The organism is Paenochrobactrum pullorum, assembly GCF_041929845.1.
Lineage (GTDB): Bacteria > Pseudomonadota > Alphaproteobacteria > Rhizobiales > Rhizobiaceae > Paenochrobactrum > Paenochrobactrum pullorum.
Genome location: NZ_JBHEEH010000009.1, coordinates 1 through 102,201, shown reverse-complemented (window position 1 = coordinate 102,201; position 102,201 = coordinate 1). Strand labels below are relative to the sequence as shown.

Annotated in this window: 92 protein-coding genes, 2 pseudogenes and 1 riboswitch; of the genes and pseudogenes, 32 read left to right on the top strand and 62 right to left on the bottom strand. The window is 47.4% G+C overall.

Features of this window, described 5'->3' with window-relative positions:
• Positions 1-420: 420 nt before the first annotated feature.
• The 6 genes and pseudogenes from JNC77_RS12980 (at position 421) to JNC77_RS12955 (ending at position 6,181) form a co-directional block, all read left to right on the top strand.
• Positions 421-2,064 (top strand): TIGR04028 family ABC transporter substrate-binding protein, encoded by a 1,644-nt coding sequence (locus JNC77_RS12980; protein ID WP_374833172.1) that lies wholly within the window; start codon positions 421-423, stop codon positions 2,062-2,064.
• A 146-nt stretch (positions 2,065-2,210) separates the two neighbouring features.
• Complete coding sequence (locus JNC77_RS12975) at positions 2,211-3,050, top strand: ABC transporter permease (RefSeq protein WP_374833170.1); 840 nt, start codon at positions 2,211-2,213, stop codon at positions 3,048-3,050.
• A gap of 1 nt (position 3,051) precedes the next feature.
• The gene (locus tag JNC77_RS12970) at positions 3,052-3,927 is read left to right on the top strand and encodes an ABC transporter permease (protein WP_374833168.1); all 876 of its coding nucleotides are present in this window, start codon (positions 3,052-3,054) and stop codon (positions 3,925-3,927) included.
• Positions 3,924-5,591: a dipeptide ABC transporter ATP-binding protein gene (locus JNC77_RS12965; RefSeq protein ID WP_374833166.1), complete on the top strand. Its 1,668-nt coding sequence runs from the start codon at positions 3,924-3,926 to the stop codon at positions 5,589-5,591. The genes JNC77_RS12970 and JNC77_RS12965 overlap by 4 nt, the downstream gene beginning before the upstream one ends.
• A 22-nt stretch (positions 5,592-5,613) precedes the next feature.
• Positions 5,614-5,754, top strand: coding sequence for a hypothetical protein (locus JNC77_RS12960; RefSeq protein ID WP_374833164.1), 141 nt, complete (start codon positions 5,614-5,616; stop codon positions 5,752-5,754).
• Positions 5,687-6,181, top strand: a pseudogene (locus JNC77_RS12955) (SDR family NAD(P)-dependent oxidoreductase). The gene JNC77_RS12960 and the pseudogene JNC77_RS12955 overlap by 68 nt, the downstream one beginning before the upstream one ends.
• 464 nt (positions 6,182-6,645) lie before the next feature.
• On the opposite strand, the pseudogene JNC77_RS12950 reads toward JNC77_RS12955, so the two are convergent.
• Positions 6,646-6,778, bottom strand: a pseudogene (locus tag JNC77_RS12950) (IS3 family transposase); the annotation flags it as partial.
• A gap of 946 nt (positions 6,779-7,724) precedes the next feature.
• On the opposite strand from JNC77_RS12950, the gene proP reads away from it, so the two are divergent.
• The 7 genes from proP (at position 7,725) to JNC77_RS12915 (ending at position 17,892) form a co-directional block, all read left to right on the top strand.
• Complete coding sequence (gene proP / locus JNC77_RS12945; protein ID WP_374833162.1) at positions 7,725-9,275, top strand: glycine betaine/L-proline transporter ProP; 1,551 nt, start codon at positions 7,725-7,727, stop codon at positions 9,273-9,275.
• Positions 9,276-9,424: 149 nt separating this feature from the next.
• Positions 9,425-10,291 carry a hypothetical protein gene (locus tag JNC77_RS12940; protein ID WP_374833160.1) on the top strand — a complete coding sequence of 289 codons (867 nt, stop codon included), beginning with the start codon at positions 9,425-9,427 and terminating at the stop codon, positions 10,289-10,291.
• 440 nt (positions 10,292-10,731) lie between these two features.
• Positions 10,732-12,237, top strand: a complete 1,506-nt coding sequence (locus JNC77_RS12935) for an ABC transporter substrate-binding protein (protein ID WP_374833158.1) — start codon at positions 10,732-10,734, stop codon at positions 12,235-12,237.
• A gap of 62 nt (positions 12,238-12,299) precedes the next feature.
• Positions 12,300-13,247, top strand: coding sequence for an ABC transporter permease (locus tag JNC77_RS12930; protein WP_374833156.1), 948 nt, complete (start codon positions 12,300-12,302; stop codon positions 13,245-13,247).
• Positions 13,244-14,119 carry an ABC transporter permease gene (locus JNC77_RS12925; protein ID WP_374833154.1) on the top strand — a complete coding sequence of 292 codons (876 nt, stop codon included), beginning with the start codon at positions 13,244-13,246 and terminating at the stop codon, positions 14,117-14,119. Before JNC77_RS12930 ends, JNC77_RS12925 begins: the two co-directional genes overlap by 4 nt.
• A 123-nt stretch (positions 14,120-14,242) precedes the next feature.
• Positions 14,243-15,991: a gamma-glutamyltransferase family protein gene (locus tag JNC77_RS12920; protein WP_374833152.1), complete on the top strand. Its 1,749-nt coding sequence runs from the start codon at positions 14,243-14,245 to the stop codon at positions 15,989-15,991.
• Between the two features lie 62 nt (positions 15,992-16,053).
• Positions 16,054-17,892 (top strand): ABC transporter ATP-binding protein, encoded by a 1,839-nt coding sequence (locus JNC77_RS12915; RefSeq protein WP_374833150.1) that lies wholly within the window; start codon positions 16,054-16,056, stop codon positions 17,890-17,892.
• A 66-nt stretch (positions 17,893-17,958) separates the two neighbouring features.
• Here the strand turns inward: JNC77_RS12915 and xylB are convergent, their stop codons facing one another.
• The 5 genes from xylB to JNC77_RS12890 all read right to left on the bottom strand — a co-directional run bounded on the left by xylB (position 17,959) and on the right by JNC77_RS12890 (position 21,975).
• Positions 17,959-19,413 carry a xylulokinase gene (gene xylB, locus JNC77_RS12910; protein ID WP_374833148.1) on the bottom strand — a complete coding sequence of 485 codons (1,455 nt, stop codon included), beginning with the start codon at positions 19,411-19,413 and terminating at the stop codon, positions 17,959-17,961.
• Positions 19,414-19,648: 235 nt separating this feature from the next.
• Positions 19,649-20,206, bottom strand: a complete 558-nt coding sequence (locus JNC77_RS12905) for a biotin transporter BioY (protein ID WP_374833146.1) — start codon at positions 20,204-20,206, stop codon at positions 19,649-19,651.
• Entirely contained in the window at positions 20,196-20,843 is a 648-nt protein-coding gene (locus JNC77_RS12900) for an energy-coupling factor transporter transmembrane component T family protein (RefSeq protein ID WP_374833144.1), read from the bottom strand. Before JNC77_RS12900 ends, JNC77_RS12905 begins: the two co-directional genes overlap by 11 nt.
• On the bottom strand, positions 20,836-21,516 hold the full coding sequence (locus tag JNC77_RS12895) for an energy-coupling factor ABC transporter ATP-binding protein (RefSeq protein ID WP_374833142.1): 681 nt from the start codon (positions 21,514-21,516) through the stop codon (positions 20,836-20,838). Before JNC77_RS12895 ends, JNC77_RS12900 begins: the two co-directional genes overlap by 8 nt.
• A gap of 93 nt (positions 21,517-21,609) precedes the next feature.
• Positions 21,610-21,975 carry a hypothetical protein gene (locus tag JNC77_RS12890; RefSeq protein ID WP_374833140.1) on the bottom strand — a complete coding sequence of 122 codons (366 nt, stop codon included), beginning with the start codon at positions 21,973-21,975 and terminating at the stop codon, positions 21,610-21,612.
• 175 nt (positions 21,976-22,150) lie between these two features.
• Here JNC77_RS12890 and JNC77_RS12885 point away from each other — a divergent pair, with 175 nt between their 5' ends.
• Complete coding sequence (locus JNC77_RS12885; protein WP_374833138.1) at positions 22,151-22,411, top strand: hypothetical protein; 261 nt, start codon at positions 22,151-22,153, stop codon at positions 22,409-22,411.
• Positions 22,412-22,576: 165 nt separating this feature from the next.
• On the opposite strand, the gene JNC77_RS12880 is transcribed toward JNC77_RS12885, so the two are convergent.
• Positions 22,577-23,161 (bottom strand): methyltransferase domain-containing protein, encoded by a 585-nt coding sequence (locus tag JNC77_RS12880; protein ID WP_374833136.1) that lies wholly within the window; start codon positions 23,159-23,161, stop codon positions 22,577-22,579.
• 75 nt (positions 23,162-23,236) lie between these two features.
• On the bottom strand, positions 23,237-24,427 hold the full coding sequence (locus tag JNC77_RS12875) for a MalY/PatB family protein (RefSeq protein WP_374833134.1): 1,191 nt from the start codon (positions 24,425-24,427) through the stop codon (positions 23,237-23,239).
• A 156-nt stretch (positions 24,428-24,583) separates the two neighbouring features.
• Here JNC77_RS12875 and lplAB point away from each other — a divergent pair, with 156 nt between their 5' ends.
• The gene (lplAB, locus tag JNC77_RS12870) at positions 24,584-25,633 is read left to right on the top strand and encodes a lipoate-protein ligase LplAB (RefSeq protein WP_374833132.1); all 1,050 of its coding nucleotides are present in this window, start codon (positions 24,584-24,586) and stop codon (positions 25,631-25,633) included.
• A gap of 63 nt (positions 25,634-25,696) precedes the next feature.
• Here the strand turns inward: lplAB and JNC77_RS12865 are convergent, their stop codons facing one another.
• From JNC77_RS12865 to JNC77_RS12845, 5 genes are all read right to left on the bottom strand, one after another.
• Positions 25,697-26,593, bottom strand: coding sequence for a CorA family divalent cation transporter (locus JNC77_RS12865; RefSeq protein WP_374833130.1), 897 nt, complete (start codon positions 26,591-26,593; stop codon positions 25,697-25,699).
• Positions 26,590-27,516: a CorA family divalent cation transporter gene (locus tag JNC77_RS12860; protein ID WP_374833128.1), complete on the bottom strand. Its 927-nt coding sequence runs from the start codon at positions 27,514-27,516 to the stop codon at positions 26,590-26,592. The genes JNC77_RS12865 and JNC77_RS12860 overlap by 4 nt, the downstream gene beginning before the upstream one ends.
• Before the next feature lie 77 nt (positions 27,517-27,593).
• Positions 27,594-27,869, bottom strand: coding sequence for a hypothetical protein (locus tag JNC77_RS12855; RefSeq protein WP_374833126.1), 276 nt, complete (start codon positions 27,867-27,869; stop codon positions 27,594-27,596).
• Positions 27,870-27,927: 58 nt separating this feature from the next.
• Entirely contained in the window at positions 27,928-28,896 is a 969-nt protein-coding gene (locus JNC77_RS12850) for a magnesium transporter CorA family protein (protein ID WP_374833124.1), read from the bottom strand.
• A 97-nt stretch (positions 28,897-28,993) separates the two neighbouring features.
• Positions 28,994-29,329 carry a hypothetical protein gene (locus tag JNC77_RS12845; protein WP_374833122.1) on the bottom strand — a complete coding sequence of 112 codons (336 nt, stop codon included), beginning with the start codon at positions 29,327-29,329 and terminating at the stop codon, positions 28,994-28,996.
• Between the two features lie 485 nt (positions 29,330-29,814).
• Here JNC77_RS12845 and JNC77_RS12840 point away from each other — a divergent pair, with 485 nt between their 5' ends.
• From JNC77_RS12840 to JNC77_RS12825, 4 genes are all read left to right on the top strand, one after another.
• On the top strand, positions 29,815-29,997 hold the full coding sequence (locus JNC77_RS12840) for a hypothetical protein (protein ID WP_374833120.1): 183 nt from the start codon (positions 29,815-29,817) through the stop codon (positions 29,995-29,997).
• 83 nt (positions 29,998-30,080) lie between these two features.
• Complete coding sequence (locus JNC77_RS12835; RefSeq protein WP_374833119.1) at positions 30,081-30,809, top strand: MgtC/SapB family protein; 729 nt, start codon at positions 30,081-30,083, stop codon at positions 30,807-30,809.
• A 41-nt stretch (positions 30,810-30,850) separates the two neighbouring features.
• Positions 30,851-31,915, top strand: a complete 1,065-nt coding sequence (locus JNC77_RS12830) for a sensor histidine kinase (RefSeq protein ID WP_374833117.1) — start codon at positions 30,851-30,853, stop codon at positions 31,913-31,915.
• 4 nt (positions 31,916-31,919) lie between these two features.
• Positions 31,920-32,546 (top strand): response regulator transcription factor, encoded by a 627-nt coding sequence (locus JNC77_RS12825; protein ID WP_374833115.1) that lies wholly within the window; start codon positions 31,920-31,922, stop codon positions 32,544-32,546.
• Here the strand turns inward: JNC77_RS12825 and JNC77_RS12820 are convergent, their stop codons facing one another.
• From JNC77_RS12820 to JNC77_RS12805, 4 genes are all read right to left on the bottom strand, one after another.
• Positions 32,547-33,152: a flavin reductase family protein gene (locus JNC77_RS12820; protein ID WP_374833113.1), complete on the bottom strand. Its 606-nt coding sequence runs from the start codon at positions 33,150-33,152 to the stop codon at positions 32,547-32,549.
• A gap of 142 nt (positions 33,153-33,294) precedes the next feature.
• Positions 33,295-36,069 (bottom strand): TonB-dependent receptor, encoded by a 2,775-nt coding sequence (locus JNC77_RS12815; RefSeq protein ID WP_374833111.1) that lies wholly within the window; start codon positions 36,067-36,069, stop codon positions 33,295-33,297.
• Between the two features lie 124 nt (positions 36,070-36,193).
• The gene (locus JNC77_RS12810) at positions 36,194-37,153 is read right to left on the bottom strand and encodes a FecR family protein (RefSeq protein WP_374833109.1); all 960 of its coding nucleotides are present in this window, start codon (positions 37,151-37,153) and stop codon (positions 36,194-36,196) included.
• An 88-nt stretch (positions 37,154-37,241) separates the two neighbouring features.
• On the bottom strand, positions 37,242-37,727 hold the full coding sequence (locus JNC77_RS12805; protein ID WP_374833107.1) for a sigma-70 family RNA polymerase sigma factor: 486 nt from the start codon (positions 37,725-37,727) through the stop codon (positions 37,242-37,244).
• Positions 37,728-38,087: 360 nt separating this feature from the next.
• On the opposite strand from JNC77_RS12805, the gene JNC77_RS12800 reads away from it, so the two are divergent.
• The 3 genes from JNC77_RS12800 to JNC77_RS12790 all read left to right on the top strand — a co-directional run bounded on the left by JNC77_RS12800 (position 38,088) and on the right by JNC77_RS12790 (position 42,603).
• Complete coding sequence (locus tag JNC77_RS12800; RefSeq protein ID WP_374833105.1) at positions 38,088-38,591, top strand: RNA polymerase sigma factor; 504 nt, start codon at positions 38,088-38,090, stop codon at positions 38,589-38,591.
• Positions 38,592-38,652: 61 nt separating this feature from the next.
• Positions 38,653-39,633: a FecR family protein gene (locus JNC77_RS12795; protein ID WP_374833103.1), complete on the top strand. Its 981-nt coding sequence runs from the start codon at positions 38,653-38,655 to the stop codon at positions 39,631-39,633.
• An 84-nt stretch (positions 39,634-39,717) separates the two neighbouring features.
• A complete protein-coding gene (locus JNC77_RS12790) occupies positions 39,718-42,603 on the top strand; it encodes a TonB-dependent receptor (RefSeq protein WP_374833101.1) in 2,886 nt (961 codons plus the stop codon).
• 110 nt (positions 42,604-42,713) lie between these two features.
• Here JNC77_RS12790 and JNC77_RS12785 read toward each other — a convergent pair whose 3' ends face one another.
• The 11 genes from JNC77_RS12785 to JNC77_RS12735 form a co-directional block, all read right to left on the bottom strand.
• Positions 42,714-43,754, bottom strand: a complete 1,041-nt coding sequence (locus JNC77_RS12785; protein ID WP_374833099.1) for an ABC transporter substrate-binding protein — start codon at positions 43,752-43,754, stop codon at positions 42,714-42,716.
• Positions 43,755-43,777: 23 nt separating this feature from the next.
• Positions 43,778-44,569 carry an ABC transporter permease gene (locus tag JNC77_RS12780; RefSeq protein WP_374833097.1) on the bottom strand — a complete coding sequence of 264 codons (792 nt, stop codon included), beginning with the start codon at positions 44,567-44,569 and terminating at the stop codon, positions 43,778-43,780.
• Complete coding sequence (locus JNC77_RS12775) at positions 44,566-45,411, bottom strand: ABC transporter ATP-binding protein (RefSeq protein WP_374833095.1); 846 nt, start codon at positions 45,409-45,411, stop codon at positions 44,566-44,568. Before JNC77_RS12775 ends, JNC77_RS12780 begins: the two co-directional genes overlap by 4 nt.
• Before the next feature lie 318 nt (positions 45,412-45,729).
• Entirely contained in the window at positions 45,730-47,241 is a 1,512-nt protein-coding gene (locus JNC77_RS12770) for a malonate--CoA ligase (RefSeq protein WP_374833093.1), read from the bottom strand.
• 28 nt (positions 47,242-47,269) lie between these two features.
• Complete coding sequence (locus tag JNC77_RS12765; protein ID WP_374833091.1) at positions 47,270-48,607, bottom strand: malonyl-CoA decarboxylase; 1,338 nt, start codon at positions 48,605-48,607, stop codon at positions 47,270-47,272.
• A gap of 64 nt (positions 48,608-48,671) precedes the next feature.
• Positions 48,672-50,060: a M20 family metallopeptidase gene (locus tag JNC77_RS12760; RefSeq protein ID WP_374833089.1), complete on the bottom strand. Its 1,389-nt coding sequence runs from the start codon at positions 50,058-50,060 to the stop codon at positions 48,672-48,674.
• Positions 50,057-51,043, bottom strand: coding sequence for an ABC transporter ATP-binding protein (locus JNC77_RS12755; RefSeq protein ID WP_374833087.1), 987 nt, complete (start codon positions 51,041-51,043; stop codon positions 50,057-50,059). The genes JNC77_RS12760 and JNC77_RS12755 overlap by 4 nt, the downstream gene beginning before the upstream one ends.
• A complete protein-coding gene (locus tag JNC77_RS12750; RefSeq protein WP_374833085.1) occupies positions 51,027-52,010 on the bottom strand; it encodes an ABC transporter ATP-binding protein in 984 nt (327 codons plus the stop codon). Before JNC77_RS12750 ends, JNC77_RS12755 begins: the two co-directional genes overlap by 17 nt.
• A 1-nt stretch (position 52,011) precedes the next feature.
• The gene (locus tag JNC77_RS12745; protein ID WP_374833083.1) at positions 52,012-52,908 is read right to left on the bottom strand and encodes an ABC transporter permease; all 897 of its coding nucleotides are present in this window, start codon (positions 52,906-52,908) and stop codon (positions 52,012-52,014) included.
• Between the two features lie 2 nt (positions 52,909-52,910).
• A complete protein-coding gene (locus JNC77_RS12740; RefSeq protein ID WP_374833081.1) occupies positions 52,911-53,828 on the bottom strand; it encodes an ABC transporter permease in 918 nt (305 codons plus the stop codon).
• Positions 53,829-53,920: 92 nt separating this feature from the next.
• Complete coding sequence (locus JNC77_RS12735) at positions 53,921-55,453, bottom strand: ABC transporter substrate-binding protein (RefSeq protein WP_374833079.1); 1,533 nt, start codon at positions 55,451-55,453, stop codon at positions 53,921-53,923.
• Between the two features lie 145 nt (positions 55,454-55,598).
• Here JNC77_RS12735 and JNC77_RS12730 point away from each other — a divergent pair, with 145 nt between their 5' ends.
• Positions 55,599-56,519, top strand: a complete 921-nt coding sequence (locus JNC77_RS12730; protein WP_374833077.1) for a LysR family transcriptional regulator — start codon at positions 55,599-55,601, stop codon at positions 56,517-56,519.
• Positions 56,520-56,559: 40 nt separating this feature from the next.
• On the opposite strand, the gene JNC77_RS12725 is transcribed toward JNC77_RS12730, so the two are convergent.
• On the bottom strand, positions 56,560-57,168 hold the full coding sequence (locus JNC77_RS12725) for a biliverdin-producing heme oxygenase (protein WP_374833075.1): 609 nt from the start codon (positions 57,166-57,168) through the stop codon (positions 56,560-56,562).
• A gap of 167 nt (positions 57,169-57,335) precedes the next feature.
• The gene (nagA, locus tag JNC77_RS12720; protein ID WP_374833073.1) at positions 57,336-58,493 is read right to left on the bottom strand and encodes an N-acetylglucosamine-6-phosphate deacetylase; all 1,158 of its coding nucleotides are present in this window, start codon (positions 58,491-58,493) and stop codon (positions 57,336-57,338) included.
• A gap of 150 nt (positions 58,494-58,643) precedes the next feature.
• On the opposite strand from nagA, the gene JNC77_RS12715 reads away from it, so the two are divergent.
• Entirely contained in the window at positions 58,644-59,075 is a 432-nt protein-coding gene (locus JNC77_RS12715; RefSeq protein ID WP_374833071.1) for a GNAT family N-acetyltransferase, read from the top strand.
• 8 nt (positions 59,076-59,083) lie between these two features.
• Here JNC77_RS12715 and JNC77_RS12710 read toward each other — a convergent pair whose 3' ends face one another.
• From JNC77_RS12710 to murA, 9 genes are all read right to left on the bottom strand, one after another.
• A complete protein-coding gene (locus JNC77_RS12710; protein WP_374833069.1) occupies positions 59,084-60,199 on the bottom strand; it encodes an anhydro-N-acetylmuramic acid kinase in 1,116 nt (371 codons plus the stop codon).
• An 11-nt stretch (positions 60,200-60,210) separates the two neighbouring features.
• A complete protein-coding gene (locus tag JNC77_RS12705; RefSeq protein WP_374833067.1) occupies positions 60,211-61,206 on the bottom strand; it encodes a serine hydrolase domain-containing protein in 996 nt (331 codons plus the stop codon).
• Between the two features lies 1 nt (position 61,207).
• A complete protein-coding gene (locus tag JNC77_RS12700) occupies positions 61,208-62,956 on the bottom strand; it encodes an ABC transporter ATP-binding protein (RefSeq protein ID WP_374833065.1) in 1,749 nt (582 codons plus the stop codon).
• Positions 62,953-63,792: an ABC transporter permease gene (locus JNC77_RS12695; protein ID WP_374833063.1), complete on the bottom strand. Its 840-nt coding sequence runs from the start codon at positions 63,790-63,792 to the stop codon at positions 62,953-62,955. Before JNC77_RS12695 ends, JNC77_RS12700 begins: the two co-directional genes overlap by 4 nt.
• The gene (locus tag JNC77_RS12690; RefSeq protein ID WP_374833061.1) at positions 63,792-64,751 is read right to left on the bottom strand and encodes an ABC transporter permease; all 960 of its coding nucleotides are present in this window, start codon (positions 64,749-64,751) and stop codon (positions 63,792-63,794) included. The genes JNC77_RS12695 and JNC77_RS12690 overlap by 1 nt, the downstream gene beginning before the upstream one ends.
• A gap of 75 nt (positions 64,752-64,826) precedes the next feature.
• On the bottom strand, positions 64,827-66,347 hold the full coding sequence (locus JNC77_RS12685; RefSeq protein WP_374833059.1) for an ABC transporter substrate-binding protein: 1,521 nt from the start codon (positions 66,345-66,347) through the stop codon (positions 64,827-64,829).
• A 50-nt stretch (positions 66,348-66,397) separates the two neighbouring features.
• Positions 66,398-67,321, bottom strand: a complete 924-nt coding sequence (gene murQ / locus JNC77_RS12680; RefSeq protein WP_374833057.1) for an N-acetylmuramic acid 6-phosphate etherase — start codon at positions 67,319-67,321, stop codon at positions 66,398-66,400.
• A gap of 282 nt (positions 67,322-67,603) precedes the next feature.
• Complete coding sequence (locus JNC77_RS12675; RefSeq protein WP_374833055.1) at positions 67,604-68,491, bottom strand: glucosamine kinase nucleotide-binding domain-containing protein; 888 nt, start codon at positions 68,489-68,491, stop codon at positions 67,604-67,606.
• 8 nt (positions 68,492-68,499) lie between these two features.
• Positions 68,500-69,756 carry a UDP-N-acetylglucosamine 1-carboxyvinyltransferase gene (murA, locus tag JNC77_RS12670; protein ID WP_374833053.1) on the bottom strand — a complete coding sequence of 419 codons (1,257 nt, stop codon included), beginning with the start codon at positions 69,754-69,756 and terminating at the stop codon, positions 68,500-68,502.
• A gap of 180 nt (positions 69,757-69,936) precedes the next feature.
• Here murA and JNC77_RS12665 point away from each other — a divergent pair, with 180 nt between their 5' ends.
• Complete coding sequence (locus JNC77_RS12665; protein ID WP_374833051.1) at positions 69,937-70,788, top strand: MurR/RpiR family transcriptional regulator; 852 nt, start codon at positions 69,937-69,939, stop codon at positions 70,786-70,788.
• Here JNC77_RS12665 and JNC77_RS12660 read toward each other — a convergent pair.
• Genes JNC77_RS12660 through hutI form a run of 5 tightly spaced genes read right to left on the bottom strand, consistent with a single transcriptional unit; the run spans position 70,785 to position 76,701 of the window.
• A complete protein-coding gene (locus tag JNC77_RS12660) occupies positions 70,785-71,357 on the bottom strand; it encodes a HutD/Ves family protein (RefSeq protein WP_374833049.1) in 573 nt (190 codons plus the stop codon). The genes JNC77_RS12665 and JNC77_RS12660 overlap by 4 nt on opposite strands.
• Positions 71,358-71,417: 60 nt before the next feature.
• On the bottom strand, positions 71,418-73,091 hold the full coding sequence (gene hutU / locus JNC77_RS12655) for a urocanate hydratase (protein WP_374833047.1): 1,674 nt from the start codon (positions 73,089-73,091) through the stop codon (positions 71,418-71,420).
• A gap of 19 nt (positions 73,092-73,110) precedes the next feature.
• Complete coding sequence (gene hutG, locus JNC77_RS12650) at positions 73,111-73,905, bottom strand: N-formylglutamate deformylase (protein ID WP_374833045.1); 795 nt, start codon at positions 73,903-73,905, stop codon at positions 73,111-73,113.
• A complete protein-coding gene (hutH, locus tag JNC77_RS12645; protein WP_374833043.1) occupies positions 73,906-75,441 on the bottom strand; it encodes a histidine ammonia-lyase in 1,536 nt (511 codons plus the stop codon).
• 42 nt (positions 75,442-75,483) lie between these two features.
• On the bottom strand, positions 75,484-76,701 hold the full coding sequence (hutI, locus tag JNC77_RS12640) for an imidazolonepropionase (RefSeq protein ID WP_374833178.1): 1,218 nt from the start codon (positions 76,699-76,701) through the stop codon (positions 75,484-75,486).
• Positions 76,702-76,836: 135 nt separating this feature from the next.
• On the opposite strand from hutI, the gene JNC77_RS12635 reads away from it, so the two are divergent.
• Positions 76,837-78,204: a formimidoylglutamate deiminase gene (locus tag JNC77_RS12635; protein WP_374833041.1), complete on the top strand. Its 1,368-nt coding sequence runs from the start codon at positions 76,837-76,839 to the stop codon at positions 78,202-78,204.
• 2 nt (positions 78,205-78,206) lie between these two features.
• On the opposite strand, the gene hutC is transcribed toward JNC77_RS12635, so the two are convergent.
• From hutC to JNC77_RS12610, 5 genes are all read right to left on the bottom strand, one after another.
• The gene (gene hutC / locus JNC77_RS12630; protein ID WP_374833039.1) at positions 78,207-78,959 is read right to left on the bottom strand and encodes a histidine utilization transcriptional repressor HutC; all 753 of its coding nucleotides are present in this window, start codon (positions 78,957-78,959) and stop codon (positions 78,207-78,209) included.
• A gap of 176 nt (positions 78,960-79,135) precedes the next feature.
• Positions 79,136-80,320, bottom strand: a complete 1,185-nt coding sequence (locus tag JNC77_RS12625) for a DmpA family aminopeptidase (protein ID WP_374833037.1) — start codon at positions 80,318-80,320, stop codon at positions 79,136-79,138.
• 234 nt (positions 80,321-80,554) lie between these two features.
• Positions 80,555-81,850: an MFS transporter gene (locus tag JNC77_RS12620; protein ID WP_374833035.1), complete on the bottom strand. Its 1,296-nt coding sequence runs from the start codon at positions 81,848-81,850 to the stop codon at positions 80,555-80,557.
• A 256-nt stretch (positions 81,851-82,106) separates the two neighbouring features.
• Complete coding sequence (locus JNC77_RS12615; RefSeq protein ID WP_374833033.1) at positions 82,107-83,309, bottom strand: M20 aminoacylase family protein; 1,203 nt, start codon at positions 83,307-83,309, stop codon at positions 82,107-82,109.
• Between the two features lie 189 nt (positions 83,310-83,498).
• On the bottom strand, positions 83,499-84,317 hold the full coding sequence (locus JNC77_RS12610) for a YggS family pyridoxal phosphate-dependent enzyme (RefSeq protein WP_374833176.1): 819 nt from the start codon (positions 84,315-84,317) through the stop codon (positions 83,499-83,501).
• Between the two features lie 360 nt (positions 84,318-84,677).
• Between JNC77_RS12610 and nagB the strand changes: the two genes are divergently transcribed.
• Positions 84,678-85,445 (top strand): glucosamine-6-phosphate deaminase, encoded by a 768-nt coding sequence (nagB, locus tag JNC77_RS12605; RefSeq protein ID WP_374833031.1) that lies wholly within the window; start codon positions 84,678-84,680, stop codon positions 85,443-85,445.
• 83 nt (positions 85,446-85,528) lie between these two features.
• Here the strand turns inward: nagB and JNC77_RS12600 are convergent, their stop codons facing one another.
• The 8 genes from JNC77_RS12600 to pip form a co-directional block, all read right to left on the bottom strand.
• A complete protein-coding gene (locus JNC77_RS12600; RefSeq protein WP_374833174.1) occupies positions 85,529-86,299 on the bottom strand; it encodes an ABC transporter ATP-binding protein in 771 nt (256 codons plus the stop codon).
• A gap of 5 nt (positions 86,300-86,304) precedes the next feature.
• Positions 86,305-87,168 carry an ABC transporter ATP-binding protein gene (locus tag JNC77_RS12595; RefSeq protein WP_374833029.1) on the bottom strand — a complete coding sequence of 288 codons (864 nt, stop codon included), beginning with the start codon at positions 87,166-87,168 and terminating at the stop codon, positions 86,305-86,307.
• Positions 87,169-87,172: 4 nt separating this feature from the next.
• Positions 87,173-88,111, bottom strand: coding sequence for a nickel transporter permease (gene nikC, locus JNC77_RS12590; RefSeq protein WP_374833027.1), 939 nt, complete (start codon positions 88,109-88,111; stop codon positions 87,173-87,175).
• A 6-nt stretch (positions 88,112-88,117) separates the two neighbouring features.
• Entirely contained in the window at positions 88,118-89,185 is a 1,068-nt protein-coding gene (locus JNC77_RS12585) for an ABC transporter permease (protein WP_374833025.1), read from the bottom strand.
• A gap of 125 nt (positions 89,186-89,310) precedes the next feature.
• A complete protein-coding gene (locus JNC77_RS12580) occupies positions 89,311-90,939 on the bottom strand; it encodes an ABC transporter substrate-binding protein (RefSeq protein ID WP_374833023.1) in 1,629 nt (542 codons plus the stop codon).
• 100 nt (positions 90,940-91,039) lie between these two features.
• A complete protein-coding gene (locus JNC77_RS12575; protein ID WP_374833021.1) occupies positions 91,040-92,464 on the bottom strand; it encodes a M20 family metallopeptidase in 1,425 nt (474 codons plus the stop codon).
• A gap of 38 nt (positions 92,465-92,502) precedes the next feature.
• Positions 92,503-94,311 carry a S9 family peptidase gene (locus tag JNC77_RS12570; RefSeq protein ID WP_374833019.1) on the bottom strand — a complete coding sequence of 603 codons (1,809 nt, stop codon included), beginning with the start codon at positions 94,309-94,311 and terminating at the stop codon, positions 92,503-92,505.
• A 39-nt stretch (positions 94,312-94,350) separates the two neighbouring features.
• Positions 94,351-95,307 (bottom strand): prolyl aminopeptidase, encoded by a 957-nt coding sequence (gene pip, locus JNC77_RS12565; protein ID WP_374833017.1) that lies wholly within the window; start codon positions 95,305-95,307, stop codon positions 94,351-94,353.
• A 486-nt stretch (positions 95,308-95,793) separates the two neighbouring features.
• On the opposite strand from pip, the gene JNC77_RS12560 reads away from it, so the two are divergent.
• Entirely contained in the window at positions 95,794-96,726 is a 933-nt protein-coding gene (locus tag JNC77_RS12560) for a LysR family transcriptional regulator (RefSeq protein ID WP_374833015.1), read from the top strand.
• A gap of 42 nt (positions 96,727-96,768) precedes the next feature.
• On the opposite strand, the gene JNC77_RS12555 is transcribed toward JNC77_RS12560, so the two are convergent.
• The 4 genes from JNC77_RS12555 to JNC77_RS12540 all read right to left on the bottom strand — a co-directional run bounded on the left by JNC77_RS12555 (position 96,769) and on the right by JNC77_RS12540 (position 98,916).
• Positions 96,769-97,416 (bottom strand): TenA family protein, encoded by a 648-nt coding sequence (locus tag JNC77_RS12555; RefSeq protein WP_374833013.1) that lies wholly within the window; start codon positions 97,414-97,416, stop codon positions 96,769-96,771.
• A gap of 80 nt (positions 97,417-97,496) precedes the next feature.
• Positions 97,497-97,614: riboswitch (TPP riboswitch) on the bottom strand.
• A 51-nt stretch (positions 97,615-97,665) separates the two neighbouring features.
• On the bottom strand, positions 97,666-97,878 hold the full coding sequence (locus JNC77_RS12550; RefSeq protein ID WP_374833011.1) for a hypothetical protein: 213 nt from the start codon (positions 97,876-97,878) through the stop codon (positions 97,666-97,668).
• Positions 97,879-98,001: 123 nt separating this feature from the next.
• Positions 98,002-98,589, bottom strand: coding sequence for a general stress protein (locus tag JNC77_RS12545; RefSeq protein WP_374833009.1), 588 nt, complete (start codon positions 98,587-98,589; stop codon positions 98,002-98,004).
• Between the two features lie 18 nt (positions 98,590-98,607).
• Complete coding sequence (locus JNC77_RS12540) at positions 98,608-98,916, bottom strand: PepSY domain-containing protein (RefSeq protein WP_374833007.1); 309 nt, start codon at positions 98,914-98,916, stop codon at positions 98,608-98,610.
• A 209-nt stretch (positions 98,917-99,125) separates the two neighbouring features.
• Here JNC77_RS12540 and JNC77_RS12535 point away from each other — a divergent pair, with 209 nt between their 5' ends.
• From JNC77_RS12535 to otsA, 4 genes are read left to right on the top strand one after another with little or no spacing between them, the layout of a single operon-like run.
• Positions 99,126-99,329, top strand: coding sequence for a CsbD family protein (locus JNC77_RS12535; protein WP_374833005.1), 204 nt, complete (start codon positions 99,126-99,128; stop codon positions 99,327-99,329).
• A 50-nt stretch (positions 99,330-99,379) separates the two neighbouring features.
• The gene (locus tag JNC77_RS12530; protein WP_374833003.1) at positions 99,380-99,706 is read left to right on the top strand and encodes a hypothetical protein; all 327 of its coding nucleotides are present in this window, start codon (positions 99,380-99,382) and stop codon (positions 99,704-99,706) included.
• 1 nt (position 99,707) lies between these two features.
• On the top strand, positions 99,708-100,484 hold the full coding sequence (gene otsB / locus JNC77_RS12525) for a trehalose-phosphatase (protein WP_374833001.1): 777 nt from the start codon (positions 99,708-99,710) through the stop codon (positions 100,482-100,484).
• A 49-nt stretch (positions 100,485-100,533) separates the two neighbouring features.
• Complete coding sequence (gene otsA / locus JNC77_RS12520) at positions 100,534-101,913, top strand: alpha,alpha-trehalose-phosphate synthase (UDP-forming) (protein ID WP_374832999.1); 1,380 nt, start codon at positions 100,534-100,536, stop codon at positions 101,911-101,913.
• Between the two features lie 60 nt (positions 101,914-101,973).
• On the opposite strand, the gene JNC77_RS12515 is transcribed toward otsA, so the two are convergent.
• Positions 101,974-102,150, bottom strand: coding sequence for a hypothetical protein (locus JNC77_RS12515; RefSeq protein WP_374832997.1), 177 nt, complete (start codon positions 102,148-102,150; stop codon positions 101,974-101,976).
• Positions 102,151-102,201: the final 51 nt, after the last annotated feature.

Here is a 102,201-nt window from a genome sequence, read left to right as displayed (position 1 = left end):
CCTCTCTACTGTCAAAACCTAAAAATCAATAAAAACACTCAATAAAGACAATTGTTTGATCAGCTCCACATCCTAGGCATCAATATTCTATTAGAATCCTATGTCATTAAAAAACTTCAATTGAAATGGCCCCACGAACAAGGATTCGGAAAGTCCTTAGAGATAGCTCGCTATACACTCGACTAGGCACTTCATCGCAGCAGGCTGGTTATCATTACCAACAAACCAAATATTTCAGGGAAAAATACAGTTAGGAATTATATTATAATTACCCCAACTGCGGCTTATAAATATTCCAACGTTCGATAAAAAAAGAAAATGAACGCAACTTACTCATAGTCCCAGACAACAATAAGCTCACAACAAGTTCGGATAAGTGCGATCTAACATCTGTTATTTAATGATAGGGGCTTATCATTGTTGTCAAAATTTAAACGTCGCCATTTTCTTCAGGCTGCAGTTGCAATTTATGCAATCACGGCAATTAACCTGAATACGGTATCCTCTTACGCACAAGAAGAAACTGCTGCAGGCGGAACTCTCATTTATTTGGAAAAGCAACCCCATACCAGCCTTTATCCGCCAGCGGCAGGTTTTTATCCAAATGGGGGGGTGCTCAATCAAATTACGGATAAACTGACTTATCAAAATCCGCGAACACTTGAAATCGAACCATGGCTTGCAGAAAGTTGGGAGATTAATTCCGATGCGACAGAATATACATTCCACTTACGGGACGGCATAACATTCTCAGACGGTTCACCGGTCGATGCAAAAGCAATTGCTGCCAACTTCGATGTATATGGTCTGGGAAATATCGATCGCAAGCAAACCATTTCCGAAGCAATCAGCAACTATGAACGTAGTGAAGTGGTTGACGCTAAAGCTGTAAAATTCTATTTCAAGGCATCATCACCGGGTTTCCTACAGGCAACCGCCACGCCGACATCGGGCATTGTTTCACCTGCAACACCTGCTCTTTCAGCAGATGAATTCGGTCAAGCACCCAATATTATCGGTTCAGGACCTTTCGTTGTAGCAAGTGAAAAACTCGGCACTGAAATCCGGCTAGCAGCACGAAAAGATTATAACTGGGCACCTGTAAAACTGTCTCATCAAGGTCGTGCTAAGCTTGATGGCATTACTATTCTGACTGTCCCGGAAGATGGTGTGCGCATTGGCTCACTTCTATCCCAGCAAGGTGATTTCATTCGTCAGGTTCATTCCTATGATGAGGCACAGGTAAAGGCCGCCGGTTATACGGTTTATGGTGCACAAACGCGCGGAACGACACATGCTGTTGCCTTCCGACCAAGCAATGCACTCGTGGCAGATCGTCAAGTACGCCAAGCCTTGTTACACGCTACCAATAGCCAAGAAATCATTGATACATTGTTCACAGAGAACTATCCGAAAGCACGCTCCCCGCTTTCTTCGGTTTCTGAAGGTTTTATTGATCTCAGCAGCGAATTGGTCTTCGATCCAGACTTGGCCAAAAAATTGCTGGATGAAGCAGGTTGGAAAACCGGAGCCGACGGTATTCGTGAGAAGGAAGGCAAAAGACTTTCACTTGGCGTTTATGACTCGCTCAATTATGCACGTAGCAAAGAAACCCTGCAACTATTGGCACAGCAATGGCAAAATGTTGGTGTCGAGCTGAAACTTCTGGCCGGCGAAGCCGGTACCCGTACAAAAGATGACCTGAATCCTGAAGTTACCCCGTTAGTTCCAACCAAGGTAGAGCGTGCTGATCCGGAAGTTTTAAAAAGTCAGTATTATCCGACAACACGTGACCAGTTACGCCAACAAGGTGGCAAAGGTTTAGGAACAGAATTTGTCGACGCGAAGCTCAACGCAATTCTTGATGCAATCGCCTCTGAGCCGAATACTGCCAAACGTCTGGACCATACGCAGGATGCTCAAAAGTATCTGATTGAACAGGCTTACGTTATCCCGCTTTTCGAAGAACCGCAATCTTTCGCAGGCGCTCCATACGTAAAAGACATTGACTTTGATGCAGTAGGTCGCCCGCTATTTTATAGCGTGTCTCTTGATCGCAAGTAATTATTTGAAATATCAATACAACTTCAGGCTTAATCCACTTGTCCCATTCTAAATATATCCTATCGAGATTGAGCCAAGCACTTGTTGTGTTGTGGGCTGCGTTCACCCTATCTTTTTTGCTATTGCAAATGATGCCCGGGGACGCGGTGCTTATTAAATATATGGGGGGAGACTTTGCGCTTTCCCCTGAACAGCTTGCCGAAATCCGCCAAATTTATGGCTCGGACAATCCGCCCCTCCAACGTTATTTTACGGCTCTTACGAACACATTGACGGGAGATTTCGGATACTCCATCCATGCTGGTGTTAAGGTGACAGCGTTGATTGGGGACAATATTCTGGCAACCTTCAGGCTGGCAGGCTTAGGTTTTCTTTTTGCGTTAATATTCAGTCTCGCACTGTCTTTTCTATCCTATTTTTCACCTTTCGCATGGCTTCGCCGTGCCATTACAATGTTGCCGTCGCTTTTTATTGCCATTCCTGTCTTTTGGCTTGGCATTATGCTTATACAAATATTTTCTTTTCGCTTCCGCCTGGTACCAGTGATTAATCCCGGCCCATGGATCGGCTTAATTCTGCCAATCGCAACACTTGCTGTTCCCGTCAGTGCACCTATCACGCAAATCCTGATGCGTAACATTGATGATGTTATGACACGTCCCTTCGTTGTGGTCGCACGCGCAAAAGGCGCCTCACTAAATTGGGTCTTTTGGAGACATGTCATTACCAATGCATCATTTCCGGTGCTTACCATCTGCGGCATGCTGTTCGGCGAATTGCTGGCTGGCGCCGTTGTTACCGAAACCGTCTTTGGTTTGAACGGTATTGGCCGCATAACTGAATCCGCAGTTGCAACACTTGACGTGGCTGTTTTGCAAGCCGTTGTCCTGCTGTCTGCTGCAACATTTGTCAGCATCAACCTCATTGTTGACCTACTTTATCCGCTGCTTGATCCAAGGCTGCGCAAAGATACAAAGGCGGCCTGATATGGGAATAGCTAAAGAAACATACGCCGGCACATCAACCGGATCAGCCCTTTCACAAAAAATACGCTCTTTCTTTGATGCAGTAAAAACAACCAGCCTTTCAACATGGCTTTCTTATGCCATTTTGCTCATTGTTATTCTTTGCGCCGTTTTTCCGGATTTTTTTGCTACGCATGATGCTGTAACAAGTAAGCCCGGACAGCAGTTAAAAGCGCCGAGTTTGACCAACTATTTCGGCACTGACACGCTTGGCCGCGATCAATATTCACGAATTATCTATGGGGCGGTGCATTCACTGAGTGGTGCATTCATCGCAACATTAGTCGGGCTTATAGTCGGCACCGCATTCGGCTTGTTCGCCGGTTCAATGGGCGGAGTTGTAGATACGATTTCTATGCGAATAGTTGACGTGCTTTTGTCTATACCAAGCCTTCTGCTTGCCTTGAGCATTATTATCTTGCTCGGTTTTGGAACGTTCAACGCATCCATTGCCGTGGGTGTAGCATCGGTGGCTGCATTTGCACGTCTTATGCGTTCTGAAGTTATCAGAGTGCGAAGCAGTGATTATATTGAAGCAGCCATTGGTAGTGGAGGCACATTCTCAAAGGTTCTTTGGCGTCATATTCTTCCAAATTCCCTTACATCCGTTATCGCCTTTTCGGCATTACAATTCGGCTCGGCTATTCTTCAGCTCTCAACCTTGAGCTTCCTTGGCTACGGTCCGCCGCCACCAACACCCGAATGGGGATTGTTGGTGGCCGAAGGGCGCAATTACATAGCAACGGCATGGTGGCTGACAGCCGCACCCGGATTAATCATCGTATTGGTCGTTTTGGCTGCAAATCAGATCAGCAAATCCGTGCGGGAACAGCTATGAAAACTAATTTATCAGTTAAGTTCGATGCGGATCACGCCTTACCAATATTAGATATCAAAGAACTAAGTATTTCTTATGGTAAGGCGGCGAAAGCAAAGCGCGTTGTCAACGGTATTTCGTTTAGCTTGAATCACGGCGAAACACTTGCCATTGTCGGCGAGTCGGGCTCCGGTAAAACAACCACAGCGCAAGCCATTATCGGGTTGCTGACCGGCGGACAGATTGATGATGGTCAAATTCTGCTCAACGGTCAGAATATTGCACATTGGTCAGACAAACAATTGGACGGTTTACGCGGGTCACGCATTGGTCTTATACCGCAAGACCCGGTTACTTCACTTAATCCTATTCGCACTATTGGATCGCAGTTGAGTGAAATTTTCGTGCTTCACCGATTGGCGATGGGCCGAAAAAAGATCAAAGAAATAGTTCTGGAACTACTTGAAAAAGTTGGATTGCCGTCTCCTGAACTGCGTTATAATCAATACCCGCACCAGCTCTCCGGTGGAATGCGTCAGCGGGTTCTTATTGCAATGGCAATCGCTTTAAAGCCCGAGTTGATTATAGCTGATGAGCCTACGAGTGCGCTTGATGTCACTGTGCAAAAACGCATCCTTGATCTTATCGATGCTTTAAAACAAGAAACAAATGCGTCCGTTTTACTTATCACTCATGATTTAGGTGTTGCTGCCCGTGCTGATGCTATTGTCGTCATGCAAGGGGGGCGCGTTATTGAAGTCGGGAGAACCGCAGACATACTGAACGCGCCGCAAAATAATTACACTAAAAAGCTGCTAAGTGATGCACCTTCATTTACTGGCAAGAAGCGGGATGAACTCCGTCTTGCAAAGATTATCCCGACAGATGACGTAGTTGTCGTTGATAATTTAAACAAAACTTTTCCGCTTGCAGGCCATCCAGAAGGCTTGCAAGCTGTGGTAAACTTGTCCTTTCGTGTCGCACGTGGGACAACACATGCCATTGTTGGTGAATCCGGCAGCGGTAAAACAACCACAATCCGCATGGTCACAGGTTTTGAAACTGCTACATCTGGAAACATCGCTATCAGTGGCATGAGTGTATCAAATCTTAGTGGCGAACCATTACGCCAGTTTCGACGCAAGGTGCAGTTGGTCTATCAAAACCCTAATAGTTCCCTTGATCCGCGTCAGACAATCTTCAAGATTGTTGAAGAACCATTACTCAATTTTGATCCCTTATCTGCTAAGGAACGAGCTGAACGTGTGCATGAAATGATTACCCGCGTCGGTTTACCAACCGACGTTCTTCATCGCCACCCGCGCCCACTTTCCGGGGGACAACGTCAGCGCGTTGCTATTGCCCGTGCGTTGATTTTACAGCCGGAAGTTGTTGTTCTTGATGAAGCTGTGTCTGCTTTGGATGTGACAGTACAAGCCCGTATTCTGACACTTTTAACCCAATTACAACATGAATTCGGACTGACTTATATATTCGTTTCTCATGATCTGGCCGTTGTGAGCCAGATCGCTGACACGGTTTCGGTCATGCAAAATGGAATTGAAGTCGAGCAAGGGCCGGTTGAAACCGTTTTTAGATATCCTGCCCATGATTACACCAAAGAACTGGTAGCAAGCATTCCTAAATTTCACGCAAATCATGGCTCTGAACTAAATCCTGCGTAACCAAATTTTATTGACCGACATAATGATGACCCGCCTGCATCCTCATAACCTTGAAGCGCTGGAAGAGCGTCTGGCCGATGACCTGCTATTGTTGAATTATCCTGCGAAGAGCTGGACGAAGCCGCTCATCAATAATCACAACACCGTTTTGTGGTGGCGGTGAAGACATAGGCTTTGCTTATGCTAAAATTCTTGCCGCAGAAGGAGTTGAAATTGTGCTGGTGACACGCACAGAAGACAAGCTTAAAAAATCAAACACCGCACTTCAGAACAATTGCGATGCTAAAGTCAGTTACATTCCAGCGGATTTGAGGCCTAGCGGATTTGGGGCAACGTGAAAGACGTATCGAAATCCTGAATAATTGCAGTGATCTAATATTTTGATCCATAATGGAGGGTGGCCACGGACCAAACGTGAATTTCGTAAATGGAGCAATGATGATTGGCTGCGCACAATAGACTTAATGATGCTAGCCCCGATTGAGCTGATAACTAGTGTAATTGATGGCATGGCAGAACGTAAATGCGGACGCATTGTTACTGTAGCCTCGCGTTTTGTGAAGGAACCTTCTTCAGAATTCGCTTTGTAAACCAGCCCACGTCTGGGCTTATCAGGTTTCATCACCGGTCTTGCGCGTCGATATGTGAGATGCTTCCTTAAAATCGGACCATTTTCAGCTGGAATTTTCCATTTATAATCCCCTTTACGGGAGAAGGAGAGTTCCATCAATGCCGGTAAATTTTAGACGCATAAATTGCGTTTGTTCTGTAACAAGCCGATAGTACGCCAATTGGCGAAGTTTGTCGTAAGGCAGGTATTGAGCCGCACTGGATTTTGCGGCACGCAATTTGTTCGACGCTTATGCAGCTTTATCACATATTTTCATATTCTGATAGAAAGCCTCCTCGGCTTCTGCAGGTGCTATATATCCGATTAGCTCCAGTAAACGTTGATTATTGTACCTATGGACCCGATTAAAGGTTTCCCACTCAATTTCGCACATTGGTTCCCATAGTCCACCTTGGTTTATGACCTCTGTTTTGAAGAAGCCGATCACACATTCAGCTAAGACATTGTCATAAGAATCGCCAACAATACCGACCGAATGCTCAATCTGAGCCGCAGCCAACCGCTCGGTATACTTCATAGAAAGATATTGAGGCCCGCGGTTCGAGTGGTGGGTTAAAACATTTTCCGCACTCGCTAGGCCGGCACGTTCACCGCTATCACGCTGCTGCTGACGTGACCAACTACGAGGGTTATCGACAGAAAAATCGGGCTTATTAGAAATAGCCACTAGTGCAGCAGTTTCACTCGTATATTCATGACGCTGCTCAACAAACATGCGAACAGCACGCTCACGAAGTTCGGGAGGATAAGGTTTTGTTGTCTTTTTATATTCCATAATATCCACTCTACTTGGAGCTAAACAATCCGGTAAACTCGGGGTGGTTCAAATGTTTACTTTAAACAAGAAGGGTTAAATACCATTTTACAGTATTTTTAAAGTAAATTCAGGAAAAATGGCGTTTATATAGTACAGAAAATCGCATCAAGAGATAATTTTTAAGCGAGTTTAAAAATGCACTGTATTCCGATTGTCTTGGCAACGACCACAACAATCATGACAGCTGCTGGTGTTCCGATCGTCACAACGACCATAGCCAAAATGTTTTTCGTGCCAGAACCAACAGATTTGTTAAGTAATAATTCGACTCTTACAATGAATAATTAACTAACTATATTTTATCTTCAGTTTATTTTTTATGTATTGATGATCGTTATGTAATTTTTTTACCAAAATATATTTTGATTAATTCTTTTGAAGAAGACAAGGAATGGTATAACTCTGTAGCTACAACCAAAATCACTTGGGAAAACCACCTGAGTTTAAATATGAAAACCGTCAGGATAAATAAATAAATATCTATATTAAATTCTCTTATCAAGGAGGATTTACTTATTTATAAATATAATTCAGATCAGTTGAGATATTTTCATCTTGCAATTTTCACGAAACTGGATTTTCTTACACATTGACATATTGTTGATGCAGGTAAAAAAATCACCTTTTATTGGTGGTTATTTTTACAGGTATCATGCCTTGCTGCCTTTCAAAAGGACGATGACATATGGCACAGAATGAAGCTGTCGACGATACATCTCCAAACACACCACTTAGAATTAAAGACATTACAGTTATCGACAATGTAAAGCTCAAAAAAGCGATTACAGCTGCCGCTCTGGGTAATGCTATGGAGTGGTTTGATTTTGGGGTTTATGGTTTTGTTGCTTATGCTTTAGGAAAAGTTTTCTTTCCTGATGCAGATCCCGGCATACAAACGATCGCAGCACTTGCCACCTTCTCTGTTCCGTTTCTGGTTCGTCCTTTAGGTGGTGTCTTTTTCGGCATTATGGGCGATCGTTTCGGTCGTCAAAAAGTACTTTCTATAACCATCATCATCATGGCAGCCAGTACTTTTTGTATCGGCTTGATACCTTCACATGATACAATTGGTATCTGGGCACCAATTCTATTGCTCATCTGTAAACTCATCCAAGGTTTTTCAGTGGGTGGCGAATATACTGGTGCAGCGATATTTGTATCAGAATATGCTCCCGATAGAAGGCGGGGCTTTCTTGGCAGCTGGCTCGATTTCGGTTCAATTGCAGGCTTTGTTTTGGGCGCGGGCGTGGTTGTTTTCCTTTCCTCCATTCTGGGAGAGGATACGTTTTTAGATTGGGGCTGGCGGATACCATTCATGTTAGCCGCACCACTCGGCTTGATCGGACTTTATTTACGACATGCAGCAGAGGAAACGCCAGCATTTACCGAGCACCTGGCACGTATGGAAAAAGAAGACCGTGACGCCGTTGAAAATCGTCCGATGGTTTCAATTTCAGAAATTCTCCGTGAATATTGGGGCGCACTGTGTGTTTGTGTCGGTCTCGTCTTAGTTACCAATATTACCTATTATATGTTGCTGACTTATATGCCGACTTATCTTTCACAAAGTTTAGGTTATTCCGAAGACCACGGCGTATTAATTATTATCGTCGTTATGATTGGCATGCTGTTTGTCCAGCCGGTTGTTGGCTTTTTGAGTGACCGTTTCGGGCGCAAACCATTTATTCTTATCGGCAGTATCGGATTGTTGGTTCTGGCCATACCCGCATTCAAATTGATTGCCAGCCGCGAAATTGTTCTTATTTTTACCGGGCTTCTTTTATTAGCAGTCACGCTTAATTGTTTGACGGGTGTCATGGCTTCAACCTTGCCTGCCATGTTCCCTGCCCGTATTCGCTATAGTGCGTTGGCCACCGCTTTTAATATATCGATTATTGTTGCCGGTCTGACACCAACTGTAGCAGCTTGGTTGGTTGAAACGACCCAAAATCTCTATATGCCGGCTTATTATTTAATGGTAGCCGCCCTTATTGGCTTAATCACTGCATTTTTTATGACCGAGACGGCCAACAAACCACTGCACGGAGATACGCCAAACGCGTCCAATAAAGCAGAAGCAAAAATAATTATCAAAGAACATTATACCAATATCGAAGAGAATATAGAGGAAATTAATAAAAAAATTTCGTCACTTGAAGCTGAAATCGCCGATTTAAATGAACAAAAAAATCTGCTGACAGCACAACACCCTAAATTATCTGATAGCGCTTCGTGATGAAGCGCTATCAGAGGGCATTCATTTTAAGCCTGAATGGCATGTTGATATATAAACCGCTTAATTAGACAGAATGACAGTTTAGCCATATTGGCGTCTTATTTTAACGATCATTTAAATAGATCAAACGAGCGATAAGCATTCTGCCAATGTACTCCCATCACCTGCCAGCACAACAAAATCAAAAAAACGATGCGTTATATAATTATCCCATCGCTTTGCGCGAGCAGGTCGTTTCATCACCAAAAGCGCCAGGCGTTTATACTTTCCATTCAGAAGACTATAATTATCCACTTTATATCGGCAAAAGTATTAATATCAGAGCAAGACTTCTTTCACACTTACGCTGCACAAAAGAAGCTCGTCTGCTTAAACAAACTTCCCGGATCAGCTACATTTCAACCGCCGGGGAGATCAGCGCTCTGCTGTTAGAAGCGCAAATGATTAAAGAGCAAAAACCATTATTTAATCGAAAACTGCGCAAAACAAGAGATACATGTTCCATTATTTTTGATGAAAGCGGCTTCAATATTATTTACACAAATGATTTGAATTATATTCCTTCAATTGATCATTTCGGACTGTTCAAAAATAAAAATGCCGCAAAACAACGTTTGCGCGATATTGCTGATCAACACGGTTTATGTCTAAGTATTCTAGGTATTGAACCTCATGTTAAAAACCGCCCGTGTTTTCGTGCAATGATCCATAAATGTCATGGAGCATGTTGCGGAAAAGAGGATATCGAAAACCATAATGCACGTGCGCGCATGGCACTGGACGCATATAGAATTGCCGCTTGGCCATATAAAGGCGCTATAGCGCTAAAAGAAAATTTTGGTCGTTTGAAACAATATCACATCCTTCATAACTGGCGTTACTTTGGCAGTTATCGATCTCGTATTTCCTTAAAAAATTACAGTTTGCCGCAAAATACTTTATTTGATGCAGATATGTACAAAATTTTAGTGCGTCCGATTATTTATGAGAAAGCAAAAATCATCGAACTTGAATGACTGTGATAAAATAAGAAATAATTACGATATTAACGCGTATTATAAATCAATCATATTTCCATATGCGCACAAAATTTGTAATTTCATATGACCTTATTGATTCAACTTTGGTATTAATTGCAGAATTCGATTCTATAACTTAGCCTCTTTTTGTGAAGAGCTGCCATGCTCATCGCTCTCCAATTAAGAGCGATCCGAGGAGGAAATAAGTATAAATAAGGATGGACATCCTCAAAATCCGAAAAAACTAAAAGTGTTTATAGCGCTCGTTCATGATACGTGGCTCAATATAATCCAGCGTTATCTGCCGATGTTTCTTCTAAACATCTTGTTTATATTTAAGAATCTGCACAGAAGTTATACCCTCATCATACCCTTCATGGGTGAACACGGCTTTTTTAGTCCTGCTCATAAATTTATGATTAAACAAGGAGAATACCATGACCCGCAAAGCTTTTATAGCTGCATTGCTCGCCACGGTTGTTTCAGCTGGCACTGCCTCCGCGAAGGATATTCGTATCGGTCTCAATGAGGATCCGGATTCTCTTGATCCAGTACGTTCGCGTACCTTCGTTTCCTCGATTGTTTATGAGCCGCTTTGCAATCGTTTGTTTAACACAGATGAAAATATGCAGATCATTCCTGAACTCGCAACCGAGTGGAAATGGTCTGATGATGGGCGCCAGTTAATTTTACAATTGCGTCAAGGTGTTCTCCATCACGACAAAACCCCATTTAATGCAGATTCTGCGCGCCGCGTTCTTGAACGCAACATGAATTTTGAGCTTTCCAATCGTAAAGCTGAATTAGCATCCATTGAAAAAGTGGAAGCAACCGGTGAACATGAACTCACCATCACTTTGAAATCTCCCGATGTCACCCTGATTGCCCAGCTTGCGCATCATGCGGGACGGATGTATTCACCGGATGCAGCCGATGCAGCGGGCGAAAATTTTGGCCAGAAACCTGTTTGCACAGGCCCTTATTCTTTTGTCAGCCGTGTTGAGGGTGATCGTATCGTATTGGAAAAATTCCCGGAATATTGGGAGGCTGACAAATACCACTATGACCGCGTCATTTTGATGCCAATTCCTGACACCACTGTTCGCCTGGCGAATGTGCGTGCAGGTGATCTCGACATTGTAGAGCGTACCGCTCCGTCCGACGTGCCAGCTATCCGCACCGATGATCGTTTGCAATTGTTTGAAGTGCCAAATATCGGCTATCAAGGCATTATGATTAATGTCGGCAATGGTCCGAAAGCCGAAAAACCTTTAGGTTCCAATCCTTTGGTGCGTCAGGCACTTTCATTGGCAATTGACCGTGAAGCACTCAATCAGGTCGTGTTTGAGGGGCTGTATGTTCCGGGCAACCAGTGGGCAACACCCGGTTCGACTTATTATAATGAAAAATTCCCTGTTCCTGCCCGTGATGTTGAAAAAGCCAAGCAACTTCTCGCTGAAGCTGGCGTTGAATTGCCGGTCAATATTGAGATGAGCACTGGTAACGATCCTGTTTCGCAACAGCGTGCTCAGGTCATTCAAGCAATGGCCGCGGAAGCAGGTTTCAACATCTCGTTACGCGCTACTGAATTTGCAACAATGCTTTCTGAAAATGCCGTTGGTAATTTCGAAATGTCGTTGCAAGGCTGGTCAGGCCGTATCGATCCAGATGCCAACATCCATTCGTTTGTGCATAAAACCGGCTCCAACAATGACGTGAAATATTATAACGCGGAAGTCGACAAACTACTTGATCAGGCACGTGCAGAACCCGATCCGAAAGTTCGTAAAGAACTTTATGACAAGACCACCGAAATCTTGCAGCATGATCTGCCGTTATTATACCTCTACCACATCAAGTATTTCTATACTTTGCGTAAAGGTATTGAAGGCTTCGTACCTTATGCTGACGGTATTATCCGTCTGCGTAATGTCACCAATTAATAGACTACTCTGCCCGATGCTAAACACATCGGGCAGAGCTTTAACCAAGGAGACGCAACACAATGCTGCGCTATTTCCTCAACCGTCTTCTGGTAGCAATACCAACGCTTTTTTTGATCTCAATTTTCGTGTTCATGCTGCAAAAGCTTTTGCCGGGTGACCCGATCCTCGTGATGGCTGGTGAAAGCCGTGACGCAGAGACAATTGCATTCTTGCGCGAAAAATACCGCATGAATGATCCGCTGATCTGGCAATATATTTATTGGCTCAAAGATGTTTTACAAGGCGATCTCGGCACATCCCTACGCACCGGTCTGCCGGTTACAGAGCTGATTGCGCAAAAACTTCCTGTCACAATCCAGCTTGCTGTAATGGCAATGTTTTTTGCAATCATTTGCGGTATTCCGGCTGGTGTCATTTCAGCTGTCAAAAAAGGTACCGTCTGGGATTATCTGGCAAATTTCGTTGCGCTTTCCGGTCTTTCTGTTCCTAATTTCTGGCTCGGCATCATGCTAATCTTGCTTGTTTCCGTTAATTTGGGCTGGTTGCCTGCTTCCGGTTATGAAACGCCATTCAATGATCCGTGGCGCAGTCTGCAAACAACGCTGATGCCAGCCTTTGTGCTTGGCACCGCAATTGCGGGTTCATTGATGCGTCATACACGCTCTGCAATGTTAAGTGTTTTACAACAAGATTATGTACGTACAGCGCGCGCTAAAGGTTTGCGTGAAAGGATTGTCATCCTGCAACATGCTTTCCGCAATGCATTGCTGCCAATCATTACGCTTTCAGCGGTCATGTTTGGTGAATTGCTGGCAGGTGCTGTTCTCACCGAACAGATTTTCACTATTCCGGGTTTTGGTAAGATGATCGTAGATGCTGTCTTCAATCGCGATTACGCAGTTGTGCAAGGGGTCGTATTGGTAACGGCGACATCGTTTATTCTTATCAATCTTCTCGCCGATCTACTTTATTTTGTTCTTAATCCGCGCATGAGGGCCAGCCTGTGACCACTGCCGTTAATACTGCCGCAGCCCCTGAGCCGCGCAATAAAAGCCGCGTCTGGGCAAAATTTAAATCCAACCGCAGTGCAGTGCTCGGTGGAATTGTTGTCCTGTTCTTTATTTTGGTTGCAATCCTCGGCCCGTTGTTTCCGCTTGCCGATCCGACATTGACAAGCTGGACTGCCATCCGTCAGCCACCATCTGCTGCTCATTGGCTTGGTACCGATGAACTGGGACGTGATATATTTTCACGTATGATTTACGGTGCAGGCGCTTCTCTTCAGGCCGGTGTCATCTCTGTCATGATTGCGGTGGCACTTGGATTGCCGCTTGGTATGCTGGCCGGCTATTTTGGTGGCTGGACAGATCAGGTGATCGCGCGTGTAACTGATGCATTGCTTGCAATGCCGTTTCTCATCATGGCTATTGCACTGGCAGCCTTTATGGGGCCAAGCCTCACCAATGCAATGATTGCGATTGGTGTGTCTGCCATGCCGGTTTTCATTCGCCTCACCCGCGGACAAGCCATGTCGGTCAAAACAGAAGAATATGTTGATGCAGCCCGCGCCATTGGTCTAAGCCATTTGCGTATTATGGCACGCTATATTTTGCCTAATATTTTCGCCCCTGTCCTCGTGCAAGCCACACTGACCATTGCATCAGCCATTATTGCGGAAGCATCATTGTCTTTCCTTGGTCTTGGTCAGCAAGCGCCTGCTCCAAGCTGGGGTTCAATGCTTGCAACAGCCAAGAATTTTCTGACACAGGCCCCCTATATGGCCGTTTGGCCAGGACTGGCAATTTTCTTGGTCGTGATGGGTTTCAACCTTTTGGGTGACGGATTGCGTGATGCACTTGATCCGCGTGATAACAGCTAAAATTATCAGCTATTTAGCTGCGCTTGTTTGAATTGCATAAAACAAGCGCAGTTCACAGGAAATGACATAAATCCGCATCCAAGCCTTAAAAAGGTTATCAGATGATGCGAGAGGAGAAATACGATGAAAGGCGCGATTGCCTCCACCCATAATCTGGCAACCCAAGCGGGTGCTGACATACTTAAACGCGGTGGTAATGCTTTTGACGCTGCCGTCACAGCCGGTTTTGTCCTGCAAGTGGTTGAACCGCATCTGAACGGCCCCGGTGGTGATCTGCCTGCCATTTTGTGGAAAGACGGCAAAGCCCAAATTTTATGTGCACAAGCCCCTGTTCCTGCTGGTGCAACTATCGAGCATTACAAAAAAGAAGGGCTCGAACTCATTCCCGGTGATGGCCTGTTGGCAACTGTTATTCCCGGCGCATTTGACGGCTGGATGCTGATGCTGCGTGACCACGGCACTATGGAGCTTGCCGATGTCTTGAAGCCTGCGATCAAGCTTGCCGGTGAAGGTCATCCGATCCTTGATCGCGCTGTTGATACGATTGCAGGTCTTGCAGACTTCTTCCGTAAATATTGGCAGGGTTCGGCGCACCTCTGGTTGCCGGATGGTGAAGCACCCGCAAAGGGCAGCCTTTTTTGCAATCCGGAACTCGCAGCAACATGGCAGCGCGTTATTGAAGAGGCAAAAGGCGATACCCGTGAAGCCCGCATTGATGCGGCACGTGATATTTTTTACCGCGGCTTTATTGCAGAACGCATTGGTGAATTTTGTGCCGAAATGCAAGCGATGGATGCCAGTGGCGCAACCCATCACGGCGTGTTAACAGCACAGGATATGGCCGGTTACAGCGCTTCCTATGAAGAGCCGCTCACCTTTACCTATAATGGCTGGACAATTGCCAAAACCGACGCATGGGGACAAGGCCCTGTTTTACTGCAAACCCTGTCGCTTCTAGCCGGTTATGATTTATCCTCGCTTGATCCGCTTAGTGATGAGTTTGCCCATCTGGTTCTGGAAGCCGAGAAATTGGCTTTCGCAGATCGTGATACCTATTATGGTGATCCGGCAGGTTCATCTGTTCCGATTAAAGAAATGCTGGAACCTGCTTATGTCGATGCACGTCGTGCCTTAATTGGTGACAAAGCCGACAACGACCTTAATCCGGGCACACCAACAGGCTTTGAAGAACAGCGTGCGCGTATGCTTGATCTGTTTGACAGATTGAGCCGTCCGGCCGGAGCGGTTTATGAGCCAACAATGGCGCATTTGCGCCGCACACCAAGCGGCGATACCGTGCATCTGGATGTGATCGACCGCTGGGGCAACATGGTTTCAGCCACGCCGTCAGGCGGCTGGTTGCAAAGCTCACCGACTATTCCGGGTCTGGGCTTCTGCCTTAACTCACGTGCACAAATGTTCTGGCTGGAAGAAGGTCTCCCAACATCGCTTGTTCCCGGTCGTCGTCCGCGCACAACGCTGTCACCAAGCCTTGGCTGGCATGAAGATGGCCGCCGCTTGAGCTTCGGCACTCCGGGCGGTGATCAGCAGGATCAGTGGCAATTACTGTTCTTCCTGCGTTATGTTCACGGCAATATGGATTTAAAAGCAGCGCTTGATGCGCCGATGTTCCACTCAACCCATATGCCTTCAAGTTTTTATCCACGCTCGCGCGAACCGGGTGGTGTGGTTGTCGAAGCAGACCTTCCGGAAGCAACGATTGAGGCACTGAAAAAACGTGGCCACAAAGTTCAAGTTGTGCCTGCAGGCAGTATTGGCCGCGTCAGTGCGGCGCTCTACACGCCCGATGACAAATTGAAAGCAGCCATTACGCGACGCGGCACTTATGGCGGAGCCATTGTACTCGAATAATGTGCAATAATTTACCTGAAAGTCGCGCAAGCGTCCTGTCATGTAAGACGAGAGAAAAGAAAATGACCAGCCATACCAAACCTGTACTTTCAATCCGTGATCTTAAAACGTCCTTCTTAGTAGATGGCGAATGGAAAGAAGTCTTGCACGGTATTTCTTTCGATGTCTTTCCCGGCGAAACAGTTGCAGTTGTTGGTGAATCCGGCTCCGGAAAAAGTGTCACCTCACTTTCCGTTATGGGACTATTATCCCGCAAAGGAACACGACTTTCAGGTTCGATCAAACTCAATGGCCGCGAGCTAATCGGCCTTGAGGAAAGTGAAATGCGTAAACTTCGCGGCACTGAAATGGCAATGATCTTTCAGGAGCCGATGACCTCGCTCAATCCGGTTTTCACCGTTGGTCGCCAGATCGGCGAAGCACTGACAGCACATCGGGAAATGTCACCGGCAGATGTGCGCTCCGAAACTATCCGATTGCTTGAAAAAGTACGCATCCCCAATGCGGCACAGCGTCTTGCGTCCTATCCGCATGAATTTTCCGGCGGTATGCGCCAGCGCGTGATGATTGCCATGGCGCTTGCTTCCAATCCGAAATTGCTGATTGCCGATGAGCCGACCACCGCACTGGATGTAACAATTCAGGGACAAATTCTGGATTTGATTAAAACGCTTCAGGAAGAAGAGCATATGGCCGTGCTCTTTATTACGCATGATATGGGTGTTGTTGCTGAAGTATCTGACCGCACCGTTGTCATGTTCCGCGGCAATGCAGTTGAAAGTGGCTCCACCGCCCGGATTTTCGATCATCAGGAAAATCCCTACACCCGTGCACTTCTTGCAGCTGTGCCGCGTATGGGCTCAATGGCCGGACATCCATACCCGCAACGTTTTGGCATTGTCGACAAAGAAACCGGTATCGCGGGTGAAGAAATATCACTCGATGCGCCGGTTGATATGACCGCTCCGATTTTGCAAGTGCGCAATCTTGTGACCCGTTTTGATGTCACCGGCGGCTGGCTGGGTCGTAAAACCGGTGCTGTTCACGCGGTTGAAAATGTATCCTTTGACCTTTTCAAGGGCGAAACATTGGCACTGGTTGGTGAATCCGGTTGCGGAAAATCCACTATCGGACGCTCGATCATGCGCCTCACCGACAGTCGTGAAGGTGAAGTCTTGCTTGGCGGCAAAAATGTACGAACCATGCACAAGAATGAGCTGACGGCCATGCGTCGTAAAGTTCAGATGATCTTTCAGGATCCTTTTGCAAGTCTCAATCCGCGTATGTCCATTGCATCTGCGCTCACAGAACCTTTCATCGCCCATGGTCTTGGTACCCGTCAGCAGGCTCGCGATAAAGCTGCCAACTTGATGGAACAGGTGGGTTTGTCGGCCGATATGCTGCGCCGTTATCCGCACGAATTTTCAGGCGGCCAGCGCCAGCGTATTTCAATCGCGCGTGCTCTAACGCTTGATCCAAGCATAATTATTGCCGATGAATCTGTTTCGGCTCTGGATGTTTCCATCAAAGCGCAAGTGGTCAATCTGCTGCTTGATTTGCAAGAAAAACTTGGTCTTTCTTATCTTTTCATCAGCCATGATATGGCTGTTGTCGAGCGCGTCAGCCACCGTGTGGCAGTGATGTATCTGGGTGAAATTGTTGAAATCGGTCCGCGTGAAAGTGTGTTCTCCAATCCGCAACATTCGTATACCCGCAAGCTGATGTCGGCAGTGCCTGTTCCTGACCCAGCCCGCCGCCATTTGCGCCGTCCGGTCAGTAATGATGAAATCCGCAGCCCGATCCGTCCGTTAAGCTACATACCGCCTGCCCGTATTTATCAGGAAGTCAGCCCCGGTCATATGGTGCGCATCGACGAGGCTAAAACTGCCGGAGCAGCTTAAAGCAGAGCCTTGCTCAAACAGCTAAAAGTCTGATTTCTTAAAAAATCAGACTTTTAGCGCTCAATCTCAGGCAGAAAGATGTTTGATTGCCGGATATATGGCACGATAATGCTGATATGCATCTTCATAAGCATGTCTCAGACCGGCCACCGGTTCAACAATTCGTCCAATTAATGGTGACGTACAGACAGCAAGCGGATCAAGCTTATGGGCTGCAATCATGCCGAGACGTGCAGCTCCAAATGCAGCGCCATAATCGCCGTCTTGGGGTATTTCGAGCGGAATATCTAAAGCCGTAGCAATGGATGCAAGCCAGTAATGCGAGCGCGAACCTCCGCCAATTGCAGTGGCGGTTTGAATAATTGTACCAGATGACCGCAAAGCTTCAAAGCTATCGCGAACAGCAAAAGCTACGCCTTCAAGGATGGCTTGTGTGAGATCAGCACGGCCATTATCATGTGAAAGCCCGACAAAACTACCGCGCACCAAAGCATCATTATGCGGTGTGCGTTCGCCCGAAAGATAAGGCAGAAAACGGACACTATTTGGCGCTTTTAGCTCTTCGCCCAATTCAGCAGTCAATTCAGCGGCTTTTTTCTCATTGATTTTAGCAAACCAATTTAATGAATCTGCTGCCGACAAAATGACGCCCATCTGATGCCAAGTATGTGGCAGTGCATGACAAAAACTATGAACGGCACTATCAGCATTTGGACGATATCGATCATTGGATGCAAATAAAACGCCGGATGTACCGAGCGAAATAAACGCGCCATTGGCATTAACCGTACCAACACCACAAGCAGAAACAGCATTATCACCGCCGCCCCCTGCAACAATCACGCCGGCAGGCAAGCCCAATGATGCTGCCACATCCGCACGCAAGCGCCCTGCCTGATCAGTTCCCTCAACCAATGAAGGCATTTGGGTGATATCCATGTCAGTGCTTGCAAGTAGTTCTTTTGACCATTGACGTTGCGCGGTATTAAACCATGCAGTGCCGGAGGCATCCGACATATCGGATATATATTCACCGGTCAGCCAGAGACGCAAATAATCTTTAGGCAGCAATACTTTGCGGATTTTGGCAAAAATCTCGGGCTCGTTCTCTTTCACCCAAGTCAATTTTGGTGCGGTAAAGCCTGGAAAAACAATATTGCCGGTAATGTCGCGGAATTGCGGATCTGCATCCAATTTAGCGGCTTGAACATGGCTTCTCGTATCATTCCACAAAATTGCCGGGCGCAATATGTCGTCATCAGCATCCAACAGCACTGCACCATGCATTTGCCCCGACAAACCGATACCCTGTACCATTGCCAATTCTCGGCCATGAGATTTTCTAAGGGATTCCAGCGCCATTTCGGTCGCCCTACACCAATCCTTTGGATTCTGCTCCGCCCAGCCAGCGACGGGACGTGAAACAGACAATTCAGCTGTAGCAGAAGCAATTACCGACTGATCGTCACGGATAAGCAAAGCTTTAATCGCCGAAGTTCCCAGATCAAGACCAAGATACATAAGGAATGACTTTCTTTGATTTATTAAAATACCCACGATCCGTAAGCACCCTCATTAATGAAGCAAAACACAAAAAATCGCACCCGATTGCCAAGCTTTTATGCATTTTGATTTGTTATCATCATTTGGAAACTGATCATAAAATTTAACAATAATCAGTTATATTTTAGTAGCAAGCACCACCCTTGATAAAGCTGAAATAAAGTTGAATTTTCCATATCCGACCCAAGGACATTTAATTAATCAAACGGCGGCCAAAATTTTGGAAAATAAACTGACCGATATAAGCAGCAATAGCGGCTTTGATCAGGTCACCTGGTACAAAAATAAGATCACCGATCACGGCATCTCTTGGACTTAATCCCGTATAAGCAATCAGCCAAGCCACACCAAAAACATGGTCAATTATCACACCAACGGTTGCAGCAGCCATCAATCCTGCAAAAATTTGCCAATTGCTTTTAGATGTTAAAGTAATTTTGCCAGCAATCCAGCCGGTCAAAAATGCTGCTGGTAAAAATCCGATTAGATAGCCGGCTGTCGGACTGAAAAAGACAGCCAGTCCACCTCGCCCGCCTGACAAGACGGGCAGTCCGATAGCCACAAGCGCAATTAATAAAAGCACGGATAAAGTTCCACCCCGTGCGCCTAAAGCAACACCTGCGAGCAAAACACCTAAACTTTGTGCATGGATCGGCACAGGAATAAAAGCCAGCATAATGGGCGGAATGAAGCCCAATACCACAATAATCGCTGTGAAAAGTGCAATCATGACCAGTGATTTAGTTTGCATGTTCCGTTCCTTGCATATTTTCTTTATTGCCCCGAATATTACGGGCATCAATGGCATTGGCGATATCTTCTGCACTCTGCAACGTACCGATAACCATAGGTACAATGATTGTTGAAAGGCGCAATTTTAAACCGCGCGCACGATGGGCTTCGGCAACAGCGCGATATCTTTCCTGCACATCGGGCACAAAACGTATGACTAATCCAATCGCCAAACCGATATCACGGGCATTGACCATCCCTGTCCGCTCTAAAGGGCGCGCAAATCGGGTGATTGTATCAATAAACTGTCCAATGCTGGTAGTCACTGTCACTATCGTTGCAAACAAGCTTAAAGTGGTAAGCCGCAATAAAACGATGAGAGCGGCTTGCGTTCCCACTGCATAAGCCGTCCAAAGGACAACAACCGCAATAGTCAACAACAGCACCCAAGTTTGTATCCATTGCTTGAAGGCAATACGACACATTATAATGGCTGTTACAAAAATTATACCTGCAGTCACTGACAAGACAACAAGCGAATTCGTGGCAAAAAGCAGGATGCTTAATACAAATAAAAACAGCAACTTATATGAAGCGGGCAGTTTATATAAAAGCCCATGCCCATGCACCGAACGTTGAGCTGCAAAATTAGTCATTGGCAATTTTCAGATAGGTTGCAATCACAGTGTCCGCCAATCCATCAGCAACAATCTTTCCTTGATGAAAAAGGAGGACACGCTCAAATCCTTTAAGCAATGATAAATCATGCGTAACGACGATGACATCTTCCGGGAGATCTTCAATAGCGCGCTCAACCATATTGCGATTTTTCAGATCAAGCTGATTGGTCGGCTCATCCAAAATCACAATATCGGGTTGCGTAACCAGCACTGAAGCCAAAGCAGCCAGTTGGACTTCACCACCTGATAATTCATGTGCTCGCCGTTCTGCCAAATGTTCAATGCCAATTCTTTGCAGAATATGACTAACAGCCTGATCAATTTCGCTTTTATTAATGCGCCTTGCCTTTAAACCAAGCGCGATATCATCTTTAATCAACGGCAAGACGATCTGATTAGCGGGATTTTGGAAAACATATCCGACACATTCTCGAACTTTGGTTACATCCTGTTTAGTGTCATATGTATTTGTTATCACTTGGCCACTGCTCGGCAGCACCAAACCATTGATCATACGCGAAAAGGTACTTTTACCTGAACCATTAAGCCCGATAATACCAATACGTCTTTCCGTCAGGCGCAAGGTCAAAGGTGAAATCACCTGCCTGTTTGCAAAACATACCGATGCCTGATGAAAGGAAATATCCAATTTTAATCCAGCTTCAAATATTGGTATTCTTCAAGGATTGAAGGTTTCAGGTGAGCATTCCAGCTTGAGCGAACAGTGACAAACTTTAAAAAATCACTGATTTATTAAGGATTTATATTGCGAACAATAAGTGTCGTTATCAGAGCCCATTGCCGTTGCAATGTCTTTGATTGAAACTATCTGCGCCCCGTCGTAACCATTGCCTTGAGCACCTTCAGCTTCGTATTTATCGCTCAAGCTTTTGTCGGATGCAACGGGAAGAACGGCCACCATTTTTTGAAAGGCGGTCACAGCTTCAGCTGGCAGATGCTCATTTTCAGTACAATATTTGATCAGTCCCAACTGATTTCGGGATGTATTGTAAACCTGATCGCGCTGTTGATCAGCAAAAGAAATGCAACTCATAAGCGGAATGAACACCAAAGCTGCACTTACAGATGCTGTGATTTTCGCTTTCATGACAAATTCCCAGAGTGAAACATAGAACCGTCTTTATTCAGATTTTACGAACTTAGCAATCATTCCGGTTGAGTTGATAAGCGTTAAATTTATTGAAAGACATCAAGAGTGAATTGCAACATTCCATTGATCAAACATTGGCCAGTCGCTCTGCAAGCTGAGGGGGCTGATCGGCATGGTATTTTTTGCCGTAATCCGTAAAGGATTGGAATCTGTCTTTTTCCTTTTGGAAATTTTCCTGCAAAGTGAAAACCATCACGCTCCTCTTGTCGCTTTCCTAGGCCTTGCAGTTTCCTTGAAACCAGAATTTGGAACCGGAATTTGGAACCATTTGCAGCCGGTGTTTTGTTTTATTATGTCAGCGTCAACAAACCTGAAAACAGGGATGAAACACGGATTAAAATTGAGATGGGCACCAAAGTATGCGACCCGATGATATTGAAAGCTGCGACTGCATTGAATATGGCTTGTAGGAAAAGAATTCGAACGAATATCTCTCCACTTTGCGTGGCAAACTTGGCCTGAACTAATTTATCAAGCTTTTAAAAAACTAAAACGCCACTTTAACAGTGGCGTTTTTTATGCCCACAACAAAAATGCGTCACCGTACGGCAATAATTGCTGCCCATTCTGTTGTTTTTTTATCATAAGCGCTGCCCTGCCATTGATCCAAATTGATTTGAGACCACGCAGCATTTTTTTGCCAAATATCCAGCAAATCGGGAACTGATAAATAATTATAAAACCTTCCCAGAGCATCACTGCCCTCAGCACCACCGGTTTTAAAACTAGCCCAAACAACCCCACCATTTTTAAGTGCTTTATGGATTTTTTGAATGATAACCCCAAGTTGATTGCGCGGCGCATGCGTTAACGCTGCACAGGCATAAATTCCATCATAGGTTTCAATTGCATCCAGCTCATTAAACATCATTTGACGAACAGGTTGTCCGATAAAACGCGATGCAATCACTGCAAGTTCGCAGGAACCATCAGTCGCATCGAGTTGAAACCCAGCATCGATAATAGCCCGCGCATCCACACCAGACCCCGTTCCCATTTCCAAAACATGGCCACCCTTTTTGCATTTATCAAAGAAGATCGACAATTTGGGGTTTGGTGACTGGCCGTCAGCAGCATATGCAGCAGCATTAGCATTGTAGAAATTAAGCGTATTATTTTGCACAATGATACAATCCCTCTGACCGGCAATTTTTGTTCAAGCTTTCACTGATGCCAGTCATCTCAGATGATAGGTCTTTTAAACCTTATTTAACAAAGCTTGTTTCATTCTTGCCAAGGCTTCATCAACAGTCGCGCGCGGACAACCGAGATTAACCCGCATGAAGCCATGCCCTTTTTCACCAAATTTTGGGCCACGGTCAAACCAGACCCGCGCCTTGGTCAGAAAGAACTTTTCCAGTTCCTCCACCGTCAAATTAAGCCCGCGGCAATCCATCCATACCATATAAAGAGCATCATTATTAAAATCTTTAAGCTGCGGAAAAAACTGCTGCACTATGGATGAAAAATGCTGCCTATTGCCACGAATATATGTCAGCAACGCCTCCAGCCAATCCTCACCACCACGATAAGCTGCCTCACAGGCAATTGCTCCAAGCGTATTGACGGCGTTTAATCCTGTCCGTTCTAATGTACGTTTAAACAATTCTCTCTTGGATTTATTGGCGATAAAAAGATTGGAGCAGTGCATCCCCGCCATATTGAAGGTTTTACTTGGCGCAGTACATATAATCGAATTTTGTGCAAACTCCTCGCCCAAAGATGCGAAGGGAATATGTTTAACACCTCCGTTCAAGATCAAATCCTGATGGATTTCATCGGAAATTACCAAAATATTATGCTTCAAACAAATGTCGCCCATCAGGCGCAAGTCATTTTCTGACCAGACATTGCCGGTTGGATTATGCGGATTGCAAAGAATGAAAATTTTAGTTGCCGGTGTGATGACAGCTTCAAACACATCAGGATCAAAACTATAAGATGCGTCATTTTCGGTTAAAGGTGCTTCAGTAATCTGACGGCCATTTTCACGCACAGTACTGAAAAAATGCCCGTAAACGGGTGGCTGAACCAGAATATCATCGCCTTCATTCGTGAATGTCTGGATCAGCATGTTAAGCGCTGTTACCACACCTGGCGTCTGCACCAGCCATTCCGGCTGCACATCCCAGCCAAAGCGACGTTTTTGCCAACCGCAAATGGCTTCATCATAGCTCTGACTGCGCAGACGATAACCAAAAATAGTATCACGGACAGCTTTTTCCAGCGCTTCCAACACCACCGGAGGAGAACGAAAATCCATATCTGCCACCCACATTGGCAGCGGACGGGCCGCGGCCTCGTCCGGCGACAACATGTTATATGCGCTTGACCATTTGACTGAACTGCTCTTGCGGCGGTCAATCACCTTATCAAAGTCTGTAATCACATCCAATTCCTCTCAATTGACTGAGAGGATAAAACAATTTGGATTGGCAATAATAGTCTTTTTTTCAAATATTTATGGTGTATTCGTGACCAATAATAAGCTAAACATGAGGCAATATCCCCACTTATTATACCTCACTGATAAGGTGCCAAAACTATGCATGGTGAATATAAAGTCCACGGCGGCAAAATGGTTGTCATCGATTTGGAAGTTCGGGACAACAGGTTGCATGAAGTACAGGTTGCGGGTGATTTTTTCCTTGAACCTGCAGAGGCACTGGATGACATTCGTGATGCGCTGAACGGATTAACCGTTACCGCATCCGCTGAAGAAATTGCTGAAGCGGTACGAAAGGGTTTGCGTGAAGATGCAATGATGATCGGCTTTAGCCCTGAAGCCGTTGCGATTGCAGTTCGTCGCGCACTTGGTGTTACCAAAACATGGCGCGATTTTGAATGGCAAATCATCGACATTCCGGCTTTGTCACCCGCTATGCATGTAGCGTTGGACGAAGTGCTTGCCCGTGAAGTGGCAGCGGGCCGCCGCGCCCCTCTTTTACGTTTTTGGGAGTGGGAGCGCCCTTCGATCATTATTGGCGCATTTCAATCCTTACGCAATGAAGTGGACATGGAAGCCACAAAAGAATTGGGCGTCGAAACCGTGCGCCGTGTAACTGGTGGTGGCGCAATGTTTGTGGAGCCGGGCAACACCATCACCTATTCGCTTTATGCGCCGGGTGATCTGGTGCGCGATATGAGCTTTGCCGACTCTTACGCTTTCCTTGATGACTGGGTGTTAAAAGCACTGAATTCACTTGGTGTTGATGCCTTCTATAAACCACTCAATGATATTTCGAGCTCCAAGGGCAAAATTGGCGGCGCAGCACAAAAGCGTTATGCCGGCGGCACGGTTCTGCATCATGCAACAATGGCCTATGATATGGATGCCGATAAGATGGTAAAGGTTTTACGCATCGGCCGTGAAAAACTTTCCGACAAAGGCACCACAAGCGCGGTCAAACGCGTTGATCCGGTGCGCAGCCAAACAGGCTTACCTCGTCGTGCAGTGATTGATCGGATGATTGAAACATTTGTTGCCATGAATGGCGGCGTCAAAGGCACCATTACACCGGAAGAATTTGCCGAAGCTGAAATACTGGCAGAAGAAAAATTCTCCACAAAAGAATGGCTGCACCACATTCCTTAAAATGCTGCAATTAAAAAAGGAGGGCATATTAATCCATGCCCTCCTGTTGCAACCATGTTTATATCAGCGTAACTGCCCACTCATTTTGGTTGCCATAATCGGAATAATCGTCAGGATCAAAACGCCGAAAATCTGGATCCATGTCGACCAGTACCAGCTCAATTCCGGCATGGTTTGAAAGTTTTGGCCATACCAGTTGACGAGTGCTGTACCGGGCAAGAACACCGTCCACAAAATCGTAAATATCTTGATGACGTTCAAATCACTCGTCGCTACAACTTGCGCGGTTTGACGAGCGTGAAAGCGTTGCCTGTCGACAACAAACTGCACGCGGCGCAACGAAGATTCACCATCAGCAATCAGATCATCCATATTCTGGCGACTGATTTCATCGCTATATTTTGCTTCACGACGTAAAATGCGTGCGCATTGCACTAATTGCCCAAATGCGTGTGCCACATGTGAAAGTGCCTGTGCGATGGTGGTCAGTTTATCATCAAGTTCAGGTAGATCGCTCACGCCATGCGAATTCACCTGATCTAGGCTTAATTGCATATGGCGTACCGACAAACGGATATCGTCAAAATGCGTTTCCACCTCATCAAGAATTTGCGTGGCAGCATCATAAGCGGCTTGAATGGCCACGTAAAAAACGGCCGTTTGCTCTTGCTTATTGAGATTTTGACGGCGCAAACGATCACCCAGATCATTTAAAAACGGTAAGCCATCACCGGTCTCCACCGTGATCAGGTTTTTACCGTCATTGGCAATGATGAGATCGGCCAATTCAATTTTGCCTGAGCGCCAATAGGCCACTTTTAAAATTGCGGGCATGAATAATGGCTGATTGGCATGCGGGCGCAGATCAATGCCGGTCAAACGCTCAGCTTGTGCCAAATCATTGGCATTGGACACAAATATACGTGTCCATGCCCCGTTGGTGATAAGTTTTGCGGTCATCTCAGCCAGCCCTTCTTTTTGATATAGAGCATCGGCACCAGTGCAAAGAAGGCCGTAGCGGCCATAACTGTCCATTCACCCCATGCGAAACCAAGCTCCGGCATATAGGCGAAATTCTGCCCGTAATAAGCGGCAATCAAAGTTGGCGGCGTGAAAACAGCCGTAACAATCGTAAAGATTTTGATGATCTGGTTTTGCTTCAAATCCAGTGTTGTCATCAAAGATTGCTGAACATTGCGCACTTTGGCGTGCTGGAATTGTGCATGACGACGGCTGCCCTGAATATCCGACAAAATGATTGATGTGTCGGTATAATCAGCTTTCATGGTGCGGCGCACCCAGCGTACCGCACGCGCCAGCATCAACTGACCTTCAACTGTATGGGCAATCAGCTCTTCCGCTTCCCCCAAGCCGATCGCCGTATCGGCAATATCTGCAACGCCGACCTGTCGCCCCTGAAGATCAAAGCCGCCACTGGTTGCCAAAGCTTCCTGTGCCAGATTATCCAGCGCCAGCGAAATATGATTAACCGTTTCATGGGTTGTATCAATCAGGGTTTCAATCAGCATCAACACCATATCTTTGCTGCTGATTTCTTCTGATGACAATTTCACCCGCGCTTCCACATCATCAATTGGTGCAATGCCGCTTTCCGGCTCCAATGTGATCAATACATCAGAGCTCAGCGCCATCAAAAAACGCACCGAGCGAAAATGTTCCCCTATCAATACCGGCATTTCAACCGGTAATATAACAAAACTGTTTTCTTCGACAGCATGGGTGACTTCCTGTTCAAGATCGACACCATAAATCTGCTGCACTTCGGAAAGCGCTTTCCTGTTATGGGATTTTAGACGGATCCAACCTTTTTGCGGTTTTTTCTTATCAGATTGACTGACCGTTAGATTTACAAAATAATTCATATCAATTGCTCACGCTTTTGATGCAATTGCGCATAAATGCGCCTCAGCTATTTCTTTATTTTTGTTTCGTGCCTGCTTCAACCAAGCGCAAAATGACCATAGAGATGAAGACCCGCAAAAGTTGCGATAATAGCACTATAAAGAACCACAACTGCCCAGATAATTTCGCGCTCGATGCGGGCAGTTCGTGGACGCGCAGCATTGATCTGACGGATTGCCTGCTCGCGTTCATTGACGCCTTCGGCAATAATGCCGTTCATGGTCAGCTTGGAACTCCATGTCAGACCGCGATTGTCCGCAGCGCCCGAATGTTTACCCAAGGAGTGTTGGTTGGGTGAATGTGTGTAAGCCATTTGAAGCCTCTATAATTTTTGAATTTTGGGAAATTTTTCTGTCAGATATGAGCGAAAATCAACGCAGCCAGCCACGATGTTTAATGTAAAACAGCGGCATCAGCGCAAACAGGAATGTCAGGATCATCACCAGTGGTTCGCCATATTGCCATTCCAAGATCGGCATATATTCAAAGTTCATGCTGTAATAAGTCGTCACCATCATCGATGGCAGAAATACAGCCGTAACCACGGAGAACACTTTAACAATCTGGTTTTGCTTCACATTGAGCGCCATATTGTTAATCTGCTGCAAAAAACGCACACGATCATGAACAAATTCAACATGTTCTTCGATGGCTTCAATATCTTGAATGAGCGTATCATAAAACACGCGAACGTTGCTACGCTCGGTTGAGATGCGTGCACGCATATGGCGCACAGCACCCACTAACGCCATCTGGCTTTCCATGCAGTGAGAAAGCAATTCTTCCATATCGCCCAAATCCAATTGGGTTGAAGCGATATCAGTCACACCAAAGTCACGGCTTTTAACTTCCAGACTTTTCAAAATGGCGTTGGTTTCAATCATCACCTGTTCGGTCATGTCGTTAAGTTGGCCGATGATGTAGTCAGTACGATCGGCAATGGCTTGAAAAATATCGACAACAATCTCAAATGGATCTTCGCTATCGCGTCCGTCACTGTTCATGCGCTGCAAGGCAAGCTCCATCGCAGCAGGTACTTGTTGCGGCTCCAATGACACAACTACATCATCGCTGATCGCAAATGTCACCCGCACGGCATTAAATGCCGATGCCGATGTGCCGTCACTTGCTGATGTATCAATGAATGTAATCGGCAAAAAGCTGAATTTATTCTGCGCAGTCGCGGATTTATCCGCAGCATGACGAAAATCAGCACCTGTTTTCTTTAAGATGAAATCAAGTGTTTCTTTCTTGTCGCTGTTCACACGCAGCCAACGACCATTGTGAATAGACTTAACACCTTCGAAAAGACCGGCGCTACTCGCTGTCTGTGTTTTCATCGGTTTCTTCCTTGAAGTTAATATGAAAAGACAAGCAACCTCATTCAGGCACAAACAAATGCTGCACCCGTGATTAACTTGCACGTTGATTGATTATTTATTCAGCGCCCTGATCGGCCTCTTCGTCAGAAGATTCATTGCTGTCCGTGTCTTTATAAAAGCTGGAATGGCTGCCCGATGTGGATGAACTGCGTGTTTCGAGATCGTAATTCCACCAATGCAAACCGGCTGTTACAGCAAACATCACGCCACTGAGCAAAAGCACCGTCACCAGTGATAAGCGCTCATAGCGCGACCAGCCTCTTGAGGTCTTCCGGCCAGCCTGCCCTTTGCCGGTACGCAATTTGATCGACCATGCCGGTTGCGGTGTTTGTGATGACGTGCCTGAGTAATGTGTTTTGTTTACCCTGCTCGCAGGATCAGTAAAAGCCATGATAAGCCTACCTTTTTCAAGTACAGGTAGATGAATGATTAAAACAAAATAAAACTGAATTTCCATTCAATCTTATCTTTTTTAAAACAATCATCAATTTTTCTATCGGCTTATTGACATTTTACACTGTAAATTAAAAATTGTATTAAGTTCATCAAAGCTATACCTTGGTATATTTTTCAAAATTACTTATAATTCAGCTTCAATATACCAAAGTATATCGACCATATACGATATATATCAATGCATATTCATCACTATGCTGGATTTATCAATCCGTTCTTGCTAATGCCGCTTTATCAATTGTCACATCCAATGATGATGCTGACCAAAATATATGAAGATCAAACATCTTCACATTCAAACCACTAGCTTAAGGACAAACAATGCCTGGCGACCCTTCGAGTTGCAGTCAACAAGCCTTACAAAAACAAACTTAAGCCGGTCTGCCTGTCTCCCACAGCCTACCGGCTGAGGAGACTATCATGAACAATCATTTCGCTATTTCCCATCACAACAATCGCACTTTATCCGTCAACCGTCCGCAGCCAGTGCGCGCAAACAGCTCAAAACTGCGCGATTATATCATTAGTTTTTGCGCTTATATTGCCATGCTCATCATGCTTGGCTTCGTTATTGCTGCTGAAACCAATGCTTTCAGCCTATGAGCCATAGGCACTTTATTTTCAATCATGATATAATAGAGCGGCACGGGCATTGATGCACAAGGCCGCTCCAAGGCAGGCATTTCATGACCTATCTGGCACCCGCAGATAATCTGCTTCATGCAGCTCTATGCCTTGCAGGCGCGTTTCTGCTTGGCGGCATCATCGGCATCGAACGTCAATGGCGTCAACGTATGGCAGGATTACGCACCAACACATTAGTTGCTGTGGGTGCTGCAAGTTTTGTCCTGTTTGCATCCCTTGTTCCCAATGATGCAAGCCCGACACGCGTGGCAGCACAAGTGGTTTCCGGTATCGGCTTTTTAGGTGCCGGTATTATCTTTAAAGAAGGCATGAATGTGCGCGGCCTCAACACCGCTGCAACGCTGTGGTGCTCGGCAGCAGTTGGCGTCATGTGTGGCGCCGGATTCTTCTTTCATGCCATGATCGCCAGCTTTTTCATCATTGCGGTCAATGCTTTGCTGCGGCCGATTGTCAATTTGCTAGAGCCACAAGACCACATTGCCGCAGAAGACGGTTATAATTACGGTATAAGCATTGTATGCCATGGTGATTATGAAGCCCATGTGCGGGCCTTATTGCTGCGTGATCTTGGTGACGAGCTGCATATTCACCGGCTGGAAAGCAAAAATATTGAAGATTCCAGCCGTGTTGAGGTTAGTTCCGTCATTCATTCTGCCAAAAAGAATGAACGTAAATTAGAACATATTATCGGTCGATTAAGCCTTGAGCCTATGATTACCTCCGTTCGCTGGTATATTACCGATCCAAAATGGATGAATTCTTCAGACTAAAATCTTCTATTTCGTATGCAAATTTATGTCAGGCCATTTCAATGAAAGACTTTTTACAAAGCCGCTTACGCGTCAGCCAAGCTTCATTGACGGTGTTGATTTTGATTACAGTTATGCTTGGCATTTTTGTCTTCGACACTGTCACCGATTACGCTATAGCAGCGGCCAGCTTTCATATTTGCATCATATTGATTGCGGTACGTCTGTTGTCGCGCCGCACCGTGATCTGGTTTGCATGGGCTTGTGTTTTTTTGACGATTATCAGCTTCTATCTCACCAGATCCGGTGATTTTGAAGTGGGTTTAATCAATACAGTCATCAGTATTATCGCCATTATCATCACCACTTATTTAGGCCTGCTGGTTGTTTCTGCGCAAGCTACAGCCCATAAAACGCGCGAGCATTTGCTGCGTCTTGCACGTGTGACAACACTTGGCCAGCTGACAGCTTCCATTGCCCATGAGATCAATCAGCCGCTTGCAGCCATTGCCACCAATGCCAATGCCTGCAATCGCTGGCTTTCATTTGATCCGCCCAATGTCGAAAAAGCCCAAGCTGCCGTCGAGCGCATTGCCGGTGAAGCCCATCGCGCCAGCGAAGTGCTACAACGGATGCGCTCACTGGCACGCGGCGAAGAAACCAAGAAAACAATCTTTGATTTAAACCAATCAATTGTAGAAATTGTCAGCCTTTCGCAACGCGAAATCGATAATCTCAAAATTGAAACAGAATTGTCGCTGCCGCAAAATCTTAGCTTAGCCTATGCGGATAAAATCCAAATTCAGCAAGTATTGGGCAATCTCGTTCTCAATGCGCTGGAAGCGATTGCACAGCACAATCCCGAACAAAAACTGCTGGAAATTATGGTAGCGCAAGAAAATCAGCGTTTTTTATCCGTGACCATCAAAGATAATGGCACCGGCTTGTCACAAGACGCACAAGAGCAACTTTTTGATGCATTTTACACGACAAAAGCAGGCGGCTTCGGCCTTGGCCTCACCATTTGCCGCTCTATCATTGAGGCCAATGGCGGCCAGATCAATGTTTCTTCAACGTCTGGCCACGGTACTGAAATGAAATTCACTCTACCCGCCGTCAAAGGATAAGATCATGAGCGAACATGGCACAAAACCAATCGTCTTTGTCATTGATGATGATGCATCAATTCGTATTGCTATAGAGGACCTGCTGGCATCCATCGGGCTGGAAGCAGTCACCTTTGCATCTGCTTCGGAATTTCTGGAATATAATCGTGAAAAAACACGCCCGTCCTGCCTGATATTGGATGTACGGATGCCTGGACAAAGCGGCACCGATTTTTATCGCTATACGCGTGAAAACGGCATCAATATTCCAGTTATTTTCATTACCGGCCATGGCGATATCAGCATGGGGGTCAAAGCGATCAAAGACGGTGCGCTCGAATTTTTAACCAAACCCTTTAAAGATCACGAATTGATTGAAGTCGTGCAACGCGGCATTGAATTGGAAACCACTAAGCTTGCCACAGAAGAGGCGCAAGCACAGCTTATCAACAAAGCGAAAACTCTCTCCCAAGGCGAGAGCGATGTTTTCAAGCTAGTGGTGGCAGGTCTTCTCAACAAGCAAATTGCCGGCGAACTCAATATCAGTGAGATCACAGTTAAAGTGCGCCGTGCAAAACTGATGCACAAAATGGAAGCCAATTCACTCGTTGATCTGGTACGGATGTATGACGCGCTGCATCAAGAAAAGTAATCACTTCTCCCATTTCGGACGGAACATTTCATAGACCTTATCAGTGGTGGTAAAATCCATATAACCAAGGCGCGAAACTGGTTGTGACTTGGTAATATCGATAAGGCCATCAACCAAAATCGCCTCATCAATATGAACGCCGACAACCTCGCCGATCACCATATAGGATTCTACCAAAGCACCATCCTTGCCGGACAAGCGTTTAACTTCCACAGCCACACACTCCAGTGCGGCATAGGCTTCAGCAACACGTGGTGCTTTGATCATTTCACAAGACGCAGGTGTTAAACCTGCATACTCAAATTCACTGACACCACGTGGTGAGTTTACCGATGTCGCATTCATTTCTTTTGCCAGATGCGCCCCGACCATATTGGCGGTAAACTCACCTGTTTCCTCCACAAAAGCAACACTGTCTTTGTAGCCGGAGGAGCAAAACATCAACAGTGGCGGGTTGTCACAAATGACGTTAAAAAATGAATATGGCGCAAGATTGAGAGCGCCCTCTTTGGAGCGTGTACCAATCCAGCCGATAGGCCGTGGCGTAACAATAGCTTTGAGTGGATTATGCGGAAGCTGGTGTCCGTTTTTTGGTTGATAAAACACTTTAAAATCTCCGCAAGTCTCAAGCCTTCAAAGGCGTTTTGAATTTTCACGGAGTTTTAACCTGATGATCGCAGCATAAGCAATAAGCTTTAAATACATAACATGTGGCGCGTTGATTTCGCGCCATATGCAGATCAAAAAATCAGAATTTTGCAGTCAGGCTTGCACGGAATGTACGCCCCGGCGACGGCATCAAACCAAGTGTCAGAGCATCCATGTAATATACGTCTGTGAGGTTATCCACGTTGAAATCAAGGGTTGTGTCATCATTGATTTTATAGCTCGCGAATAAATCAACCAATGTATAGGGTTTCCATGCAATCGTGGTTGTCTGACTGCCATTAGTTATATTGAGCAGCTCTGTTGGCCGTTTGCCTGTGTAACTAATACGGGTACCGACATCCAAACTTTCTTCAAACATACGCGCTCCCAATGTAATGGAACCGCTTATCTTTGGCTGGACATGTAATTGCGAATAACCGGCAGGATTACCATCAGAGAAACAATTTTGTCCTTTAAACTCTTCATCCATACAAAATTGTGTATCCGTGTAATAAATGCCTGACGCCTCCGTATAAAACGCCCCCATATTGTAACGACCAGATAATTCAAAACCTTTGAATTTTGCTTGTTTAAGGTTACGCATAGACGTTCCGCCACGTTGATCTGCACGGATTCCACGCGTCAAATAATCATCAATAGTATTGTTGAAATAGACTGCCTTAAGACGCAATTCATCACCGGTATCAAAGACACTATCCATGCTGAGATTGGTACCAAACTCCCAATTTTTTGCATGCTCGGGCTTAATGGCTATAGACGGTAGTGCGCTTACTGAAAAACCTGTCGTAGATTCAAATAAGCTTGGCGCACGGATTGCTTCGGCATAACGCACATAAAACTGCAAACCATCTAAAGGTTCTACAGTGACCGCTACAATTGGGGTGAAACCCGAACTACGTTCCTCTTTATTTTGCCAAGGAGCCGTATCATAATTTTCATCTGGCTTCGGATCCTGGATTGGTTTGCGATCATAAGAATGGGTCTTAGTATAGCGTAAACCTGCATCTAATTTAAGCCAATCCAATGGCTTCCACTCACCGCTGATATAGCCACTACTCTCTTTGCGCCAGCCATCTCGTGCCGCTTCAATAGTGAGGCCGGCATCCAGAACTTTATCAACATCGCTTGGTGGAGCGAGTGTTTCATAAGTATAGGAGCCGCCATAACTGAGTGTTAAATCACCCCATGCTGTATCGAATTTGCTTTCATTGGAAAGGTCAAAACCGGTGCGTTTTGCAATATCCCAATAGCCTGTAGGCATCTCCACGGCACCAAATTTATAAGGAGTCATAATGTGGGTGTCTGTTTTCGTGTGCCAGAGATTAGCCGTCAGATTGAAAAACTCGTTATCTTCAGGATTCCAATTATAGCGTGCCGTATAGGTATCTACACTTACATGGCTTAATGGCGCCTGCTCTGCGCCATCAAAACGAATAATCATTGACGGCATCAACTCGCCAAAATCACTTTTATATTTCATAAAACCGAGATTAAGCGAATGACCATCACCAAGCATAAGTTTGCTTTTAAGCATATAAGAAGTGTTATCCTGTGATGTATTCAGCACTTCCTCACCTGCTCTGTAACGGTTTAAACCACCAATACTGATATCTGTCCATTCATTGTAATAATCCGGTTCTCCGGGTGCACCCGGCCATGAATCTCTCGTCGTCGTGGTAATGAGTTTGTCAGGAGTGTCACCATGTTTTCCAGCATGATAGTTACCGGTTTTACGTCTGGTATATCCCGCGACAAGCTCCAGATTTTCCCAACGACTGGCAAAGGCCACACTACCGGAACCTGAAGTCGGCTTTAAAAAGCCCGGTCGATCCATCCCCTGCGGCGCACCAAGTTTAGAAATATCGATATTTAAATCTTCCTCCGGAATGGTCTGTGGTGTACATGCCCAGCTACAACCCGTCAGATAAGATTTGGAATATTGATCCAAGCCACCACGCGTACCTTCTGGCGGCGGCGTAGAAGTATTGCCGATCATACTACCACGCACTCGGAAGCCGTAATTCTGACCATCCTTTATAATATCGTCGGCATTCAACGTACGCATGACCGCAACACCACCTGTTGCACCGACACCATAAACGCCAGAAGATGGCCCTTTGACAATTTCCACTCCGCCGATCATATCCGGATCAATATAGTTTCTCGAAGCAACGCCTGAATAACCGCGGTAAACCGTATTTTGCTGCTGGGCACCATCAACAATAACCGGAACACGGCCAAAGCCTTGCATACCGCGAATATTAACATCAATCGCGCCACTGTTGCGGTTGTCGCCGGTCATTACACCTGCTTCGCCTTTGAGAAAATCTCCCGCCGACATACCGCGGAAACGTTCAATCTCTTTTTGTGGAATATAGGCTGTCGAAGCAGCATTCGTGTAAGTCGCATCAAATAGTTTGTTCGCATCATTGGTGACTGTAATAGTATCAAGTATGATCGAACCGTCAGCACTTAGCGACGGCATGGTTACTTCATTCACATGCGTGACAGATACGGTTGTTCCATTGATAAATGAAAACCGCAGACCTGAACCTTGTAAAATATGTGTCAGAGCTGCCTCTGAACTCATTTTGCCATTGACGCCCGCACTGGTTTTACCTGCAGTCACGGAGGCTAAAAAGCTAACCTGCAAACCAGCTTGCCGCCCAAAAACTGTTAAAGCTTGATGTAAAGAGCCGGCAGGAACCGAAAAGCTGACTTGTGACTGCTCTTGTGCCAAGACGGCAGATGCATATGCCATATTAAAACCCAAAGCTGTCGACATCATCAATGTCGCAGCGAGCGCCTTGCTCATGTTCATTTCAAAAATCGTTTTGCGCGATTTAGGTCTCATAATCTGCACTGCTCCGTCTGTATTTTTCAAAGTTCGGAGCAGCCATTCCTGCATGAGTAAATGCAACTCCTGTTACTAATACAATCGGGCAACAGATATTTTCACTCAATTACTCAAGTTTTTTTCAAAAAGGTGAAATAATTGTCAGCGTACTGGTGAGCTGGTAAACTTTTCCACCAGCAGGATTAACGACCGCCTCAAGTGCAACAAGCGGATTGCTCAAATCAAAAATGCCGCTGATGCGCTTTCTGCCAATAGACGGATCAGCAATCACAATGCGTCCGTTATGCCACCGGCCAATACGGGCAACCAGTGATGACAATTGCTCTTGTTCGGCAATCAGATAATTATCCCGCCAACTGGCAATCTGGTTAGCACTGCGTTCACTGCGTTCAACTGTCTGCCTTGCCGGATCAAATACAAGCCATTGCCCTTGCTGTAATCTTTCGCCCATGCTTAATTCACCGCTGGCGCGCGCTTCAACAAGACCATGATCGACACCCACAGTGATAATTCCGGCATCATTCGATACTTCAAAAGCAGTGCCCAGCGCTGTAATCTGAGTATTATCGGAATAAACCGTGAAGCTGCGCTGAGTATCGCGCGTCACTTCAAAATAGGCCATACCTGCCAATAATTTGACTACTCGTTGCGATTGTACGTATTCAACCGCAATAGCGCTATCAGGGCCTAAGGTTACCTGACTTTGATCTTCAAGCCTGATATGACGGACTTCTCCTTTGGCTGTGATATAATCAGCGCGCTGCCTCATCAAGATAGAAGGACCCACAGTATAGAGAAATGTCCCGCCTCCCAAGAATAATAATCCGGCCAATAAAACATTGCGGCGAGACATAACTGTATAGCGTTCAGCACGTCTTTGGTAATTGAGAACCTGCCCACTCGCACCATAAAGTTTTTCAATACGGCGCCATGTCTGCTCATGCAGCGCACTTCGACCACACCAAGCATTGATCATTTCCGCAGTCACTGGATTTTCCGGATCATTTTGCAAACGAATAATCAGATCCACTGCTTCATCAAGCAAAATATCCTGATGTTGTTTGCTCTCGTCCAATTTCATATTTCCTGATGACCCAAAGCTGCAATAAATAACTTTCGCCTATATATATTACAATCGAACAGCTCATATTTTCCAAAAATAAAAATAATTAAAAATCATCCACATGCTTGAGCAGATGTTTATAGGCATCGCGGATCAGAGCCCATGCTCGCGTTGTTGAAATATCCAGTTCCTGCGCAACTTCCGCAAGCGTTCGCTCACCAAGGCGGTGCATCTCGAAAGCCTGTCTTGTACGCTCAGGAAGCTCATTCAACGCCTGATAAGTTTGCTGCAGGCATTGTCTAGAATAAACGATCATTTCCGGAGAAGGTGCAGGATCAGGAACATTTTGACCTGTTTTATCTTCGATATCGATCGTTTCAATTAATGCTTCACGCTTTTGATGATTAATACCAAGATTGCGTGCAATTTTAAACAAATAAGCTTTAGGATTATGATTGCCGCTCGCCTCATGAGGGGGGCGCAACAAAACACGCACAAATGTATCTTGTGTGATATCTGCCGCATTCTCTTCAGTCAAACCACGGCGCTTGAGCGAACCGGTAATTTCGCGCGAATGACGGCGAAATAACATTTGTATGTCCCAGCTCATAAGCTCTCAAACCTTGCTAGAAGATGAAAATCAAAGATGGCCATGTCTAATTCGCGATATATTAAGTACACAATTTGCCTCGATATGCACGAGTCGGACAGCTTTGATGTTGCCTTACATCCTCTACGCTTTATATAACATGATTAAAATTATCAAGTTATAATGAACCCTGATCACGCATAACGTCCGGCCTCAAATTCAAATTTTTAAGGTGTTACTTTTTATACACAGGCGATTTACAAATTTTGGCGGGCTACTTGCCATTTAAAATAAACATGAGTAATTAAGTCTAGTTAATTCATTATGGCCTCCCATTTCACCCTCAGGATTTCAATGCCCTCCATGAATGTTGTTTTTGAACGGATTTATGTCAGGGAACGACTCCGTCTGAAAAGGCTGGCATCCAGCATTCTGGGAAATGCGCAGGATGCCGATGATATCCTGCACGAAACCTACGTAAAATTATCGAAGCGATCATTGACAGAAAATGATGGCGGCCTTGTTGTACGTACAGTCACCACATTGGCTTTGGATCATATCCGCAGTAGAAAAACACGCCCTGACAGGCTCAATTATGGTGATACCTATCAGGTACAAAATGATACGACAGATTACATTCAGCCGGAGAGAATTGTAGAAGCACGCCACGAGCTTTCTGATCTGTTGAATGCGATCAATGCTTTACCTAAACGTCGCGGACAGATTTTTCTTCTGGCAAGAGTTGACGGAATGACCTATCAGCAAATTGCACGCCATTTAAAAATTTCGTTGAGCACGGTTGAAAAAGAAATGGCAGCGGCCATTTCATCTTGTCATAAATGGCAGCACATGCGGGAGGAGAAATGATTTTGATACGTCATCATCATTTCAAAGGTTTATATTTGGCGGGTGGAAAAAACTGTATTCTATGCTGAAAGAGAAACGCTCTGAAAAGCTGACTGAGGCAGTCATTGAAGAAGCTGCGGATTGGTTTGTGCGCATGAACAACCAGCCAGTAAGCAATGCTGTCCAGCGCTCTTTCAATGCGTGGTGCGAGCAAAGTGCACAGCACAAACTTGCTTATCAGCGAACTGCCGATCTGTGGGGCGAGTTAAAAGCGCCAGCTCTTGAGGCCGCAAAAACCGGCTGGCACAGACGTTATGCAACACGCAACTCTTCATTTGGAAAATTTATTAAATGGAGCACGGTTGCAGCCAGTCTGGTAGCAGCAATAAGTTGTGGAGCTCTTTGGCGCGATGCCGGTTTGTTCCAGCGCCATATTTCAGATTATGCTGCCGCACCCGGACAACAATTAGAAATTACCCTTCGTGACGGTTCCCGTGTCTACCTTGATGGTGACAGTGCACTGAATGAATATTTTACTGATCAAGAACGTAAAGTTGAACTCGTACGTGGACGCGCATGGTTTGATGTTGTGCGCAATGAAAACCGCCCTTTTAAAGTTGCAGGAGGCTTGGCAAATATTCAGGTTCTCGGCACAGCCTTTGCAGTCGAACTTGAACAGGATTTAACAAAAGTAACAGTTGAGCGCGGTCTTGTTGCCGTTTATGGCCATGATGCATCGCACGGCATCAATCTGCCTGCAGGTAATAGTGCAGCCGTCTCAAAAGATAAAATTGAGCAGGTTGACGGTGATGATGCAGAAGCGCGCCTTGCATGGCGACGCGGCCTGATCATGATGAACCAAACACCATTAAAATCTGTTTTGCATGAATTATCCAGATATTCGTCAGGACGAATTGTGCTGAATGATCCGGATTTGGAAAATCTTCCAGTATCAGGTGTCTTTCAGGCCAATAATCCCGATGCAGTATTTGATGCACTGCGCAATACGCTCAATCTCAGCGTGGTGCACGTGCCTGGCCTGCTGACAATTATCTCTCGATAAAATTATTTTTACGGGTTTTTCTTGCCGCAAACGTTCTTTCATTAAGGGACCGACGTCCTTGCATTTGAACAGGAAACGTCAAGAATGAAGACTATCAGAACCGCGTTCACCGCCAGTGGTGTTTCGCTTATTGCGCTTATGACTGCCTGTCCGGTGGTCGCAATGGCACAAGCCACTCCGACTGCGCAGGATCAAGCCAGTTATAATTTTAATATACCTGCAAAACCTTTGCTGACAGCCTTGGCAGATTTTACTGCCACAACCGGTATTCAGGTTGTGCGTCGCAATGGCAGTGCCATTTCGGGTCAGTCCGCGCCTGTCATCGGTCGTCAATCACCAGAAGCAGCGCTTAAAAGGGTTCTGGGAAATTCCAATCTTCGTTATCGCAGCATTTACGCACCGGAAGAAGCCAATGCTGAAGCTGCCGGTATCAATCCGGCAGATGGTTCTGTTTTGTTGAACACCATCACCGTCAGCAAACCTTCCGGAGCTGCCGCCGTTTACTCAGCTCCACGTTCAACCGTTCATTTATCTGCCGAACAGATGGCACGTTACGGTAATGTTTCACCTTCTGACATGCTGAAAGGCTTGCCAGGCGTGCAGGTTGGCGACAGCCGTAACGGTGGTGGCCTTGATGTGAACATTCGCGGTATTCAGGGGCAAAGCCGTGTAGCTGTGACTGTTGACGGTTCCCAGCAGTCGCTCAACGTTTATCGCGGTTATGGCGGTACGCAGCAGCGCAGTTATATTGATCCTGATCTGATCAGCGATGTCACCATCAATAAAGGCCCTGACTTAAGCCCTGCCGCGGCTGGTGCCATTGGTGGCGCCGTGAATATGACCACAATCGGCGTTCAGGATATCCTCAAGGATGGCAAAAACTTTGGCGTGCGCGTCAAAGGCGAAATCTGGGATAACGGTGTCAAACAACCTCATCGCCCTGATTATATGAAAAACGGTAGCGAGCTGGAAGCAAATGTTCGCAGCGATCGTCCGAATATCTTTAATTCAGCAGCCAAATCAGGCAGCATTGCCGCTGCTTACAGCAGCGAATATTTTGATATCGTTGCCGCCTATGCCAAACGCAAACAAGGTAACTATTTTGCAGGTAAACATGGCCGTGAAAAATACCGTGAATTTGATAAATACGGCTATGAGCAAAACAGCGTCGCCAAATCTTATAAAGCCGGCGAAGAAGTTCTCAACTCTTCCGCCGAAACAGACTCTGTCCTCTTAAAAGCGACCATCAAACCAACAGATGAACAATCGCTGGAACTTACCTATCGTTATTATGATGGTCGTTTCGGTGAAGTCATGCCATCCGATATTTTCCGTTTCGGTACTGCAGGTCTTTATCAGTACCCGACTGGCAGCGTTGTTATCAACTCCGGTACGGCGCGCTATCATTACGATCCGGCAGAAAATGATCTGCTCGATTTCAAAGCAAATTTCTGGGTTACAGATTCCAGAACAGACCAAATCAACTCCACCAATGGCCCGACATCACAGCAGGTTTATAACAGCCCTGACCGCACATGGGTGCGCATGGATGACGTTCGCGTGGGCGGTGATGTCTCCAACCGTTCAGAATTCAAAACTTCAGCCGGTGCATTTGCTTTTGATTTCGGCGGTTCATTCCAATATGAAGATATCCGTCCTCAGGAGGATGTCTTAATTACAGAACATGATATCAATATGAACCGCCACTTACGTGATGGGCGTCGTTCTGAAATCAGCCTCAGCGGTAAAATTGAATATGAACCGCAGGAAAACTTACAGTTCTGGGCAGGTGGTCGCTATGGCCGCTACAGCTCCCATGACCGTAATACGCCTTCAATCGCCAAGCGTGAAAACCTCTATGGTAAATGGATCGCTCTTTCCCGCGGTCCGGGCACATGGGACAGCATGTTCTGGCGCGCTGATGAAAATGGTGAATTCACTGATGCCACTGATCCGCGTCTGAATAACGGTATTGCCGCTTCAAACACCAACAATCCGTTTGATGGTACACCATTTGATGAATATGGCACACCAACATATATGAGTGTGGGCAATGCTGGTTATTCCAGTGTCGTGACCGGTTTCGAGCGCGGTGAGAAACTCTCCGATAAAAGCAGCAGTTTCACGCCAGCCTTTGGTTTGAACTACGAAATCATGCCGCAGACACTGATCTATGCAAGCTATACGCAAGGCTATCGTTTGCCATCTTTGTTTGAAACCACACTCGGCACATTGCAGGTTGATCCGGCGAAAGGACTACGTCCGGAACGTTCGCGCGCCATTGAAATCGGTGCGAGCACGACCCAAAACAATCTCTTCATGACTGGTGATACGGCGTCATTCAAACTTGCGTATTTTGATAATAACATCAAAAATTACATCACGCGTTACTATGATCCTGAGTCCAATGGCGGCATGACTTTCAGCAATGCTGATAGTTACAAAGCCAATGGTCTCGAGTTCCAGTCGAGCTATGATAATGGCCGGATTTTTGCAGATCTTTCTGCCACTTATTACTTCAAAACAGAAACCTGCGACGCTAATTTTGCCGCCCGCTTGCGTGCAACCGCCGATCAATATCAGAAAACCGAAAACACACCAAATTGCACACCAGGCAGCTTTATGGGTTCCTTTACGAATACCCAGAACCCGCCTAAATATTCGGTCAATCTGACACTTGGCAGTCGTTTCCTTGAAGAAACCCTCACAGTTGGCGGTCGTATGACCTATACAGCTGGTCCGGTTGAAACCATCGACAAGCCATGGCAGACAGGTGCAACAACGCCGCAGATCCACTATAAGCCGGTTACATTATTTGATGCTTTTTTGACCTATAAATTGCGTGAAGATACTGTTCTGAATGCATCGGTTCAAAATATTGGCAACCGTTATTATCTGGATCCTCTGGCGCAGAGCTATATGCCTGCACCGGGCCGCACCTTCCGTGCCGGTCTGACAATGAAATTCTAAAATAAACAAAGGTCGTCTGGTTACGATTCAACCGGAAGACCAAAATTTAGATATAAAAAATGTGCGGTCTGAGTTTCAGACCGCACATTTTTTTTCAAACACTATTATGATCAAATATTTGCATATTCAACAAACCGCGGATCGAAGGTCTGCGAGAATTTCAGATCACTATCGGCCAAATCCGGATCAAGTTTTTTCAACATGTCATACATGCTTGCGAAACCATCCTCTGCCACAAAACCTTTTTCAGAATACATGGCGCGTGATTTCTCAAAGCCTGTCTTATAAAGCTCGCGATCGCCGAACAAATATTCTTCCGGCACGGCATCGGCCACTTCATCAGGCGTTGCATTATGAATCCAGTTCAGCGCTTTGACAAAAGCATTGACGACACGTTGTGTTGTCACCGGATTGGCATCAATAAAACTCTGCTGCATATAAACGATAGCTGCCGGATTTGTACCGTCGAACAAAGCACGGGTGCCTTCTTCTGTACGGGTGTCGAGCAGAATTTTAATGTCACCGTCAACTTCCAGTTTGGTAATCGCCGGATCCAAATGTACCAATGCAGCGATGTCGCCTTTTTTAATAGCAGCAACGGCACTGGCGCCACCGCCAACACCAATAATCGATGCATCATCAGCCGCCAGACCATTTTTGATCAGCGCATATTGCAAAAATAACGAGGTAGACGAACCAGGTGCGGTCACACCAACATTGCGTCCTTTCAGATCAGCAATGGTTTTTATCTCGTCGGCCAAATCACTACGCACAGCAATACAAATACCCGGCAAACGACCTAGCTCGCAAATCGCCTTAATATCCTGCCCGCGGTGCTGCATACGCAATGTATGCTCATAAGCACCGGTTACCATATCAACCGATCCGCCAATCAAGGCCTGCAATGATTTGGCCCCACCGCCAAAATCATTCACAGTGACGTTAAGTTCCTGCTCTTCAAAGAAGCCCAAACGCTCGGCAATTGTCAGTGGCAGATAATAGAACAAAGGCTTGCCGCCTACACCCAGCATCAGGTCGGTTTTTTCAGGCTTTGCATCAGGATCTTGCGCAAAAGCCGGTAGCTGTGCAGCAATATTCATCAGCCCAAAAGCAGCTGCGCCAAGCATTAAATCGCGACGTGTTATATGCATGATTATATTCCTTGAATGATAATTTAAGCACCATTTGGCCCGACAGTCTTGGGACGCCAGACGAGCAAGCGCTCTTCTGCAATGGAAACGACCCAATCAATCAGCAAGACAAAAGCCGTCAAAACAATCATGCCGGCAAAAACACCGGTGACGTCAAACACGCCTTCAGCCTGATGGATGAGATAGCCAAGACCTGCGGAAGAGCCCAGATATTCGCCAACAACTGCACCAACAACTGCAAAACCAACGGCAGTGTGCAAACTTGAAAACATCCACGACAAAGCAGATGGCAGATAGACATTACGCAACAACTGACGCTCATTCATGCCAAGCATACGGGCATTGGCAAGCACGGTCTGGTTAACTTCCTTGACACCTTGATAAACGTTGAAGAACACAATGAAAAAGACCAGCGAAACACCAAGCGCAACCTTGGACCAAATTCCCAAGCCTAACCAGAGCATGAAAATTGGTGCCAGCACCACACGGGGCAATGAATTGGCAGCCTTCACATATGGATCAAAAACCGCAGCCAGCATCGGTTTGCGGGCAAACCAGAAGCCGATCAAAATACCACCAACGGAACCAATGACAAAAGCAAGCATCGCTTCCACCAGCGTAATGCCGAGATGATACCAGATCGTGCCTTCAGCAAACCATTTATAAATGCGCACCGCCACTTGTGTCGGTGTTGCAAAGAAAAACTTGGCGTTGGACGGATTGCCGAACAAATGCGTTTCGGTGAACAAATACCAGACAAGGATCACAAACACAGCCACGCTAAGCTGCGCTAAAAATAAGAGAGGCTTGTTCATTTGCGCACTCCGCTTGTCTGCTGATAGCCTTTAAGCACTTCTTCTTTCAGCGCACCCCAAATTTCACGATGGATTTCATGAAATTGGTCATTGAGGCGAATTTCAGAAATTTCGCGCGGACGTTCCAGCGGAATTTGATATTCAGCCAGAATATGAGCGCGCGGCCCCGCAGACATAATCACCACACGATCAGCCAATGCGATTGCTTCTTCCAGATCATGGGTCACGAACATCACAGCTTTGCGATCCTGCGACCAGAGGTCCAGCAAAAGATCGCCCATGATAACGCGGGTTTGTGCATCCAAAGGCCCGAAAGGTTCATCCATCAGCAAATATTTAGGATTGCGGATAAGCACCTGCGCCAAGCCAATACGCTTGCGCTGTCCACCCGACAACATATGCGGATAGCGGTCACCAAAATTAGCAAGGCCTACACGCGCCAGCCAGGCTTGTGCTTCTTCACGTGCTTGTCTTTTCGGTATACCGGCAATTTCCAAACCAATAGCAACATTTTCAAGCACTGTTTTCCACGGCATTAATGCATCTTGCTGGAACAAATAACCAGACTGACGATTTAAACCACTTAATTGCTTGCCGCTGATTTCCACAGTGCCGCTTGCCGGTATCAAAAGACCTGCCACGGCATTCAACAGAGTGGACTTACCACAACCTGTTGGCCCGACGATGGCAACAAATTCATTGTCAGCAACTTTTAGATTGCTTTCAGCCACTGCATCATACCGGCCGCCATTGGCCAGATTGAATGAAATTGCTACATTTTTAAGCTCAATAACTGTTTTTGGGGCATTGTCCGGCTGAACAACATTGGTCGTGGCATTCATTGTCTTTCCCCTTTACAGACAAGACAAAGCACCATGCGAGAATGGTTCATAAATTTCAGTCCTCCGGAGAGATGCTCGGACGGCAGAGCCAGGAATTTTAAAAATCCGCCCAATTTTGCTCGCTAAATTAGAGCACTCTTATAATGCTCTAATATGATTACGCAATCAAAAAGCATCCCTAAACGCAAGATTTATCCACAAAAGATCACTTCACGTAATATTATTGCGCGAAGTGATCTTCATGGTTCAAAGCACTCTATATTGGTGAACAACAACCATCCCCAAAACCTTAACTTCAATGACCAATGCTATGAATAATCACTGATAGATATGATGATAGATTTCCCGTAAAATATTCTTTTGCACTTTACCCATTGTGTTACGCGGCAATTCTTCAACGAAAATAATGCGTTTGGGCAATTTATAACGGGCAAGCTTTTCGGTTAGCGATGCAATCATGTCATCTTCATTCAGATGAGCATCTTTTTGCGGCACAACAATAGCCGTAACACCTTCGCCAAAATCCTGATGAGGCACGCCAATAACTGCACTTTCCACCACACCATCAATCAGGTCGATTTCGCCCTCCACCTCTTTCGGGTAAATATTATATCCGCCGGAAATCACCAGATCTTTACCGCGCCCGACAATATGCACATAGCCTTTGTCATCCATCAGACCCAGATCGCCAGTGATGAAAAAACCATTATCCCGCAGCTCTTCTTTCGTTTTTTCTGGCATGTTCCAATAGCCTTTAAAAACATTAGGCCCACGCACTTCCAGCATCCCGGTTTGACCATGAGGCAAAGGTGCGCCCGTTTCCATATCCATAACTCTGATTTCCACGTCTGGCAGAGGAAAGCCCACCGTTCCAGCGATACGCTCACCATTATAAGGATTGGATGTATTCATGTTGGTTTCGGTCATACCATAGCGCTCAAGAATGGCATGACCGGTTTTTTCACGGAATCTTTTATGGGTTTCGGCTAATAGAGGTGCAGAGCCCGAAATAAACAACCGCATTGATACAGTGCTTGCACGGTTAACCCGTTCATCTTGCGCCAACCGCACATAAAATGTTGGCACACCCATAAGAACAGTGGCCTGCGACAGACGTGCGATAATCGCTTCCGGATCAAATTTCGGTAGCAAGAACATCGAAGCACCAGACACCAGCACACAGTTGGTTGCCACAAAAAGTCCATGGGTATGGAAAATCGGCAAAGCATGGATGAGCCTATCAGCAGAGGTAAATTGCCAATAGTCACGCAAAGTCAGTGCATTTGACAACAGGTTATTATGGCTGAGCATGGCGCCTTTTGAACGTCCTGTTGTACCCGATGTATAAAGAATTGCAGCCAGATCATCGGCGTTACAGACAACATCAATAAACGCAGCGGAAGCTTTAAACGCTTTTTCCATCAAAGTGCCATCACCATGATCACCCAAGCTTTCCATCACTGCACCGCAATCAGCGATCAACGCGGATAATTTCTCAGTATTTTCAGGGGCAACAACAATAAGTGCAGGCTTGGCATCGTTAAAGAAATATTCAAGCTCAGCGATGGTATATCCGGTGTTCAGTGGCAGATAAACCGCGCCACAACGCACACAAGCCAGATAAAGCATCAGGACTTCAGCGCTTTTTTCCACCTGAACAGCAACACGATCGCCCTTTTTAACGCCTTCATCAACAAGTACATTGGCAAATCGGGCTGAAAGATCAAGCATATCGGCATAGGTCAAAATATGACCGTTTAGCGTCTCGATAAAAGTTGCCCCTGGATTTGGCATAAAACCGCGAAAAGCATCGAATAGATGATTAGTCATTCATTCTTCCCCTATTATTTTTATGATTTTATTTGTTGTCTGACTTAGCTGCGAGCTTGATGATTTCAGGTGCAGCAATCACTTCGCCACGTTCGGCATAGGCCTCATGATTGCGCTCGATATCATCCAGCTTGTAGAGATAATTGACCATCAAACCATGTGATTGATGCAAAGCCCTTTTTGACAAATCGCCCATGAAATTAAGCCTCTCCAAACGCGCACCATTGCCAAGATGGAAACGAGCAACCGGATCAAGCACCCGCCCGCGTTTATCGCGCACATTGATAAAATAATGTGCCGCGATGCGATCGAACAAAGGTTCGATCTCTTTGATACATACGTCATCTTCATACCAGTCAGGTCTGGCGATTAGCGTTCGCAGATGATCAAGTTGCAACTTTCCATCTGAATCACCAGCCTGTTTTAACCAATGCGCAAAAGCCGGTACCGGCGAGAGTGTCACAAAAGTTTTGAGTTGCGGCAAATCCCGCCGCAGTTCCTCCACGACCTGTTTGATCAAAAAACTGCCGAACGAAATGCCACGCAAACCGTCCTGACAATTGGAGATGGAATAAAAAACCGCCGTATCGGCATCTTTAAGATTAAGAGGCTCGCGATCATCATCGAGCACATCGGCAATGTTATCCGGTGTCGAACGTGTGAGTGCTACCTCAACAAAAATCAGCGGATCATCCGTCAATTGCGGGTGGAAGAATGCAAAACAACGGCGATCGGCAGGTGCCAATCGACTGCGCAATTCATTCCAATTTCCAATCGCATGCACAGCTTCATATTGAATGATCTTTTCCAGAATATGCGCAGGCGTTGTCCAATCAATCGAACGCAGTTGCAAGAAACCACGATTGAACCATGAGGTAAAAAGATGCGTAAAATCTGCATCAACCGCCTCCAGTTCCGGTATTTTCTGTTGTAATTTAAGCAATTTCTCGCGCATTTGCACAAGCTTGGCAGTGCCTTTTGGCGCTGCATTCAAACGCCGGATCAGTTCTTGTCGTTTCGGCTCAGCGCAAAGATGTAACCTGGCCAGATTTTTGGGTGTTTTATCCGTTTGATAGCTAGTGATTGCCCGTTCAATCCGCTCATCATCTGCACCAAAGCGCTGCAACAGCATCTGCATAAAAGCAGTTTGTTCCTCGTCATTAAGATTTTGCCATTGGGTTAAAATATCATGGGCTAAAGCGAGGCCAGATGCTTCACCACGGCTCGACAATAAATGCTCGCACTGAGCCGCCAATTCATCGGTTGTTGCATGTTCTTTTGTGCTGCGGGGAGCGATTAAAATCAATCGCTGCCCTCTTTCAGCGATGGCATCAATCATATCGCGGAAGAAAGACAAACTACTCAAAGCTGCTCTCCTGATGTCTGAAGCACACGATAAGCCCTGCGGGAACAGGGCTTATCTGCCATATTTATGCTTTTCCGGCGGCTGGTTCGCCTAAATCCCAATAAAGCCCTGCCATCATGCCAAGCGCTTCACGCGCAATGGATAAAGGCATATGTTCGTTAGGCGCATGTTGCGAGCAGCCCGGATAAGAATGCGGCACCCAAATCGTCCGCATGCCCAATATATCAGAAAAACTGTCATTAGGCAGAGACCCGCCCAGATTAGGCAATAAAGCAGGCTTTTTACCGGTTGTTTTTTCAAGTGAATTAAGCGCCCATGTGACCCATGGATCCTCCGGATCCAGTCTTGTCGCAGCAAAAATCTCTTCCTTCGACAATTCAACTTTCACCATTGAAAGTCCTTGGCGTTGCAAATGTTTACGAACGGTCGGCACAACATTATGCGGATCAACACCAACCACAAAACGCAATTGCAAACGCGCCCACGCGCGCGGCGGGATTGCATTGACCGGCGTGCGTGGATTACCCGCTTCCATGGCAAGCACTTCCAGCGAACACCAACCAAAAACCCGCTCTTCGGTTGTCAAACCCGGCTCCCCCCAGTCGGGATCAACTTCCGGCCCGTCTATACCACCATCAATTTTGCAATCTTTCAGTGCATTACGCACTGCTTGAGGCAGGGCTTCCGGCACCAATTCAGGTAATCGCACTTGGCCCGTCGGCCCCACCAGACTTGCTAAAGCATGTGCCAATTGTACTGCCGGATTTGACAGAGCACCGCCCCAATTACCGGAATGATGCCCGCCCTCACGCGCGTCGATCGTGAGATCAAAAGTAACGCCACCACGAGAGCCTAAAAAAATCGTCGGGCGATCCATATTAAGCCTTGGCCCATCGGATGCGATCAGCAGATCAGCCTTCAGCTTGTCTTTATATTTATGGCAAATTTCACGCAAACCCGGTGAACCGCGTTCCTCACCCATTTCAATCAGATATTTGGCGTTGAACCCTAATTTGCCACGTGTATCGAGAACTGCCCTCAAACCCGCCATATTAATCTGGTGTTGGCCTTTATTATCAACTGTCCCTCGGCCGTATAAAAACCCGTTTTTCTCTTTCATTTCCCACGGAGACAAGCCATCTGCCCACTCATCATCAAGGCCGCGAATGACATCGCCATGCCCATAACCCAAAACGGTAAGCAATCCCTCGCCTTCAATCCGCTCGGCATAAAGAAAAGGCAGATCGAGATTATCGTGATAGATAATTTCGGTCGCAAATCCCATTTCTTGAAAAGCAGGGATCATTTCATCATGCAAATAAGCATGAAGCGCATCCAATCGCTCACTATTCTGGCTTTCGCTCGGGATAGCAACACGACGGGCTAAATCTTCTTTAAACTGACCATTATCAAAATAGTTGGTCGCAGCAGCAATACTGGCTTCACGGCTCATGAGTGCATTTCCTTCATTGATATATGGGAGCGTTGTCCAGCCAGAAAACAAGCTACCTCGCGTCCGTCATGACGGATTAGAGGCGGTTGATCTCTGCGACATTGTTCTGTGGCCAGATGACAGCGCGGATTGAATACGCAGCCCAATGGTGGATTAAGCGGATCGGGAAAAGCCAAACCAAGCCCTGTGTCAGGTATCGGCAGTCCGGGCACCGGTGTCAGAACGGAACCCAACAAAGCGCGTGTATAAGGATGCTGCGGATCGCTGAACAAACGCGCTGTGTCAGACAGTTCAACTACTCGCCCCAGATACATCACCGCAACGCGGGTCGCGATATGCTCGACCACGGCCAGATTATGGCTGATGAAAACATAAGTAAGGTTCAGCTCGTTACGCAAATCCATCAAAAGATTGAGAATTTGAGATTGTACCGAGACATCAAGCGCCGATGTCGGTTCATCACAAATGATCACATCGGGCCGCATGATCAAGGCACGGGCAATCGCTACACGCTGCCGCTGCCCGCCGGAAAGTTCTTTTGGGTACCGATCAGCAAAACGTGCAGGTAAACCAACCATATCCATAATTTCAAGCGTCTTTTTTCGCCGCTCTTGTGTTGTTCCAATCCCATGGACTTCCAGCGGGAAAGCAACGATAGAAGCCACCGTACGGCGCGGATTGAGCGATGAAAAAGGATCTTGAAAAACCGGCTGCACCTGTTTGGCCATCGCTTTGCGGTCCAGTTTGGCCAGATCGGTCCCGTTGAAGGAAATATGGCCGGTCGACGGTGGCATCAGCCCCAACAACATGCGTGCGAACGTGGATTTACCACACCCGGATTCACCCACAATTCCCAGAACCTCGCCCTTTTGCAAAGAGAGACTGATGCCGTTGACCGCGTGCAAAATACGCTGTTTTTTAAACAGGCCGGCGTTGATTGCAAAAGAACGCGTAACATTATTAACTTCAATGAGCGTTTGCATGTACCGCCTCCTTATAAATACAACGCCAGCTATGCTGAGCGAACTGATTGACCGGCGGATTTTGATGACATTCAGTTTGCGCAAAAGCACAACGATCACGAAAGGCACAGCCTTCGATTTCACCGATAAGAGAAGGCACAACACCCGGTATAACACCAAGCTTGCCGCCCGGCGCAGTTTTACCGGGTAGCGGGATGCAATTCAGCAAGCCGTTAGTATAAGGATGACGAGGATCATTGAAAATATCGGCGACTGGCCCCTCTTCAATGATCTGCCCCGCATACATCACCGCCACACGATCAGCGATACGGGCAACCACACCCAGATCATGGGTGATCAGTATAAGTGAAATGCCGAACTCTTCACGCAACTCACTCAACAACAGCAGAATTTGTGCCTGAATAGTCACATCAAGTGCAGTTGTCGGCTCATCGGCAATCAATAATTCGGGCCCGCACATCAGTGCCATTGCAATCATCACGCGTTGACGCAAACCGCCCGATAATTGATGCGGATATTGCGACAAACGCTCACGCGCCGAAGCAATGCCCACTTTATGCAGCAAATATTCCGCCCTCTCCTGCGCTTCTTGCATGCCGCTTTTTCGATGACGCTTATAACCTTCAGTCAGCTGGTCGCCGATAGTATAAGCCGGATTAAGCGCTGTCATCGGTTCTTGAAAAATCATCGACAAACGATCCCCGCGCAAAGCAGCGATCGTTTTCTTTTTGTTATGCAGCTCCATATTATCGAAACGAATTTCGCTGGCATTGCGACTTGCAGCCTTGGGCAATAAATCCATAATCGCCAATGAGGTCATAGATTTACCGCAGCCGGATTCACCAACAATGCAAAGTGTTTCACCCCGTTTGATCTCGAAGGAAATATCACGCACCGCATGAAGCGTACCCGAAGAGGTTCGGATATCCACACTGAGATTGCGCACCGTTAAAAGATTATCTGTCATATCAGCGCTCCTCCGGTGCAAAGATGTCTCGCAAACCGTCACCGGTCAGATTGATCGACAGAACCAGAATACCAAGTAAAGTTCCGGGCAATGCAATCATCCAGAAAGCAAAAAACATGTAGTTTTTGGCTTCTGAAATCATCAACCCCCATGAAGGTATCGGCGGCTGCACCCCGAGCCCCAAGAAGGACAAGGATGCCTCCAGCAAAATAGCACTTGCCGCTTCCAGCGTTGCCACCACGATCAGATGGGGCAACACATTGGGCAGTATTTCTCCGAGAATGATACGAGGCGTGCTGGCACCGATGGCCTGTGCCGAGGTGACATAATCCATCGAGCGCGCTTGTTGTGTTGCACTACGCATCACCACTGCAAATCGATCCCATTTCAAAAGACCCAAAACCAGAATAATAATCGGTAATGAACCACCGAACAAAGCGACCACTGCCAGCGCTACCAGCATCACCGGCATGGCTAGGCGGGTTGTAACAATAAAAGTGACAACGAGATCGGTTCGCCCGCCAAAATAACCAGCAAGAAGACCAAGTGCGGAACCAATAATGCCTGAAATGACCATCACTGACAGGCCGATCAGCAGCGAAATACGCGTGCCGTAAACCAGACGCGAATAATAATCCCGCCCCAGATTATCTGTGCCCAAGATGTGTTCGAATGTGCCTTTAGGATACCAGACCGGCGGCAGGCTTCGCTGCGTCAAGTCCTGCACATAAGGATCATGGGTTGCCAATAGAGGTGCAAAAATTGCGATTAAAATCAGCAGCAATAAAACGCCGCCGCCAAGTAACAGCGAACTTTGTCCGAAGATACGCTTACGTAAACGAGCACCGGCGCTGATTTCAGTGGTTGTTGGCAAAGCCATTGAAGTCGAATTTGTCATATTTATTGCCCCCGCAATCGTGGATTAAGCCATGCATTGGCGATATCCGACAATAAAGTGAGCAGTACATAGACAACCGACAGGATCATTACCACAGACTGGATGACCGGAAAATCTTTATGAATAATGCCCTGATACGCAAGGAATCCAAGGCCATCGAGGGCAAAGATGGTTTCAATCACCACCGAGCCACCAAGTAGATAGCCGAGTTGAACGGCTGTTAAAGCCACCACCGGCATCACCGCATTGCGTAATGCATGTTTGAAAATCACCGAAGTCGATGAAAGCCCTTTGGCGCGTGCTGTCCGGATATAATCCGATGACAGAACTTCAATCATGCCCGCACGTATCAGCCGCATAAAAGCCGGCGTTACATAATAGCCAAGCGCAATTGTTGGCATGATATAATTCACCCAACTGGCGCTGCCGGAAACCGGTAACCAGCGTAGATTAATTGAAAAAATCATTACCAAAATCAGTGCGAAGAAGAAGTTGGGCAGTGCCTGACCAACAACGGCAATGGAGAGACACAACCGGTCAACCCATGTATTGGAATAAACAGCAGCTAATACGCCAAGCGGAAATGAAATAAGCAAGGCAAAGGCAATAGAAAAAAGGCCGAGGCTCAAGGTAATCGGCATTTTCGCTGTAATTAACGGCAGAACATCTGTTTTATAAAAAACAGACTGACCAAAATTACCTTGCAAAATTTGCCCGAGCCAAAAGAAATATTGCACAAGCAGCGGCTGGTCGAGACCATGACGGACACGCGCCGCCTCGATATCAATATCACGCGCGCCCTCGCCTGCAATAGCAATAGCGGGATCACCTGAAACACGGAGCAGAATAAAAGCGATAGCGGATACAGCCAATGCAACAAGCAATGCCAGTCCCAGTCGCTTTAAAATAAAAAGCGCCATTCTGACCTCATAAAGCTGACAGAGACTTCCGCAGTGATGCGGAAGCTCTATGCGTTAGTGAGTTAAATGTGAAATGCCGGTAAAAGCGGAAATTAATTCCAGCTCATTTCCCAGAAACGTGGCATTTCATCGGGATAGGCTTTGAACTCCAAATCTGCCGTCGTCACATAATAAACCGGCAGGGAATAAAGCGGCAGAACCAGTGCTTTATCTGCAATTAAATTCAAAGCTTGCTTGTAAACAGCTTTTCTTTCTTCCGGATCAATGGTGGTGTCACCCTTTTTCAACAGATCACGCACTTCCGGATCACGGACGATATCATCACCCTCAAAAGCCATATAAACCGGCGTTGAAGCGGACACATCATTGACCGAGAATGAGCCCCATGTCTGATGGGTAAGGCCAACTTTATCACCGCGCACCAGTTCACGCATCGCTGCATATTGCAGGAAATGCAGATTGACATTGATGCCGACCGCTTTGAGATAATTGATCATAGCCTCTGTCTGATCACGTTCACGATAGGCTACAATTTCCAAGTTCAGCCCCTTACCAAATCCAGCTTCGGCGAGAAGTGCTTTCGATTTTTCCGGATCATATTCATAAACAACCGCACCCTCATCTGTGCAGCCAAATTGTGAAGGGAAACAGAAAGTGTTGAGCACACGTGCACCCTTGCCAACTATCTGTTCGGTCATGGTTTTACGGTCAATTGCATGGCTGATTGCCTTGCGTACACGGATATCCTGCAACTCTTTATTAGGTGTCGTTTCACGCGAATTCATCTGCATGAAAGCAATACGCATCGTTTCACCGGATGTTACTTTGAGATGCGGCACAGCCTCCATCTGCTCGGCCTGATCTTTCGGCACATGCATGATAAAATCAACACCGTCGGAAAGTACTTCCGCCGCTTGGGTCTGGCGGTCAGGGATAAAACGGATATCAACCTTTTCGATCACGCCTTGTTTTTTAGGTGAATCGGCAAAATAATCAGTGTTTTTCTCCAGTGTAACAGATTTACCCATATCGTAACTGGTCACTTTAAACGGACCGGTACCCACTGGTTTTTCATTCATTCCCTTAGGGCCAGCCTCGGCATAATATTCATTCGGATGCATGACGACGGGGCCGGAAAGATATTCAATAGCCGCCGGGAACACTTCCTTGGTCACAAGGCGGACGGTATATTTATCAACCTTCTCCGCATGATCAATCCAAGATACATTTTGCTGGGTGATCACGCCATTTTCAGGTTTTGAAACAAAATTAAGCGTGAAAATAACGTCGTCAGCATCAAACTCTTCACCATTATGAAATTTGATGCCTTCACGCAATTTGAACTCAATTGTTTTATCGTCAATCTGCTTCCAGCTTTCAGCGAGTTGGCCTTTATACTCACCGGTATCAGGATCACGATAGACCAAAGTATCCCACACATGCTGGCCGATAATCACGCCAATGCGGACATTATTAAAATAGGGATCAAGACTTTCCGGCGCCTGATCATAAGCAAAGCGTACAGTATTATCCGCTTTTCCGGCAAGAGCCGGACCGCTTAAAGCTGCAATCGAAATAATGAGAGTTGCTGCCGCAACACCAGCTTTTAAAAATCCTGAATTCATCTTTCCCTCCCAATAGAAATATTATTTTTATAATTAATTTAATTCCCGTTTTTTATAGCACTGATCATGTGACAGCTTGCCCCTTGCTGCAATATCAATTGTGAGAATATTGTATTGCTGAAACGGCAATATGGGGGAGAGACATATGCTGCCGAGTAATCTGAAATATTTTTTAGAAGTTGCCAAAACTGGCTCAGTGAATGGTGCTTCAGAACAATTAAATGTTGCAAGTTCTGCAATCAGTCGCCAGATCAGCTCGCTTGAAGCCAAACTGAAGTTGCAGCTTTTCGAGCGCGGCTCATCAGGCATGACCTTAACACCGGCAGGTGAAAAATTAGCCGATTATACCCGTAGAGCTTTGCTTGAGTCCGATGAAATCATCAGTGATCTGAGCAATCTGCGACAAGATTATTTCGGTAAAATCAGGGTTGCTGTCAGTGATGGTATTGCCAATGCCTTGTTAGTGGAAGCTATTTTTAATTATAGGAAACAGCATGCAGCCATAGAGTTTGAGGCATTTGTCGCCTCACCTTCCGATGTTGGCCGCCTGGTACGTGAAGGTCAGGTTGATGTCGGCATTACATTTGCACTTACCAATCTTCCACCCGTCAATATTGTCAAGCGCTTCAGCATGCAAACCATCGTGCTTGTACATCCGGAACATAAATTGGCAAGCTACGAATATGTAACATTACAAGACATCCAGCCCTATAGTGTTGCACTTCCTGATATCTCGACCTCACTGAGGAAAATCATCGACATCAGATGTGCGGCCGAGGGCATAAGATTGAATGTCGCTATGACATCGCCGCACAGTGCCAGTTTAATACACTTTGCGCGTTTAGGCGGAGCTATTGTATTCTGTGCCCATATTACCGGCATTACATGGATTAAAGACGGCTATCTCGTCGCCATTCCGTTTCGTGAAAATGCAGGGATGGACCGAAGTATCCTTGCCATCACAATGGCAGAGCGTCAACTACCTAACCGGATATCAGCTTTCATTGACTGCATTGATGATTGCATGCAAGATTATTCTAAAATCAAGGCTGTGGCAGTGAGATGAACCTCTCTGCCACAGCCTTGATTTTTATAGATAAATATGATTACCTGAACATCTGCTTGACCAGCTCATGAACACGCTTGAACGCAGCTTCTGCACCGGCAACAACCTTGCCTTCTTCATCTTCACTTAAGTCAATATCATCAAGTGCTTGCGTAAATGTACGCCAATGCAGGCCACGACCTTCAGGCGCGCCGGCCAAATGACGGGCACCAAATTCTTCAGAGAGTTCAATCTTCTGTGCAGCCTTAAGCAAGAAAGCCGCGCCCATATTGGAGCCTTCAGCAACATAGAGCCAGCCCAAAGCAGTCGGGAGATCTACATCATTGCTATTTGCAAAAGCCGGTGCATCAGATGTTTCAGGAACAGAAACTTCCAAGTCAGCCAAATCTTCGCCAATCAATCCAAAACGACGGCGACCTTTGAGATCAGGCAACAATGCATCAAGTTTTTCATTGTCATAAAGCGCGTCAATATCGCGATGAAACAGATGCTGAACTTTCAAAAAGCGTGAATATCTTTCGCGATCCTTAAATGGTTCACCCGCCATGATCGATTTATCCAGCGTATCGTGCGTGCCGGTTGTTACGGCCTTCAAACGCTTGGAGCGCGGCAAATCTGTTGCGGTTTCAAGAGCAATGGCTTCACTCATAACAAGGCTTTCTAAATTTAAGAATCAACTCGGATAAGAGTTGATACTATCCTCATCGTGCAAAAACTAGATTTATTTTATCACCATTAAAGCAGACATGCCATTTCAGTCACAACAAGATTTTTGTTCGTCTGTTTATCTCATGTTTTCATCTTGATAATTCAAAACTAAACACCGGCAATCCAAGTACGACGCACTTGAAGCTGGTCATCAAGATGAACCAAATCCGCGCGCAAACCTGCCCGCACATAGCCACGATCATTAAGCCTTAAAAAACGAGCCGGATAGGATGTCGCCATGGCAAGTGATGTGGCAAGGCTCAAGTCCAGCCTCTCGACGCCAAATCGCACAGCCGATGCCATATCAAGATCGGAGCCGGCAATGGTGCCATCATCAAGGGTCAGCTTTGGTAAACCTTCGCCAACACTGCGGCGCACAATGCGACCATGCAGATCAAAACTGTCTTTATCCGAGCCAACCAAGCCCATAGCATCGGTGACGAAAAACAATTTTCCCTCACCCATATTGGCATGTTTGGCACGAATGGCCACCCGCAAACTCATCGGGTCAATATGATGACCGTCCGGAATAATGCCACCCCAAACGGATGGATGGTCAAGCGCTGCACCAACCACACCCGGTGCACGGCTGCCAAGCTGGCTCATCGCATTGAACAAATGCGTCACACCACGTGCGCCAGCATCAAAAAGCTTTGTTGCAGCTTCGGCTGTCGCATCCGTATGGCCAAGGCAAACGATCACGCCATTGGCCGATAGTTTTTCAACCTGCGTAACGCTTACCTGCTCTGCTGCCATCGTGACCAGCAAAGCATCAATATGGTTTGCAGCTTCTACCATTGCCGCCACATCATCATCGCTGAGAGGGCGCATGAATTTCGGCAAATGCACACCCTTACGGGCTGGTGCAATATGCGGGCCTTCCAAATGCAAACCCACAATACCTGCATCATCATTGGCAAGTGTGATGGCTGCTTCAATGGCTCTAAAAGATTTTTCCTGCACGTCGGTGATCAATGTAGGCAACATGCTGGTCGTGCCGAATTGGCGATGCGCTTTAGCCATAATGCGCATATTTTCTGCGGTTGGCGCATCATTGAGCATGATACCACCACCGCCATTGACCTGCGCATCAATAAAGCCCGGCGCTAAAATGCCGCCATCCAGATTAATTTGCGGCAGGTTTTCATCAATCTCATTTTCAGCAACAATGGCTTCAATGCGCCCATCGCGAACAATGACAGCCTTATGATTAGCCAAGCGTTCGCCGTCAAAAATTCGTGCGCCTTTTAAACTATAAGCATTCATCAGACTGTCTCCGTCATTGTTTTATGCCATCCCTTGTATTTTAAGCGTAAGCGCTTCAAATACAAATTGACAGAAGGCGATAAAAGCCGCCTATGCTCTCGCTATTCTCTTGAGCATTAAGCTCATTTTCATTCTTATCGGACAACCGGAATGACCACAGAATTTGAAGTGACCGCCACACCTTCTGCCGATGATCTTGCCTTTGTGGGCCAACAATTATCGGCCTTCAACGATGCCGATGTTGGCGCCTCAGATCGTAAATCGCTTGCCGTTTTCGTGCGTGATGAGAATGGCAAAATACTGGCTGGTATTTCCGGATATACAGCTTGGGGCTGGCTTTATATTCAATGGCTTTGGGTCGATAGCTCCTTGCGCGGCCAACGTATAGCTGGAAAAATGTTGCAGGCTGCAGAAGACGAAGCGCTGGTACGTCACTGCCATGGTGCGCTGATTGATACATTCAGCCCTGTCGCCAAAATTGCGTATGAGCGCCAGGGCTATCAGGTCTTTGGCGAGTTGCCCGATTTTCCAATCGGACGCACCCGCAGTTTCCTTAAAAAACGTCTCGCGAACGCCAGCTAACCAGATGATTAACCGGCCAACCGGCCGCCGGTCATAGGTGCCGGCACGCCGGTTGTGCCCGGATAGCTGATCGGCAGCCCACGTAATGCGCGCACAGCCAGAAATGCAAAACATTCTGCTTCCACAGCATCACCGCGCCAGCCAAATGTTTCCGCTTGCACCGCTTCAACACCTGCACGTTCACCCAGCATCTTCATCATCGCCGGATTATGACGACCACCGCCACTGACAGCCAGACCCTTCGGGCGATGCGGCAATAAATCCAGCGCTTTACCGACAGCACTTGCAGTGAAAGCGGTAAGCGTGGCAGCACCATCTTTCAATTCCAAACCTTCAGCCATCTTTGCGCCAAAGTCAAAACGATCCAGTGATTTTGGATATGGGGCGGTCAGATATTTGTGTTCCAGCAATTTGGCCAGACGTGTCTCATCAACAGTGCCTGCAAGCCCCAATGCGCCATCACGATCCATATCAGCGCCGGTGTGAGCTTTGATAAAATCATTCAGCGGTGCATTGGCAGGGCCGGTATCAAAGGCCACAACTGCATCTGCACCATCCCACCAAGTTACATTGGCAACGCCCCCCAAATTAAGCACAGCTGTGTCACCGCTGGCATCGGCAGATTTCAGCAATGCCGCATGATAAACGGCTGAAAGCGGCGCACCCTGCCCACCTGCACGCATATCGGCACTGCGGAAATCATAAACAACTTTAGTGCCGAGCAACTCACTCATCAAAACACCATCGCCAAGCTGGCGGGTGTCGCCCAAACGATCTTTAGTTGGGGCGCGATGCAGCACTGTTTGGCCGTGAAAACCAACCACGCCGATATCAGCCATCGTCAGGCCGCTTTCATTGACCAGTTCACGCACGGCTGCGGATTGTGCTCTGGTCAATGCTTCTTCAGCCGTTTTAAAAATTTCCGGCTCCGGCCCGTCAAAACTCCATTTCAGTGCCTGCGCCAAGGTTTCTTCCAACAGATCACGGATTTCCTGCGGATAAGGTTTGAGCGCATAGGCACCAAACTCGGTGACGGTCTCGCCATCGGTTTTTAAAAGCGCCACATCCACATTGCCATCAAGAACAGTTCCGGTCATCAGACCAACGGCCCATACAGGTTGCATGGCTTAAACTCCTAGCCTTGAGAGATAAGATCGCCGACAGCAATGCGCAGCGACACAATTTGACTGTCAAAATGACGGGTAGGATGAATACGATTGGTGAGCAATGTCCATGCCCGATTTTTTTCAAAATCAATCCATAAACCAGTGCCGGTAAAACCGGTATGGCCGATTGTTTCTGCCGAACAGGCAGAGCCACCAGACCAGCCTTGATGCGCCCGTTCAAAGCCATGCGTACGGCTTGATGATAAAGGTGTCCGCATCCAGTCAATCACCTGTTTGCTGGCGCCGCTGCCATTCAGCAAGCCTTCGCCGAAATCGAGAACGGATGCCGCAGTGCCAAACAGACCCGCATGTCCTGCTCCTTGCAAGGCGGAGCAATTGTCATCATGTACTTCGCCGCAAAGCACACGGTGGCGCCAAGTGCAATCTTCGGTAGCAGCCGCTTGATTAGCATCCGCACTCCAAGCAAAACCAGCACCCGCTTCCATTTCACGGATAGTTTTGCGTGCAAGACGCTCCAGCACGAAGCCCAACAAAATGAAATTGATGTCGGAATAAACCGGCGCACCGGCCTTCCATTCGCGCTGCATGATGAAAGTGCGCAGTAAATCCGCATCACGACCATAAGTATAAATGGGTTCGACCGCCGGAAAGGGTGTCTGATGCCCCAAACATTGGCGGAATGTTACCTTCCGCTCCCATGCATTGGCATTATATTGGCGCAAATCCGGCAAATGGCTTATCAGAGGCGCATCAAGATCAATGACGCCTTGTTCTGCAAGTTCCAGAATATGCGGCGTGGTGAAAAGCACTTTGGTGAGTGATGCCAGATCAAACCATGTATCTTCATGCATGGCGCGTTCTGACGGCTCAATTTGCGCCCGCCCGATGGCTTGAATTTTGCGCCTGCCATCAGCTTCAACCAGACCTAAAACGGCACCTGGAATCCGGCCGGCAGCAACCGCTTCTTCAACAACACCAAATGCTTGGGCAAAAATTTTGCTCATCTTATGCCTCAGCTCTCGCCTTATGATCAACACCGTAATTCAGCCAATGAGCCGCTGGCGGTTCATAGCCTAACGGGCGCACCAATGACGGCACCTGACGTGAATCCAGCGTAAAATGCTCGTTGCGCTTGGTAATACTCGGCACGGCCGAAATCAAACGCTTGGTATAAGAATGTTGCGGCTTGGAAAGCACAGAAGACGCATCACCGATTTCAACAATCTGACCAGCATAAACAACCGCAATGCGATGTGCGATACGTTCCACAACAGCCATATCATGCGAGACAAAAAGATAAGCAAGGCCATATTCTTTTTGCAAATCGACAAGTAGTTCAAGCACTTTTGCCTGTACGGACACATCAAGCGCAGAAACGGCTTCATCAAGCACCAGCACGGATGGGTTGAGCATCAACGCGCGCGCAATACACAAACGCTGACGTTGCCCACCGGAGAACTGGTGCGGATAACGCAGCAAACTATCTTCCGGCAATCCAACGCGCTTTAGCAACGCGATCATCTTGGCCTTCACTTCTGGTGTGCGGCTGCCGCCCGCGGCAATAACCGGTTCAGCCAGAATTTCATCAACACGCAGACGCGGATTGAGCGAAGCATAAGGGTTCTGAAATACCATTTGCACTGGCTCATCAGCATTGCCATGCGCTGTTTTCACCACATTGGTTTCAAATGTACCGCGCGTTGCTTTGACAAGCCCCAAAATGGCACGTGCAGTGGTGGATTTACCCGATCCACTTTCACCAACAATGGCCAGTGTTTCACCCGGCATCAGGTCAAAATCGACGCCATCCACCGCGTGTACATTGCCGGTTGTGCGTGAAAAAAGACCGGACTTGACCGAGAAACGAACCGTCAGGTCTTCCACTTTAAGGGCTGGCTTTTCTGTGTCTTCTTGCGGACGATGATAATCGTGGCGTACGGCAGCACCGTTTTCAAAATGCGGTACAGCCTGCAAAAGATGCTGCGTATAGGCATGTTGCGGACGATCCAGTACGTCAGAGATCGCGCCCTGCTCAACCACCTGACCGGACTGCATCACCATAACTTTATCGGCAATTCCAGCCACAAGACCAATATCATGAGTGATGAAAATCATCCCCATATTGGTTTCGCGCTTCAATTCACTCAACAAGGCCATGATCTGTGCCTGCACAGTTACATCAAGTGCTGTTGTCGGCTCATCAGCAATCAGCAAGCGCGGGTTACAAGCCAGCGCGATAGCAATCATCACACGCTGCAACATACCGCCGGAAAACTGGTTAGGGCTATATTTCAAACGACGCGCCGCATCCGGAATACGTACCCGATCAAGCGCGTCTTTTGCAGCCGCATGAGCCTGTTTACCCGTCAAACCACGATGGAGACGGAAGGATTCCTCAATCTGCGTCCCGATGCTCAAAACCGGATTAAGCGAGGTCATCGGCTCTTGAAAAATCATGCCGATTTCCGCACCGCGGATTGTCGTCAGTTCTTTTTCCTGTGCCGTTGCCAGATCAATGATCAAGCCGTCAGCACGCTGGAAAAGCATCGAGCCACCAATGATGCTGCCGCCGCCAAAATCTACCAGACGGTTGACCGAAAGCGAGGTCACGGATTTACCCGAACCACTTTCGCCGACAATCGCCATTGTTTCACCGGCGTTCAAATCAAAGCTGACACCGCGGACAATCTCATTGGCTTTTGGATCACGCCCGAAACCGACGCGCAGGTCTTTAACAGAAAGAAGAGCACTCACGATGCAGTCCTCCGCGTCTTTGGATCGAGAATATCGCGCAGCGCATCACCGAGCAGGTTGAAACCGAGAATGCCAATCATAATGGCAAGAGCAGGGAAGATCAGCAGCCATGGAGCGCTTTCCATCAGGTTTCGCGCATCGGCGAGCATCAGGCCAAGTGATGAGGCCGGAGGCTGTGTACCAAGGCCGAGGAAACTCAAACCGGCCTCTGTCAGCAATGACCAAGCCAATGCCAGTGTGATCTGTACGGTCAAAGGCGCCACCAGATTAAGCAGCAAATGGCGCGTTAAGATGTAAAAACGACTACTGCCAAATGTGCGCGCGGCATCGACAAAATCACGCGAGCGCAGTGACAATGCAGGGCCACGCACAACACGGGTAAAAATCGGCGTATAGACAATCGCAATGGCTGCAATGCTGGTGCCGACACCCGGTCCCACCACGGTGATGATCAGAAGTGCAAGCAAAATCGCGGGAAATGCCAACAGCACATCCATCAAACGCATAACAGAGCCATCCCACCAACGGCCAAACCATGCGGCGGTCAAACCCAGCACCGTTCCTGCAAAAGCAGCAATAGCGACAGCCGCAAAGCCTACCATAAAGGATTGCGTGATACCGGTCATCAAACGGCTCATCACGTCACGACCAAACAGATCAGTGCCCATCCAATAAGCACTATTCGGCGCTTGCAAACGGGCAAGACGATTTTGCAGCAACGGATCATACGGGGTCAATCCGACATAGCCCATCACGGCGACGATCAAATAGACGAGGATAATAATCCCACCGATGCGTCCGCTCGGATGGGAAAAGATCGAACGAAGAAGTTGCATCAGCGTTCCTCCATCCGGATACGCGGATCGAGTGCCACATAGGCAAGATCAACAAGCAAATTAACAATCATGAAATTGAAAGCGATAAACAAAACTGCACCTTGCACCATCGCATAATCACGCTGCAAAATAGCTTCAAGAACCATGCGGCCAAGCCCCGGAAGCGCATAAATCTGCTCGACAAGCACTGCGCCACCCAAAAGATAGCCAAATTCCACACCACACAATGTCACCACCGGTATCAGCGCGTTGGGAAGTGCGTGGCGCCAGATCACTTTGCGCGCAGGTACACCTTTACTGCGTGCTGTACGCACATAATCATCGCCCAAAACATCAAGCATAGCAGATCGTGAAATGCGCGTGACTGCCGCCGCAAATGCAAAACCAAGGGTCAAAGACGGAAAAATCAGCTGACCAAGATTGGATATCGGATCAACCCAGATCGGCACAAATTCACCCATTGTCGGCAAAACACCGAAGCCCGCAGACAATACATAAATTACCAAAAGACCAAGTACAAAACTTGGAGTGGACTGACCAATCATCGCAACAATACGTACAATCAAATCAGATGGGCGCTCATTGTGGGTTGCCGCATAAACACCGGCAGGCAAGCCAAACGCCAAAGCAATGATCATCGACATCAGCGCCAATTGCAGCGTCAGCGGAAAGCGCTCCAAAATGACATCAAGAACAGGCTTACCATAAGTAACCGATATTCCCATATTGCCTTGCAATACGCCGGTCAGCCAATGCCAGTATTGCGCCAGCCAGCTACGGTCAATGCCGAAATATTCTGCCAATGCCTGACGTTGCTGCGGCGTCAGAAGCCCTGCTTCTGTACCCAGCATCGCAGTGATTGAATCCCCCGGCACCATGCGGATGGAGACAAAAACCAGAATAGAGACTCCGACCATGACCAATGGAAATGTCACTAGCCGCCGCGTCAGGTAACTCATAGTGGCAGACCTTATCAATGGGAAGATCACCCGTCCGGTTATCTTTAAAAGACAACCGGACGGGTGATTTTACGTTTATTTGTCCAGTTTAATCTTGGTCACACCAAAAATAGAATTGGTGCGGCGCGGCTCAAAACCGGTTACATTCTTCTGGAATGCAGCATAATTGTTTGACGTATAGAGCCAGATCCATGGCGAAACTTCCGCAATATGCTTCTCAAATTCCGAGAAGATTTCTTTGCGTTTTTCCAGATTGGTCTCTGCACGCCCTTCTTGCAGCAAACTGTCCAGCTTATCATCAGAGAACTGTGCAACCTTTTGCAGGTTACCATTTTTCGTCCAATAACGGTTATACATAGTGTAAGGATCTGCACTGCCAGCGTTGAGCGCGACCGCCATGTCAAAATCACCTTTCAACCAGGTATCGACATAGACGTTAAGTTCCATCATTCGGATATCAAGCTTGATACCGATTTCAGCAAGCTGCGACTGGATAACCTGTGCTTCGGATGCTGCAGTCGGTGGCTCACCGGTTGCAGCAATAACCGTTGCAGAGAAACCATCTTTAAAGCCGGCATCAGCCATCAGTTTCTTGGCTTTTTCCAGATCTTTTTCATAGCAGAAAAGGGTCGACGGATCATTGGCAAAAGCCGGTGAAGTTAATGGACCAGTGACAGCGCCTTCACCAAGAGACGCTGTTTCCAAGACATCTTGACGATCAATAGCACAGGAAATCGCCTGACGGACAGCCAGTTCGTTCATCGGTGCACGCGATGGATTGAGCTGCAAAACATGATATGCAAGACTTGGCGTACGATCGAGCGTCACATTGGCTTCACGATCAACCATGGTGGCGACCATTGGATCGTTCAGCACGGCAAAATCAATTTGCTTGGCGCGCAAAGCTGCCAGAATTGCTGTCTCATCCGGCAGAACGCTGATGTCGATACCATCGATTTCAACTTTGCCGCCAGCCCAATCCGGGTTGGTTTTCAAAACTTCCTTGGAGTTCGGGTTCCAGCTTTCCAGAATGAAAGGGCCTGAACCAACCGTTTTGGTACCAATAGTACCGGCTGCAATTTCACTTGCTGGCAAAATAGCCGCATTAATTGAAGTCATTGCAGTTAGCAGCGGAATATCAGCCTGTTTCAGCTTGAAAATAACTGTTGCATCATCCGGTGTTTCGATTGTTTCAATAGACTGGAAGTTGGCGCGCGCTGCTGCACCGGTTGCTTCATCCAGAATACGCTCGAAAGAAGCTTTCACATCCGCAGAGGTGACATTTTCACCATTCTGGAATTTTGAATCTTTATTGAGCTTGAAGGTCAGTACCTTACCATCATCGGAGAATTCCCAGCTTTCTGCAATGGCAGGTGCTGCCAAAAGCTGTGCGTCGGAGCGAACAAGCGGCTCATAAACCAGCTCCAGCAAACGCTGCGACGAGAATGCCGTCTGCTTGTGCGGATCAAGGCCGGTGGCATCCTGCGACCAAGCCATGCGCAAAGTTTGCGCCATTGCATCACCGGCCATCACCGGCGAATACATTGCCAAAGCTGCAACGCAGCCCAGCAGTTTGATTTTAAATGACGTTTTCATTCATGCTCCCCTTAACGATCCCTAAATCCATCGCGGAATTGTGCTTAGTCTCAAACTGATTTTACATGTATTGCCGGTCTTAAAAAGCCGTTCGCTTCATGCAGTGCGCGTCGTGCTTCTTCAACCCCTGTCTCATTCATTACAACAAGAATCGCAAGCTTGACATCATTGTTTGTCAGACGAAGCGCTTCCTCGGCAGTGCGCTCGTCACAACCACTAGCCTGCATAACAATACGAACTGCACGGGCAACCAGTTTTTCGTTGGTTGCAGACACATCAACCATCAGATTTTGATAGCTTTTTCCGATCCTGATCATGCTCGCAGTGGTCAGCATGTTAAGCACCAGCTTCTGAGCTGTACCGGATTTCAATCGCGTTGAACCAGTGAGAACTTCCGGCCCTACAACCGGCGAAATCGCAATATCGGCAAGCGCTGCAATGGTGGATTGCGGGTTGCATGAAAGCGCAACTGTTACCGCACCCAATGATTTGGCATAATTTAATGCACCAATCACATAAGGCGTACGCCCGCTGACAGCGATGCCGACAACCACATCATCCGCACTCAATTGAATATTGCGCAAATCCGCCTCACCTTGTGAAGCATCATCTTCCGCGCCTTCAATTGCGCGCAACAAGGCCTCGTCTCCACCGGCAATCAGGCCAACAACCATGCTTTCCGGCACCCCGAATGTGGGAGGACATTCGGAGGCATCCAAAACACCTAAACGACCGCTTGTACCGGCACCAATATAGATGAGACGTGCGTTTTTGCGAAAAGCTGCAACGATGGCATCAACGGCTTGCGCCACTTCCGGCAGCACTTTTTCCACCGCCAGCGGCACGATCTTGTCATCATCGTTGATTTTGCGAACAACGGCGAGACTGTCGAGCAAATCAATATCCATTGTCCGCGGGTTGCGCCCTTCGGAAACCAGCCCGTCCAGCTCTGACAATAATTCTCGCTTCAACATGCGGATCGCCTTAAAAATCGCATCTAGAGCATGTCTCCCAAAAGTGCCCCCCGGCTTTGGGACAAAGACATGCGTAAAAACAAACCGCTAGAGCGAGCACAGTGGATACGGTTAAGTACGACACGCTCTAGAATTCACCTGTCCGGCCAGCCATCAGAGCGAGGACACAAATGCAACGCATCCCTCGCCAAATGCCTGACTTCATACAAAATCTAAGTTTAAATATTCCATATGTCAATAAATTATTGGAATTTATTATTCCAATTCACAGTATGTCAGGAATTACTGATTTTTCACCTCTCCTTCACGCCTGGCTAAAATGATCGCACCTGAAACCGCATCGCCATCAGCAGGCTTCAAACGGCGGCGCACATCAGGCGCGAGCCATGCCAAAAGCGGCGTGGCAAGCCCGCCAAGCAACGAGACGCGCGGCGCGCCACGCTCAAATAGAGCACGCACCAATGCATCCACATGACCGGCAGCCCCTTGCACAATCCGGCGTGCGGCAGCGTCCCCTTGATCTGCATGACGCATCACCATCGGCGCAAGTGTCGCATATTCAGTGGCAGCGGCCTGATCCATCCACGCCACAACTTCCATCGGATCATTGCTAAAACGTTGCATCACCTCCGATAGCAGCGCTGTTTTTTCTAAACGTCCATCATGCGCACGCAATGCATGCTGGATGGTTTTCAGCCCCAAATAAGCACCACTCCCCTCATCGGAAACTGGAAACCCATAGCCGCCAACGCGCAAATCTTCGCCTTCAACAAAACCAAGCCCCACCGAGCCTGTGCCCGCAATCACAATGGCTCCATCACGGCCGGAATGCGCACCCAAACACGCCCCCTTGCCATCATTGACAAAAGCAATTGACGCAAATTGATGCGGAATGGCCTGCAGAGCCTGTAACGCGCCCTTGCGACCAAGACCGGCAAGCGCAATACCGACATGAATTTGGCTATATTCTTGAGCAGTTAATCCGGCTTCCTCAATCGCCGCTTCGCTGGCGCGCATGACTGAACCCCATGCCGCTTCTATGCCAAGACGCGTTGTGGCTGAGCCCGATAGACCCTGTCCTAAAACATGACCTGGCGCATCCTCAATCCGCGCACGGCAACCGGTTCCGCCACCATCAACACCAAGAAAATAGGCTGAAATTTGTGACATGATGACACTTACCCTTTCAGCCGTTCAATATCAGCACCGCATTGGCGCAGCTTTCGATCAAGCTGCTCATAGCCACGATCAAGATGATAAACGCGATTAACAATGGTTTCGCCCTCAGCCACAAGAGCGGCCAAAATCAGCGAAACAGAAGCACGCAGATCTGTCGCCATTACCTCTGTGCCGTAGAGCTTCCCGCCGCCACGCACCAAGGCCGACGTACCTTTAAGCGTAATATCAGCACCCAATCGGCAAAGCTCCGGCACATGCATGAAACGGCTTTCAAACACTGTTTCACGGATCAGTGACGCACCATTGGCACAAGTTGCCAGCGCCATAATCTGCGCCTGCAAATCAGTCGGAAAGCCCGGATAAGGTTCTGTTGTCAGATCAACCGGTTTCAATGCGTCGTCACGAGAAATGACAATGCCGCGATCACTCGGCCAGACATTGACACCCATCATTTCCAAAATCTGCACAGCTGATGCCAGATGATCAAGCCTCGCATTGGTGAGTTCCAACTGGCCACCGGTAATGGCTGCCGCCACCGCGTAAGTCCCCGCCTCAATCCGGTCAGGGATACTGTGATGACTGGCTTCACGCCAGGATGTTTCGCCATTAATCAAAATGCGATGCGTCCCAGCACCTTCAATTTCGGCACCCATTGCTGTCAGACATGCTGCCAGATCAGCGAGTTCAGGCTCGCGCGCCGCATTGAGAATTTCTGTCTCGCCGTTTGCATAGGTTGCAGCCATCATCGCCATAGCGGTTGCTCCTACCGATGGTGCCCCTAAAACAATGCGCGCACCACGAAGGCTGCTCTTCAAAGATGCCGCAATCACACCGCGGTCAATTTCCACATGCGCGCCCAATGCCTGCAGCGCTTTGACATGCAAATCTACTGGTCTTGCACCAATGGCACAACCACCCGGCATCGAAACCCGTGCTTGTCCGTTGCGCACCAAAAGGGGCGCGAGCACCAGCACAGTCGCGCGCATTTTGCGCACAGTTTCATAAGTTGTATCAACCGCAAACAACTCGTGAGCTTCAATTGTCGTACCCTGCGCCGTGTGATTGATTACTGCCCCTTGCGCTTCCACCACACTCAACATGGCTTGAACATCGGTTACAACCGGCAGATTTGTCAGTTCCAGCGGAAACGGGCTCAATAGCGAAGCTGCGATTTGCGGCAGTGCCGAATTTTTTGCACCCGCTATGCTGACAGCACCTTGAAGGCGTTTTCCGCCGACTATTCGTAATTTATCCATGGAACAAACTGCCTTGTTGCTATAATGGGCTGCTATGATGGACTTGCATTGACTATGAATTCAGCAGTACCATGTGTCAATTGATTTGGAATAATATATTCCTCACCCCATCCTATTGTGAACAGCAATTAAAAAAACATAGGATAGCGGCAATAATAGAATAGATTTGGGAGATCACCAGTGTCGGTATTACAGATGATCAGTGTCAGATTAACAGACATGGCACCTGCCGACCAGCAGATCGGTGAGTTTATTCTCGAGCGACCAGAGCAAGTCGCCAAGCTATCTTCTGCCGCATTGGCTCAAGAAACAGGGCGTAGCCAATCAAGCGTAGTCAAATTCAGCCAAAAGCTGGGCTTTGCCGGATATCAGGAACTAAAACGCGCAGTTATTGAAGCCAAAGCGCAAGAATGGCGCGTGCCTGCCGGTGTTATTCACGGCTCCATTGAAAAAGACGATGGCTATCTGACCATTTTGCAAAAACTGATCGGCAGCAAATTGCAATCCATGCAGCAGACCGTTGCAGTCAATAATGAAGATGATATCGGCAAAGCACTATCAGCCCTTGATGCAGCACGCCGCATTCATCTGGCAGGCGTTGGGGCATCATCACTTGTTGCGCGCGATTTTTCCTATAAAATGATGAAGCTCGGCCGCAATGTCTTGCACAATGACGACAGCCACATTCAAATGGCCAATGCTTCCACGTTGAGCAGTCATGATGTGTTGGTTGCTTTTTCGCAGTCGGGTGCCAGTATTGAAACATTGCGCATTGCAGAAGCCGCAAAAGAACGCGGAGCAATGGTAATTTCCGTTACCGGCTTGAAAGAAAACAAGCTGGCTTCCAATGGCGATATCAATCTGTATACGGTTGCGGATGAAGAAAAAGTCCGCTCATCCTCGATCACATCGCGCGATGCACAGCTTATTCTGACCGACCTGCTTTTCATCTTGCTAATTCAAAAACAAAGTGACGCTTATGATTATATCCGCAACAGTGAACAGGCCGTCACCACGCTTAAAAATGGTTAAATGCTTTTAAAGCTGATCAGATAAGCAACGGCTTCACCCGTAATCTGGAGGTTACTTGTTTCTTCCACATCGAAACGCGCACAATCTCTGGCAAACAGTTTTTCTTCATGTTGCACGTTTTGAATACGCACTGAGCCGCTCGCAACAAACAACAGGCTCTGCCCTTTAATTTGTAAATGAACTGGCGAACCATCCAGCACAATGCGGGTCACTGTGTGAGTATAAACCCCGCGTCGCGTCATTACATTCAGGTCAGTGATTTTTCCGTCAATCAGACAGGCACTGGTGGGTGCATCACCCGCAAAGCTATAAGGCTCACTTGCTTGCGTGAGTTTCGTCTCCACACCGTCAACGGACAAGACAATACCGTTCCCGTCCAGCACTGCAAGCGTCCGGTCGATATCAGCAAAAACTGAGAAAGCACCGTCTTCAGCCACCTTTGCGGTAGAAATGCGCCAATCGAAATTATCAACTGTTGCATCCGCCGGATGAATGGCAATTTCAACCGTCACACCACCACCGTTTTTCCACGGCATTTGTTTGTGATCATCGCTGCGCAAAATTTTCATCGGTATTGCCTCGTAAAATAAATCTCCCGCAAGTGGGATACTTGCGGGAGAAAAGACAAGTTAATTGCCAAGAATTGCAGGCAAGCGCAGCCCCTGCTCTTTTGCCCAATCCAGCGCTATATCATAACCTGCATCGGCATGGCGCATTACACCGGTTGCCGGATCATTCCAAAGAACACGGCCAATGCGTTCGTCCGCATCTACCGAACCGTCACAGCAAATCACCATGCCGGAATGCTGGCTGAAACCCATGCCGACACCACCGCCATGATGAAGCGAAACCCATGTTGCACCCGATGCCGTGTTGAGCAGCGCGTTAAGCAACGGCCAGTCGGAAACTGCATCCGAACCATCTCTCATAGATTCTGTTTCACGGTTTGGCGAGGCAACCGAACCACTATCCAGATGATCGCGACCGATCACAATCGGTGCTTTTAATTCGCCATTACGCACCATCTCGTTGAAGGCAAGACCGAGGCGATGGCGATCACCCAAACCAACCCAGCAAATGCGCGCCGGAAGCCCCTGAAACTCAATGCGTTCTTTCGCCATATCCAGCCAGTTATGCAGATGCTTATTATCCGGCAGCAGTTCTTTAACCTTGGCATCGGTCTTGGCAATATCCTCCGGATCGCCGGAAAGCGCTGCCCAACGGAAAGGCCCGACACCACGGCAAAACAATGGGCGGATATAGGCTGGCACAAAGCCCGGGAATGCAAAAGCATCTTCCAAACCTTCTTCCAGCGCCATCTGACGGATATTATTACCGTAATCAACTGTTGGAATACCGGCATTCCAGAAGTCGAGCATAGCCTGAACCTGCACTTTCATCGAAGCGCGGGCAGCTTTTGCAACACCTTTCGGATCGCTTTCCTGTTTCGCGCGCCACTCAGCAACGCTCCAGCCAATCGGCAAATAGCCGTGTACCGGATCATGCGCCGAGGTCTGGTCGGTGACAATATCAGGACGTACACCACGCTTGACGAGTTCAGGATAGATTTCTGCCGCATTCCCGATCAGTGCGATGGATTTGGCAACGCCCGCCTTGGTCCATTCGTCAATTCTTGCCAATGCTTCATCAAGACTATGGGTCTTTTCATCGACATAACGGGTGCGAAGACGGAAATCGGCGCGGGTTTCATCGCATTCAACAGCTAAGCAGCACGCACCTGCCATCACGGCTGCAAGAGGCTGTGCACCACCCATGCCACCAAGACCACCGGTCAAAATCCATTTGCCTTTGAGGTTGCCACCATAATGCTGGCGACCGGCCTCGACAAAGGTTTCGTAAGTGCCCTGCACAATCCCTTGTGCGCCGATATAGATCCACGAACCGGCGGTCATCTGGCCATACATGGCCAAACCTTTTTTATCCAATTCGTTAAAATGATCCCATGTCGCCCAATGCGGCACCAGATTGGAGTTGGCAATCAATACACGCGGCGCATCTTTGTGGGTGCGAAAAACGCCAACCGGTTTACCCGATTGTACCAGCAGGGTTTCATTGTCTTCCAATGTTTTCAGTGTAGCAACAATCTTATCAAAATCATCCCATGTACGGGCGGCGCGGCCAATGCCGCCATAAACCACCAGTTCATGCGGGCGCTCGGCAACATCCGGATCAAGATTGTTCATCAGCATACGCAATGGCGCTTCAGTGAGCCAACTTTTAGCATTGAGTTCAGTGCCGCGCGGTGCGCGAACATCGCGTTCATTATGACGTGGATTGGACATGGTTTCCCCTTTTCGATCTTTATAATTTGGCTGCCGCAGCTTCGATGCGCTGCAAGATAGTTTTCAAATGAACGCGCAAGCGCTCTGCCTTTGCTTCATCATAGGCAAAGGGCAAGTTTTCAGAGACTAAATGCGTCTTTTGCGCCAATTCCATCTGGATGGCATGCACGCGATTTTCCGGCTTGCCGTAGTGGCGCGTTGTCCAGCCGCCTTTAAAGCGACCATTTAAAATCGAGGTATAACCTTGCGCTTTGCTGGTCACATCAACGGCAATGGCTTCGATTTCCGGTGCACAGGTTTTGCCCATATCGGTACCGATATTGAAATCCGGCAAAATACCTTCAAACAAAAACGGAATATGGGAGCGGATAGAATGGCAATCGTAAAGAATTGCGATGCCGTGGATCTTTTTAACCCGCTCGATTTCAGCAGCCAGTGCATCATGATAAGGCTTGTGAAAACGGTTCAAACGATCTTCAATGTCATCTGAAGTGGGTTCTTCACCCTCTTTCCAGATGGCCAATCCGTCAAAATCCGTGGTCGGAATAAGTGTCGTCGTGTTTTGCCCCGGATAAAGGCTGACACCTTCCGGATCACGATTGGCATCAATGCAATAACGATGGAAAGTTGCCCTTATCATCGTGGCATCTTCCAACAGTCCACCATAAAGATGATGAATATGCCAGTCTGTATCGGCAAGCTTAAGACCGTTATCATTCAGACGCACCATGATATCATCCGGCACATCTGTGCCGGTATGGGGCAGAGCGATGATCACCGGCGATGAGCCAGATTTCAGTTCAAAAGCTTGCATTTAAGCCTCCAAACTTGGCAAAATGCCGTTGCTGATGCTGGCGTTCAGTGATCCATCGGCCACAACCTCAGTTGCAGTTTCAAGATCATTGGCCATATAACGGTCAATCTCCAAGGTCGGCACTTTTGCACGCAGTGCTGCAATGGCCTTCTTCAGTTCCGGACTGGTTTCAAGTGGCTCACGCAGCTCCACACCGAGAGCGCCAGTAAGTGCCTCGATACCGATAATCGCATTAAGATTATCAGTCATTTGCAACAAACGCCGCGCACCATGACACGCCATCGAGACGTGATCTTCTTGGTTGGCGGAGGTTGGTGTTGAATCCACCGATGCCGGATGCGACATTTGTTTGTTTTCGCTCATCAAGGCGGCAGAGGTCACTTCCGCAATCATCAGGCCAGAATTAAGACCCGGTTTTTTGGCCAAAAATGCTGGCAAGCCGAACGAGAGCGCTGGATCCACCAAAAGCGCAATGCGGCGTTGTGCAATAGCACCGATTTCGCAAATAGCGAGTGCGATCTGATCGGCCGCAAAAGCCACCGGTTCGGCATGGAAATTGCCACCCGAAATCACACTATCATCGGAGAGTACAAGCGGATTATCGGTCACCGCATTGGCTTCAATTTCAAGACTGCGGGCAGCCTGGCGCAAAATATCCAGACATGCACCATCCACCTGCGGCTGACAGCGGATGCAATAAGGATCTTGTACGCGCTGATCACCTTCCAGATGGCTGTCACGAATAACAGAGCCGTCAAGCAGCTTACGCAGAGCAGATGCTGTATCAATCTGTCCCTGATGGCCGCGCAATGAATGAATATCCGGATGGAATGGCGCGGTCGAGCCCATGGCAGCATCGGTGGAAAGTGCACCGGTAATCAATGCTGCTTGCAAAGCGCGATGTGCACGGAACAATCCCGCAAGCGCCAACGCCGTTGAGGTTTGCGTGCCGTTAATCAAAGCCAAACCTTCTTTGGCCGCCAGCACCACTGGTATCAGTCCTGCTTTTTTCAAAGCATCTGCGCCTGAAAGACGCGCACCTTGATAAAAAGCCTCACCTTCGCCGATCATCACCGCTGCCAAATGGGCAAGAGGTGCCAAGTCACCGGAAGCGCCAACCGAACCCTTGGCAGGGATCATTGGTGTCACGCCTTTTTCCAGCATGCCTTCAATCAGATTAATGAGTTCAAGGCGTACACCAGACGCACCACGGCCGAGCGAAATCAGCTTGAGTGCCATAATGAGACGTACGATTTCTTCGCTCAAAGGCTCGCCCACGCCGCAGCAATGCGACAGGATCAGGTTACGCTGTAGGGTTGCAACATCTTCCGGCGCAATACGAATAGAAGCCAGCTTACCAAAACCGGTATTAATGCCATAAACTGGAGCATCACCAGCTGCAATTTCCGCAATACGATTGGCAGCTTTTTTAATCGCGCCATAAAAAGATGTATCAATACGCACACTCAGTTTTTCGCGATAGATTTTCTCAAGAATTCCAAGAGAAACACTGCCGGGCTTTAGAACGAGAGTCATCTGTTGCTCCATCGGGGACAAAGCCCACGGGTTATGAAAAAATTAAATCTGGCCTTTGAAAATCCGCTTCCACAGCGGATTGAAACCAATGCGATAAACAAGCTCTGCCGGACGTTCGACATCCCAAATGGCAATGTCTGCATCTTTGCCAATTTCCAACGTGCCGGTTTGCTTTAAAATTCCAAGCGCCCGCGCCGCTTCGCGGGTCACACCGGCGATGCATTCATCAACCGTCATACGAAACAATGTGGCGCCCATATTCATGGTCAAAAGCAGCGATGTTAATGGTGATGTGCCCGGATTATTATCAGTGGCGAGTGCCATTTTCGTGCCCGCGGCACGGAAAAGCTCAACGGGAGGTTTTTGCGTTTCACGAATGAAATAATAAGCACCTGGTAGCAAAACTGCGACAGTGCCAGCCTTTGCCATCGCCTTGGCACCTTCTTCATCGGTATATTCCAGATGATCGGCAGACAGTGCCTGATAAGAAGCAGCCAATGCAGCGCCATGCAAATTGGAGAGCTGATCGACATGAAGTTTGACCGGCAAGTCATAGCTTTTAGCGGCATCAAAAACGCGCGCCATCTCATCCGGTAAAAAAGCAATACCCTCACAAAAACCATCAACTGCATCAGCCAAATTTTCTGCCGCAATACGGGGAAGCATTTCATCAATAATTTTATCAAGATAGGCTTGCTTGTCGCCATTCATCTCAGGCGGCAGTGCATGAGCGCCAAGGAAAGTGGTGCGTACCGCAACATCACGTATTTCGCCAAGTTGGCGTGCGACACGCAAGGCTTTTATTTCATTTTCAGTGTCCAGCCCATAGCCGGATTTAATCTCGATTGTCGTCACACCTTCGGCAATCAAAGCATCAAGGCGTGGCAATGTCTCATGGATCAGATCAACTTCGCTCGCCGCTCGCATATTTTTAACAGAAGAAATAATACCACCGCCCGCACGCGCCACTTCTTCATAAGTTGCGCCATTCAAACGCAGTTCAAATTCATGCGCCCGATTGCCCGCATGAACCAGATGGGTGTGGCAATCGATCAAGCCCGGCGTGATCAATCGGCCCTGACAATCAATTGTTTCAAAATCAGTATATTGGTTGCCGAGTTCTGTTCGCGCTCCGGCATAGGAAATTTTGCCGTCTTTTACGGCAAGAGCTGCATCTTCCACCAGACCCAAACCGCCCGCATCTTCTGCAAGCGTAATCATACGCGCATTGGTTAAAACGAAGTTGGATTTTTCTGCCATCAGCATTTTCACTCTTCCCCTGTTTGCATATAATGTATATACATAATAATCGAGCCGCCAAGAGGAAAAATGCTTCAAAATGCATTTTGTTGAAAAACAAACGGGAAAACCAAGCGGCAAGAGGAGTTAAGATTTATGGCGGCAGCGCAAAAAAACACGCAAATAATCCATGCCAAACAAGCGCTTTTACCGAGCGGCTGGGCAGAAGATGTGCGCATCACCATTGTCGACAGAAAGATTAGCGCGCTCGAAAAGAGCGTTGCCGCTAGAGCCGATGACGAGTGCCATGATGTGATTTTGAGCGGCATGCCGAATATCCATAGCCATGCATTTCAATATGGCATGGCTGGGCTTGCTGAAAAACGCGGCAGCTCCGCTGACAGTTTCTGGAGCTGGCGCGAAATCATGTATAAGTTCGCGCTCACCATGTCGCCGGATCAGGCGCGATCAGTTGCTTTGCGGCTTTATATCGACATGCTTGAGGCTGGCTTCACCCGTGTTGGCGAGTTTCATTATCTCCACCACAACCGCGACGGCAGCCATTATGACAATATCGCTGAAATGGCCAATCAGATTATCGATGCTGCAAAAACTTCCGGCATCGGGCTGACTTTACTGCCGGTGTTTTATGCTCATTCCGGTTTTGGCGGAAGCGCCCCCAATGAAGGCCAGCGCCGCTTCATCAACAATGAGGCAAGCTTTGGCAAACTTATTGAAGGTTGTCAGAAAGCATTATCCGGTTTCGATGGTGCGGTTTTAGGCGTTGCTCCTCATAGTTTGCGTGCTGTCACGCCTGACGAATTAAGTTTTGCCGCGCAATTATTACCGGATGCACCGGTGCATATTCACATCGCCGAGCAAGTTAAAGAAGTTGAAGATTGCATTATGTGGTCTGGTCAACGCCCTGTTGAATGGCTGCTGGAAAATCAAAAACTTTCCTCGCGTTGGTGCCTTATTCATGCAACGCATATGACAAATGCCGAGACAACAGCAGTTGCAAAATCAGGCGCAATTGCAGGACTTTGCCCCGTGACAGAAGCTAATCTGGGTGACGGAACTTTCAACGCCACATGTTTTCATGAGCATCAAGGTCAATTCGGCATTGGCTCCGATTCCAATGTGTTGATTGGTATTGGTGATGAATTGCGCCAATATGAGTATTCGCAACGCTTGCAACATCGCGCCCGCAATGTGCTGGCACAGAATGAAGGCTCTACCGGCAGAGCCATGTTTGATGGCGCGGTTAAAGGCGGTAACATCTCAATGGGACGCGCAGAAGATGGCCTCAAAGCCGGTGCGTCCGCCGATTTTATCTCCCTTGATACAGCGCGCCTTCCTGACACCAAAGGCGACACCATTCTTGATGCATGGATTTTTGCAAATCGTGCAAAAGTGTCAGATGTCTGGGTACACGGTATCAAACAAGTCGAAAATGGCCGCCATGCTAAACGCGACGAAGCTGAGCGTGCATTCCAGCAGACAATTCGTGAATTGCTGAACTAAGTTCAGGAGTTGACTTGCGGGAAGGAACCGAGATTAGAGGTGAACACACCTGTAATCTCGTGTCCGAGACCGGGATAGATAATATCCACATCGGTAATCAATTCCGAGCGATGCCAAGTGCGCCGGTTCAATTTCAAACAAGCTGCGTTGGCCTCAATACCAAGAATGCCCGCCAATGTTGTGTCTGCATTGATCGCGCGAATGGTGTGCTTGGCCTCATTCCACGGGATATGGCCAAGCAGCCATGTTCCAGGCGGCGTTTCTTCAAAAAACTCAACCTCTACTTCCGGTACTTTGGTCAAAGAAATAATACGATCTTCATAAGCTTCCGGCTTTTCATTGACGATATGAAGGCACAAAACGCGCAAAACCATATGATCGGCTTTTAACTGCAATTCTTTGGCTTTTGCAGGTGCTATGCGCTCTTCTCTGCGTAGCAAAATTTCATGCCGATATTGCTGGCCCGTTTCCTGCGCCTCTTTGGCAAAGTCGCGGATTTGCATAAACATCACGCTATCGGCTTGCGGCGCAGAAACAAAAGATCCAGCTTTGCGGCGACGATTAATCAATCCACGTTCAGCGAGGCGCGATAAAACACGATTAACCGTCATGCGGGAGCATTGATATTGCTCCATGAAATCGCTTTCACTTGGAATTTTGTCACCCGGCGCCCAATGTCCGTTGATGATATTATCTTCGATATCTTTTTGAATTTGCTCAGAAAGACTGACCGGAGCATTATTTTCTTGGTTCAAACAGCACCCTTGTCACTTTCAGCAAAATGCTGACTTCCCACACAAAATAAAATCACCTTGCATTATATCGCATCAAAAGATGATCATTTCCTTTTTGTATAGACTTTTATGATTGATGCAAGAGACATCGGATATAGAAAAAGCGGCCGTAAAGACCGCTTTCAACTTAACGACCATTATTTGGCGTCAAGGCGATTATATTTTTTCATCACCTCGACCAAACGATCATGCGGGATCGCGAAAGACACATTGTCATCGCGTCCTTTCATCGTTTCCGCTGCAATCATAGCATTCACAATTGCTTCTTCGGTTGCCAAAGCAGCTGCCTGAATAAGCGGATCCATCTTGTTGTTTGATACCATCTCAAGCTTGGTATTTTCTTCACGGCTATAAGCTTGCGGGTTACCGGTTGAGAAGCTGATGAAAATATCACCACTGCCATTGCCGCCGAAACCACCAACACGGCCGATACCAATCGGCACACGACGCGCCAGACGCTTCAACTGCTGTGGCAACAATGGCGCATCCGTTGCAACCACGACAATAATCGAGCCTGCCTCTTCACGCGTCCATGATGTATCCGGCATCATATCGGTGATTTCCTGACCAACCGGAACACCTGCGATCAACAAATCTTTGCGCGAACCAAAATTGCCCTGCACCAGCACGCCAACCGTATAACCGCCCTGCTCATCACTTAATTTACGTGATGATGTACCGGTACCACCTTTAAAATTAAATAGGTTCATACCAGTACCGCCACCGACATTGCCTTCTGCAATCTTGCCGCCGATCGCATTATCGAGAGCTGCATAAACATGTTCTTTTTTGACATGCATGCCGTTAATATCGTTAAGAATTCCATCCCAAGTTTCGGCAACGACCGGCAACAACCAATAGAGATCTCTGAAATGCGGCCCTGTCAGATCGTTGTCCGCAAGCCATGAGACGACAGAATCGCGCACAACACCGACACTATGCGTATTGGTGATGGTAATCGGGCCTTCAAGAAAACCACTTTCCTCCACCCATGTTGTACCGGTCATTTCGCCATTACCGTTGAGCGAATACCACCCGGAAAAAACCGGATTGAAGCTTTTACCACGCGGTAAAATCGCGGTCACACCGGTACGAACAGGCCCTTTGCCAACCTCAATTTTGCCTTCACCTTCAATAATTGTGGAATAACCAACGGTTACGCCTTCTACATCAGTAATTGCATTATTAGGGCCTGTTTCACCTGTAAACGGTATGCCTAAATCACGTGCACGCGGTTTTTCTTGTGCGACGGCAGCAGAAAAAGTACTCACCAAAATAGCTCCATAGACTGCACTTAAAAGTGCAGACTTCATCTTGAACATGGTAACTCCTCCCATTGATGGCTGCACTTTAAAATGAATATTATGATCAGCAGCCACTGCTATTTAGACACTACTGTTGAGTCTGCACAATTGCTTAAATTATAAAAATTAAACCTGTCGCTTCAATGCGTTTACTGCGCATTTGAAACGACAGACCGTAAGCTAAGAATAAGAATAAGAATATTTGCAGCTAACAAGACAATACAAATAATTATGCTCGCCTCAATTCATAGATTAGTTATTTTGCTCAGCCTCAGGCAGGACGACATTAACAGCATCATTTTTTTCGTTTTCAACCGCACCTTGTATCATTTCATCCGTAACACGTAGTTCCGCACCAACGGGTGAATAAGGTGTTGCCGGTGCAAAAGGTGCCGCCGGCGTAGACTCCGGACGCGCACCACGTCGCCACATAAAGAAGCCAACCATCAAAAGATTGAGAAGACTTAACGACCAGAAGAGCCCAAGCGGCCCCATCAGTGCCATTACCGGAGAAATAATCACAGGACTGATTGCCGAGCCGACTGAATTGATCAATAACAAACCTTGGATCATACGCACCAATGCGTCAGATGAAGTACTGTCGGCCGCAAAACTAACGGCAACCGGATAGATGGCAAAAATAGCGCCACCCAGCAGAAAGAACACCACGATCAATAATGGCGAAGCCTGGGGCAATGTAATCACCAGCGCTGAAAGCACCACACAGGCAATGCTCAGCGTTATCAGCACAATGCGGCGATCCTGCCTGTCAGACCAGCGACCGACCGGATATTGCAAAACCATTGCACCAAAAATGACGCTCGCCATCATTGTACCCACTTCACTGATGTCACGCCCAGTACGCTGCAAGTAAAGTGGCAGCAATGAATATACAGCAGCAATGGCAATACCCGAACCAAAGCAACCAATCACGCCACTGGGCGTCATACGTAGCAAATCAAAGGGATTGAGTGCCTCGACACGCTCAACAACCGGCGTTACTTTCGGCAAGATCACAATCGGCAAAACGGAAAGTGACGCAAGAATGGCTGCCGCCATAAAGGGAATAACCGCACCCATAGCATCGACAGTTCCAAGCGCGATCTGACCAAGCATACCAGAGCCATATAAAGCGATCATGTAGAGCGCGAGAATACGCCCGCGAATTTTTTGATCAGCCGCCAATAATAGCCAACTTTCAATGACCAGAAAAATACCAATCGCCGCCCAGCCATAAAGAAAACGCAAGCTCAACCAAAACCAGACATCGAAATACATGCCTTGCAACAAAACAGTTACGGTAATTAGAGAGGCAAAGCTGCTATAAGCACGAATATGGCCAATACGCGCAATCAATCGATCATGGAAAATAGCACCGACTGTCAGACCAATAAAATAAGAGGACGAAACGAAGCCGATCATCGTCTCCGATACGCCTGCACTATCCAGACGCAAGGTTGTCAGTGAGGACAAAAAACCATTGCCAATGCTGACAATGAACAAGCCTAAGACGGGAGCGAGTATCATCGCAATCACTTGCGCAGACATTTAAACCTCTAAACAGGCATTATGCCTGAAAAATGAACGCTATATTACAAGGCAATTGATACAGATCATGTGATAAATCAAGTCACAAACTTTGTGTATCCATATAAAACATTATTGCCTTAGAGACCGAGTTATATCTGCCTGATGAGCGAATTAAGAACTTTCTGCACCAGATTGTTTTTTGGAAGCGGTGAGACAAAAATACCGCATTTTTTTCAACATGCGGTATCCCTGAAACTTGATCGGCAAAAATGACTTAGCTTTGCGAGCCATTGCCCCCGGCAGCAAGATAGCGTTCGGCCAACCGTGCCCAAAGAGCTGCACCAATAGTCAGATTTTCGTCGTTAAAATTATATTTCGGATTATGTAAAACCGCAGAATTCAAACCATTGCCAAGGCGCAAAAAACTACCCGGTTTATGTTGCAGAAAGTAAGCAAAGTCCTCACTGCCCGGAAGAAGAGGACAGGTAGAAACATTACTCTCCCCAATCAATTCACTCGCAACTTCAGTGGCAAATATCGTTTCGTCATAGGAATTGACCACCACCGGATAGCCTAACTGATATTTAATTTCCGCACTCGCACCATAGGCCGCAACATGCTGTTCGGTCAGTTCGCAAACACGCTTTTGCAATAATTCCCTGATGACGGGCGAGAAAGAACGGATACTGATTGCCATATCCACATGTTCTGAAATAACATTGGAAGCTTCGCCGCCATGAATACTGCCAACCGTAATCACCGCCGTTTCCGTCGGATCGATATTGCGGGAAACAACGGTTTGCAAAGCCATAACCAGACTGGAAGCGACCATAATCGGATCAACTGTCAGATGTGGGCGCGAAGCATGGCCACCTTTGCCAATCACACGGATCAGCGCTGTATCTGAAGCGGCCATAATAGGCCCTGAACGCGTCAACACAGTTCCTTCCGGAATGCCCGGATGGTTGTGAAGTCCGAAAATTGCATCCACCGGAAAGCGCTCGAACAAACCATCGGCAATCATCGCTTGCGCGCCGCTCCCCTCACCGGCTTCTTCTGCCGGTTGGAAAATCAAAGTCACCGTGCCTATGAAATTCTTGGTGCGCGCCAGATATTGTGCCGCGCCCAGCAACATGGTTGTATGGCCATCATGGCCGCAAGCATGCATCTTGCCATCAATCTGGCTTGCATAGGCAAGACCGGTTTTTTCCAAAATCGGCAAAGCATCCATGTCGGCACGGATAGCAATATTGCGTCCGCCGGTACCGACGGTCAAGCAACCGACAACACCGTGTCCGCCAATATTTCGGGTAACTTCATAGCCCCAGCTTTCCAGTTTATCAGCCACATAAGCCGCAGTTTTCTCTTCTTCAAAAGAAAGCTCCGGATTGGCATGCAAATGATGGCGAATATCTTCTAACGCTGTCCGTTGTGGTTCCAAATCAGTGATGCGGGCAAAATTATCTGGCTGGGTCATGCTCTCCACCCCGTCATGATGAAACGGGGACTCCTGTCACGTTATAAATATTTTACATTTAACAGGACTACACAATTATATCAGCTTTTCAATCTTATCTTATTTGATGAAATCATTATGAAATAATAAAATAAATGCAATAGTTTCACCTATATGACCAACAAAATTTTAATCCGGAAACTTTGTCACTTAATTTTCATTCGTGCTGGACTCTTCCGCATTGTAAGGTGCAAATCCCGGCCAATAAAAAGCATCCGCTGTGGGTCTGGCACCAAATATTGCCTGCCCTACCCGTACAACTGTCGCACCTTCTTCAATAGCGATTTCATAGTCGCCCGACATCCCCATCGAAAGCTGGCTGAGACCGGAATGAACCTTTATCGCTTCATCGCGCAAACGTCGCAGCAAACGAAAACATTGCCGTACACGCTCCTGATCCTGACTAAAAATTGCTAAAGTCATCAGTCCTTGCGGCTTAAGACGAGGATAATCAGATAGACGCTCTACGAAAGCCGTGAGATCATCAGGATGCAGGCCATATTTGCTTTGCTCTCCAGACGTATTGACCTGAACAAAAACATCCAAATCCCGCCCCATATTTTCAAGCCGGCGATTGAGTTCTTCAGCCAAGCGAAAACTATCAAGTGCATGAAATTCCGATGCCAAGCGCACCAGATATTTCACCTTATTGGTCTGTAAATGCCCAATAATGCTCCAATTGATTGCAAGATCACTTAAAACTGCCTGTTTATCACGCGCTTCCTGCAGTTTATTCTCGCTAAAATCATGAATACCGGCGGCATAAGCAAGTCGCAGAACATTCGCCGGAACCGTTTTCGTCACCGGTAAAAGGCGCACATCATCAATGTTGCGCCCGCTACGCAGGCAGGCAGCTGCCATCCGTTCTTGGACGTTGAACAAATTAGCGGCAAAGGATGATTTCGGATCATGACCAAAACGGTCTATATCAGCTTGCGACAATGTCTTCTGATCATGCACATTCGCCATCTCCGCCAATTGATCAGGACGTTCAGAAGTCGCAAACATGATATTTCTCCTGCAACAATCAAAGCTTTAAATAAGCAAAAGCTAGCATAAAGCAGACGCAAGCAAATCAGCCACTTGAGAATAAACTAACAGGCCGGCAAGTTGAAAATTAAATCGTTTTAAAATCATAAGATCTTGCTATATCCTATCAGCGAACAGAGACGTTGTGTTAAAAACAACATGCAATATAACGGCTTGCAAAAACTGTCTGGCAGCAATAATTCTGTTACCAATGATACAGCGATGAGCCTTCTGGTTAATCGCTTTTTTTACACATGATAATGCAAGCCTTGGTGCTTTAGATACAGAAAGAAGTTAGACGTGAAAGTTCTCATTTGTCCTGATCGCGATGCAGCGATCGAGCGCGCCAAAGGTATTATTATTGATCACGTTCATGCGCAGCCAAAAGCCGTTCTCGGCCTTGCCACTGGTGGCACCATGGTGCCTTTATATGAACAGCTCGTCAGTGCTTATCAAGCAGGCAAAATATCCTTTGCCGATGTGACAACTTTCAATCTTGATGAATATATCGGTATCCCGCCGGAACACCCATGTTCATATCACACTTATATGCGTGACATTCTCTTCCGGCACATTGATATCGACCAATCCCGCACGCATCTACCACATGGTTTACCCGATAATGTTGACGCGGAAGCCGATCGCTATGAAGCAGAAATCGCTGCTGCCGGTGGCATTTCACTGCAATTATTGGGAATCGGCAAAAACGGCCATATCGGTTTTAACGAGCCATCCTCATCGCTTACCTCTCGCACACGCGTAAAAACGCTGACGGAGAACACACGCGCTGCCAATCGCCAATATTTCCCCGAAGGCGAAGAAACACCTCGTTTCGCACTGACCATGGGTATCGGTACAATTTTGGATGCACGTAAGTGCTTGCTGATTGCAACCGGTGCCGATAAAGCGCAAGCAGTCGCTGATATGGTTGAAGGCCCTGTTTCTGCTGTTTGCCCAGCATCGGCGCTACAATTCCACCGCCATGCAACCATCATCACCGACCGTGAAGCGGCCGCTAAACTGCGCCTGACTGATTATTATCAGTATGTGCATCCGGATGGGAAATAATCCTTATTTATATTAACGATAATAAAAATGGCCTGCATGATGAGATCGTGCAGGCCATTTTTATATGTCCTTAATACTATGCCTTATACTCGGCGTTCAACCGCTTCGATACTGGCTTGCAGGAATTCCTGCGTATAAGTGGCACTCGCACGTGAATGACGAAGGTCATCATCCGTCAGTTCTTCCAGAATGACGCCCTTGTGCATCACGCCGACGCGCTCGCAAATATGCGCCACCACCGCCAGATCATGGCTCACCATCAAATAAGTGAGATTTCTTTCACGGCGCAGCATTTTCAAAAGATTGAGAATTTCCGCCTGTACCGAAACGTCCAATGCTGATGTCGGTTCATCCAGCAACAGCACATCAGGCTCGATAATCAAGGCACGTGCAATGGCCACGCGCTGACGCTGCCCGCCAGACAATTCATGCGGATAACGGTATAAAAAGCTTGGACCTAAACCAACCGCTTTCAACACGTCCAGAATACGCTCTTCTTTGCGATCCATTTTGTGAATGGCAAGGCTCTCCGCCAGCACTTTATGCACCTGTTTGCGTGGATGCAGCGAGGCGTAAGGATCCTGAAACACCATCTGTACACGGCGGAAAAAAGCCTTGTCGCGTGTCTGTGGCAATGTCACTTTATCAAAGACAACATCACCCTGATAATGTGGAATAAGCCCTGCAAGCGCACGCAGGATTGTCGATTTACCGCAACCGGATTCACCAATCAAACCATAGGCTTCACCACGTTCAATGTGGAAATTCACCTGTTTGACAACGCGGGCGCGTTTGCTTCCCTTGCCAAAGCTGATGGAAAGATTACGCACATCAACGAAAGGAGCTCGTGTCATATCTGTCATTTATTTGCTCCAGCCAAAGTTGGTTCGGTCAGCCAGCTTGGATCACGCTGCGGCACTTCCAGCATATCAACCGGCTCGTTAAGACGCGGCAGACTGGCAAGAAGCGCTTGCGTATAGGGATGCTGCGCTTTGTGCAGTTCTTTAGCGGGCAAGTCTTCCATGATACGTCCGGCATACATCACCAGCACGCGATCACAAAAATCCGCAACCAAGTTCAGATCATGGCTGATAAACATCAAACCTGTGCCTGAACGGCTGACCAGTTCATCCAGAACTGTCAAAACCTGACGGCGTACAGTGACATCCAGCGCCGAGGTTGGCTCATCGGCAATAATCATATCCGGCTCAGGGATCAGCATCATCGCGATCATCACGCGCTGCCCCATGCCGCCGGAAATTTCATGCGGGAACAATTGCATGACACGTTCAGCATCGCGAATATGCACCGCTTCCAGCATATTCAAGGTACGCTGGCGCGCTTCTGCTTTGTTGACCTTGTGATGCAGGCGATAAGCTTCCATGATCTGATCACCGATGCGGATCAGTGGATTCAGCGAATATTTGGGATCCTGCAGGATCATCGAAATCTTATTGCCGCGCACTTTGCGCATGTCTTTCTCGGAAGCATTGAGCAAATCCGTTTCGCCAAAACGCATGGTTTTGGCGCGGATTTTTGCAGCTTTAGGGGTCAGTTTCAGCACCGAGCGGCCAGTCATTGATTTACCCGAACCGGATTCACCAACAATGCCGACCTTTTCGCGGCCAATCGAAAAACTGATACCGCGCACGACATCAAAATCCCGATCAACGCCTGGAAAAGAAACCCACAGATCTTCAACTTCAAGTAAAGGCTTGGTCATTTTATTATCCATTCCGCGGGTCAAGAACATCACGCAAACCATCGCCAAACAGGTTGAAGGCAAGGCTTGAGAGCAAAATGGCGCAACCTGGAACAGCGGCCAGCCACCATGATGTCATCATGAATTCACGGCCACTTGAAAGCATCGCTCCCCATTCTGGGCTTGGCGGTTGTGCACCAAGGCCGAGAAAGCCAAGACCGGCAGCGGTCAGAATAATGGAAGCCATATTCAAGGTGATACGGATCACTACAGAAGGAATGCACATCGGCACGACATGGCGCAAAATAATACGCATGCTGGATGCACCCTGCAATTTGATCGCCGCGACATAATCGGATGAGCGAATGGTCAGGGTTTCGGCTCGCGCCAGACGCGCAATCGGCGGCCAGGAAGCCAGCGAAATGGCAATCACAGCATTTTCAAGACCGGGTCCAAGGGCTGCGGCAAAGGCGAGCGCCAATACCAAACTTGGAAAGGCCAGAAAAATATCGACGATACGCATCAAAGCTGTATCAACCCAACCACCCATATAGCCAGCGGTGGTGCCGACGATCAAACCAATCGGCGCGGCAATAATGGCGGTCAGTGTTACAATATAAAGCGTTATGCGCGAGCCGAAAATCAGACGACTATATATATCACGGCCGATTTCATCAGTACCGAAATAATGCTGCCATGAAGGCGGCTGCAAACGATTGGCCAGATCACTGCTATAAATATCATAAGGCGCGATATAAGGCGCAAAAATTGCAATCAACACCAAAGCGAAGACGACAATCATACCAAACATCGCCGATGTATTCATGCGAAATTTGAGCCATGAGCGATAGGATTGCTGCACCCGTGACTGGAAAGCGGAAACAGCAACAGGTGCGCTCAGCCATGCGCGAAATGCCGATTGTTTGCGCAATGGTTCAGAAGCGGAATGATTACTCATTGTCATATTTCCTTATCTGGTGCGCGGATCGAAGACGCGATAGAGGAGATCGCTGATCAGATTGATTGCAACAAAGAGAATGCCGATCAGCAATGTACAGCCGACAACCGCATTCATATCACCAGCCATCAAGGCATTGGTGAGATAGCGGCCAAAGCCCGGCCATGCGAATATCGTCTCGGTCAGAACCGCACCTTCCAGCAAGAAAGCATAAGAAAGCGCAACAATTGTCACCACCTGCACAGCAACATTGCGGAAAGCATGTCCCCATACGGTACGCGACCATGAGAGACCTTTGACGCGGGCGGTAATGATATATTCCTGATTGAGCTGCTCAATCATAAAGCCGCGGGTCATACGGCTGATATAAGCCATCGAACCAAAAGCCAAAATCAATGCCGGCATGATGATGTGGCTGAAAGCATTGCGGAACGCTTCCCACTGGCCTTGCATCGCCGTATCCAGCAGCATGAAACCGGTTTTGTTTTCAAACGCATATTCATAAATGAAATCAATGCGTCCCGGCCCACCGATCCAATCGAGCCTGGCATAAAAAATAATCAATGCCATCAGACCCATCCAGAAATTCGGGGTCGAATAACCAAACAGGCTGATAATACGCACGCTGTGATCCAGCGGCGAATTACGATACATGGCAGAATAAACGCCGAGCGGAATACCAAAAGCCGTTCCGATGATGATCGCGACCGTTGCCAATTCTATGGTCGCCGGAAACACGCGGGCAATGTCTTCCAGCACAGGGCGACCTGATGTCAGCGCCTGCCCGAAATCAAACATCAGCGCATTTTTGACATACATACCATATTGCACAATCAGCGGCTGATCGAGGCCAAGTTTACGATACATCATATCATAGGTTTCCTGCGAGATATTGTCTCCCAGCATGGCAATGATCGGATCCAGCGGCAAAAGGCGGCTGATAAAGAAAGTGAGCGTAACCAATCCCAGAAGCGTAATCGCGATGGAAATGATCAGACGCGCGGCGGCGGCGAGAAACTGAAGCGCAGGGCTAAGTTCTCGTTCAACCTCCCCATCTTCAATGATTTCATGCGTCGTCATCGGCAGTTATTCCTAAAAAATAAGAGCAAGATTTTATACAAGTGAGGGCGTGTGCTTGTCATAAACAGGGTTGAAAAAATATCCTGTTCTGCCGGCAAAAGACCGGCAGGACAGTTTTTGAACACTTATTTTTCAGCCAAGTCGTAATAGGCGCGAAAACCATTCCACTGCCAATTTTTCATCGCCTTGCTCAGGCTTGCAGTGGTCAGGCTCTGGAAAATATAGGCATGCGGGCCCTTTTCCAGCATTTCTTTCTGCAACGCATGGTAAAGCTCTTTACGCTTTTCCTCATCACGTTCGAGCAATGCCTCATCCACTTTGGCATTGACTGCTGCATCAAAATAAGATGCGCGCCAGCTCGGATACATCGACTGCTTGGCTTCTAAGCGATTGTCCGGATTGTAAATCTGGCGTGACGCATTACCATGTGCGTCCGGAACTGTGGTTTTCCATCCCAGCAATGTGGTTTGGAATTCACGACCACGAACACGACTGAAAAGCTGCGATGATGCCATACGCTCAATCTTGATTTTTACACCCACTTTGCTTGCCGCATCCTGAATGGACTGTGCAATCGGCGCTGCATAAGGCTGATTGGTAATCAACATGGTTGTTTCGAAACCATCAGGATAACCGGCTTCAACCAGCAATTCTTTGGCTTTTTCCACATCCAGTTTAAACGGCTGACCTTCTTCTGCATCAAGCGCACCAAAGGCACCAAGCTGGGCAAACGAAGCGCGCGGTACACCACGGTTTTTAATAATCGTGTCGGCAAATCCCTGATAATCAATCAGGTAACGCATTGCCAAACGCACTTTTTCATTGGCGAAGACAGGATCGCCATTATTGAGGTTCCAATAGAAGATCGACGGATTGAGAATGCGCGAAACGTTAATCTTGTCCTGCTTTTCCAGATCGTCCAGATCTTCAGGTGTGAGATCGCGGGCAACGTCAACATCGCCTTTTTCAAGCAGAAGACGCTGGGTACTTGCTTCAGACACATGACGGATCAGTACCTGCTGCAGTTTTGGCGCTTCACCCCAATAATTATTGGTTGCCTGCATGATGACAACTTCGGCAGGGTTCCAACGCACCAGCTTGTAAGGGCCGACACATTCCGAACGGGTGGTGAGATATTTATTGCCCATATCGCCATCAACCTGCTGTTCCATCAGCAGTTTCTGGTTGAGAAGCGAAGCGACACGGTTGGCGGCGATGGCCGACATAATCAAATTGATTGGATAAGCCTTATCAAGCTTCATCACCAATGTATTGTCATCAGGTGCCGAGATGGTGTCATCAATGGTTTCTTTAACAAAGCCATATTCGTTCAAAGTAGCGGCATTACCGAAACCAAGTTTGACCGCACGCTGTAAGGACCAAGCCATATCTTTGGCGGTTGCTTTGTCACCATTTTCAAATTTCAGATCGTCGCGCATATGAAAGGTGATCTGTTTGCCGTCTTCCGAAACATCCCAGCTTTTAGCAAGCTTTGGTACAACCTTGCTTTCATCAGCCGGATCGACATCCACCAACGGATCGCAAATATTTTGAATAATTTCGTTGGTAGCGGCTTCCCCGATCTGCGCCGGATCAAAGGTGCTGATCGCGTCAATATTCCACGCCATCACTAAAGTATTGGGTGGTGAGGCCGCTTCAGCTGCAAAGACTGCGCCAAAGCCTGCGCCGGCCAAACCGGCAGCAATGGCAACTGCACTGCTGCGACCAAGAATTGATTTCATTGTTAAGGTCATGATGTCTCCCACTTTATTTTTTGATTTAAAACTAACGGTTTCATCCAAGCCGCATGTGGAACGAAACCGGATATGACATGTACTTTGCTTATACCGCCCTTTACTCGGCAGGACGTGGCTGCAGAGGCGGATTAACCTCTGGCGGAATCGGACAGGTGTAAGGCATTTTCGCAGTGCGCGCCTTATGGTCTGCTTTTGCCTCCGTCATGATTTTTTCATCTTCCATGACGTCGATCGCTGTGCCGGCCATCACTTTGGCGGCATAAACCATACCCTTATGCGCGGCAGGCATTTTGCCCTGCGCCGTAATCTGCCACGAATGCCCCGGCGAGCCGATAGCGTGCGTTGCAACACGAGCCTGTACGGTAGGAACAATCCAGCTGACATCGCCAAGATCAGTCGAGCCAATCATCGGCACGCCTTTTTGTTCACGCGGCAACACATAGTCGCAAAGCGGCGAATTGGCATCATAGTCCTGACCAACGCGCAAATAGTCGGTTTCGATATCTTCCTGCGAAAGTGTCGCCTGAATTTCACGTGCAAATGCACGGTCTGCATCATCAAAAGGCACACCGCCCAAACGATCCATATTTGACTGCATGGCGATTTCCAAAGGTGTGTTGCCAAGCAGATTGGAAACCGCACTCATGATGGAAATATCAACCGTGGTGTCGGTCATCATGGCAGCACCTTGTGCTACTTTTTTAACGCGTTCATTCAATGCAAACATGCCAGCCAGATCGGTTGCACGGATAGCATAACGTACTTTTGCTTTGGCTTGCACCACGTTTGGCGCAATGCCACCGGCATCCAGATAGGCATAATGCAAACGGCAATCGGCAGGCACATGCTCGCGCAAATAATTGCAACCAACGCTCATCAACTCAACCGCATCAAGCGCCGAACGGCCAAGGTGCGGTGCTGCCGCCGCATGGGATGCGCGGCCGGTAAATTCGAAATCCATACGGGTATTAGCCAAAGATTGTGCATCATCGACTTGCGTGAACGATGCCGGATGCCAGCAAATGGCAATATCCACATCATCAAATGCACCGGCACGTCCCATAAAGGATTTGGCAGCTCCGCCTTCTTCAGCCGGGCAACCATAGTAACGCACACGGCCTTTTTTGCCGGTTGCTTCAAGCCAGTCTTTAACAGCAGTTGCTGCCAGCATCGCAGCCGAACCCAGCAGATTATGGCCGCAGCCATGTCCATTGGTGCTACCTGCCATCGGACGTGGTTCGGCAATGCCTGCTTCCTGGCTTAAGCCCGGCAGTGCATCATATTCACCCAAAATTGCAATAACAGGGCCGCCTTCACCGGCTTCACCCATCACAGCCGTTGGAATACCGCCAACATTTTCGGTAATGCGAAAGCCCTGCTCTTTCAGCATTGCGGTATGTTCAGCGCAGGACTTATATTCCGTATATGCGATTTCCGGCATCCCCCAGACGCGGTCGCTCAAAGCTTCAAACTCAGCCTTTTTAGCGTCCACGTGATCCCAGATTACTTCACCATTCTTCACGGTGCTCACTCCCAGTCATAATTCCAGATATTAAGATTTTAAAGATTTTCACTCATGAAACGTGCCAGCTCGCTAAAAACCAGACGACGGTTTTCAACACGGGCAAAACCATGGCCTTCATGCGGAATGCGCAAGATTTCAACCGGCTTGCCAAGACCACGCAGACATGAATAAATCTGCTCACCCTCACATGGTGTCACGCGCGGATCTTCCAGCCCGTGCACAATCATCAAAGGTGCCTGCACCTGATCCATTTTATTGATCGGAGAAAAACGCTCTAAATCATCGCGCATGGTTTCCACGTCGCCATATTCGATGGCACGCAGTTGTTTGCGCCAAGGGCCAGTGGTGGTCAGCAATGTGAGGAAATTGGCAATACCGTAAAATTCAACGCCAAGCTTCCACAAATCCGGATATTCGGTCAGCGCTGCCAGCACCATATAGCCGCCATAAGAGCGGCCAAAGACGCCAATGCGGCTTTCATCCACATCTGCGCGTGCCCCTACAGCCATACGCACAGCTTTCAAATCCGCCACACTATCAAGGCGCAATTCGCGGTCATCCAGATGCTGATAGGCACGGCCATAACCGGTACTGCCACGAATATTGGGCGCAATCACCATGATGCCCTGCGCCAGCATATATTGAATGTCAGCGCGGAAATCCGGTTTCCATTGTGCTTCAGGGCCACCGTGAATGATGATCATCACCGGATAACCGTTCTCATCAGCTGGTACCTGTGGCTGATAGACAAAATAAGGAATATCCAGACCATCAAAACTTGCAACACTCGTGACTGTCGGCTCCAAAAATGCAGGCAAAGCTTTTTTAGCCTTTGGCGCATCGCTCACTCGTGTGAAAACACCGGTCTCGACATCGCAGCTCCAGATGTCTGATGAATGTGCCGCACCTTCAATCGGCATCACCAAAGATTGGCCGTCTTTTGACCAAATGAGTGAACCGACAACACCGGCAACCGGCATCTCATAGCGCTTCAGCACCTCACCTTGACGGCTGACTAATACGATATCATTCCAGCCCTGGCGGTTGAGGACGAGTGCGAACTTGTCCTGTTCAGGCGAGAGCACCAATGCTTCCACATCCTGGTCCTCAAAAGCTGCAACTTCCTTCAGAACATCTTCATTGGCAGGTTTGAACATGACAGAAAGATATTCACGTTCCTGATCGCTGATCATCAACAGCCCGCTGTCATCTTTCAATGAGCGGATAGCCTGATAACGTGCACGTCCCTGATGCGGCAAAATCTTTGTATATGTCTTGGTTACAATATCAAGCAGGCAGAAATCCTGATCGGTCATAGCGCGGGTACAATCATTGACCATCAGCGCCTTGCCATCACGGGTAAATGCAGCAGGGGTGCGCCAGCCAATGCCTTCGTAGACACAAACAGCTTCTGCAGAAGCCACTTCCATTACATATAAATCCATGTCGGATTTGTTGCGATAATTGGCAGCATAAGCGATATGCGTGCCTTCCGGCGACCAGCAACCCCATGCATGCACAACAGTTGTATCGGTGGTGAGCGGGTGCGGCTCGCCCTGCAAATCCTTAATCAGCCACAGCTGATGACGCTCATCACCACCGAAGTCAGTGGTAATGAGCAGATCATTGTTTTTCGGGTTAAAAGCCATTGCACCGACAGGTTCAGGCATATTGGTCAACTGGCGCGGCTCACCACCATTCACAGGCTGCATCCACACCTGCATCATTCCGCTTTGATCGCTCAAATAAACCAGCCATGCACCATCGGTGGAAAATGCCGGTTTAACCGCCTTACAAATATCCATGTAATCGGTCATCGAAATTGATTTGTCGCCGCTAGCCATAACTACCCTACCCGTTTTTATAAAATTCTGTTTTGCGGCTTAAACCGCTGCATCTGCATTCGTGGTTTGTATGATATTGACAGCCAGACGTGCTGTTGCTTGCGTCAAAGCCTCCAGCATCGGCCCGACAGTGGCTTGATGATTAGCCAATGTCACAATGGTGAAATTTGCCTCCGGCCACGCTTGTTTCAGCTTCCATGCGGTCATCATCGGCGTCACAGTGTCATAACGCGCTTGTACAATTTCTGCCGGAATGTGACGAATCTTGTCGATATTATCGGTCAGATAATTAGCTGACAGAAAGGCACGATTGATGGAGTAATGCGTGAAAATGCGCGAGACAGCCAAAGCAGCCTTCGGATCAAGCAATTTTGCCACATGATCGGAACTTGGCTCCAAAGTCTGGGTGCGGGCAGAAAATCCGCGCAAAGCTTGCGCCGCCGCCATTTCCAACTCCGCATCACCAGAGGTCAGGCGCTTGTAATAAGCGGTGAGCAGATCGCCACGTTCTTCTTCTGGTACAAATTCCGCAAATTCCTGCCAAAAGTCTGGGAAAATCGCACGGGAGCCATGAAACCACCATGCCACATCTTCATCACCGGCCAGAAAAACACCATGAATGCGAAAGCCCAAACATCTTTCCGGATGTGCAATTCCGTAGGCCAATGAAAGACATGAGCCCCATGAGCCACCGGTGACAACCCAGCGATCAATGTTTAAATGCTCACGAATGGCTTCAATATCGGCAATCAGTTTTTGGGTGTTGTTATTTTCAAGTTCGGCAAAAGGTGTGGACTGACCACAACCGCGCTGATCGAAGGTCACGACATAATAGGTTTCTAGATCAAAACTTTCGACCGAACGCGTAGATGCACCTGCACCCGGGCCGCCATGCAGAAATACCGCCGGAATCCCTTGCGGATTACCATATGCGTAAACAGCCAGCTCATGCCCATCACTGACGGCAAGACGAAATTCTGCATTTGGTAATGTCATTTTGTCCCCCAAAACCGATCTGTAACAACCAGATCTGCCGCATAAATCACTCTTGAGCTTCAAAGCTCAGGCCTCCACCTGAAACAAAGAGTGCCTTGTTTAGTGCCAATAAAATTTTGAGAATACCAATGCAAAATCAGACTAGTTATTCCAATTCGGAATAGTGAGAATTTTAATCCGACAATAGTCATCCAAAGCGAGCTAAATGAAACAATCATGACAAAATTGAAAAATCTGCATTCAATGCTCGTGCATGTAACAGGTGGAATTTAAGTATCTTATAATTTAATCAGCAGATATCATTGAGTTACAGTTTTTTGTGTTTTAGATAATTCATTCAAACACCAATATAGCCCGTTTACATATTCTAATTTTGCATGAGTCCATCCGTTCTTTCGCTAAGATCGAAACGAATTGCAATTGTTCACCCATCCACAAAGAATTAAACTGAAAATAGCAACAGTGCCCAAATTGAAGTGAGAAAGAATGGAACTAAAGTGGCTGAAAGATTTTGTTTCGCTTGCACAACATTCCAGTTTTTCCCGCGCTGCTCAGGATCGTAATATAACCCAATCGGCTCTGAGCCGTCGTATCCGCCAACTGGAAAGCTGGGTGGGCATGCCGTTGATTGACCGCAGCAGCAATCCGGTCAAACTAACCGCAGCAGGCGCAAGCTTTTTGCCATCAGCCCATGATGCTATCGACCTTCTGACCAATGCCCGCAAATGGCTTTATGAGCAGTATAATCCGGTGTGGGAAGTGCTTTCCTTTGCCACGCTCAACAGCCTGTCTTTAAGTTTTTTTCCGCTATGGATGGCGGATATGGAAGCATCAGGCGACGAATTTCGTGTGCGTTTTACCGATCCGCATGCTTCATTTCTGGGCAATGTTTCAACGCTTGTACATGGTCAATGCGATTTTTTTCTAACCTATGCACTTGATAATGTTAAACAAATGGAAGACTTGAAAAAGTTTCCTTATTTGTCTGTCGGTCTGGAACGCGTTATTGCCGTCAGCGCGCCCAACCGCGATGGCACGCCTATGCATAGCCTCGTCAATAATTATCAGCCAACCCATTTTTTAAGCTATCGCAGCAACGCCTTTTTCTCACTAGCTTTGCAGCATTTAATCGAAAAACGGCAATATAATCTTCATTCCGTTTATGAAAACGGTATGTCGAGTGCGCTCAAAGCAATGGCTATTTCCGGCCACGGCGTGACATGGGTACCGCAAAGTCTGGTCAGTGATGAACTCAGCCGCAAATTGCTGGTACGGGCTGGCACAGCTGAAGATGACTTGCTGGTGGAAATCCGTATTTACCGCACGCTCAATTTCCGCAACCAACAAGCAGAGAAATTCTGGCGCCGCGCATCATATTTGACCGCTTTGAAAGCCGCAAAATCGCAAACCAGTAAGTAAAAATCGGGGCGGATCATTAATAATCCGACCCGATTTCATTAATTAAGCCATATTTTCATAGGCTGCATCAAAGAATGCAAGTTCAAGTTTAACAGCGCGCTGGAAAAAATCTGTGCAACGCATTGCATCCTGTTCGCCGACACGATCAAGTTCAGCACGCAAAAAATCAACAAAATCTCGAAAAAAACCGTTGTCATGCAATGTGATCCATTCAGCATGCACAAAATTTTCCGGCAATATTTTCGTGGTCGTTGATGCCCATTCCAGATAAAGCCATTCAGCCACATTCAACACCGATAAAATCACCGGATAGGAACGCGTTTCCGCGGCTTCACGCATGATCGCTTTAAAACCTTTTGTCGGCTCACTATCAGCAATTGCCTCTCTGGCTTGATCGCTCACGCCCAGCGCTTCAAAAGAGCGTAAAAAATAAGTATTCTCGTCACTAGAAACCATACCTGCAAATTGTCCGAAGCGTAAACGCGCTTCAAACCTATCAGCCGTGGCAAGGGCGGCGCCAAGAAGCACCAAAAAACTGTCCAGAAAGCGATGATCTTGTATCAGATAAGATGCCATAACATCGTCTGAAATAGTTCCGGCGCATAGTTCATGTACAAAGCGATGCTCAACCGCATTGTCCCAGACCGGCTGGCTGTTATTTTTCAAAATATCGGTAAAACGATCAGTCATTGCTTTGCCTTTTCATGGTTGGCTGCAAGACCGGTAAATTTCTTATTCATAAAACGGCCTCGCAAAGAGGCCGGCAAAAGGCAGGTTTGTCTTCCCATCCCTTCGCCGGCATGATCCGGATCAGGTTCGAAGGGTCATTGCGCCTTTAAAAAAACAGCAATATCTCAGCCCCTTGACGGGACACCCCTTGGTCTATCCATGAGTAGAGGCACTATGACGGTCAGTCAACTAGCAAGATAAGATTTCGCCTTACTGGGCCGATGGCGGGGTTTGCAACGGTGCGCTGACATCAGGCACCTGATTATCATTGGCGAATGAATTATCATTTTCCGAAGCATTACGCCCATAAATCTCGACGCCGACCCACACAAGCACTGTCAATAAAAGACTGCATAGTAAAACGACAAGCACAGGAACACCTTTGCGTCCTTGTCGTGCATCTTGTGCCGGTACTTTTTTCATCACCATCTCCTGTTTTTACCCCTCAATTTTAAAAATGGCCGGGAAAAGTGCATATTTAACGCGCTCTCTTCCCAGGCCATTTTAATTATTATGCTGGCTCAAGCCATCGATCTCAATATGCAGTTATCGCATGGTGAGAAGTTTTTGACGCTCCAACTCTACGTCTTCCGGCGTATAAGGCGCCGATGTGTGATCAAAGTGCTCCCAACCCTGCTCGCGATAATATTGGCGACGGGCATTAATATCGACACCACCTGAATCGGCCAAAATGCGTTGCGCGACAGGCACCTTTTCATCATCGACCTTAACCGAAACCAGTGCGCCGCCGCGCCGCACGCCTTCCGCATAAACATGTGCCTCCTCATCCGGCACACCGCTATCAATCAAGGCGCCAATCAACCCGCCGGCAGCTCCGCCCGCCACTGCACCGCCAAGTGCACCGGCAAGTGTTGCAGACAACCAACCGGCAGCAACAACAGGGCCAATTCCCGGAATGGCAATCATGCCCAAACCGGCCAGCAATCCGCCGCCTGCTCCAATTGCCGCGCCAACACCTGCACCGACACCCGCACCTTCACCGGCTTCCGTTTTGTTTTCTGCATGATGTGAAACAATGCTAATATCTTTATAAGGGATACCCGCTGCTTCAAGTTGAATAACCACACTTTTTGCGGTGGTGTAATTATCGAATAACTGATTAAGTGTTTTCATAATATTCGCCCTTTTTCATTATCCTGAAGTGACATTACCTTGATAATCCATCTTGATCATCACGGGTGTTCCGTCCTTTTCGCCGGCAGCGTGCCAGACACCATCATCGTCAAGGGTCAACCCCATAACATTGGTGAAACCGGCTTCTTCCATCCGGCTTTTTGCCTGTTCTTGGGTGAAACTGTTTTCGCCTTTTACCGGAGCGGACGGGTTGGCTTGTTCCGGCATGACAACCGCAGGTTTATCTGTAGTCGGCGTTGTTTGCGCCTGTGAAATCGTAGGCACGCATATACAAGCAGCTACAAGCGTCATCGTTTTGATATTCATGATCAGCTCCTGTGTTTGTCACTGTATTTCAGTGATATTGAATAAACACATGAGAAAGTGAAAACGTTCCGTTCTTTTTATTCACAACTCGTTACATAAACAAAAATATCTTTATTTTATATAGAGTTACAATTTTCATCAAAATAATATGAACCATTTTCAAGTTCTTACGTTGTTTTAGTATCTTTATAAAACAAAGGAGAAGATTAATGGATTGGAACCGTATTGAGGGTAATTGGAAGCAGGTTAAGGGCAAGGTAAAAGAGCAGTGGGGCAAACTCACCGATGATGATCTTGACCAGATTCAAGGTCAGCGTGAACAGTTGGAAGGCAAAATTCAAGAACGTTACGGTGTTGAAAAAGACCGTGTTAAGCATGAAGTAGACAGCTGGTATAACAACCAGAAATGGTGATCAGATGATGTGCGCCTGATGGCGCACATCATCTTTTAAAGGCGAAGCAGATGATTATGACCGTCGATAGAGAGCGCCATGAACTACTCATAAAAAGTGTAATTTTGTCTCATCTCCAGGATCAGACAAAAACAGGCTCTGATGGCTTTAAAATTCTTTCCGATTTTCTTGTAGCAGCAAAATTTTGCCGGATGAAAGATGAGAACGTTTCCTGCAATCTTACTGACGATCAAAATACACATGCCCGCGCCATTAAACTACTCATGAAGCGGCTTCTTCATGATGGGGCAAACCATCATGAAATCAGTGAGCATATTATAAATTATACAGAAGCTTTGCTAAAAACTTATCAAGGTGAATATCCAGAACAATCATAAAATGATGGAACAAAATAAGATAAAAGCAACAGTGCTGAATTCAGCACTCTTTCTTGATGTAGATGGCACGCTTCTTGACATAGCAGATACGCCTGATGCGGTGAAAGTGCCGCCGAATTTACCCCAAACTTTAGCTCACTTGTCCGAATGTTTCAAAGGGGCCATTGCTTTGATAACCGGTCGTGAGATTGCATTTATAGATACACTTTTTCCCAATTTGAACCTACCAGTTGCGGGACTTCATGGTGCGGAACTTCGTCTTGAAAAGAATAAAATCCGACGCCAGCAATTAAGTGAAAACTTTCTCAAAGCCAAAGCCTATTTAAAACAAGCGGCCGATGATCTGATGGGGGTCGCCTTTGAAGATAAAAACATGGCTGCTGCCTTGCATTATCGAAATGCCCTTTCCATGCAGGCCATTGTTAAAGAACAGCTGGAAAAGGCTGCACAAATTGCAGGCACGGGTTGGGCTGTACAGCATGGCAAAATGGTTGCCGAACTACGTCCTGCCGATTGTGACAAAGGCACTGCCCTATTGCAGATCATGCAACTCCCCGCTTTTATAGAGCGCAAACCTTACGCTTTTGGTGACGATCTTACCGATGAACAAATGTTTTATGCTGCTGTTCAATCGGGCGGCGCGGGGATCCGTATTGCTGAAAATACTGAGAATTCAGCTGCGGCTTTGTCCATATCTTCGCCTGCAATACTACGGCAATGGCTGCTTGAAACCACTCAAAAATCATCCAACGAAAACATCTTCAGTAATATTTTTTGAGAAAGGCACAAAACCCGACTGAATTCACATTAACAGAGAGGGAAAAATTGTGAGCAGATTAATTGTCGTATCAAACCGTGTACCCTTACCGGAGAAAGACGGTAAAATACCAGCAGGCGGCTTGGCCGTTGCACTCCACGCAGCGCTTGAAACTTATGGCGGAATTTGGATGGGATGGTCTGGCAAAACAATTTCCAATCATCAGAATCCTGAGTTAAAAATCATCGAGAACGGCAAAATAAACTATGCAGTTCTTGATTTGAACCGTACTGATATTGATGAATATTATGCCGGTTTTGCCAACAGAATGCTTTGGCCGCTATGCCATTACCGTTTGGACCTGATTGATTATACCCGCAAAGATATGGCCGGATATTTTCGGGTCAATCGATTGTTTGCCAAACAATTACAAAATCTGCTTCAACCTGATGATATTATCTGGGTTCATGATTATCATCTCATCCCTCTGGCCGCGGAACTCAGACAATTAGGCGTAGAAAACCGTATCGGTTTTTTCATGCATATTCCTTGGCCATCAGCAGATGTTTTTTTTACACTTCCTGTCCATGAAATCATAATACGAGGGCTTTCGTCTTATGACTTGGTGGGCTTCCAAACAGATTATGATGTGGAAAATTTTATCGGTTGTTTAAAACGTGAAAAAATCGGTCAGCCTGTCGGCAATCAAATCTTCGATATTGATGGACACAGACTGAAAGTTCAAAAATTCGGTATCGGCATTGAAACAAAAAAATTCGCCGAGATTGCAGCAAAGTCGGCCAATAATGTCACTGTCAAACGTATGAGCGAAAGCATGCTGGGGCGGAAACTCATCATCGGCGTTGACCGTCTTGATTATTCTAAAGGTATCCCAAACCGCATCGAAGCGTTTGAAGAATTCATTGTCCAAAACCCGGAGCAACAAAATAAAGTTACTTTCTTACAAATAACGCCAAAATCTCGCTCGGCAGTGCCGGAATATATTGAAATGCAAAGTATGGTGGCCGAGCTTGCCGGCCGTGTTAACGGCGCACTCGCAGCCGTTGACTGGACACCGATCAGATATATTACCCGCTCATTAAACAGAAACACATTGGCAGGCCTTTATCGTCAGGCGCAGGTAGGATTGGTTACCCCATTACGTGACGGGATGAATCTTGTTGCCAAAGAATATGTGGCGGCACAAAATCCGGACAATCCCGGTGTTTTGGTTCTGTCTCGCTTCGCAGGTGCTGCACGCGAGCTGGATGGTGCCATTTTGGTCAACCCTTATGACAAACAATCCATCTCTATTGCTCTACGTACAGCTTTATCAATGCCGTTTGATGAGAGAAAAGAACGTTTTCAGACCATGATGGATTTTTTAATGGATAATGACATTCATCATTGGTGCCGCGACTATATTGAAGAACTAAAACTTCGCCATTAACCCAACCGACAGTAAAATGCCGCCTGTAACAGGCGGCATTTTTATAGATTTGTTATATTATTATTTTTCCCAGCGACCTTCATATTTAAATTCCGGTGCTTTTTCGATTTCTTCTTTGGTAGCGCTCATCGTTGCCTGCCATTTTTTATCATCAGCAACATAAGTAATATTAACTGATTGCGGGCTGACGATCACATATTTCTCAGCAATACCTAGGATGTGGAGCTGATCAAACAATTGTCTTTATTGAGTGTTTTTATTGATTTTTAGGTTTTGACAGTAGAGAGG

What these genes read in the sequence shown, in the direction of transcription:
- JNC77_RS12970 (WP_374833168.1), top strand. Translation starts at nt 3,052, where the DNA reads ATGGGAATAGCTAAAGAAACATACGCCGGCACATCAACCGGATCAGCC.
- JNC77_RS12965 (WP_374833166.1), top strand. Translation starts at nt 3,924, where the DNA reads ATGAAAACTAATTTATCAGTTAAGTTCGATGCGGATCACGCCTTACCA.
- JNC77_RS12960 (WP_374833164.1), top strand. Translation starts at nt 5,614, where the DNA reads ATGATGACCCGCCTGCATCCTCATAACCTTGAAGCGCTGGAAGAGCGT.
- proP (WP_374833162.1), top strand. Translation starts at nt 7,725, where the DNA reads ATGGCACAGAATGAAGCTGTCGACGATACATCTCCAAACACACCACTT.
- JNC77_RS12940 (WP_374833160.1), top strand. Translation starts at nt 9,425, where the DNA reads ATGTACTCCCATCACCTGCCAGCACAACAAAATCAAAAAAACGATGCG.
- JNC77_RS12935 (WP_374833158.1), top strand. Translation starts at nt 10,732, where the DNA reads ATGACCCGCAAAGCTTTTATAGCTGCATTGCTCGCCACGGTTGTTTCA.
- JNC77_RS12930 (WP_374833156.1), top strand. Translation starts at nt 12,300, where the DNA reads ATGCTGCGCTATTTCCTCAACCGTCTTCTGGTAGCAATACCAACGCTT.
- JNC77_RS12920 (WP_374833152.1), top strand. Translation starts at nt 14,243, where the DNA reads ATGAAAGGCGCGATTGCCTCCACCCATAATCTGGCAACCCAAGCGGGT.
- JNC77_RS12915 (WP_374833150.1), top strand. Translation starts at nt 16,054, where the DNA reads ATGACCAGCCATACCAAACCTGTACTTTCAATCCGTGATCTTAAAACG.
- xylB (WP_374833148.1), bottom strand. Translation starts at nt 19,413, where the DNA reads ATGTATCTTGGTCTTGATCTGGGAACTTCGGCGATTAAAGCTTTGCTT.
- JNC77_RS12905 (WP_374833146.1), bottom strand. Translation starts at nt 20,206, where the DNA reads ATGCAAACTAAATCACTGGTCATGATTGCACTTTTCACAGCGATTATT.
- JNC77_RS12900 (WP_374833144.1), bottom strand. Translation starts at nt 20,843, where the DNA reads ATGACTAATTTTGCAGCTCAACGTTCGGTGCATGGGCATGGGCTTTTA.
- JNC77_RS12890 (WP_374833140.1), bottom strand. Translation starts at nt 21,975, where the DNA reads ATGAAAGCGAAAATCACAGCATCTGTAAGTGCAGCTTTGGTGTTCATT.
- JNC77_RS12885 (WP_374833138.1), top strand. Translation starts at nt 22,151, where the DNA reads ATGGTATTTTTTGCCGTAATCCGTAAAGGATTGGAATCTGTCTTTTTC.
- lplAB (WP_374833132.1), top strand. Translation starts at nt 24,584, where the DNA reads ATGCATGGTGAATATAAAGTCCACGGCGGCAAAATGGTTGTCATCGAT.
- JNC77_RS12865 (WP_374833130.1), bottom strand. Translation starts at nt 26,593, where the DNA reads ATGACCGCAAAACTTATCACCAACGGGGCATGGACACGTATATTTGTG.
- JNC77_RS12860 (WP_374833128.1), bottom strand. Translation starts at nt 27,516, where the DNA reads ATGAATTATTTTGTAAATCTAACGGTCAGTCAATCTGATAAGAAAAAA.
- JNC77_RS12855 (WP_374833126.1), bottom strand. Translation starts at nt 27,869, where the DNA reads ATGGCTTACACACATTCACCCAACCAACACTCCTTGGGTAAACATTCG.
- JNC77_RS12850 (WP_374833124.1), bottom strand. Translation starts at nt 28,896, where the DNA reads ATGAAAACACAGACAGCGAGTAGCGCCGGTCTTTTCGAAGGTGTTAAG.
- JNC77_RS12845 (WP_374833122.1), bottom strand. Translation starts at nt 29,329, where the DNA reads ATGGCTTTTACTGATCCTGCGAGCAGGGTAAACAAAACACATTACTCA.
- JNC77_RS12840 (WP_374833120.1), top strand. Translation starts at nt 29,815, where the DNA reads ATGAACAATCATTTCGCTATTTCCCATCACAACAATCGCACTTTATCC.
- JNC77_RS12835 (WP_374833119.1), top strand. Translation starts at nt 30,081, where the DNA reads ATGACCTATCTGGCACCCGCAGATAATCTGCTTCATGCAGCTCTATGC.
- JNC77_RS12830 (WP_374833117.1), top strand. Translation starts at nt 30,851, where the DNA reads ATGAAAGACTTTTTACAAAGCCGCTTACGCGTCAGCCAAGCTTCATTG.
- JNC77_RS12825 (WP_374833115.1), top strand. Translation starts at nt 31,920, where the DNA reads ATGAGCGAACATGGCACAAAACCAATCGTCTTTGTCATTGATGATGAT.
- JNC77_RS12815 (WP_374833111.1), bottom strand. Translation starts at nt 36,069, where the DNA reads ATGAGACCTAAATCGCGCAAAACGATTTTTGAAATGAACATGAGCAAG.
- JNC77_RS12810 (WP_374833109.1), bottom strand. Translation starts at nt 37,153, where the DNA reads ATGAAATTGGACGAGAGCAAACAACATCAGGATATTTTGCTTGATGAA.
- JNC77_RS12805 (WP_374833107.1), bottom strand. Translation starts at nt 37,727, where the DNA reads ATGTTATTTCGCCGTCATTCGCGCGAAATTACCGGTTCGCTCAAGCGC.
- JNC77_RS12800 (WP_374833105.1), top strand. Translation starts at nt 38,088, where the DNA reads ATGAATGTTGTTTTTGAACGGATTTATGTCAGGGAACGACTCCGTCTG.
- JNC77_RS12795 (WP_374833103.1), top strand. Translation starts at nt 38,653, where the DNA reads ATGCTGAAAGAGAAACGCTCTGAAAAGCTGACTGAGGCAGTCATTGAA.
- JNC77_RS12790 (WP_374833101.1), top strand. Translation starts at nt 39,718, where the DNA reads ATGAAGACTATCAGAACCGCGTTCACCGCCAGTGGTGTTTCGCTTATT.
- JNC77_RS12785 (WP_374833099.1), bottom strand. Translation starts at nt 43,754, where the DNA reads ATGCATATAACACGTCGCGATTTAATGCTTGGCGCAGCTGCTTTTGGG.
- JNC77_RS12780 (WP_374833097.1), bottom strand. Translation starts at nt 44,569, where the DNA reads ATGAACAAGCCTCTCTTATTTTTAGCGCAGCTTAGCGTGGCTGTGTTT.
- JNC77_RS12775 (WP_374833095.1), bottom strand. Translation starts at nt 45,411, where the DNA reads ATGAATGCCACGACCAATGTTGTTCAGCCGGACAATGCCCCAAAAACA.
- JNC77_RS12770 (WP_374833093.1), bottom strand. Translation starts at nt 47,241, where the DNA reads ATGACTAATCATCTATTCGATGCTTTTCGCGGTTTTATGCCAAATCCA.
- JNC77_RS12760 (WP_374833089.1), bottom strand. Translation starts at nt 50,060, where the DNA reads ATGAGCCGTGAAGCCAGTATTGCTGCTGCGACCAACTATTTTGATAAT.
- JNC77_RS12755 (WP_374833087.1), bottom strand. Translation starts at nt 51,043, where the DNA reads ATGCAAACGCTCATTGAAGTTAATAATGTTACGCGTTCTTTTGCAATC.
- JNC77_RS12750 (WP_374833085.1), bottom strand. Translation starts at nt 52,010, where the DNA reads ATGACAGATAATCTTTTAACGGTGCGCAATCTCAGTGTGGATATCCGA.
- JNC77_RS12745 (WP_374833083.1), bottom strand. Translation starts at nt 52,908, where the DNA reads ATGACAAATTCGACTTCAATGGCTTTGCCAACAACCACTGAAATCAGC.
- JNC77_RS12740 (WP_374833081.1), bottom strand. Translation starts at nt 53,828, where the DNA reads ATGGCGCTTTTTATTTTAAAGCGACTGGGACTGGCATTGCTTGTTGCA.
- JNC77_RS12735 (WP_374833079.1), bottom strand. Translation starts at nt 55,453, where the DNA reads ATGAATTCAGGATTTTTAAAAGCTGGTGTTGCGGCAGCAACTCTCATT.
- JNC77_RS12730 (WP_374833077.1), top strand. Translation starts at nt 55,599, where the DNA reads ATGCTGCCGAGTAATCTGAAATATTTTTTAGAAGTTGCCAAAACTGGC.
- JNC77_RS12725 (WP_374833075.1), bottom strand. Translation starts at nt 57,168, where the DNA reads ATGAGTGAAGCCATTGCTCTTGAAACCGCAACAGATTTGCCGCGCTCC.
- nagA (WP_374833073.1), bottom strand. Translation starts at nt 58,493, where the DNA reads ATGAATGCTTATAGTTTAAAAGGCGCACGAATTTTTGACGGCGAACGC.
- JNC77_RS12715 (WP_374833071.1), top strand. Translation starts at nt 58,644, where the DNA reads ATGACCACAGAATTTGAAGTGACCGCCACACCTTCTGCCGATGATCTT.
- JNC77_RS12710 (WP_374833069.1), bottom strand. Translation starts at nt 60,199, where the DNA reads ATGCAACCTGTATGGGCCGTTGGTCTGATGACCGGAACTGTTCTTGAT.
- JNC77_RS12705 (WP_374833067.1), bottom strand. Translation starts at nt 61,206, where the DNA reads ATGAGCAAAATTTTTGCCCAAGCATTTGGTGTTGTTGAAGAAGCGGTT.
- JNC77_RS12695 (WP_374833063.1), bottom strand. Translation starts at nt 63,792, where the DNA reads ATGCAACTTCTTCGTTCGATCTTTTCCCATCCGAGCGGACGCATCGGT.
- JNC77_RS12690 (WP_374833061.1), bottom strand. Translation starts at nt 64,751, where the DNA reads ATGAGTTACCTGACGCGGCGGCTAGTGACATTTCCATTGGTCATGGTC.
- JNC77_RS12685 (WP_374833059.1), bottom strand. Translation starts at nt 66,347, where the DNA reads ATGAAAACGTCATTTAAAATCAAACTGCTGGGCTGCGTTGCAGCTTTG.
- murQ (WP_374833057.1), bottom strand. Translation starts at nt 67,321, where the DNA reads ATGTTGAAGCGAGAATTATTGTCAGAGCTGGACGGGCTGGTTTCCGAA.
- JNC77_RS12675 (WP_374833055.1), bottom strand. Translation starts at nt 68,491, where the DNA reads ATGTCACAAATTTCAGCCTATTTTCTTGGTGTTGATGGTGGCGGAACC.
- murA (WP_374833053.1), bottom strand. Translation starts at nt 69,756, where the DNA reads ATGGATAAATTACGAATAGTCGGCGGAAAACGCCTTCAAGGTGCTGTC.
- JNC77_RS12660 (WP_374833049.1), bottom strand. Translation starts at nt 71,357, where the DNA reads ATGAAAATTTTGCGCAGCGATGATCACAAACAAATGCCGTGGAAAAAC.
- hutU (WP_374833047.1), bottom strand. Translation starts at nt 73,091, where the DNA reads ATGTCCAATCCACGTCATAATGAACGCGATGTTCGCGCACCGCGCGGC.
- hutG (WP_374833045.1), bottom strand. Translation starts at nt 73,905, where the DNA reads ATGCAAGCTTTTGAACTGAAATCTGGCTCATCGCCGGTGATCATCGCT.
- hutH (WP_374833043.1), bottom strand. Translation starts at nt 75,441, where the DNA reads ATGACTCTCGTTCTAAAGCCCGGCAGTGTTTCTCTTGGAATTCTTGAG.
- hutI (WP_374833178.1), bottom strand. Translation starts at nt 76,701, where the DNA reads ATGGCAGAAAAATCCAACTTCGTTTTAACCAATGCGCGTATGATTACG.
- JNC77_RS12635 (WP_374833041.1), top strand. Translation starts at nt 76,837, where the DNA reads ATGGCGGCAGCGCAAAAAAACACGCAAATAATCCATGCCAAACAAGCG.
- JNC77_RS12625 (WP_374833037.1), bottom strand. Translation starts at nt 80,320, where the DNA reads ATGTTCAAGATGAAGTCTGCACTTTTAAGTGCAGTCTATGGAGCTATT.
- JNC77_RS12620 (WP_374833035.1), bottom strand. Translation starts at nt 81,850, where the DNA reads ATGTCTGCGCAAGTGATTGCGATGATACTCGCTCCCGTCTTAGGCTTG.
- JNC77_RS12615 (WP_374833033.1), bottom strand. Translation starts at nt 83,309, where the DNA reads ATGACCCAGCCAGATAATTTTGCCCGCATCACTGATTTGGAACCACAA.
- JNC77_RS12610 (WP_374833176.1), bottom strand. Translation starts at nt 84,317, where the DNA reads ATGGCGAATGTGCATGATCAGAAGACATTGTCGCAAGCTGATATAGAC.
- JNC77_RS12600 (WP_374833174.1), bottom strand. Translation starts at nt 86,299, where the DNA reads ATGACACGAGCTCCTTTCGTTGATGTGCGTAATCTTTCCATCAGCTTT.
- JNC77_RS12595 (WP_374833029.1), bottom strand. Translation starts at nt 87,168, where the DNA reads ATGACCAAGCCTTTACTTGAAGTTGAAGATCTGTGGGTTTCTTTTCCA.
- nikC (WP_374833027.1), bottom strand. Translation starts at nt 88,111, where the DNA reads ATGACAATGAGTAATCATTCCGCTTCTGAACCATTGCGCAAACAATCG.
- JNC77_RS12585 (WP_374833025.1), bottom strand. Translation starts at nt 89,185, where the DNA reads ATGACGACGCATGAAATCATTGAAGATGGGGAGGTTGAACGAGAACTT.
- JNC77_RS12580 (WP_374833023.1), bottom strand. Translation starts at nt 90,939, where the DNA reads ATGACCTTAACAATGAAATCAATTCTTGGTCGCAGCAGTGCAGTTGCC.
- JNC77_RS12570 (WP_374833019.1), bottom strand. Translation starts at nt 94,311, where the DNA reads ATGGCTAGCGGCGACAAATCAATTTCGATGACCGATTACATGGATATT.
- pip (WP_374833017.1), bottom strand. Translation starts at nt 95,307, where the DNA reads ATGACATTACCAAATGCAGAATTTCGTCTTGCCGTCAGTGATGGGCAT.
- JNC77_RS12560 (WP_374833015.1), top strand. Translation starts at nt 95,794, where the DNA reads ATGGAACTAAAGTGGCTGAAAGATTTTGTTTCGCTTGCACAACATTCC.
- JNC77_RS12555 (WP_374833013.1), bottom strand. Translation starts at nt 97,416, where the DNA reads ATGACTGATCGTTTTACCGATATTTTGAAAAATAACAGCCAGCCGGTC.
- JNC77_RS12550 (WP_374833011.1), bottom strand. Translation starts at nt 97,878, where the DNA reads ATGAAAAAAGTACCGGCACAAGATGCACGACAAGGACGCAAAGGTGTT.
- JNC77_RS12545 (WP_374833009.1), bottom strand. Translation starts at nt 98,589, where the DNA reads ATGAAAACACTTAATCAGTTATTCGATAATTACACCACCGCAAAAAGT.
- JNC77_RS12540 (WP_374833007.1), bottom strand. Translation starts at nt 98,916, where the DNA reads ATGAATATCAAAACGATGACGCTTGTAGCTGCTTGTATATGCGTGCCT.
- JNC77_RS12535 (WP_374833005.1), top strand. Translation starts at nt 99,126, where the DNA reads ATGGATTGGAACCGTATTGAGGGTAATTGGAAGCAGGTTAAGGGCAAG.
- JNC77_RS12530 (WP_374833003.1), top strand. Translation starts at nt 99,380, where the DNA reads ATGATTATGACCGTCGATAGAGAGCGCCATGAACTACTCATAAAAAGT.
- otsB (WP_374833001.1), top strand. Translation starts at nt 99,708, where the DNA reads ATGATGGAACAAAATAAGATAAAAGCAACAGTGCTGAATTCAGCACTC.